The organism is Acinetobacter faecalis, from assembly GCF_034187745.1.
Taxonomy (GTDB): domain Bacteria; phylum Pseudomonadota; class Gammaproteobacteria; order Pseudomonadales; family Moraxellaceae; genus Acinetobacter; species Acinetobacter faecalis.
On the sequence record NZ_JAXHPF010000002.1, the window covers coordinates 56,333 to 171,675 of the forward strand.

108 protein-coding genes and 1 tRNA gene (2 of these 109 running past the window's edge) are annotated in these 115,343 nt (G+C 36.5%); 37 read left to right on the top strand and 72 right to left on the bottom strand.

What is annotated here, in order from left to right:
- Positions 1 to 939: the final stretch of a glycerol-3-phosphate 1-O-acyltransferase PlsB gene (gene plsB, locus SKM54_RS02175; RefSeq protein WP_321087616.1), read on the top strand. The gene continues 1,632 nt to the left of window position 1, outside the view; the window shows 939 of its 2,571 coding nt (coding positions 1,633-2,571); its start codon lies beyond the left edge, outside the window; the stop codon is at positions 937 to 939.
- A gap of 49 nt (positions 940 to 988) precedes the next feature.
- On the opposite strand, the gene SKM54_RS02180 is transcribed toward plsB, so the two are convergent.
- A complete protein-coding gene (locus SKM54_RS02180; RefSeq protein ID WP_321093782.1) occupies positions 989 to 1,756 on the bottom strand; it encodes an NAD(P)H-binding protein in 768 nt (255 codons plus the stop codon).
- A gap of 33 nt (positions 1,757 to 1,789) precedes the next feature.
- On the opposite strand from SKM54_RS02180, the gene recG reads away from it, so the two are divergent.
- Together recG and SKM54_RS02190 are read left to right on the top strand one after the other, a co-directional pair.
- Positions 1,790 to 3,835, top strand: a complete 2,046-nt coding sequence (gene recG / locus SKM54_RS02185; protein WP_321093784.1) for an ATP-dependent DNA helicase RecG — start codon at positions 1,790 to 1,792, stop codon at positions 3,833 to 3,835.
- The gene (locus SKM54_RS02190; RefSeq protein ID WP_321093787.1) at positions 3,828 to 4,457 is read left to right on the top strand and encodes a ComF family protein; all 630 of its coding nucleotides are present in this window, start codon (positions 3,828 to 3,830) and stop codon (positions 4,455 to 4,457) included. Before recG ends, SKM54_RS02190 begins: the two co-directional genes overlap by 8 nt.
- 50 nt (positions 4,458 to 4,507) lie before the next feature.
- Here SKM54_RS02190 and SKM54_RS02195 read toward each other — a convergent pair whose 3' ends face one another.
- Together SKM54_RS02195 and SKM54_RS02200 are read right to left on the bottom strand one after the other, a co-directional pair.
- Positions 4,508 to 4,912: an NUDIX hydrolase gene (locus tag SKM54_RS02195; protein ID WP_321093789.1), complete on the bottom strand. Its 405-nt coding sequence runs from the start codon at positions 4,910 to 4,912 to the stop codon at positions 4,508 to 4,510.
- Positions 4,909 to 5,508: an LOG family protein gene (locus SKM54_RS02200; protein WP_154771842.1), complete on the bottom strand. Its 600-nt coding sequence runs from the start codon at positions 5,506 to 5,508 to the stop codon at positions 4,909 to 4,911. Before SKM54_RS02200 ends, SKM54_RS02195 begins: the two co-directional genes overlap by 4 nt.
- A gap of 152 nt (positions 5,509 to 5,660) precedes the next feature.
- On the opposite strand from SKM54_RS02200, the gene SKM54_RS02205 reads away from it, so the two are divergent.
- Entirely contained in the window at positions 5,661 to 6,674 is a 1,014-nt protein-coding gene (locus SKM54_RS02205; RefSeq protein ID WP_321087611.1) for a CorA family divalent cation transporter, read from the top strand.
- A gap of 112 nt (positions 6,675 to 6,786) precedes the next feature.
- On the opposite strand, the gene SKM54_RS02210 is transcribed toward SKM54_RS02205, so the two are convergent.
- From SKM54_RS02210 to dxs, 9 genes are all read right to left on the bottom strand, one after another.
- Positions 6,787 to 7,077: an STAS domain-containing protein gene (locus SKM54_RS02210; RefSeq protein WP_321088899.1), complete on the bottom strand. Its 291-nt coding sequence runs from the start codon at positions 7,075 to 7,077 to the stop codon at positions 6,787 to 6,789.
- A 13-nt stretch (positions 7,078 to 7,090) separates the two neighbouring features.
- Complete coding sequence (locus tag SKM54_RS02215; RefSeq protein ID WP_321093792.1) at positions 7,091 to 7,720, bottom strand: MlaC/ttg2D family ABC transporter substrate-binding protein; 630 nt, start codon at positions 7,718 to 7,720, stop codon at positions 7,091 to 7,093.
- Between the two features lie 20 nt (positions 7,721 to 7,740).
- A complete protein-coding gene (gene mlaD, locus SKM54_RS02220; RefSeq protein ID WP_321093794.1) occupies positions 7,741 to 8,421 on the bottom strand; it encodes an outer membrane lipid asymmetry maintenance protein MlaD in 681 nt (226 codons plus the stop codon).
- Positions 8,421 to 9,200, bottom strand: coding sequence for a lipid asymmetry maintenance ABC transporter permease subunit MlaE (gene mlaE, locus SKM54_RS02225; protein ID WP_321093796.1), 780 nt, complete (start codon positions 9,198 to 9,200; stop codon positions 8,421 to 8,423). Before mlaE ends, mlaD begins: the two co-directional genes overlap by 1 nt.
- Positions 9,197 to 10,015 (bottom strand): ABC transporter ATP-binding protein, encoded by an 819-nt coding sequence (locus SKM54_RS02230; protein WP_321093798.1) that lies wholly within the window; start codon positions 10,013 to 10,015, stop codon positions 9,197 to 9,199. The genes mlaE and SKM54_RS02230 overlap by 4 nt, the downstream gene beginning before the upstream one ends.
- 363 nt (positions 10,016 to 10,378) lie before the next feature.
- A complete protein-coding gene (locus SKM54_RS02235; protein WP_321093800.1) occupies positions 10,379 to 12,280 on the bottom strand; it encodes a DEAD/DEAH box helicase in 1,902 nt (633 codons plus the stop codon).
- A 373-nt stretch (positions 12,281 to 12,653) separates the two neighbouring features.
- On the bottom strand, positions 12,654 to 13,259 hold the full coding sequence (locus tag SKM54_RS02240) for a MarC family protein (protein ID WP_321087606.1): 606 nt from the start codon (positions 13,257 to 13,259) through the stop codon (positions 12,654 to 12,656).
- Positions 13,260 to 13,460: 201 nt separating this feature from the next.
- Positions 13,461 to 14,291, bottom strand: coding sequence for an inositol monophosphatase family protein (locus tag SKM54_RS02245; protein ID WP_321087605.1), 831 nt, complete (start codon positions 14,289 to 14,291; stop codon positions 13,461 to 13,463).
- A 113-nt stretch (positions 14,292 to 14,404) separates the two neighbouring features.
- Positions 14,405 to 16,315, bottom strand: a complete 1,911-nt coding sequence (gene dxs / locus SKM54_RS02250) for a 1-deoxy-D-xylulose-5-phosphate synthase (protein WP_321093802.1) — start codon at positions 16,313 to 16,315, stop codon at positions 14,405 to 14,407.
- Positions 16,316 to 16,624: 309 nt separating this feature from the next.
- On the opposite strand from dxs, the gene ribA reads away from it, so the two are divergent.
- Entirely contained in the window at positions 16,625 to 17,233 is a 609-nt protein-coding gene (gene ribA, locus SKM54_RS02255; RefSeq protein ID WP_321087603.1) for a GTP cyclohydrolase II, read from the top strand.
- A gap of 64 nt (positions 17,234 to 17,297) precedes the next feature.
- Here ribA and hemN read toward each other — a convergent pair whose 3' ends face one another.
- Positions 17,298 to 18,662: an oxygen-independent coproporphyrinogen III oxidase gene (hemN, locus tag SKM54_RS02260; RefSeq protein WP_321093804.1), complete on the bottom strand. Its 1,365-nt coding sequence runs from the start codon at positions 18,660 to 18,662 to the stop codon at positions 17,298 to 17,300.
- A 227-nt stretch (positions 18,663 to 18,889) separates the two neighbouring features.
- On the opposite strand from hemN, the gene hemF reads away from it, so the two are divergent.
- The 4 genes from hemF (at position 18,890) to SKM54_RS02280 (ending at position 23,439) form a co-directional block, all read left to right on the top strand.
- On the top strand, positions 18,890 to 19,834 hold the full coding sequence (gene hemF, locus SKM54_RS02265; protein WP_321087601.1) for an oxygen-dependent coproporphyrinogen oxidase: 945 nt from the start codon (positions 18,890 to 18,892) through the stop codon (positions 19,832 to 19,834).
- Positions 19,835 to 20,049: 215 nt separating this feature from the next.
- The gene (locus SKM54_RS02270; protein ID WP_154771830.1) at positions 20,050 to 20,259 is read left to right on the top strand and encodes a hypothetical protein; all 210 of its coding nucleotides are present in this window, start codon (positions 20,050 to 20,052) and stop codon (positions 20,257 to 20,259) included.
- 125 nt (positions 20,260 to 20,384) lie between these two features.
- The gene (gene aroE / locus SKM54_RS02275) at positions 20,385 to 21,173 is read left to right on the top strand and encodes a shikimate dehydrogenase (RefSeq protein WP_321087600.1); all 789 of its coding nucleotides are present in this window, start codon (positions 20,385 to 20,387) and stop codon (positions 21,171 to 21,173) included.
- A gap of 442 nt (positions 21,174 to 21,615) precedes the next feature.
- The gene (locus tag SKM54_RS02280; RefSeq protein WP_248102917.1) at positions 21,616 to 23,439 is read left to right on the top strand and encodes an acyl-CoA dehydrogenase C-terminal domain-containing protein; all 1,824 of its coding nucleotides are present in this window, start codon (positions 21,616 to 21,618) and stop codon (positions 23,437 to 23,439) included.
- Between the two features lie 42 nt (positions 23,440 to 23,481).
- On the opposite strand, the gene SKM54_RS02285 is transcribed toward SKM54_RS02280, so the two are convergent.
- Both SKM54_RS02285 and hemW read right to left on the bottom strand, forming a co-directional pair.
- Positions 23,482 to 24,219, bottom strand: a complete 738-nt coding sequence (locus tag SKM54_RS02285) for a DUF4184 family protein (protein WP_321088908.1) — start codon at positions 24,217 to 24,219, stop codon at positions 23,482 to 23,484.
- A gap of 118 nt (positions 24,220 to 24,337) precedes the next feature.
- Positions 24,338 to 25,492 (bottom strand): radical SAM family heme chaperone HemW, encoded by a 1,155-nt coding sequence (gene hemW / locus SKM54_RS02290; RefSeq protein WP_321093807.1) that lies wholly within the window; start codon positions 25,490 to 25,492, stop codon positions 24,338 to 24,340.
- 118 nt (positions 25,493 to 25,610) lie between these two features.
- Between hemW and SKM54_RS02295 the strand changes: the two genes are divergently transcribed.
- From SKM54_RS02295 to SKM54_RS02310, 4 genes are all read left to right on the top strand, one after another.
- Entirely contained in the window at positions 25,611 to 26,072 is a 462-nt protein-coding gene (locus SKM54_RS02295) for a DMT family transporter (RefSeq protein ID WP_321093809.1), read from the top strand.
- Between the two features lie 87 nt (positions 26,073 to 26,159).
- Positions 26,160 to 27,461 (top strand): MATE family efflux transporter, encoded by a 1,302-nt coding sequence (locus SKM54_RS02300; RefSeq protein ID WP_321094116.1) that lies wholly within the window; start codon positions 26,160 to 26,162, stop codon positions 27,459 to 27,461.
- 166 nt (positions 27,462 to 27,627) lie between these two features.
- Positions 27,628 to 28,926 (top strand): ABC1 kinase family protein, encoded by a 1,299-nt coding sequence (locus tag SKM54_RS02305; protein ID WP_321093811.1) that lies wholly within the window; start codon positions 27,628 to 27,630, stop codon positions 28,924 to 28,926.
- 101 nt (positions 28,927 to 29,027) lie between these two features.
- Positions 29,028 to 29,276, top strand: a complete 249-nt coding sequence (locus SKM54_RS02310; protein WP_321093813.1) for a type B 50S ribosomal protein L31 — start codon at positions 29,028 to 29,030, stop codon at positions 29,274 to 29,276.
- Between the two features lie 114 nt (positions 29,277 to 29,390).
- Here the strand turns inward: SKM54_RS02310 and crcB are convergent, their stop codons facing one another.
- Complete coding sequence (gene crcB, locus SKM54_RS02315) at positions 29,391 to 29,771, bottom strand: fluoride efflux transporter CrcB (protein WP_248102902.1); 381 nt, start codon at positions 29,769 to 29,771, stop codon at positions 29,391 to 29,393.
- A gap of 158 nt (positions 29,772 to 29,929) precedes the next feature.
- Between crcB and SKM54_RS02320 the strand changes: the two genes are divergently transcribed.
- Positions 29,930 to 30,262, top strand: a complete 333-nt coding sequence (locus tag SKM54_RS02320) for a HopJ type III effector protein (protein ID WP_321093816.1) — start codon at positions 29,930 to 29,932, stop codon at positions 30,260 to 30,262.
- A gap of 77 nt (positions 30,263 to 30,339) precedes the next feature.
- Here the strand turns inward: SKM54_RS02320 and SKM54_RS02325 are convergent, their stop codons facing one another.
- Positions 30,340 to 30,870, bottom strand: coding sequence for a hypothetical protein (locus tag SKM54_RS02325; RefSeq protein ID WP_407060864.1), 531 nt, complete (start codon positions 30,868 to 30,870; stop codon positions 30,340 to 30,342).
- A 189-nt stretch (positions 30,871 to 31,059) separates the two neighbouring features.
- Positions 31,060 to 31,527, bottom strand: coding sequence for a Holliday junction resolvase-like protein (locus SKM54_RS02330; RefSeq protein WP_321093817.1), 468 nt, complete (start codon positions 31,525 to 31,527; stop codon positions 31,060 to 31,062).
- A 133-nt stretch (positions 31,528 to 31,660) separates the two neighbouring features.
- On the opposite strand from SKM54_RS02330, the gene SKM54_RS02335 reads away from it, so the two are divergent.
- The 6 genes from SKM54_RS02335 (at position 31,661) to SKM54_RS02360 (ending at position 37,533) form a co-directional block, all read left to right on the top strand.
- Positions 31,661 to 32,305, top strand: coding sequence for a ParA family protein (locus SKM54_RS02335; RefSeq protein WP_321093819.1), 645 nt, complete (start codon positions 31,661 to 31,663; stop codon positions 32,303 to 32,305).
- A 102-nt stretch (positions 32,306 to 32,407) separates the two neighbouring features.
- The gene (locus tag SKM54_RS02340) at positions 32,408 to 33,589 is read left to right on the top strand and encodes an AI-2E family transporter (RefSeq protein WP_407061291.1); all 1,182 of its coding nucleotides are present in this window, start codon (positions 32,408 to 32,410) and stop codon (positions 33,587 to 33,589) included.
- A 106-nt stretch (positions 33,590 to 33,695) separates the two neighbouring features.
- Complete coding sequence (gene sodC, locus SKM54_RS02345) at positions 33,696 to 34,241, top strand: superoxide dismutase [Cu-Zn] SodC (protein WP_248102887.1); 546 nt, start codon at positions 33,696 to 33,698, stop codon at positions 34,239 to 34,241.
- Between the two features lie 184 nt (positions 34,242 to 34,425).
- Entirely contained in the window at positions 34,426 to 36,576 is a 2,151-nt protein-coding gene (yccS, locus tag SKM54_RS02350) for a YccS family putative transporter (RefSeq protein ID WP_321093825.1), read from the top strand.
- A 47-nt stretch (positions 36,577 to 36,623) separates the two neighbouring features.
- Positions 36,624 to 37,109, top strand: a complete 486-nt coding sequence (locus SKM54_RS02355; protein ID WP_248102880.1) for a hypothetical protein — start codon at positions 36,624 to 36,626, stop codon at positions 37,107 to 37,109.
- A gap of 124 nt (positions 37,110 to 37,233) precedes the next feature.
- A complete protein-coding gene (locus tag SKM54_RS02360; RefSeq protein ID WP_154771815.1) occupies positions 37,234 to 37,533 on the top strand; it encodes a DUF3817 domain-containing protein in 300 nt (99 codons plus the stop codon).
- An 82-nt stretch (positions 37,534 to 37,615) separates the two neighbouring features.
- Here the strand turns inward: SKM54_RS02360 and craA are convergent, their stop codons facing one another.
- Complete coding sequence (gene craA / locus SKM54_RS02365; protein ID WP_321093828.1) at positions 37,616 to 38,845, bottom strand: chloramphenicol efflux MFS transporter CraA; 1,230 nt, start codon at positions 38,843 to 38,845, stop codon at positions 37,616 to 37,618.
- A gap of 386 nt (positions 38,846 to 39,231) precedes the next feature.
- Between craA and SKM54_RS02370 the strand changes: the two genes are divergently transcribed.
- Entirely contained in the window at positions 39,232 to 40,095 is an 864-nt protein-coding gene (locus SKM54_RS02370) for a hypothetical protein (protein ID WP_321091281.1), read from the top strand.
- Between the two features lie 42 nt (positions 40,096 to 40,137).
- On the opposite strand, the gene SKM54_RS02375 is transcribed toward SKM54_RS02370, so the two are convergent.
- Complete coding sequence (locus SKM54_RS02375; RefSeq protein WP_321093831.1) at positions 40,138 to 40,509, bottom strand: hypothetical protein; 372 nt, start codon at positions 40,507 to 40,509, stop codon at positions 40,138 to 40,140.
- Positions 40,510 to 40,615: 106 nt separating this feature from the next.
- The gene (locus SKM54_RS02380; RefSeq protein WP_248101298.1) at positions 40,616 to 42,025 is read right to left on the bottom strand and encodes an FAD-binding oxidoreductase; all 1,410 of its coding nucleotides are present in this window, start codon (positions 42,023 to 42,025) and stop codon (positions 40,616 to 40,618) included.
- A 359-nt stretch (positions 42,026 to 42,384) separates the two neighbouring features.
- Between SKM54_RS02380 and serA the strand changes: the two genes are divergently transcribed.
- The 3 genes from serA (at position 42,385) to SKM54_RS02395 (ending at position 45,587) form a co-directional block, all read left to right on the top strand.
- Positions 42,385 to 43,617, top strand: coding sequence for a phosphoglycerate dehydrogenase (gene serA / locus SKM54_RS02385; RefSeq protein ID WP_321087582.1), 1,233 nt, complete (start codon positions 42,385 to 42,387; stop codon positions 43,615 to 43,617).
- Positions 43,618 to 43,723: 106 nt separating this feature from the next.
- Entirely contained in the window at positions 43,724 to 44,602 is an 879-nt protein-coding gene (locus tag SKM54_RS02390; RefSeq protein ID WP_321093832.1) for an EamA family transporter, read from the top strand.
- 118 nt (positions 44,603 to 44,720) lie between these two features.
- On the top strand, positions 44,721 to 45,587 hold the full coding sequence (locus tag SKM54_RS02395; RefSeq protein ID WP_321093835.1) for an EamA family transporter: 867 nt from the start codon (positions 44,721 to 44,723) through the stop codon (positions 45,585 to 45,587).
- Between the two features lie 49 nt (positions 45,588 to 45,636).
- Here SKM54_RS02395 and SKM54_RS02400 read toward each other — a convergent pair whose 3' ends face one another.
- The 21 genes from SKM54_RS02400 to ispH all read right to left on the bottom strand — a co-directional run bounded on the left by SKM54_RS02400 (position 45,637) and on the right by ispH (position 66,541).
- Positions 45,637 to 46,095 carry a hemerythrin domain-containing protein gene (locus SKM54_RS02400; protein ID WP_321093838.1) on the bottom strand — a complete coding sequence of 153 codons (459 nt, stop codon included), beginning with the start codon at positions 46,093 to 46,095 and terminating at the stop codon, positions 45,637 to 45,639.
- A 131-nt stretch (positions 46,096 to 46,226) separates the two neighbouring features.
- Complete coding sequence (locus tag SKM54_RS02405; protein ID WP_407061292.1) at positions 46,227 to 46,997, bottom strand: sulfite exporter TauE/SafE family protein; 771 nt, start codon at positions 46,995 to 46,997, stop codon at positions 46,227 to 46,229.
- 31 nt (positions 46,998 to 47,028) lie between these two features.
- Positions 47,029 to 47,937 (bottom strand): tRNA pseudouridine(55) synthase TruB, encoded by a 909-nt coding sequence (gene truB, locus SKM54_RS02410; RefSeq protein WP_248101284.1) that lies wholly within the window; start codon positions 47,935 to 47,937, stop codon positions 47,029 to 47,031.
- A gap of 141 nt (positions 47,938 to 48,078) precedes the next feature.
- A complete protein-coding gene (gene rplS, locus SKM54_RS02415) occupies positions 48,079 to 48,453 on the bottom strand; it encodes a 50S ribosomal protein L19 (protein WP_086213123.1) in 375 nt (124 codons plus the stop codon).
- Positions 48,454 to 48,654: 201 nt separating this feature from the next.
- Positions 48,655 to 49,401: a tRNA (guanosine(37)-N1)-methyltransferase TrmD gene (trmD, locus tag SKM54_RS02420; RefSeq protein WP_321087577.1), complete on the bottom strand. Its 747-nt coding sequence runs from the start codon at positions 49,399 to 49,401 to the stop codon at positions 48,655 to 48,657.
- Positions 49,402 to 49,428: 27 nt separating this feature from the next.
- On the bottom strand, positions 49,429 to 49,977 hold the full coding sequence (gene rimM / locus SKM54_RS02425) for a ribosome maturation factor RimM (protein ID WP_321088923.1): 549 nt from the start codon (positions 49,975 to 49,977) through the stop codon (positions 49,429 to 49,431).
- A gap of 25 nt (positions 49,978 to 50,002) precedes the next feature.
- Complete coding sequence (rpsP, locus tag SKM54_RS02430; protein ID WP_054580916.1) at positions 50,003 to 50,260, bottom strand: 30S ribosomal protein S16; 258 nt, start codon at positions 50,258 to 50,260, stop codon at positions 50,003 to 50,005.
- 144 nt (positions 50,261 to 50,404) lie between these two features.
- Positions 50,405 to 50,845 (bottom strand): type IV pilin protein, encoded by a 441-nt coding sequence (locus tag SKM54_RS02435; RefSeq protein ID WP_311917895.1) that lies wholly within the window; start codon positions 50,843 to 50,845, stop codon positions 50,405 to 50,407.
- A complete protein-coding gene (locus SKM54_RS02440; protein ID WP_311917896.1) occupies positions 50,832 to 51,416 on the bottom strand; it encodes a type IV pilin protein in 585 nt (194 codons plus the stop codon). The genes SKM54_RS02435 and SKM54_RS02440 overlap by 14 nt, the downstream gene beginning before the upstream one ends.
- Before the next feature lie 3 nt (positions 51,417 to 51,419).
- Positions 51,420 to 55,139, bottom strand: a complete 3,720-nt coding sequence (locus SKM54_RS02445; protein ID WP_321093841.1) for a pilus assembly protein — start codon at positions 55,137 to 55,139, stop codon at positions 51,420 to 51,422.
- A 228-nt stretch (positions 55,140 to 55,367) separates the two neighbouring features.
- On the bottom strand, positions 55,368 to 56,117 hold the full coding sequence (locus SKM54_RS02450; protein ID WP_321091287.1) for a PilX N-terminal domain-containing pilus assembly protein: 750 nt from the start codon (positions 56,115 to 56,117) through the stop codon (positions 55,368 to 55,370).
- Between the two features lies 1 nt (position 56,118).
- A complete protein-coding gene (locus tag SKM54_RS02455) occupies positions 56,119 to 57,102 on the bottom strand; it encodes a PilW family protein (RefSeq protein ID WP_311917899.1) in 984 nt (327 codons plus the stop codon).
- On the bottom strand, positions 57,103 to 57,606 hold the full coding sequence (gene pilV / locus SKM54_RS02460) for a type IV pilus modification protein PilV (protein ID WP_311917900.1): 504 nt from the start codon (positions 57,604 to 57,606) through the stop codon (positions 57,103 to 57,105).
- Positions 57,607 to 57,608: 2 nt separating this feature from the next.
- Positions 57,609 to 58,088, bottom strand: coding sequence for a pilus assembly FimT family protein (locus SKM54_RS02465; RefSeq protein WP_311917901.1), 480 nt, complete (start codon positions 58,086 to 58,088; stop codon positions 57,609 to 57,611).
- Positions 58,089 to 58,419: 331 nt separating this feature from the next.
- The gene (locus SKM54_RS02470; RefSeq protein WP_321091288.1) at positions 58,420 to 58,911 is read right to left on the bottom strand and encodes a type IV pilin protein; all 492 of its coding nucleotides are present in this window, start codon (positions 58,909 to 58,911) and stop codon (positions 58,420 to 58,422) included.
- A 12-nt stretch (positions 58,912 to 58,923) separates the two neighbouring features.
- Entirely contained in the window at positions 58,924 to 62,718 is a 3,795-nt protein-coding gene (locus SKM54_RS02475) for a PilC/PilY family type IV pilus protein (protein ID WP_321093843.1), read from the bottom strand.
- Between the two features lie 24 nt (positions 62,719 to 62,742).
- Positions 62,743 to 63,486 carry a PilX N-terminal domain-containing pilus assembly protein gene (locus SKM54_RS02480; RefSeq protein ID WP_321093848.1) on the bottom strand — a complete coding sequence of 248 codons (744 nt, stop codon included), beginning with the start codon at positions 63,484 to 63,486 and terminating at the stop codon, positions 62,743 to 62,745.
- Positions 63,486 to 64,478, bottom strand: a complete 993-nt coding sequence (locus SKM54_RS02485; protein ID WP_321088932.1) for a PilW family protein — start codon at positions 64,476 to 64,478, stop codon at positions 63,486 to 63,488. Before SKM54_RS02485 ends, SKM54_RS02480 begins: the two co-directional genes overlap by 1 nt.
- Positions 64,478 to 65,005, bottom strand: a complete 528-nt coding sequence (pilV, locus tag SKM54_RS02490; protein ID WP_321088933.1) for a type IV pilus modification protein PilV — start codon at positions 65,003 to 65,005, stop codon at positions 64,478 to 64,480. The genes SKM54_RS02485 and pilV (SKM54_RS02490) overlap by 1 nt, the downstream gene beginning before the upstream one ends.
- The gene (locus SKM54_RS02495; RefSeq protein ID WP_321093853.1) at positions 64,999 to 65,433 is read right to left on the bottom strand and encodes a pilus assembly FimT family protein; all 435 of its coding nucleotides are present in this window, start codon (positions 65,431 to 65,433) and stop codon (positions 64,999 to 65,001) included. The genes pilV (SKM54_RS02490) and SKM54_RS02495 overlap by 7 nt, the downstream gene beginning before the upstream one ends.
- Before the next feature lie 157 nt (positions 65,434 to 65,590).
- Positions 65,591 to 66,541 (bottom strand): 4-hydroxy-3-methylbut-2-enyl diphosphate reductase, encoded by a 951-nt coding sequence (gene ispH, locus SKM54_RS02500; protein WP_321087569.1) that lies wholly within the window; start codon positions 66,539 to 66,541, stop codon positions 65,591 to 65,593.
- Between the two features lie 133 nt (positions 66,542 to 66,674).
- Here ispH and gmk point away from each other — a divergent pair, with 133 nt between their 5' ends.
- From gmk to bfr, 6 genes are all read left to right on the top strand, one after another.
- On the top strand, positions 66,675 to 67,298 hold the full coding sequence (gene gmk, locus SKM54_RS02505) for a guanylate kinase (protein WP_311917909.1): 624 nt from the start codon (positions 66,675 to 66,677) through the stop codon (positions 67,296 to 67,298).
- A gap of 77 nt (positions 67,299 to 67,375) precedes the next feature.
- Entirely contained in the window at positions 67,376 to 67,657 is a 282-nt protein-coding gene (gene rpoZ, locus SKM54_RS02510; RefSeq protein WP_004809957.1) for a DNA-directed RNA polymerase subunit omega, read from the top strand.
- A 219-nt stretch (positions 67,658 to 67,876) separates the two neighbouring features.
- Positions 67,877 to 69,982: a RelA/SpoT family protein gene (locus tag SKM54_RS02515; protein WP_321087568.1), complete on the top strand. Its 2,106-nt coding sequence runs from the start codon at positions 67,877 to 67,879 to the stop codon at positions 69,980 to 69,982.
- Positions 69,983 to 70,056: 74 nt separating this feature from the next.
- A complete protein-coding gene (locus SKM54_RS02520) occupies positions 70,057 to 70,440 on the top strand; it encodes a RidA family protein (protein ID WP_154772216.1) in 384 nt (127 codons plus the stop codon).
- Between the two features lie 186 nt (positions 70,441 to 70,626).
- Positions 70,627 to 70,821 (top strand): bacterioferritin-associated ferredoxin, encoded by a 195-nt coding sequence (locus tag SKM54_RS02525; protein ID WP_154772217.1) that lies wholly within the window; start codon positions 70,627 to 70,629, stop codon positions 70,819 to 70,821.
- Between the two features lie 244 nt (positions 70,822 to 71,065).
- The gene (gene bfr / locus SKM54_RS02530; protein ID WP_321087566.1) at positions 71,066 to 71,530 is read left to right on the top strand and encodes a heteropolymeric bacterioferritin subunit Bfr; all 465 of its coding nucleotides are present in this window, start codon (positions 71,066 to 71,068) and stop codon (positions 71,528 to 71,530) included.
- Positions 71,531 to 71,591: 61 nt separating this feature from the next.
- Here bfr and SKM54_RS02535 read toward each other — a convergent pair whose 3' ends face one another.
- Complete coding sequence (locus tag SKM54_RS02535; RefSeq protein ID WP_321093858.1) at positions 71,592 to 73,217, bottom strand: PglL family O-oligosaccharyltransferase; 1,626 nt, start codon at positions 73,215 to 73,217, stop codon at positions 71,592 to 71,594.
- 135 nt (positions 73,218 to 73,352) lie between these two features.
- Between SKM54_RS02535 and SKM54_RS02540 the strand changes: the two genes are divergently transcribed.
- Positions 73,353 to 74,498, top strand: coding sequence for a glycosyltransferase family 4 protein (locus tag SKM54_RS02540; protein ID WP_321093862.1), 1,146 nt, complete (start codon positions 73,353 to 73,355; stop codon positions 74,496 to 74,498).
- Positions 74,495 to 75,550 (top strand): glycosyltransferase, encoded by a 1,056-nt coding sequence (locus tag SKM54_RS02545; protein WP_321093866.1) that lies wholly within the window; start codon positions 74,495 to 74,497, stop codon positions 75,548 to 75,550. Before SKM54_RS02540 ends, SKM54_RS02545 begins: the two co-directional genes overlap by 4 nt.
- Here SKM54_RS02545 and SKM54_RS02550 read toward each other — a convergent pair.
- From SKM54_RS02550 to SKM54_RS02645, 20 genes are all read right to left on the bottom strand, one after another.
- Positions 75,530 to 76,513: a glycosyltransferase family 2 protein gene (locus tag SKM54_RS02550; protein WP_321093869.1), complete on the bottom strand. Its 984-nt coding sequence runs from the start codon at positions 76,511 to 76,513 to the stop codon at positions 75,530 to 75,532. The two genes, SKM54_RS02545 and SKM54_RS02550, sit on opposite strands and share 21 nt — an antisense overlap.
- The gene (locus SKM54_RS02555) at positions 76,514 to 77,494 is read right to left on the bottom strand and encodes a glycosyltransferase (RefSeq protein ID WP_321093873.1); all 981 of its coding nucleotides are present in this window, start codon (positions 77,492 to 77,494) and stop codon (positions 76,514 to 76,516) included.
- The gene (locus tag SKM54_RS02560; RefSeq protein WP_321093877.1) at positions 77,481 to 78,185 is read right to left on the bottom strand and encodes an FkbM family methyltransferase; all 705 of its coding nucleotides are present in this window, start codon (positions 78,183 to 78,185) and stop codon (positions 77,481 to 77,483) included. Before SKM54_RS02560 ends, SKM54_RS02555 begins: the two co-directional genes overlap by 14 nt.
- Position 78,186: 1 nt before the next feature.
- The gene (locus SKM54_RS02565; protein WP_321093881.1) at positions 78,187 to 79,908 is read right to left on the bottom strand and encodes an ABC transporter ATP-binding protein; all 1,722 of its coding nucleotides are present in this window, start codon (positions 79,906 to 79,908) and stop codon (positions 78,187 to 78,189) included.
- 4 nt (positions 79,909 to 79,912) lie between these two features.
- Complete coding sequence (locus SKM54_RS02570; RefSeq protein ID WP_321093884.1) at positions 79,913 to 80,761, bottom strand: glycosyltransferase family 2 protein; 849 nt, start codon at positions 80,759 to 80,761, stop codon at positions 79,913 to 79,915.
- Complete coding sequence (locus tag SKM54_RS02575) at positions 80,762 to 82,702, bottom strand: hypothetical protein (RefSeq protein ID WP_321087559.1); 1,941 nt, start codon at positions 82,700 to 82,702, stop codon at positions 80,762 to 80,764.
- A 71-nt stretch (positions 82,703 to 82,773) separates the two neighbouring features.
- Positions 82,774 to 83,193: a pilin gene (locus tag SKM54_RS02580; RefSeq protein WP_321087558.1), complete on the bottom strand. Its 420-nt coding sequence runs from the start codon at positions 83,191 to 83,193 to the stop codon at positions 82,774 to 82,776.
- Between the two features lie 195 nt (positions 83,194 to 83,388).
- Positions 83,389 to 83,949, bottom strand: coding sequence for a TPM domain-containing protein (locus SKM54_RS02585; protein WP_321093887.1), 561 nt, complete (start codon positions 83,947 to 83,949; stop codon positions 83,389 to 83,391).
- Positions 83,943 to 84,962, bottom strand: a complete 1,020-nt coding sequence (locus SKM54_RS02590) for a TPM domain-containing protein (RefSeq protein ID WP_407060907.1) — start codon at positions 84,960 to 84,962, stop codon at positions 83,943 to 83,945. The genes SKM54_RS02585 and SKM54_RS02590 overlap by 7 nt, the downstream gene beginning before the upstream one ends.
- A gap of 73 nt (positions 84,963 to 85,035) precedes the next feature.
- Entirely contained in the window at positions 85,036 to 85,626 is a 591-nt protein-coding gene (locus SKM54_RS02595; RefSeq protein ID WP_248101209.1) for a LemA family protein, read from the bottom strand.
- A 186-nt stretch (positions 85,627 to 85,812) separates the two neighbouring features.
- On the bottom strand, positions 85,813 to 87,234 hold the full coding sequence (locus SKM54_RS02600) for an FAD-dependent oxidoreductase (RefSeq protein ID WP_321087555.1): 1,422 nt from the start codon (positions 87,232 to 87,234) through the stop codon (positions 85,813 to 85,815).
- 69 nt (positions 87,235 to 87,303) lie between these two features.
- The gene (gene gltB / locus SKM54_RS02605) at positions 87,304 to 91,779 is read right to left on the bottom strand and encodes a glutamate synthase large subunit (RefSeq protein WP_321087554.1); all 4,476 of its coding nucleotides are present in this window, start codon (positions 91,777 to 91,779) and stop codon (positions 87,304 to 87,306) included.
- A 469-nt stretch (positions 91,780 to 92,248) separates the two neighbouring features.
- Positions 92,249 to 93,052: a hypothetical protein gene (locus SKM54_RS02610; protein ID WP_321088948.1), complete on the bottom strand. Its 804-nt coding sequence runs from the start codon at positions 93,050 to 93,052 to the stop codon at positions 92,249 to 92,251.
- Between the two features lie 10 nt (positions 93,053 to 93,062).
- Complete coding sequence (gene aroB / locus SKM54_RS02615) at positions 93,063 to 94,148, bottom strand: 3-dehydroquinate synthase (protein ID WP_321087552.1); 1,086 nt, start codon at positions 94,146 to 94,148, stop codon at positions 93,063 to 93,065.
- Positions 94,149 to 94,168: 20 nt separating this feature from the next.
- Positions 94,169 to 94,711, bottom strand: coding sequence for a shikimate kinase AroK (aroK, locus tag SKM54_RS02620; protein WP_321087551.1), 543 nt, complete (start codon positions 94,709 to 94,711; stop codon positions 94,169 to 94,171).
- Between the two features lie 37 nt (positions 94,712 to 94,748).
- Positions 94,749 to 96,836, bottom strand: a complete 2,088-nt coding sequence (locus SKM54_RS02625) for a type IV pilus secretin PilQ (protein ID WP_321087550.1) — start codon at positions 96,834 to 96,836, stop codon at positions 94,749 to 94,751.
- A 15-nt stretch (positions 96,837 to 96,851) separates the two neighbouring features.
- The gene (locus SKM54_RS02630) at positions 96,852 to 97,379 is read right to left on the bottom strand and encodes a pilus assembly protein PilP (RefSeq protein WP_321088949.1); all 528 of its coding nucleotides are present in this window, start codon (positions 97,377 to 97,379) and stop codon (positions 96,852 to 96,854) included.
- Positions 97,379 to 98,062 (bottom strand): type IV pilus inner membrane component PilO, encoded by a 684-nt coding sequence (gene pilO / locus SKM54_RS02635; RefSeq protein ID WP_321087548.1) that lies wholly within the window; start codon positions 98,060 to 98,062, stop codon positions 97,379 to 97,381. The genes SKM54_RS02630 and pilO overlap by 1 nt, the downstream gene beginning before the upstream one ends.
- Positions 98,059 to 98,718 carry a PilN domain-containing protein gene (locus SKM54_RS02640; RefSeq protein ID WP_311917933.1) on the bottom strand — a complete coding sequence of 220 codons (660 nt, stop codon included), beginning with the start codon at positions 98,716 to 98,718 and terminating at the stop codon, positions 98,059 to 98,061. The genes pilO and SKM54_RS02640 overlap by 4 nt, the downstream gene beginning before the upstream one ends.
- Positions 98,718 to 99,776 carry a pilus assembly protein PilM gene (locus SKM54_RS02645; protein ID WP_311917934.1) on the bottom strand — a complete coding sequence of 353 codons (1,059 nt, stop codon included), beginning with the start codon at positions 99,774 to 99,776 and terminating at the stop codon, positions 98,718 to 98,720. Before SKM54_RS02645 ends, SKM54_RS02640 begins: the two co-directional genes overlap by 1 nt.
- 167 nt (positions 99,777 to 99,943) lie before the next feature.
- On the opposite strand from SKM54_RS02645, the gene ponA reads away from it, so the two are divergent.
- On the top strand, positions 99,944 to 102,457 hold the full coding sequence (ponA, locus tag SKM54_RS02650; protein WP_321093891.1) for a penicillin-binding protein PBP1a: 2,514 nt from the start codon (positions 99,944 to 99,946) through the stop codon (positions 102,455 to 102,457).
- A 49-nt stretch (positions 102,458 to 102,506) separates the two neighbouring features.
- Here the strand turns inward: ponA and SKM54_RS02655 are convergent, their stop codons facing one another.
- From SKM54_RS02655 to SKM54_RS02690, 8 genes are all read right to left on the bottom strand, one after another.
- On the bottom strand, positions 102,507 to 103,310 hold the full coding sequence (locus SKM54_RS02655) for a putative RNA methyltransferase (RefSeq protein ID WP_321087545.1): 804 nt from the start codon (positions 103,308 to 103,310) through the stop codon (positions 102,507 to 102,509).
- A 64-nt stretch (positions 103,311 to 103,374) separates the two neighbouring features.
- Complete coding sequence (mraY, locus tag SKM54_RS02660; RefSeq protein ID WP_154772244.1) at positions 103,375 to 104,493, bottom strand: phospho-N-acetylmuramoyl-pentapeptide-transferase; 1,119 nt, start codon at positions 104,491 to 104,493, stop codon at positions 103,375 to 103,377.
- Positions 104,493 to 105,902 (bottom strand): UDP-N-acetylmuramoyl-tripeptide--D-alanyl-D-alanine ligase, encoded by a 1,410-nt coding sequence (locus SKM54_RS02665; RefSeq protein WP_321093894.1) that lies wholly within the window; start codon positions 105,900 to 105,902, stop codon positions 104,493 to 104,495. Before SKM54_RS02665 ends, mraY begins: the two co-directional genes overlap by 1 nt.
- A gap of 8 nt (positions 105,903 to 105,910) precedes the next feature.
- Positions 105,911 to 107,407, bottom strand: a complete 1,497-nt coding sequence (locus SKM54_RS02670) for a UDP-N-acetylmuramoyl-L-alanyl-D-glutamate--2,6-diaminopimelate ligase (RefSeq protein ID WP_321093897.1) — start codon at positions 107,405 to 107,407, stop codon at positions 105,911 to 105,913.
- 11 nt (positions 107,408 to 107,418) lie between these two features.
- Complete coding sequence (ftsI, locus tag SKM54_RS02675) at positions 107,419 to 109,242, bottom strand: penicillin-binding protein PBP3 (protein WP_321087539.1); 1,824 nt, start codon at positions 109,240 to 109,242, stop codon at positions 107,419 to 107,421.
- Positions 109,243 to 109,254: 12 nt separating this feature from the next.
- Positions 109,255 to 109,587, bottom strand: coding sequence for a cell division protein FtsL (gene ftsL, locus SKM54_RS02680; protein WP_154772248.1), 333 nt, complete (start codon positions 109,585 to 109,587; stop codon positions 109,255 to 109,257).
- Complete coding sequence (gene rsmH, locus SKM54_RS02685; RefSeq protein WP_321087537.1) at positions 109,587 to 110,510, bottom strand: 16S rRNA (cytosine(1402)-N(4))-methyltransferase RsmH; 924 nt, start codon at positions 110,508 to 110,510, stop codon at positions 109,587 to 109,589. Before rsmH ends, ftsL begins: the two co-directional genes overlap by 1 nt.
- 301 nt (positions 110,511 to 110,811) lie before the next feature.
- A complete protein-coding gene (locus SKM54_RS02690; protein ID WP_321088954.1) occupies positions 110,812 to 111,828 on the bottom strand; it encodes a sulfate ABC transporter substrate-binding protein in 1,017 nt (338 codons plus the stop codon).
- Between the two features lie 583 nt (positions 111,829 to 112,411).
- Here SKM54_RS02690 and SKM54_RS02695 point away from each other — a divergent pair.
- The 4 genes from SKM54_RS02695 (at position 112,412) to SKM54_RS02710 (ending at position 114,967) form a co-directional block, all read left to right on the top strand.
- Positions 112,412 to 112,669 (top strand): hypothetical protein, encoded by a 258-nt coding sequence (locus tag SKM54_RS02695; protein ID WP_321088955.1) that lies wholly within the window; start codon positions 112,412 to 112,414, stop codon positions 112,667 to 112,669.
- Between the two features lie 130 nt (positions 112,670 to 112,799).
- Positions 112,800 to 114,308: a glutamate--tRNA ligase gene (gene gltX, locus SKM54_RS02700; protein WP_321093900.1), complete on the top strand. Its 1,509-nt coding sequence runs from the start codon at positions 112,800 to 112,802 to the stop codon at positions 114,306 to 114,308.
- A gap of 93 nt (positions 114,309 to 114,401) precedes the next feature.
- A tRNA-Glu gene (locus tag SKM54_RS02705) sits at positions 114,402 to 114,477 on the top strand.
- Positions 114,478 to 114,625: 148 nt separating this feature from the next.
- Positions 114,626 to 114,967: a hypothetical protein gene (locus tag SKM54_RS02710; RefSeq protein ID WP_321088957.1), complete on the top strand. Its 342-nt coding sequence runs from the start codon at positions 114,626 to 114,628 to the stop codon at positions 114,965 to 114,967.
- A 70-nt stretch (positions 114,968 to 115,037) separates the two neighbouring features.
- Here SKM54_RS02710 and ettA read toward each other — a convergent pair whose 3' ends face one another.
- A protein-coding gene (ettA, locus tag SKM54_RS02715; RefSeq protein WP_321093903.1) for an energy-dependent translational throttle protein EttA crosses the window boundary here: on the bottom strand, positions 115,038 to 115,343 show its 3' end. It continues 1,356 nt past the right edge of the window; the window shows 306 of its 1,662 coding nt (coding positions 1,357-1,662); its start codon lies beyond the right edge, outside the window; its stop codon occupies positions 115,038 to 115,040.

The window sequence follows — 115,343 nt, forward strand, 5'->3', positions numbered from 1 at the left end:
TCACTTATTCTTCTTGCAACACCAAAACATACGTTAGATGAAGAAATTTGCGTGAAGCAAATTGATACTTACCGTAATTTGCTTGCATCTTTACCTTATGATGAACGCATTCAAGTAACGCCATTATCTGGCAAAGAAATTATTGCTTATGGTTTAAAGCTTAAACTGATTAAACGCGTGAACCATGTTTTAGGTGATATTATTGCGATTGAAGAAGGTCAAGCAGTTCTTCTTACTTACTTCCGCAATAACATCTTACATGCCTTTGTTTTACCATCTTTAATTGCTGCACTTGTAAACCACAATGGTTCAATTGCTCCAAAAGATTTATGCAATGTTATTAAAACTTTATATCCATTCTTAAAAGCAGAATTGTTCTTAAAGTGGAATGAAGATGATATTCAAGCACCAACTGAAGCGTATATTAATGCTTTATTGAATGCAAAACTCATCTCTAAAGATGCTGAAGGCAATTTAGTTGCACCGGCACCAAATACTGAAGATCATAATCAGCTTGTAGTGCTTGCAACACCTGTCATGCAAAGCCTTGAGCGTTACTACATTACGCTTTCACTCATTACTCAGCGCGGCTCAGGCAATATTTCAATGCGCCAAGTTGAAGAACTCAGTCATTTAGTGGGTCAGCGTTTATCTGTACTTTATGAGTTTAATTCTCCTGAATTTTTTGATAAAGCACTTTTCCAAAGCTTCATTAAAATGCTCACGCAAAAAGGTTACATCAGTACAAATGAAGATAATTCGATAGTATTTGATGCACCATTCCAAAATATTACTCAGTACGCCAACCTTGTTTTAGATGAAGATAAATTGCAAATGCTTCATCACATTACTTCATTTACCGATGAAGAATTGAAAGAAGCTTTAGATGCCTTAGCTGCCCAACAAGCTAAAAAACGCCAAAAGCGTAAAAAGAAATAAGCAAAGAAAAGCCTCTCAATTGAGAGGCTTTTTTATATCTATGCAAAGCTTAATGCTGAATAAGTTTAAATCCTGTTTCATTCATTCGCATTGCAAAAATTCGCTTTCCAGTTTCATTCTGACTTTCCAAAACCAACTCAGGAAAACCCTTTTCCTTTTGAATTTTTAAAATCTTTTCATGTAAAGGTTCAGGTAAATTATCGGTCACAATATAACTTTTCTTAGGATGTTCCACGTGAAGCAGATGCGCTAAGAAACAAGATAAATCATCTATATGAATACGGTTAGACCAATGAATATTAGGATACGTTTTTGTGTTTTCTGCAAGGCGAATCATGCGTTCAGATAAACCATCATAAATACCTGTAGGGCGAATAACAGTGCATCTTTCAGAATAAGCTTTTAAATAAACCTGCTCCATTTCTGCCAAAATTTGCCCTTGTTCATCTTTAGGAAAAATTGAAGTTTCATCATCCACTCGCTCCCCTGCATTTTCACCATACACCCGCGTAGAAGACACCACAATTACACGCTTTACAGGATGATCTATTAAAGCCTGAATAATTGAATATGCAGAATTCAAATAAGTTTCCCTGTATCCATCTACATTGCTTTGTGTCGGAGACAGTAAAATATAAACACAATCTACAGGTTTAATTTGGCTTAAATTAAGATGATGAATATCTTGAATAAGATGCGTTGCATATTCATCTGTTTTCGGACTTGAACTAATTGTGGTAATTTGATGATCGAGCGCAAATAGTTGTTTAGCAACGCGCTGAGATGTTTTACCATAACCTATAAATAAAATATGCATTTAGCACCAAATCACAGACTAAGTTGAGGGGACATGGCCGCAGTCCACCAATTGCAAGGCGTAGGAAATGCCTCTGCTGCTTTACTAGAAAAGCTAAATATCTTTAACACAGATGATTTGCTGTTTCATCTTCCACGTGACTATGAAGATCGTAGCACGATCATTCCTATGAACCAATTGGTCGTGGGTAGAAGTTATTTACTTGAAGGAATTGTCAAAGGTGTCGATTTCCCACCGGGCAAACGCAAGTCTATGGCGGTGTTGCTTGATGATGATTTTGGTAAAGTCACTTTGCGTTTTTATCATGTTTATAAAGGTATTACAGATCGGGCAAAAGTCGGCAATCGTTTAAGAATATTTGGGGAGGTTCGTGTTGGTGCTCGGGGTTTAGAGCTTTATCATCCTGAGATTCAGCTCATTTCAGAGCATACACCTTTACCTCAAACACAATTAACTGCTATTTATCCAAGCACTGAAGGACTAACACAAGCTAAACTTCGTGAATATGTAAAGCAAGCATTACGACAACACAGCGATGATTTACCTGAGCTACTTCCTAAAAAATTCACCAATGGATATGCCTTAAAAGAAGCTTTGGATTATATTCACCATCCACCTGTAGATGCCAATATGATTCAGCTGGCGCAAGGTGCTCACCCTGCACAACAGCGTTTAATTTTTGAAGAGCTGGTCGCACATCAAGTTAGCTTACTTACGCGACGTGCCTATATTCAGCAAATTGAAGCGCCATCATTTTCGCCCAGTCAAAAGTACGCAAAAGCATTATTAGCGACTTTACCCTTTGAAATGACAGGTGCACAAAAGCGTGTTTCTAAAGAAATTGCCGATGATTTAAAACTTAGTAAGCCTATGCTTCGCTTAGTTCAGGGTGATGTAGGTGCAGGCAAAACATTGGTTGCAGGTGTAGCTGCTTGTCATGCTTTAGAAGAAGGCTGGCAAGTTGCTTTAATGGCACCTACAGAAATTTTAGCAGAACAACATTACTTAAATTTCAAGAAATGGTTTGAGCCTTTAGGCTTATCTGTATCTTGGCTTTCAGGCAAACAAAAAGGCAAAGCTCGCGCAGCAGCAGAGCAAATTATTAAAGATGGTTCAGCTCATTTAATTGTTGGAACACATGCTCTATTTCAGGAAAATGTTGAATTTGCCAAGCTTGGCTTAGTCATTATTGATGAACAACATCGCTTTGGTGTAGATCAACGTCTAGCTTTACGTAATAAAGGCTTAGATGGTATGACACCACATCAATTGGTGATGACTGCTACCCCTATTCCTCGTACTCTAGCTATGTCTGCTTATGGTGACTTGGATACTTCAGTCATTGATGAACTGCCACCTGGTAGAACACCAATTCAAACCGTGACTATTCCGCTAGATAGACGTGAAGAAGTATTAAATAGAATTGCGACCAATTGTGCCGAAGACAAACAAGCTTATTGGGTCTGTACCCTTGTCGAGCAATCTGAAACTTTAGATGCACAAGCTGCCGAAGCAACTTATCAAGAAATTCGTGAGCGTTTCCCACATTTAAAAGTTGGCTTAGTTCACGGCAAAATGAAAGCAGACGAAAAGCAATCTGTAATGCAACAATTCAAAGATAATGAATTACAGCTTCTTATTGCCACCACTGTGATTGAAGTGGGTGTCGATGTTCCAAACGCTTCCATTATGGTCATTGAAAATGCGGAGCGTTTAGGACTTTCACAATTACACCAATTACGTGGTCGAGTTGGTCGTGGTGCAAAGGCAAGTTTCTGCGCCTTACTTTATAAAAACCCACTTTCTCAAAATGGGCAAGAACGCTTACGCATTATGCGTGAAACCAATGATGGCTTTTTAATTGCGGAAAAAGACTTAGAAATTCGTGGTCCTGGTGAACTCTTAGGAACAAAACAAACAGGTGATATGGGCTTTCGTGTGGCTAAATTAGAACGTGATGATCATCTTCTAAGTCAGGCACATTATGTCGCACAACAAATTTTAAAAGACTACCCTACTCATACCGATGCTTTATTAAAACGCTGGCTACCTGAAGCACCAAGGTACGCTTATGTTTAATTTAATTAAAAGTGCTACTTCACAATTAAGCACATTAAGCACTTGCCAACTTTGCGGTGTAGATGCTCAAGCAATGCATTCTATTTGCCAAGATTGCTGGAATAATTTGCCTTGGTATAAACAAAATATACAACGCCAAGAAATGGATATTTCTGTCGCTTGTCACTATGCCTATCCTATAGATCGAATTATTCAAAAGTTTAAATATGAACAACAGCTTCATTATCAAACGTTATTGGCTGGCGTTTTAAAAGAAGTTCGTATTCCTAAAGTACAAGCCATTGTGCCTATGCCAATTTCAAATGAACGCTTAGTAGAGCGTGGTTTCAACCAAGCCTTGGTATTGGCACAAATATTAGCGAAAGATTTAAATATTCCTGTTTGGCAACCTATATCACGCTCAAATCAACATTCACAAAAAGGCTTAAACCGCTTAGAACGCCTTGAAAATATTGATACCCAATTTAAAATCAATGAACTATCAAAAATCAAATATCGTCGTGTACTTATTTTGGATGATGTTGTGACAACAGGAAGTTCTATTCACGCTTTGAAACTTAAATTAGAAGAATTAGGTTGCCAAAAAATATATACAACCTGCCTTGCCTACGCAGACAATTAAAAACGCAATAAAAAAGGAAAGAACCAGTCTTTCCTTTTTTATTGTCAAAATCACACCACAGCTTCAGCTAAATACTTTTTTACCCAAGGAATAGCAACTTCTCTCGTTAAAGGTGCAAGTTGAGTTTCCGCATCATCTAAATCAATCCATTTCATTTCTGCAATTTCAGCATCAATGTGTGGTATTTGATTCAATTCAACATAATAAACATAGCTGACAAGTTGATAATCAGGCTCATTTGCTGCAAGCGTTTCAAAACGACCAACAAATTGCTCAATCTGCGCCTCACAACCTATTTCTTCCTGAATTTCACGAAGCATTGTTGCCTCAGGCAATTCATTTGGTTCTAACTTTCCACCCACTTGCATAAAAAAAGCGGTGTTCTTTTTACGTACCACGAGTAGTTGCTGTTGTTCATTTAAAATAATTGCCGCAGCAACTGTTATTAATTTCATGTATTTTCCACTACTGTTGAACGTTCAACCATTCCCCATTTCGGTTCAGGTGCAACAAATTTTTCAAACTGACTTAAAACATCTTGAATAGAAGATGACGAAATTAAAGTATTGGTAAATCGCTCATGCGTGAAACCCTTTTGGGTTGTTACCTCAATAAACTTAATTAACTCATCATAGAAACCATCTACATTTAAAAATGCACAAGGCTTTAAGTGAATACCCAATTGCGCCCAAGTCCATTGTTCAAAAATTTCTTCTAACGTTCCAACACCACCTGGCATTGCAATAAATGCATCAGATAATTCAGACATTTTTGTCTTGCGCTCATGCATATCTTTTACAACATGTAATTCGGTTAAATGAGGATGCGCCAACTCTTTATTTACAAGTACTTCTGGAATCACGCCAATAACGCGCCCACCTGCTTGTAAAGCACTATCTGCAACAACACCCATTAAGCCAGATTTACCGCCACCGTAAACCAGTGTTTTGCCTTGCTCTGCTATTGCTCGACCAACATCTTGTGCAGTTTGATTAAAGATTTCATCTGTACCAAATGCAGAGCCACAAAATACAGCAATAGAATTTGTCATTTTTTCACCATGTTATTGTGTTTAGATACACTACTATTACGTTCAAGTACTTTTTTTAACTAAAATAATGATATGGATCGTGCTTTTCATTAAAACCTTGTCTAAAATACACGCATTACAAATATGGATACTGCGCAAAGGAGAAAAGACGAATGCTTGAAGCCTTTCACCCTACCGAGCGCGGTAGTTTAGAAGATGCAACCATTAATGGTGGCTTCGATTTACATCAAGATTTGGTTTGGATTGACCTTATTGCACCTTCCCAAGAAGAACAACAATGGGTGTTAGATGCTTATGACCAAAACCTACCAACTTTAAAATCATTAGAAGACATTTCATCTTCAGCTCGATTCTACCGTGATGATGACGGTATTTTACATATTAGTACGTACTTTTTAACGAAAAATAAAAACTTCCAACTTGATGGCGAACCTGAAGAGAATTCAAGCATTCTTTCAACTGTTCAAACCGTTGCATTCATTTTACATAAAGATCGCTTATTTACCTTACGTGGCGAAAAGCTTGTGGCTTTTCGCGCCTTCCGTGCTCGTGCACGACGCAATGATTACGAAATAGATTATAAAGACCCAACTTGGGTACTTTTAGGTTTATTAGAAGCAAAGCTCGATGAACTTGCGGATATTTTGGAAGATATCCACAAAGACTTAGAAAAGTACTCAACAGAAGTTCTAAATAACCGTCATCGTGAACAAATGCTAGATTTAGATGACATGATTACACGCCTTGCACAGTTAGAAGATACGCTTGGAAAAGCGCAACTATGCTTAATCGATTTACGTCGTGTACTCACCTTTTTAGCTCGTCCTCGTGCTTTAGGTAGTCATATTTATGATGCTGACATTCGTGAGTTAAGTGAAGATGTTCGTTCACTTGTAGAACACGATGCTTTCTTATTCCAAAAAGTTCGATTCTTACTTGATACAACATCTGGATTCATCAATACTGAACAGAATGACACGATTCGTCGATTCTCTATTTTACCAAGTATGCTTGCTCCACCTATGCTTGTTGCAAGTGTTTATGGCATGAATACAGAAGTCTTACCCTTTGCCCATGGCACAACAAGTTTTATTGTTGTGAGTGCAATTTTGTTAGCCTTCTTTGTTGGCCCAATGATTTACTTCCGCTGGAAAAAATGGATTTGAGTATTTCAATTTCCCTCTCTTTCTAGGAGAGGGTTAGGGAGAGGTAAACAAGCAAAAATATACCCAACAATAAAAAAGCACCTTTCGGTGCTTTTTTAGATTTAAACTTTGCTTAATCTAGCAATTGCAAATCACTTTCTAAATGACAGGCTTGAATAATATTCATCATTTTAGCTGGCACAGACTTAAACTTCAGCCCATTTGAATTAGGTGTTTGACGTACCAAGCGCACCAATACAGCCAAAGCTAAAGTACTACCATGCTCAAGTTGAGATAAATCTACAACTGCTGGTAATTCAATTTTGGTCTGAAGAATTGCCAATCCTTCCTGATAATATTCTTCAGCATTGTCGTAATCAATTTTACCCGAAACGACCAACTGCTGATTTTTAAATTCAATCACTGATCACCTACTATTATTTATTTACAGCAGCTTCAGCATCTGGCTTAAAGTTCGCAATTGCTTTATCAATATTACCGCCATTACGCTTTACAGTCGCAGCAAATTGATTACGGAACTGTAAGCCCAAATCAATACCAGAAACATTGATATTACGTACCTTCCACTGATTCCCTTTATCTGCCAACTGGAAAGATACAGGAATTTTTTCACCCTTATTATTAAAGTCAATTGTCACAACAGGATTCTTGCTGTTAGTCGCTTTATAAGGACGCAATGTATACGTTTGATTTGAGAATTTAGCAAAAGCAGAACCATAATTTTCAATTAAAGTTTCACGAAAATTCTTTTCAAATTGAGCACGCTGCGCGGCAGAGCTATATTGATTAGTCGCATAAGTTCCCATCACAATACGCGTAAATGCTTGTGAGTCGATATACGGATCTAAGTTTTGACGAACAATCGTTTTTACTAAAGCAGGATTTGACTGCAACTTAGAACTATCCGATTTTAAGCGTGCAATTAAACCATCTGCTACTTTTTTAACAAATGCAGGAGGTGCTTCAGCCGGAGCAGCAAAAGCTGTGCTCGCAATCATTGTAGAAAGAATGCTAGCGGTTAATGTCTGTTTTAATAAAGTATTCATTTTCTATATTCCAAAATTATTTATTCAATAAAAGATGGTTCAGCACTGGCTGTATCTGATGATGTTTGAGTCTCGCCTGCATCACCACTGTCTTTAGCTTTACTTTCACCAGCTCCACCCGTTACAAATTTAGAAATTAAATCTTCAATTTCCATTGTGCTTTGAGTGTTAGAAATTTCATCACCACGTTTTAAATAGCTCAAGCCGCCGCCTGGTACAATTTTCAGGTATTTCTCACCTAAAAGACCGTTTGTTGCAACCATAATATAAGCATCTTCATCAATATTAGTGATGGATTTCATGTTAGCAATAAGTTGCTTTTCCATTTCTTTTTGTTCTGTTTTAGAAGCAGCTTCATAGTCTGAGCTATAACGTAACTCTTCTAATGCTTCACTTTGAACTTGTTCTAATTGCTTTGCATTAAATGACGTTAAAGTACCATCCAAAGTCATATGAACAGTTGCTAAACGTGTTACAGGATCTAGAGTAATTTCATCTACCTGCCCCACTTTAACACCGCTTAACGCTACTTTTGCACGTGGTTTAATACCGTTTACATTGTCAAATGTTGCAGACATTTCATAGCTGTCACTAATATTTGTTCCAACTAAACCACTCACGCGCATTGCTAAGAAAAATAATGCAATACCAAAAAGAATTACAAATATGCCGACTGCCAGCTCACTAGTACGTGATTTCATTAAACACCTCCGAACATGACCGCAGTCAACACGAAATCAAAACCTAAAACACAAAGAGATGAATACACCACTGTGCGCGTTGTTGAAGTTGCAATACCTTCAGATGTTGGCTCACAGGCATAACCTTGATAAACCGCAATCCAAGTACAAGTTAATGCAAAAACAAAACTTTTAATAATTGTGCCATTAAAGACATCTTTATAGAATTGCACACTACTTTCCATGCCACTCCAATAAGAACCTTCATCCGCACCTAAGAAATCTACCCCTACCATTTTACCGCCCATAATGCCTACGGCAGCAAAAATGACTGAGAGCATTGGTAAACTAAAAATACCTGCCCATAAACGCGGTGAAATCACACGTTTAAGTGGGTCGACACCTATCATTTCCATGCTTGAGAGTTGTTCTGTCGCTTTCATTAAGCCAATTTCAGCAGTTAGTGCAGAACCTGCACGACCTGCAAATAATAAAGCAGCAACAACAGGAGCCAGCTCTCTTAGTAATGTTAAAGCAACTGCTGTACCCAACATTGCTTCACTACCAAAAGTCACTAAAATGCTGTACATCTGCAAGCCTAAAACAGCACCAATAAACAAGCCAGATACAACAATAATAAGCAACGACATCACACCAACACGGTACATTTGGTAGATGAAAAGCTTGACACCTTGCCATGTAGGTAATGATGTTAAAATCTGCAACAGCATAAGCGTAGCAACGCCAATTCCGCGAATACGCTCAATAACGCGTCTACCTAATAAGGCAATAGCATTCATGAACCAACCTCATTGCTTAAATATGCTTGATGACTAAACTGATAATCGACAGGACCATCAATAGAACCTGTCAAAAATTGCTGAACAAAAGGAGATGAATGTGCTTTTAATTCCGCAGGTGTACCCTCACCCTGCACCTTCCCTTCAGCTACAACATAAATGTAATCTGCAATAGATAAAGTTTCGGCTACATCATGCGACACAATAATTGTTGTTAAATCTAAAGCTTCACGTAGTGAACGAATTAAACGAGTAAGCACGCCCATTACAATTGGATCTTGTCCTGCAAATGGCTCATCGTACATAATTAATTCAGGGTCAAGCGCAATTGCACGCGCCAAAGCAACACGTCTATTCATACCACCAGATAATTCAGATGGCATCAGTTGCTCTGCGCCTCTTAAGCCTACAGATTCAAGCTTTAAAGCAACAAGTTCAGCAATTAAATGCTCAGATAATTTTGTATGCGCACGTATTGGAAAAGCGACATTTTCATAAACTGTCATATCTGTAAAAAGCGCGCCACTTTGGAAAAGCATACCCATACGAGCACGTGCAGCAAATAACTCTGAACGAGACATATCTGCAATATTCTTGTTATCTAATAATATTTCACCAGAATCTGGCGTAAGCTGACCACCTATTAGGCGTAATAATGTTGTTTTACCTGTACCCGAAGGCCCCATAATTGCGGTAATTTGGCCACGACGAATATTCATATCAATATTATCGTAGATAACACGCTCCCCGCGTTTAAAGCTCAAATTCTTAACTTGAATAAGCGAATGAGCTTCTAGGGATTCTTGATTATTCATAGCCGAGCTTGTCCCGAATAAGTATTTTCAGCGCGTATAATATAAATGATTAGAGATAAAATTGTTACCTCTGAATGTTTTAAGATCGAGTTAATCTTTTTTTCTAAGTATTATTTTTAATAATTTAATTTACGACATGTATGTATATAGAAAAAAAATCACATTGCAGAGAACTAGAGCTAAACCGATATATGGCATAAGCACCTCTTGTACAGCTTTATAGTTTTCAGTTTTCAAATTATTACCCATCATTATTATCAAAAAGGAATTATTATGTGATTAATTATACATTATTATCTTTGTTATGCAAAATTTAAACAAAAAAGCCGATGGATGACCATCGGCTTTTTTCTTGAATTCGTATTAGTCGTTAAATTTACGACGTGGACGATCTTCACCAAATGTACGCTCACCACGTGGTTTATCATCAAAACTACGACGTGGACGGTCTTCACCACCAAATGTACGTTTTGGACGATCATCAAATGAACGTTGTGGACGGTCACCGAAACCACCTTCACGACGTGGAGCTGGACGATCACCAAAATCACGTTTTGGACGATCACCGAAACTGCCTTCACGACGTGGAGCTGGACGATCACCAAAATCACGTTTTGGACGATCACCGAAACCACCTTCACGAGGTTTGTAATCTACACGGTTACCACGGTTGTCATCATTTGAACGAGGACGGTCATTAAAACCACCTTCACGACGTGGGCGATCACCGAAACCGCCTTCGCGACGTGGTGGACGATCTTCAAATGAACGCTGTGGACGATCACCGAAACCGCCTTCACGACGTGGTGGACGATCTTCAAATGAACGTTGTGGACGATCACCAAAGCCGCCTTCACGACGTGGTGGACGATCGCTAAAATCACGACGTGGACGATCTTCACCGCCAAAAGCAGGACGTTCGCCACGAGGTTTGTCATCGTAGCTACGACGTGGACGATCATCACCGCCTTCACGACGTTTGAAGTTGCTTTCGCCTTCAAAACGACGACCACCACCGAAACCACGACCGCCATCACGACGACCACCGTCACGACCACGACCACGACCAGCACCATCACGGCTACCGCGTGCAGGAGGTGGAGATGGCTCAAGACCTTCAATTTCAGATACGTTTAAACGAGCATCTAAGAAATCTTCTAAAGCACGAATCTTGCCGCGTTCACGGTAAGTTGCAAGTGTAATTGCTTTACCTGTACGACCAGCACGACCTGTACGACCAATACGGTGTACATAATCTTCGTTCTTCATAGGAAGACCAAAGTTAATTACGTGTGAAATTGTTGGTACGTCAAGACCACGAGCAGCAACGTCTGTTGCAACTAAAATCTTAGCACGACCTTCACGAATGCTACGTAAACGACGGTTACGTACAGTTTGTGGCATAGCACCGTGAAGTGCTACAACTGATAAACCTGCTTCAGCAAGTTCTTCAGCTAACATATCTGTGTCTTCTTGAGTAGAAGCAAATACTACAGCTTGATCAACGTCTTCAGCGCTCAACCAATGCGTAAGTAATTTTTTCTTATGTTCAAAGCCATCAGTCCAATGCAATGTTTGAGTGATGTCAGTGTTTGTAGAGTGACCTGTTTCGATCGCAATACGTTGTGGATCATTCATCATGCGTTCTGCAAGGCTGATAATACGACCAGCAAAAGTTGCAGAGAACATTAATGTTTGTTTACGGTTAGCCGCTAAATCGCTGATTGCTTCTAGGTCTTCAGAAAAACCTAGGTCAAGCATACGGTCAGCTTCATCAACGATTAACGCATCAACTTTGTCTAATTTAATTTGACGACGGTTTACCAAGTCAAGTAAACGACCTGGAGTTGCAACAACAACTTGTGCGCCTTTTAATTGTTGGATTTGTTTACCAAAAGGCATACCACCCATAATTGCAGCAATACGAACACCTTTCATGTGACGTACAAATGCAATTGCATCTTGGCTAACTTGTTGAGCCAATTCACGTGTTGGGCAAAGAACCAAGATATTTGGTTGAGTTACAGCTTTCATGCGGTCCTTAAAAGGAACCAAAGCATCTTCAGAAGCAAGTGCGTTTAATGTAGGGAGAAGAAACGCAGCAGTTTTACCAGAACCAGTTTGGCTTGATACAAGAAGGTCTTTACCTTCTAAAGCAGCAGGAATCGCTTGTTCTTGAACAGGTGTAGGCGCAGTAAAGCCCAATGCTTGTAAACCCTGTTGTAACGATTCATGTAAAGGAAAATCAGCAAAAGTTTTGCTCATAGAGTATTTCACCCGAAAATGGGGTGCTCCATTAAAAATAAGTCAGATGGACATCGGCAAAAAGCGGCACAGCAATAATCGCTGACAATTTAGATTCAGCGGCGATCCGAGTAACGTCGATGTAATATAACGCACGTTTGATAACGGCTTATTAACCTGAAGGAATCGCTAAAGCGATTGGGGCGCGAGATATCGTCCTCTAGTTGGACCGCACGCGCATACACAATGATTTGAAGAGAAATGTTCAGGTAATGAACTAAAATATAAGTGCGTGGGCAGAGTATAGCAGAGTTTTTTTAAAAGTCACCTATTTTAGTCAGCTAAACTAATTTTAATGATAAATAAGACTGATGTATAACAAGAAACATACAGTTTAAAAATCTACAATTAATCCAACCACACCATTAATAATCATATCGATTGCAATAGTACCAACCAAAAGCGCGGCAATTCGACCAACAATATCAACATAACGGTCAACATAATCTGCATGACTAACTTTTAAATTATCATGTGCGAATTTCATGAGAATTAATAAGCTACATGTAATAACCAAAGTTGCACCAATGACTGCCGCCGAACCTAATACTGAAATTTTAGAACCCGTAATGACTGATGCACTGACCGTTCCTGGTCCAATCATAAATGGCATTGCGATCATACCGGCTGCATTACCACCGCGAATATTACCAATGGTATCGGCACCTTCAAAAACAAAGCGATAACCAATAACCAAAAATATGATACCGCCAAAAATTTGAAATGCTTCAAAACGTACTTGAAGATATTGAGAGAAAATAGCCTCTCCACCCCATGCAAATAAAACAAATACTACATAAGAAATAATTGAACCTTGAATGAGTGCTTTATTAAAAACTGGCGCACTTAAATTTTTGATGAGTCCAAGCATATAAATACTCATCATAAATGGATTCAGCAAAGTAAAAAAAAGTGCAAAGGAGTGAATATAGTCAGTCAATTTAAATTCCTTTTAAACGATCTCAACATCGTGTCGACGTTATTTTGGTTTTCAATATTTTTTTATTCTAATGCTGTTTTCTTTTAGCTTAAAGCAACAGCTACAAAACACATAAACTCTAAAATAAAAAGCCCTCTTAATAAAGAGGGCTTTTTAAAATCTTCAAAAACTCGATATTCAAGTTCTACCAGTAAGTTTTTATTACTTAGCTGCATCACCCCAAGCTGGAACAACAGCTTGCATAAGTGGTTTAAGCATTTTCATAGAACAAGCAAGTACTTGGCCATTTTCCATAGATTCGCTACCACCACGTGCATCGACTACAGTACCACCAGCCTCTTTAACAATTAACTCACCTGCTGCGATGTCCCATGGTTTCAAACCAAGTTCGAAATAACCATCGAAACGACCAGCAGCAACGTATGCAAGATCTAATGCTGCAGAACCTGAACGACGGAATTGTGCGCCAGACTCAGTTACATTTAATAATGCATCGAAATGATTTTTTGCGTATGAAACAACTTCACCGTTACGAATTTTACGGAACGCATGACCAACAGATAAGAATGTGTTGTTCAAGCTGTCTTTCACATTTACGCGAATACGGCGTTGGTTCAACATTGCACCACGACCACGGCTTGCAGAGAATAGCTCATCTTTCACAGGGTCATAAATAACACCGTGTTGAGTTACACCTTTATGTTGAACTGCAATTGAAATACAGAAATGAGGAACGCCATTAATGAAGTTTAATGTGCCATCAAGTGGATCGATTACCCAACACCATTCAGCGTCGTGACCTTTACCTTCTTGATAACCAAACTCTTCACCAAGGAAGCTGTGGTTTTTATAGCTTTTACGTAGAGTATCGATAGCCAATTGTTCCAAGTAACGGTCTACACGCGTTACAGGACCATCAATCCCTTTTTCTTCGACTTGTAGATCGAGTTTATGACGATTTTGATGCGCTTTTAAAAGCTCTTGACCAACTAATTGAGCCGCACGCGCAGCCATAACCACCATAGGTTCCATTGAACACCCACTACAAATTTGAAGATACTGATAAAGAATAATGCATAAAAGCGCGTATATCTTAGCAAATATAAGCGCTTTTATGTTGAAAAAATGTTGTTAAATTTTAAATATTACGATGAAACAGCATTTGTGATTCGAAGCAAAGCCAGTTGAATAGAGGCTTCTATGCCTTTTTCATCTAATCCAGCTAGTTGTAGCATCTGTTCATGTGTCGCCTGATTCATGAAGCTATCTTCTAAACCTAAGTTTAAAATTGGCTTAACAATGCCTGCTTTTGCAAGGTATTCATTCACAGCACTACCAGCACCGCCCATAATGGCATGTTCTTCAACCGTCACGAATAATGCTGTGTTATCTGCAACAGCTGAAATCATTTGCTCATCAAGTGGTTTTACAAAACGCATGTTCACAACACGAACTGCGATTTCATTTTTTTGTGCAAATGATTGAGCCGCTTCCACTGCTGCTTGAACACGACTACCAAAAGCAAGTACTGAAATATACTCGTCATATTGTTCGTTAAATTTCGCAACAATTTCAGCCTTACCAATTTCTAAGGCTGTCATTTTTTCTTGCATATCGACACCCAAGCCTACACCACGTGGGTAACGAACGGCTGCAGGTCCTTTATGTAGATACGCTGTATGTAGCATTTGGCGACATTCATTTTCATCTTTAGGTGCCATAATAACAATGTTTGGAATAGTACGCATAAATGCATAATCGTATGCACCTGCATGTGTTGGGCCATCCTCACCCACTAAACCCGCACGATCTATACCAAAAGTCACATCTAAATTCTGTAAAGCAACATCATGAATAAGTTGATCGTATCCACGTTGCAAGAATGTAGAATAAATTGCCACAACAGGTTTTAGCCCTTCACAAGCCATACCTGCTGCCAAAGTCACCGCATGTTGTTCTGCAATTGCAACATCAAAAAAACGTTCTGGAAATTCTTTGGCAAATTGAACCATACCCGAGCCTTCACACATCGCTGGGGTAATTGCGAGTAAGCGCTCATCTTGTTTTGCTTCATCACACAACCATTGACCAAACACATCTGAATATTTTGGCACTTTATTTGTAGATGCTTTAGCATTTAATTTAGAAATTGCGTGATATTTAATTTGATCTGATTCTGCTGGTGCAAAACCTTTACCTTTCACGGTATAAATATGAATTAAACGTGGACCTTTACGCTTCTTTAATGCATTAAAAACGTGAACCAATTGGTTTACATCATGCCCATCAAAAGGACCAAAGTAATCAAAACCAATGGCTTTAAATAAGTTGTCTGCTGCATCTGTTGCAGATTCATGTAAACGCGAGCTATACGTCCATTCAGGATGTGACTGAACAAATGCCTCACCATCTTCAGTAATATTTACTGATTCACCACGCTCCCAAATTGCAGCTAAATGTTTAGCAAAACCACCTGTACTGCATGAAATAGACATATCATTGTCATTCAAAACAACCATTAAGTCTGCATTATGTGCAACAGCATCGTTCATCGCTTCAAAAGCCATGCCTGCTGTCATTGCACCATCACCAATAATAGCAACCACTTCGCAAGGGTCTTTTTGGTAACGACGTGCTAAAGACATACCTAAACCTGCTGAAATAGCAGTAGATGAATGTCCTACACCAAATGTGTCAAATACGGACTCTTCACGCGCAGGAAATGCAGCTAAACCATCTTTAGAGCGAATAGTTGTAAGTTCTTCACGACGACCTGTAAGCGCTTTATGCGGATAAGCTTGATGACCTACATCCCAAACCAAGCGATCTTTAGGTGTGTTAAAGCAATAATGCAAAGCCACTGAAAGTTCGACCACACCTAAGTTTGCACCAAAGTGCCCGCCACTTTGACCTGCTGCGTATAAAATGTATTGACGTAACTCATCTGCCAACTTTTCTAATTGGCTTTGCTCGAGTAAACGTAGTTGCTGTGGATGGTCTATGCCATCGAGCAATGGTGTTACAGGGCGAAGAGTTGGTATTTCGGTATACAACATATATGGCAAAGCCTTCTAAAGCCTGGCAAATACTAAGCTAGGTCAATGGGAATTAATCGATCATATAATCGAATGGTATCACCTTCAATCAGCAACACTTCTAGCAATGTAGTTTTGAGCTATGATTTTCAGTTTGGCGCGTATTTGGTGCGTAGATTATCCTGAATAATCCTACTCATTATCAACCATTATTCTCTTGTTTATACAAAAAAGAAAATCTTATACATAAATTATCGCTGCCAATTCTACTAATGTCTGAGCATTACGCTATACTTTATTCAATTATTAAACGATTTAACGGGTTAAGCTGTGCCTATAAAATTTGTTGCAACCTCAAAACTCCCAACCGCTTTCGGTGAATTTAAAATTACGGTTTTTCAAGATCCCCAAACAGGCGAAGAGCATGTTGCACTGTCTAAGGGCTTAGATACTCCGCCAACAGGTCCAGTACTTGTGCGTATTCATTCAGAATGCTTAACAGGCGATGCTTTTGCTTCTTTAAAGTGTGATTGTGGACCACAATTACAAGCTACTCAAAAGCTTATTAATGAAGCTGGTCAAGGCGTGATTCTATACCTTCGTCAAGAAGGTCGTGGCATTGGTTTAACCAATAAAATTCGCGCTTATGCACTACAAGATCAAGGGCACGATACAGTAGATGCCAATCTCATGTTGAACTTGCCTGCCGATGCTCGACGTTATGATATGTGTAATATCATGCTCGATCATTTAAAAATTAAAGAAGTTCAATTGATCACAAACAACCCACTTAAAATGAAAGCCCTTACAGATTTAGGTATTCAAGTTGTAGACCGTGTTCCACTTACAGTTGGTTTAAACCCGCACAACGAAGAATATTTAAAAACAAAACATGAGCGCATGTCGCACATGTACAAAACCGATGATTTTCAAATTTAAATAAATATAATCTAAAGCTCCCTAAATTTGACTGAACAGTTCAATATTTTAGGGAGCTTTTCATTTAAATCGTCATTGAGAAAATTTGTGTATTGGGCACTCTTCTTTTCATACGTAAATCAAATGCCATACAAATATTACGCACAAAGGGTTTTCCCTTTTCTGTAATAGACAATCCATTTTCATATATTTCTAGTAAGCCATCTTTCTGCATTTCGTCAAGTTGTGAAATTACCTCATCCACTTCTGGGAAATACATAGAAGCATCTGCCCAAGATGTTTTGAAAGTGCACATCATATTTAGAATATGTTTTCTAATAATTAAATCTTCATGACTTAAAACATGCCCACGAAATACTGGAATTTCATTATTTTCTAAACGAGCATAATAATCTTCCAATACCTTTTCATTTTGCGCAAAGCTGTACCAACTGTCTGCAATGGAAGATACGCCCAAACCAATCATCAATTGTGTTTTAGATGCGGTATAACCCATAAAGTTACGATGCAATGTGCCTTCTTGGAAAGATTGATACATACCATCTTTTTCTAAAGCAAAATGATCCATCCCAATTTCGTGATAGCCATTTTCAAGCAGTTTCTTTTTGCCCTCTTCATAACATTGACGTTTTAAATCATCTTTTGGTACATCTGCATCTTTAAAACCACGTTGACCATTACCTTTAATCCAAGGCACATGCGCATAGCTATAAAATGCCAAACGATCTGGCGTTAATTTATTGGTCTGTTCAATGGTATTTAAAACATCTTCTAAATTTTGAAATGGCAAACCAAAAACTAAATCATGTGAAATAGATTCATAACCAATTTCACGTGCCCACTGCGTTACACGCTCAACATTTTCAAAGGGCTGAATACGATGAATAGCTTTTTGAACGTTCTCATTATAGTCCTGAACACCATAACTCACACGGCGAAAACCTAAGTTATATAAGGCTTGCAGGTGTTCTTTTGTAGTGTTGTTCGGATGCCCTTCAAAGCTAAATTCGTGTGCATCTGCAATTTCAGATTTATCTAAAATTCCTTGAATAAGTTGTTGAATATGGTCAACTGAGAAGAACGTTGGTGTTCCACCACCCAAATGAATTTCTTTAATAACAGGCTTTTCTACCAATAATTCACAGTATAAGTCCCATTCTTTTAATACAGCTTGAATATAAGGTTGTTCAACTTCATGGCGCTTGGTCACACGTTTATGACAACCACAAAATGTACATAGGCTTTCACAAAATGGTAAGTGAATATAAAGACTTATACCTTCTGATTGATTAGATTCATCAAAAGATTTTTTTAAACTTTGCTTCCAAAGCTCAAGAGAAAAAGTCGTGTTATCCCAATAAGGAACCGTTGGATAACTGGTATAGCGTGGTCCAGGAACATTATATTTTTGAACTAAAGAAGTACCCATATTTACCCACTTTTTCGGCTACGTTGTGACCACAACTTAAATAATTTATACCGCAATTTCATACATTGTGATGGGCTTAATCAAATATTTCAACAACACAACGTAAAAGCCTTAGTGTTTTTAGGGCTTTTTAAATAACCAATCATCAACATCGATAAAAACCCCTTAAATTTTCTAAGATTTTATGTTTTGATGTACGCAATTAATAACTCCCTATGATGGTCGTGATGCAGAATCCTACTTCAGCTGATATTCAACGTGTTCGTGATTATTTAACAGACTTGCAAGCGCGTATTTGTGCCCGTTTAGAACAACAAGAACAAATTGGCGGTGGTTCGGCAGAATTTAAAATTGATGATTGGGAACGCCCTGAAGGTGGCGGTGGTCGTTCGCGTGTTTTACAAGATGGTACGGTCATTGAAAAAGGTGGCGTGATGTTCTCTCACATCAATATTTCAAAATTACCTGCTTCTGCTACAGAACGTCATCCTAATATTGCGGGTGCAAAAGCCCAAGCGATGGGTGTTTCATTGGTAATTCATCCTAAAAACCCAAATGTTCCAACTTCACATGCCAATGTGCGTTTATTTGTAGCTGAAAAAGAAGGACAAGATCCAATTTGGTGGTTTGGTGGTGGCTTCGACTTAACCCCATTTTATCCAAATGATGGAGATGTTTTATCTTGGCACCAAACAGCACACGACCTATGTGCACCATTTGGCGAAGATATTTATGAAAAACATAAAAAATGGTGTGATGATTATTTTTACCTGAAGCATCGTGATGAACAGCGTGGTGTGGGTGGTTTATTCTTTGATGATTTAAATCAATGGGATTTCAAAACGTGCTTTGAATACATGCAAGCGGTAGGTAATGGTTATTTAGAAGCAATTGTACCTATTTTTGAGCGCAACCAAGACAAACCATATACCGAAGCACAGCGCGACTTCCAGCTATACCGCCGTGGTCGTTATGTTGAATATAACTTGGTTTATGACCGTGGCACATTATTTGGTTTGCAAACTGGCGGACGTATTGAATCTATTTTGGTGAGTATGCCACCACTTGTAGCTTGGTCATATAGACCTGAATGGGATGAAAACTCTGCTGAAAAACGACTAACTGATTTTTATTTAAAACCTCAAAATTGGTTAAATGAGCTAAAAAAATAATTGCTCAACAAGTTAAAAGCCACCTATTTGGTGGCTTTTTTATGAGAAAAGGGTAGTAAATTACACACCAAATATATTTACATACATCTTTTAACTATCGTATTGCACTTAAATCCTGTTTAATGAAGTTAATCTATTCAGATTCGTTACAGCTATTCATCTTATTGACACACTTGGATGGCAAGTTACATCTAAGTTATCAAAGGAAATACACTGTGAATATAACAATCAATAAAAATACAATTTCATTCCTTGGAATGTCTGCGCTATTAATCTGTTCATTCATCATTACTTTGTCATTTGACAGCAATTTATCAGATGGTCTTTCTATTACTGTTAGCGTACTTTCAGCTATTTCTTTATTTTGTATTGCTGCTGTTATGTTATTCGAAGCTGTTCTAGATATTTGTAATCCAAGTCAATAATTTAGCACTATTCTAACGATCTTAAACCTATAAAAATCTGTGATAAATTGCATTGTTTTTCCGACTTTTTACTTCTTCCATTTTCACGTATATTGATTGCCATTTCAGCACAAGGATAATGCACAGTGAGCAAACAATTTGCAGTGATTGGTAATCCAATTGAACAATCACGTTCTCCAGAACTTCACCATGCTTTTGCAGAAAAAACTGGCATTTCACTTAACTACACTAAACGCCTAGCACCATTAGATGGCTTTGAAGCCAATATCAATGAGTTTTTTGGTTCTGGCGGTATAGGCATGAATGTCACTGTTCCTTTTAAAGAACAGGCCTTTACACAATGTGCTGTCATCACAGAGCGTGCCAAAATTGCGAAAGCCGTAAATACACTTTGGATGCAAGACGGCAAACTTCATGGCGATAATACAGACGGACAAGGTTTAGTCGATGCGATTCATGCGCTAGATTGGAATTTAAAAAATACTGAAATTTTAATTATTGGTGCAGGTGGTGCAACGCGTGGCGTAATTTATCCACTTGTAAAAGCAGGTGTGAAAAAAATTGTGATTGCAAACCGAACTTTAGCGCGTGCAGAACAACTTGTAGCTGACTTAAAAAATGCCGTTCCTGAAGCAGAACTTCAAGCCATTGCATTGACAGATTTAGCAGGTGATTTTGATATTGCAATTAATGCGACATCTGCAAGTTTAAGCGGTAATGCCCTACTCCTACCTGAAACACTTCAATTTAAACATGCTTATGAAATGGCTTATGGCAAACCATCTTCATTTTTAGACCAAGCAAAAGACCGTGGTGTACCAACTTCAGAAGGTTTTGGCATGCTAGTTGGTCAAGCAATTGAAGCTTTTTCAATTTGGAATGGCGTAAAACCTGACTTAAAAGACTTTATCTAAAAATCATTTAAAAATTAAACATAAAAAAGAATCTCTATTGAGGTTCTTTTTTATATTCGCACCTAAAAATAAATTAGATTTTAAATATCGGTAAATTATTTAGCATATACAATTCAGGCTGACACCATTAAGTCAAATTACAAATTATGACTTTTGCGCCCGATATAATTCATGCGTAATAATCCTGCATAAAATTAGATATATAAAACTCTATTTTCCTAGAAAACCATCTATTCTTTGTTGTTTGCTCATTGTAATATTGAATTAAATGATGCATAAATAAGGTAGAAAAACAGGATAGTTTTTTCCTATACCATCAACCAAATTAGCTTTTCTGACATTTTTAATAGCTTCAATAATCAATGTAATTTTACTGTAGATGTGAATAATCAAAACATCGACTTAGATAATCCAAAACAATTTATATATTAGGATTAAACATATGCCAGCGTATAAAGCACCTTTACACGACATTCGCTTTTTAATGAATGAAGTTTTTGACTTTTCGTCACATTACAAAACACTTTCCAACGGTGAATATGCAGATTCCGAAACTGTAAATATGATTTTGGAAGGCGCAGCAGATTTCTGCGAAAACGTTCTATCTCCTTTAAATCAATCTGGCGATGAAGAAGGTTGCCACTTTGAAAATGGTGAAGTAAAAACACCCAAAGGCTTTAAAGAAGCATATGACCAATTTGTACAAGGTGGATGGCAAGGTTTATCTTACCCTGAAGAATTCGGTGGTCAAAACTTACCGCAATCTTTAAATTTAATTAAATCTGAAATGATGGGTACGGCAAACTGGTCGTTCCAAATGTATCCAGGTTTAAGTGTTGGCTGCATCAACACCATTATGCAGTTTGGTACAGATGAGCAAAAAAATACCTATTTACCACATTTAGTTGCAGGTACTTGGGCGGGCACAATGTGCTTAACAGAGCCTCATTGCGGTACAGATTTAGGACAAGTTAAAACTAAAGCTGAAGCTAATGCAGATGGTACTTATGCCATTTCAGGTACAAAAATTTTTATTTCTGCCGGCGAACACGACCTAACAGAAAACATTATTCATATTGTTCTTGCGCGTCTTCCTGATGCGCCTGCTGGCACGAAAGGTATTTCATTATTTATTGTACCTAAATTCTTACCAAGTACAGATGGTGGCATTGGCGAACGCAATCCTGTGACTTGTGGTTCTTTAGAACACAAAATGGGGATTCGTGCTTCTGCAACCGCTGTTCTTAACTTTGATGGCGCAACAGGTTACTTAATTGGCGAGCCTAATAAAGGTTTACATGCAATGTTCACATTCATGAACACAGCACGTATTGGTACAGCTATTCAAGGTGTTGCACATGCAGAACTTGCATTCCAAGGTGCTTTACCTTATGCAAAAGATCGTATGTCTATGCGCGCACTTTCAGGTAAAAAAGATCCTGAAAAAGTAGCAGATGCAATTATTCATCATGCAGATGTTCGTCGTATGTTGCTTACTCAAAAAGCCATTGCCGAAGGCGGTCGTTCAATGATTTATTATGCTGCACAGCTTGCAGATAAAATGAACGATGCTTTACTTCGTGGCGATGAAGCTGCATTTAAAGAACATGATGAGCATTTAGGTTTCTATACACCAATTTTAAAAGGTTTCTTAACTGAATTAGGTTTTGAAGCTGCGAACCACGGCATGCAAGTTTATGGCGGTCATGGTTATATTAAAGAATGGGGTATGGAACAAATTGTTCGTGATTCTCGAATTTCTACGCTTTATGAAGGGACAACAGGTATTCAAGCTTTAGACTTAATTGGTCGTAAAGTTTTACTCTCTTCTAAAGGTAAAGTAATTCGTGATTACACAGCAGAAATTTTAAAATTCTGTGGTCAACATGCAACAAACAAATACATGCGTCGTTTTGCATGGGATTTAACAAAACTTTGCGCTCAATGGAATGCTTTAACTGTTCGTTTGATGCTTGCTGCACGTAAAGATCGTGATGCTGTATCTTCGGCTTCTGTAGATTTCTTAATGTTCTCTGGCTATGTGATGATGGCTTATTTCTGGGCTCAACAGGCTGCAGCAGCTTCTGAAAAACTTGCAGATGGCAATGGTGCAGAAGTTCCTGAATTCTATAAAGCAAAAATTAAAGTTGCAGATTTCTACTTCGAACGTTTATTACCACGTACGCAAGGTCATGCAGAATCTATGATTAATCCATCAAAAACACTGACTTCTCTTGCACCTGAACACTTTAGTTTCGATTACTAATTTTGACGTAAATAAAAAGACCGCTTAGGCGGTCTTTTTTATTTATATTCTTTTATAAAACTTAAACATCGTTGAAGCAAAGGCGAGACTCCAAAAAGTACATGCAATTAAAGCGACAATAATATGAACAATATGATTTATTAAACTCGGATTGAAAAAAGCCCAGATACTCATAAATATTATCAAAAGTAGAAACACACATCCCCAATATTTTCGGATGGTTTTTCTTTTCACTTGTGCAGAAGAAGGCATCCTAAGAAGATAAAAAATCACAGCTAACAATCCCAACAATGCACTTGAATGCTGTAATATTTTATAAATTGGAATCCCTAACTCATAGAGTAATAACTCTCTTTGTAAGAAAGAGAAATGAACTACAAAATATCCAGTTTTATGTGTAAATGAGTCCCATAAAATATGTGTAGAAATACCTAACAAAATAGAAATAACCACAGTAAAAATATTGCTCTTAAAATAAGAAAACCATTTTATATTTTTGAATTTAACAAACTTTCTCTTAAAAAAAAGAGGAGAGTTATTGATTAATTCGTCACGAATAAGAAAATGAAAAATAAAAGCTACAATAAGTGCTACAGGTAAGTCTAATAAAAAAATACCAGCCAAGTTATGTCCTATATCTCCTTGCATTTTCATTCTCAGAAAATACTCAAAATCAGGTGCGATACAGCCTAAAAGAATACCTGTTAACGACAATTTCTTTTGCTTTAGCCAAGGACTAAATATAAAGGTCGCAGCCGTATGTGAAAAAGTGAATGGCATAAATTCTATTTCTTATTCGTAAACATTGTGCGAACTTTAAAAAGATCATTCTAAGTAATGATCTTCTACTTCACAATATGACATTTATTTCTTAAATATTAATCAGGCATCCTATTTTTCACAAAAACTCTTCCAACACCGAATTTAAAAACACATGACCTTGTTCAGTACACGAGATTCGGTTTTCGTCAGCTACCATTAATTTACGTTTACGTAATGATGCTAATAATTCAGACAAATCATCCAAACTGTAGCCTGTACGCTCAGCATAAAGCTTGGCATCCACCCCATGATTCAACCGAAGTGCATTCATCATAAATTCAAAAGGCATGTCTTCTTTTTCAATTCGCTTATATTGCAAATTTTCTGCAGGAACTTTAGCTAAATAATCTTTCGGCAAGCGTGTTTTTTGAAAACGATACACACCATCTTTTTGCGTGACTTTACCGTGTGCACCCGCACCAATTGCTAAATAATCGCCAAACTTCCAGTAATTTAAATTATGTGCAGAAGGCTTTTCTTTGCGCCAAGCCGAAACTTCATAATTAACAAAACCTTGTGCTTTTAAATACGTCTCACCCCGTTCTTGAATACCTTCCAAAACATCATCTACAGGTAAAATGGGCTGTGTTCTAAAAAAAACTGTATTCGGTTCAATCGTCAGTTGATACCAAGACACATGCGTAGCACCACTTTCAACCGCAAGCTGCAAATCTAACAATGCTTGTTCTAAGGTTTGTTCAGGTAAGCCATGCATTAAGTCTACATTTACCCGCTCAAAACCTGCTTCTTTGGCATTTTTAATTGCAGAAATTGCATCATCATTTGAGTGAATACGACCTAATTTTTGCAAATGATCGGTATTAAAACTTTGCACGCCAATCGAAAGTCGGTTAATTCCTGCTTTTAAATAACCTGCAAAAGGATCATGCTCAACTGTTCCAGGGTTTGCTTCTAAAGTAATTTCACAACCATATTCAAAAGGAAGTAATGCTTTTAACTCTGTAAATAACCATTCATAACCCTTTGCAGAAATGAGCGATGGCGTGCCTCCACCAATAAATACGCTATGAATTGTACGTCCTTGGGCAAAGTCTATTTGAGTTTTAAAATCTTCAACCAACGCTTGTAGATATTCTTGTTCTAAATCTAAAGACAATTTTCCATCGGGCACCGCATGCGAGTTAAAGTCGCAGTATGGGCATTTGCGCACACACCAAGGCATATGAATATATAGAGACAACGGCACATTTGCAGGATTTAACTCAGACAAGGAGATCACTCAAGAATAAAACTTTGCAAATTTTAACATGAGAGATTCTATTGCTCATGAAATATATTGGTATTTACTTTAAACTGATGAAAATTACACAAAAAATAGACAGATCAAAATGATAAAAATATCAAGTCAGCTTATGTGGTTACTGCCGCTTGCAATGGGTATTGGCATTGCTTTGACCTTTCAAACTGCAATTAACACTCAACTTCGCGATTATGTACAATCTCCTTTACAAGCTGCCCTTTTCTCATTTTTGATTGGTACAATACTGCTTTGCTTTTTAGTGTTTGTTCAAAATTCAGCGAAACCAAATTTTGGCGATATTATCGCTATGCCTTGGTATTTATGGATTGGTGGATGTTTAGGTGTTTATGCAATTAGCATGAGCCTTTTTGCCGCGCCTAAATTGGGTTTGCTTACACTTTCAGGCTTAATTATTTTTGGTCAAATCTTAACATCTATGATTTTTGATCAATTTGGTTTATTCGGTGTCGAAAAAACACCAATTAACTGGCAACGCTTTTTAGGTGGCGTAGTGATTTTCATTGGTGTGCTTCTCACTTTACAACGCTAATTTTTAAGTACTAAGCACCAATTTAAGAGTTTTTTAGTGTCTAAAGTTATAAGTACAGGTTACGAGTTAAAACAACTATTTAAATTAATGATCCCCATTTTGATCACTCAATTTGCCCAAGCAGGTTTTGGTCTAATTGATACCATTATGGCAGGACATCTTTCTGCAAATGATTTGGCTGCTATTGCTGTTGGTGTAGGTTTATGGATTCCAATCATGCTACTTTTTAGCGGCATTATGATTGCAACCACGCCTCTAGTTGCTGAAGCTCAAGGTGCACGTACGCCTGAAAAAATTGCTACGATTGCCCGTCAATCTTTATGGGTAGCGCTCGTATTAGGAATTATTGCAGGCTTAATTTTACAGACTATGCCTTTTTTACTTCCTTTATTTGGCGTGCCTGAAGCATTATTACCTAAAGCAAGTTTGTTCTTACATGCCATTGGTTTAGGAATGCCTGCGGTAACGATGTATGCAGCTTTACGGGGTTATTCAGAGGCTTTAGGTCATCCTCGCCCTGTAACCGTAATTAGCTTAGTTGCGCTTGTTGTACTTATTCCGTTAAACCTTATATTTATGTATGGCTTAGGACCTATTCCTGCTTTAGGTTCAGCAGGTTGTGGGTTTGCTACATCTATTTTGCAATGGTTAATGTTCTTTGCATTAGCACTTTATATTTTCAAAGCACAGGCTTACCAAAATTCTCAACCTTTTACCTTCTTCGAAAAAATAGATTGGTATTGGGTTAAACGCATTATGGCACTCGGCTTTCCTATTGGTTTAGCTATTTTCTTTGAAGTAAGTATTTTTAGTACTGCCGCAATTGTGCTCAGTCCATTGGGTGAAGTAACCGTTGCAGCACATCAAATTGCTATTTCTATTACTTCACAATTATTTATGATTCCAATGTCACTGGCGATTGCGCTGACCATTCGTATTGGCACCTATTATGGTGAAAAAAATCTACTCGCAATGCGTAGAGTTCAATTATTAGGGTTAGCAACAGGCACCGTACTTGCGCTTGTTTCTATGATCTTACTTTGGTTTTTCCGTTCTGAGATTGTGTCATTTTACACAAGTGATTATGACGTAACGCATATTGCTGTTTTTCTTGTGCTATTTGCGATTGCTTACCAACTAATGGATTCTTGGCAAGTGAGTGCCGCAGGCTGTTTGCGTGGCATGCAAGATACCAAAGGTCCTATGTGGATTACCATGCTTGCCTATTGGGTTATTGCATTCCCTGTAGGTATTTACTTAGCACGCTTCACTGAAATGGGTGCAGCAGGTGTATGGATTGGTCTTATTGTTGGATTAAGCGTTGCCTGTGTTTTATTGTTAAGTAGGTTGTATTTCAACAATAAACGACTTGCTCAAAAGTTTTCTTAAATTTAATAATGCTTCAATTAAAGCCGAACATTGTTTCGGCTTTATTTTATTCTTCTACTAAAAGATTCATAAATTCTCCATCATCTTAACAAAATACAGTAGGCAATTTGCTGTTCTACACTTATTATCAAAGTCATCATATAAAAATGATCTGAAGGAAAATCGAATGGCTAAATCGGCTAGCACGCCCGGTCGTCGCTTTATGAAGCTTGCAAGTATGACTGCAAGTATTGCGACTAAAACTGTATCCAACTCGATTAAAAATCTCACCGCAGATGAAGATCAAAAGAATGCATCTAGAAGCCAAATGTTCCAAGAAATTGGAATTCAAATTGCCGACACTTTAGGGGAAATGAAAGGTGCGGTCATGAAAGTTGGTCAAATTGCATCTCAATATAAAGATATTTTCCCACCCGAAGTTGCACGTGCTATTTCAAAATTACAAAGACAAGCACCAGCTATGCCTTTTGCCGAAATTAAAGCGCAAATAGAAAAAGAGCTTGGAAAGCCGCTAGATCAAATTTTTAAAAGCTTCGATGAAACACCTTTTGCCGCGGCATCAATTGGACAAGTTCATAAAGCCACTTTGCCAAATGGCGAGCAAGTTGTTGTAAAAGTACAATATCCAGGTGTAGATGAAGCCTGTGAAAGTGACTTAAAACAAGTTCGCTTGGCACTTCGCTTAATGGGTGTTTTAAAAATTGACCGTAAACTTCAAGATCAATTATTCAAAGAAATTCAAGAAAGTTTAGATAACGAACTGAACTATCAAATTGAAGCACAAAACTTAGAAGTTGCTCGAACTTTCCATGAGTCTTTAGACAGTAAAATTATTATTCCACGTGTATTCAAAGACTTTTCATCTCGTCATATTCTCACCTTAAGTTTAGAACAAGGTGAAAATATTGAAACTGCAAGTACTTGGTCACAAGAAACGCGCAATGAATTAGGACGCCGCTTATTCAAAGCCATTGGACAAGAAATTTTCTATTTAAAACGTTTCCACTGCGATCCTCACCCGGGCAACTTCGCATTTAGAGAAGATGGTTCGGTTATTGTTTATGACTACGGCGGTGTAAAAACACTTTCTACAGAGGTCATTGGTCACTTTAAAGAATTGGTTAATGCTGCACGTGAAAGTAATCTTAATGAAATAGAACAAAGGTTAGATGATCTTCATTCTTTAACCGAACTTGGGAAATTCCCAGAAGATTTATACCAAGAATGGCTTGAAGTATTAATGCGCCCACTGACAACACAATATGATTTTGCGGAAAATTCTGCGCATCATGATGGTGTGGAATTAGTAAAACGTTCTTTAAAATATTGGGATGTATTTAAACCGTCTCCAGATACTTTAATGGTGAACCGTACCATTTCAGGTCAGTATTGGAATCTTATTCACTTAAAAGTGAATGATAATTTAACTGACGTGTTTGATGAGCTAGTGCCTCCACGCCGTTAATTTAAAGATATAAATATCTTTACAATTTGCAACGCATATTTATTTGCCGCACAAAATGTTATATTATAACATTTCAATTATAAAGTAATGGCAGAGAATTTATGCGTCCCAATATCCATCCTGAATATAGAGAAGTTCTTTTTCACGATACAAATGCAAATGCATTTTTTGTAATTGGCAGTACTTTGCAAACATCTCAAACAAAAGAGCATGAAGGTAAAACCTATCCTTATGTCACTTTAGATATTTCAAGTGCATCTCACCCATTTTATACAGGTGAACAACGTCAAACTTCAAATGAAGGACGTGTTGCAAGCTTCAATAAACGTTTTGCTCGTTTCAAACGCTAACAAGCTGTTCAGATAATTTTAAGAAAACAAAGATAAAGTACTTCCATTCCCCAGCCTAAGTAATACTCCAGTACTTAGGCTTTTTTTATTTATTGATTGATCTTTATAGTCTTATTATTTACTTTCTAGAATAAATTGAAATATATAGAAACCTATCGCAAGTACAATCACACCCAAAATTAAGCTACTTAACGCATAGGCCAAAGCAAGTGGAAATTGCCCTTGTTTAATCAGCTGAAAGGTTTCTAAACCAAAACTTGAGAATGTGGTGAATCCACCTAAAATGCCCACCATTAAAAGTAAGCGTGCTTCATTTTGTAAAATTAAAAACTTCTGACTAAATGCAAAAAATACACCCGCAAGAAAACAACCAATCAAATTGACTGACCACGTTGTCCATGGAAATAGCCCCATAGGTTTTGCAAACCATACACCTGCGCCATAACGAAGAGTTGCACCAATAGCACCACCAAGCGCGACCAACAACCAATTCATGAAAAATCCAGTTTATGTTGCATGTTAAATGCTACGTACAATGACTTATTATTTGAATTTATTTATAACATTAAAACTAAATTTGAATGATTAAATTTAGTGAAAAAATTGCTATAGTCGGCACAGTTTCAAAATGTTTTTAAAGGATAAAGAGAAAAATGGCACAAGAATTATTGGCGCAACTTAATGCAAGTACCGCAAAATTTTCTGATGTAATTGCATTTATTGAAGCACGTTATACGCATACACCAACTGCGTTTAAAAATGGTGCTCAAGCCAATGCGGCTACAGAAAACCAAGGTAGCGCTAAAGTATTTTCTTTTGCTCAGATAAACAGTTTAAACCAAGAACAAACCTTAAGTTTGTTTGCAGAACATTATGCTTCTGTACTTGCAACACCTGAAGCAACAGATCATCAAAACATTCGTCAATTTATGATTCATGGTTGGGATGGTATTTCTTTTGATGGTACAGCTTTAATAGCAAAATAATTGAAAATTAAATAATAAAAACCGCTTAAAAATAAGCGGTTTTTTTTGTTTTAAAACAAACTTATTAATATTGATGATTAAGCTTTTTCAATCCACTGAATTGAACTTACACGGAAAACTTCACATGCACCATCACCTGTATCTGTAGGACTTAAAGATGATGTCCATACCAAATCTTTATCTTTAATTTCAACCAATTCACCTTTTAAACGCACTAAATCGCCACGTTTAACTTGCTTAATTTCTTTAGCAATTTCGGGGTTCGCAGGAATAATGTGCATATTCGACACCATTTGTACTGCTAACTCTTTAGGAACTGGAATTTTATCCATTTTCCAATTTAAAAAGCGGTCGTATTGCCTTACGTAAATTTGGCTCGCAATTTCAGGCTGAGCAAATAATCCCCAACTTACAGCATAATCAATAGGTGAAAACTTTGCTTGTTCATCGTCTGTATAAATTTTTGAACCTAAAATGCGAAAGTCACCTTTAAAATCTTTAAGTGGTGCAATCGATTGCGTACTTTCTACAGGTTCTAAACCTTTGGCGATGTTATATGCCGTAGATGCATGGGTTGTCATTTGTAGCATTGAGCCTACAAGCAACATACTCAACAATAAACGTTTCATTATAAACACCTCACCGTTTGCATTTTTACAACACAATATGAACTTCTTAAACGTGTTCATTTTATTGTCTTTAAATTTATAGCATTTTCATCTTAAACCTACATTAAGAAGAAATTTTATATTTTTCGTAACAATCAGAATCTTTTTAGTCTATTTTTAATGATGAATTTAATCTTGAAAATCTATGCGAATAGTTTCAAAGCGCACACGTCCATTTTTAATAGCTTGTTCAATTGCCTGCTGACCTTTGGTTAATCTTGCACCGCCACTTTTAATATCAATAAGCACAACTTCTATATCTTCGGCAGAGCCATCACCATCTCGAAAATCTGTATATCCATCAAAAACAACATAATCTACAGGATCGCCTAGAAATTTTGCATCGCTTGGTAAGTATTGAAACTCTGGCATAATAGGTGCAAGTTGCTCTGCCATCTTGCCTTTTAAAACTGCACGACTTGTATTTACACTGCGTTTTTGAGCATGAATTAATGCTTGCTGATGTTCCAATTCTAGCTCGGCAATATATTGTTCATATTCAGCCTTAATACGTCCATTGCGTGAACCACTTAAAATAAGTGTTGTTAGCACAATACCAATACACACACCAATCAACATTGCCATCCAGATGGACATCGTACCTTCCTAAATTTTTTAATAAACAAATAAGTAACACAGCATACGACTTTTGTGTTGTGTCATATTTCAGTCAAAAAACAATGATATGCTAGCTGCGAGCAGAATTATATCTTTCTTTATTAGTTGGGTTATGAAAACGATACTTGTTGCAAATCAAAAAGGCGGCTGTGGGAAAACACTTACAGCGATTAGTTTAGCATCTGCTTTAGCACAAAAGGGTTATCGTGTTGCACTTGCCGATGCGGACAATCAAAAATCCTCAATGCAATGGCTGAAGCAACGCCCTCAAACTGCTGCGCCTATTGCAAGCCTAGATTGGCGACATGAAAAATCAATTGGTGATGCACCTAAAAATATCGAATATTTAATTATTGATGCACCGGGTGCGCTTTCTGGCGAACACGCTGAACAACTTGTAAGTGAAGCACATGCTATTATTACGCCCTTACAACCCTCTTTCTTTGATATAGACAGTACACGTCGTTTCTTAAAGCATTTGCAAGATATTAAGCGCATTAGAAAAGGAAAAGTTCAAATTCTATTGCTTGCAAACCGTGTAAAACCGAATGGCATTAATTCTAAAGAGATGCAGGATTTTTTTGCCAAAGTAGAACAAGCACCTGTTGCTTGGATTTCAGAACGTAGCGCATACGGTCAACTTGCTATGCAGGGTTTAAGTATTTTTGATAAAACCCAAAAGAACTTTGTCGAAATTCAAAAGCAATGGCAACCTGTGCTACACGCCATTATTGAAGACCCAAGCGAGTGGTTTTAAACTGAAGTAGAAATCACTTGAGTTAAACCAAACATACATATAAAAAGTTATTCACCATTACTTACTAAGCATTCATTTGCGGATGATTTTTTTTGAGTTAATATGGCTTATGAATTAAGGAATAACTCAGTGAATTCAGTACAAAAATACGCACCAACAATACAAAAGTTTTTGTTATTTGGTCTTTTTTTCATTCTGCTTTATTTAGGCTTTGATGTTCTAAAATACTTCATTGTGCCTGTTCTTTGGGCGGCAATTATTGCTTATATGACATGGCCTCTCTATCAAAGAATTCTTAATTTTTGTGGTAAAAAAAGACCAACTTTAAGTGCAACCATCATGATTCTTTTGGTGGTTCTCGTTATTGGTGTTCCTGTTATTTGTGCAATATTCCTCTTACAACATGAAGGTCGAAACCTCTATTTCTCTCTTCAAAAGCAAGTATTTTCTGGGCATTTAAATGTGCCAGATTTTATTCGTGAACTTCCTGTCGTTGGCAAAGAAATTTCTCGTACGCTTAATGACATTAATCAAGACCCGAATAGCATTATTCAAAATATTTCAGCTTGGATTCAGGGTCATTTAAATTATGGTAAAGCTGTACTGAATGAAGTCAGTAAAAATGTTTTCAAACTTTGTTTTGCTGTAATGTCTTTATTTTTCTTCTATAGAGATGGTCAAACCATTTTAAACCAAGTGCGTAAAGCATTTGAAAAAGTCGTTGGCCCGCAAATTCATCACTATATTTCTACAATTTCAGATACAACTCGTGCTGTTGTTTATGGTGTTGGTTTAACTGCTGTTGCCCAAGCACTTTTAGCAGGTATAAGCTACTTTGTTGCAGGCGTGCCTAACCCAATGGTACTTACCATTGTGACTTTCTTATTTGCACTTATTCCTTTTGGCCCTCCTATTGCCTACACATCTGTTTCTTTATGGTTGTTCTCGCAAGGGCAAACTATTGAAGCAATTGGTGTAATGGCATGGGGTGTTTGTGTGGTTAGTACAGCAGATAATGTGATTCGTCCTTTAGTTATTTCAGGTGCAACTCAAATTCCATTCTTACTCATTATGTTTGGTGTATTAGGTGGTTTAGCAAGTTTTGGCATGGTTGGCTTATTTATTGGCCCTGTAATACTTGCGGTGTTGTTAGCAATTTGGCGTGAATGGTTACACGAAGCTCAGCCTGAACCTATTCTTATGCCTAAAGGCACTTTGGTTTATGACTTAGAAGATGAGTTGCAAAACTCTACTCAAGATCATATCGATACACCAAAAAAATAAGTGAAAAGTGTTATACATTAAAGCACTTAAATATCCACAAATTCTCCCTATTCCTTTGTTTGAATAAAAAAACGATATCATCAAAATCATCAAAGGAATAGAGTGCATGTCATCTATGTTTAAACTGAGCCTACTGGCTTTGACAGGCTCATTTTTATTTACAGGCTGTGTTTCTACGCCATCTCAAATTGAAAATAAAAAAACAGTTACCATAAATGCGGTCTCTGCAAATGGCATTGATGCCAAAATCGGTTCTATTGAATTACAAGATAGTGCTGCTGGCTTAGTCATTAAAACTAATTTAAACAACCTTCCATCTGGTCCACACGGTTTCCATATTCATGAAAATGGCTCATGTGAACCTGCTGAAAAAGATGGAAAGCTTGGTGCGGCACTTAGCGCAGGTGGTCATTACAATCCGCTTAAAGTAGGAAATCACGGCAATCCACTTACAGGGCATATGGGTGATTTACCATTATTAAATGTAGAAAATGACGGAACTGCAAAAGTATCACTTCTTGCGCCTCGTTTAAAACTTCAGGATATTCAAGGTTTAGCCGTAATGATTCATGCAGGTAGTGATAATTATTCTGACGATCCTAAACCATTAGGTGGTGGAGGTGATCGTATTGCTTGTGGCGTTATACAATAAAACTGTGGATAAAATTTAACTTATACACATTATAATATTGATGGGAAAAGTGGAATGTTTAAGCTACTTTTCCCTTTTTACATTTCAATCCCCCTCTACTTATTTAACCTATTTTAAATTGACAGCTCACTCAAAAAAGTTCAGTGTAAAATTCACTCTAAAAAACAGCTCAAATAACACAAACGTGAATAGCTTTAGTCTGTGGTTTCAATCATTTAAATCGAATGCAATTTTGGTGTATTGCCTACAAATTTGTATTGTTTTAAGTGGTACAACGCTTGGTCTTTTTTACTTGGGTTATCAGGAATTTATTGTTCCTATTACCCTTGGCGCGATTGCAACTGCACTTACAGACTTCGATGATCGTTTAAGTATTCGCTTACGTAATTTACTTTATGTCTGTGTTCTATTTTTTAGCGTAAGTAGTATTTTAGATTTTTTGCATCCTTATAAATTCTTTTTCATTTTATTTTTATCACTTTCTAGCGCTGTTCTTATTTTATTAAGTGCTTTAGGACAGCGTTATGCTGCCATCACTTTTGGTACTATTTTGCTGTCTATTTACACCATGTTTGGCTTGGGTGAATATTCAGAATGGTATTTTCAGCCGATCTGTTTTGTATTGGGTGTTTTATGGTATGGGCTTACCGCTATTGCGTTTTATCTCATAAAACCGACGCTTGCCGTACAAGATAATTTAAGCCAAAACTTCGAAAAAATAGCTGAATTACTTTTTGCAAAAGCTAAACTTTTTGATCCAGACAATACGAAAAATGTTGAGCAATTACTGTATGAACTTTCACTTAAAAATAGTGAAGTTGTACAAGCGCTGAATAAAACAAAAGCATCGTTACTTACTCGTTTAAAAGCTTCTCGCGCAAATCACAATACAATTTATTGGCTCAATTTATATTTCTTAGCGCAAGATATTCATGAACAAGCAAGCTCGAATTATTTGCATTATGAACATATTCACAAGAATTTTAGCCGTACAGATTTAATTTTCCGTATTCAAAAAAATATTCGTTTGCATGCCATTAGTTGCCAAGAACTTGCACAATGTATTTTGCACAATACAACCTATGAGCCAAGCTTCGAGCGTATACAAGCCCTGTACTATTTAAAAAGTTCTATGCAAGATTGGATTCAAAACAATCCACAAAATATAGATGTTAAAAATTTACAGCTCATACAAACCAATTTAGAAAACTTTTTAGAGCGTTTTACAGGGCTTAAAAATTTACAAGCGCAACAAGAAACTCGCTATCAACAACATGTAGATAATTTAAATTTACTAGATGATGATATACATGACCTACAAGATTTATGGCTCAAACTAAAACAACATTTAACGCCTCAATCTGCACTATTTCGTCACGCTGTACGCATTGCCTTTGTTTTTGCTGTGGGATATTCCATTTCACTTTTACCTTTTGCAAAAAATGGATATTGGATTTTATTAACCAGTTTATTTGTTTGCCAAATGCGTTACTTTGCCACCAAAAGTCGCTTAAAAATGCGAACTTTGGGCACGCTTTTAGGCGTTATTATTGGCATTCCAATTTTGTATTTTGTACCTAGTATTGAAGGACAATTACTTTTAACTATTATTTTTGGTGTGTGCTTTTTCTATTTAAGTGCCAAGAAATATGCCATGGCAACACTTATGGCAACCTTAATGGTTTTACTTATTTTCAACTTAAAAGGTGCAGGTTACGCCATTATTTTACCGCGTATTATAGACACGCTTATTGGCTGTTTTATTGCGTGGTTTGCAGTAAGTACAATTTGGCCAGATTGGGATTTTCGCAATATTTCCAACACCATTAAAAAAAGTAGCAAAGCCACTTTGGATTATTTAAATGCTGTGGTAGAACAATATCGCTTTGGAAAAAATAATAGTATTGAATATCGAAAAGCACGGCGTTCTGCACATAATGCACAAACTGAACTTTCCACCATGATTTCAAGTTTGAGTACAGAACCCAATCCTAACCCTGAACTTATTCATCATGCATTTCGCTATTTGGTTTATAGCCACAGCCAACTGAGTTATGTGTCTGCTTTAGGTAGTCATAGAGAATATGTTAAAGATGAACAGATTCTAAATTTAATGCAGTGGACACAAAATACGCTAGAAGCTGTTTTACTAAATCAGCAAGATATTCCTGAACAGAATATTCAGCTTAAATTAAATGAAATTTCACAACTCAATAGCCAAGCAGATTTATCTGATGATTTACTGTTGGTTTTAAAACAAATAAGCTTGTTGCTCGAAACTTTACCCGAATTACTAAAATTGAAAAATAAGTTACTCAAACTAGAGATTAAATAATGCGAATTTCACCTGTTTTAATATTTATATTCTGTCTTAAATCGCTCATGTTTAGCCAACAAACTTTTGCAGTTACAGAAAATGAACTTCAAAAAATTATTGAATGTAAATCAGATTATGATACTTATGAAGAAGTTTGGGATAATCATAAAACAATTTTAAAAAAATTAGGGTGGACAGATACATCTGATCCTGACAGCATTACTATTTACACTTATGAGCATATAAAACCAATAGAAATATTTAATAAATCAACTCAAAAAATAGGTATCCTTGGCGGTGGCATAGTCGCATATTTCCCTAAAGAAGAAACACAGCCATTATCTCAATTGTTGAATATTTCTAACGACCCAAAACTTGAAAGCACACAATTCTTTGTAGGTGAAAAACTTATAAATTCTCAAAAAGAAACTAAATACAAAATCACTGTACACAAAAAAATAATTATGATTGGTTTAGACGATATTGCTATTGGTTGTAATTTTCAATTTGATCATGATGAAGTAGAAAAAAGAGCTAGATTTGAACAATAGAATTTCAAATTAAAGGGAATGATATTTCCCTTTAAGTATTTCAAGATTTTCTTGTATTTATCGTTCAACATTTCATCTTTCTACTATACACTCCAAGTTCATTCTCATTGACTTAATAGTGACCATGAATATTAAAACTTTACGTTTTGTGGGTTTATTGGAAGGTATTTCCTTCTTGCTTCTTCTTTTCATTGCTATGCCAGTGAAATATATGTTGGGTAATCCAATTCTTGTAAAATACGTTGGTATGGGGCACGGCGTACTCTTTGTTGCTTTTCTTGCCGTGTTATTCATTGTGTGTGAAAAGCAAAAATGGTCTATTAAAATGTTCATTTTAGGCTTAGTTGCATCTATTTTGCCTTTTGGTCCTTTTGTTTTCGATAAAAAATTGAAAAAACTAGAGCAACCAGAAAGTCAGGCTTAATATAAAAGCTTAAAAAAAACCTCCAAATTTGGAGGTTTTTTTATTCTAAAATTTATAAGTTGAATCGCTTAAATTGAACAACTTAAAACTGTCCATTTTCAACACGATCTTGCATCACTTTTTTCAAATGAGTTCGTGGCAACGTAAACCAAAAAGCAATGAATGCTAAACAGATTAAGCTGTACGCCCAAATATGGAAGCTTTCGTACAATACACGTCCAAGCTCTAAGAATATAAAGAAACTCAGCATCATTAATACAGATACAGCAGCAGCCACCGTCCCTTTAGACACTTCAGATGACATTAATGCAAAACGGTAAAGTACTGAAAAACTAATACCTTCACCAAAGCTAATAAGCGTCATACCTAAAATTAAGCTATGGATAAAGTATTCTTGCCAAATTGCACCAAGCACTAAAATTATTGCGCCCGCAAGCATTAACGGTAAGCCCATAAGCACAGTTTTACCTAAGGCAAATTTATCTATAATTTTAAGTAGAACTAAGTTCCCTGCAATTAAACCGCCCAATACAGGAAATTGTGCAAGTCCGTATTGCATACTGCTTAAGCCCATGTATTCCACAAGCATTACAGGTGAAAGTGCAATCCATAACATCAGTGGCATACTCACAAGTGGTAAAGCCAATGTGAGTGCAAGAAAGCGTTTATTTTTAAAGACTTGTTTAAAGTCATCTACAATATAGCTGAATGGCTTTTTCGTTCTGCTGACTTTTACATCTGGCATTTTGGCTTTTAAGCCAAACCAACTTACAATTGTGATGGCTGCAATACCAATAAAGCCCCAATGCCAAGACACATGATCAATCATAAATGCGCCAAGTACAGGACCTAATAGTGGCGCAAGTAAAGATACGTTTGCCATAAGTGCCATGACTTTTATGGCATCTCGTTCATCGAAAGTTTCTTGTATAGCTGCATAGCCCACTGCAGTAATGACCGATAAGCCAAAGCCTTGTAAAAAGCGCAGTGCTAAAAAGCTTTCAATATTTGTTGTAAGTAAAATAAGTAAGCATGTAAGTGCAAAAAATAGTACACCACCAAGCAATACTTTTTTGCGTCCTAAACGGTCTGAAAGTGGCCCGAGTAGCCATGCAACAAATGCCCCACCCAATAGGTAAAATGACATTGAAGATGGTGCCCACGCACTGCTTACGCCAAAGTCTTTGGTAATGGCAAGCATGGCAGGTTGGACTAAGTCGTTGCCGATATAGACTGAAAATTCAAAAAGCACCAATGCCAAAGGAAACATAAACGTGGCACGGTTTAGTTTTACGGTTTGTATATTTTGCATTTATTTCTACGTGTGGTTATTGGCTTGTCTGGACCACATCTATTTTCAGGGAGATAAGCTTCCGCCCAATGACAAACACTGTATATTGGTTTTAAGTTTTGGGTTGTTGCCTATTTTTAGGCTTAGATTAACATCGTATTCACGAGATGTTTATTTCGTTGGTTTTTGCTGTGAGATTGTTTGCTCATGCCAATACACCTTGGGATGAGCAGGTGTATTGTAGCAGAGCGAAATTTTGTTGTCTTTATACCGTTTGTTGTAGTTTTGGAAGTTCAACAGAATAATTTAACAAATTTACTCAACAAAAATTAAAATAAATATAAATTTGAAATTCAGCCACTTATAAACAATAATACTTTTAAAAACATATTAATGATATCAAGCTCATGGATCAAAAAATTACTACAGAAAATGAAAAACTAACATGTGGAATTATTATGCCAATCGCCTCAATGGGATCAGAGTACCCTGAAAGTCATTGGATAGATATACGCTCTATTATAAATCGTGCAATCGAAAAAGCTGGCTTTATCCCTCGCATTGTAAGCGAATCTGATGATGCAACATTAATTCAAAAATCAATTATTGAAAATATTTACAATGATCCAATAATTGTATGCGATGTTAGTAACAAAAATGCTAATGTTATGTTTGAACTTGGAATGCGTTTAGCCTTCAATAAACCTGTCGTCATTATTAAAGATGATATAACTGGTTATTCTTTTGACACTTCTAATATAGAACATATTGGTTACAGAAAAGATCTTCGCTATCAAACAATTGAGTCTTTTATTAACAGCCTTACCAAAAAGATCAAAGCCACTTACGAAAAGTCTATATCCGAAAATCCTCAACCATTTTTAAGTCACTTTGGGAATTTTAAAGTTGCCACTATCGACAATCAAACTATCGGTGCCCCTGAAGCACTAGAACAACTCTTAAATAAAGTAAGTAAAATAAATGCTAATCTGGATGAGAATAATATTCTACAATTTAAAAAATTATCGAATTCAAATAATTATTCTGTCATTAAAATAAAATCAAATTTATCTTTTAATGAGTTAACAAATATTTCTCAAAGTACTTACCAAATGTATCATCATGTTATTGATCAAATATCTTTTTCAAGAGAGTCTTTTAATATCAAATGGGATCAAACTTTATCAGTAGAAGATAAGATTGCATCTTTAGCAGAAATTGAATTCTTCATAGAGAATCAAATAGAAAACTCGTCTGATCTTCCCTTTTAAATAAATAAAAAGCACATCTTAAGATGTGCTTTTTATTAAACATTAAGAACAAAGTGCAGTTTGGAAAGTCTTGGTATTTTTACCACGTGCACACTTAAACTCTTCTTTCTTATTTACAACTTTCCAGTCTTTATCCTGTAATTTAAAACTATAAGTCGTACGAATCGCACTCACAGAATCATCCATTAAACCTGCTTGCAACACCATCACTTGTGCCACATTTGGCGATTCCACACGGTTAAATACCTGACGAATTTCAACCGTATTTAGCTCAGTTTTTAAATCTGGGTGAGCTTTTAAAACTTGCTCAAGCGGTGTATGCGAAGTCCCCACTTTAGAAACCAAATCTTTCGTTGTTGCACAACCTGCCAAAAGCCCCAAACACGTAGTCGCCACTAATAATTTTTTCATCATCTTCACTATTAAAAATAAAAAAGGCATAACACTTATAATGCTATGCCTTTTAACATTACACGATAGTTACTCTGTAACTAAGTATAAATTCCGAAATTCAAACCTATTAAAGATCGAATAACTTACCTGGGTTCATAATACCGTTCGGGTCAAAAACTTGTTTCAACGCTTTCATGTATTCAATTTCTTCTGCTGTACGTGTGTATTCCAAGTATGGCTTTTTCGTCATACCAACACCGTGTTCCGCAGAAATCGAACCATCATATTTTTTCACAGTATCAAACACGTATTTATTTACCACCTGACATTTTGCAAAGAATTCGTCTTTGCTTAAATTTTCAGGTTTTAAAATATTTAAGTGCAAGTTACCGTCACCAATATGACCAAACCAGCAAATTTCAAAGTCTGGGTAGTTTTCAGACACAATTGCATCAATTTCTTTAATAAATGCAGGAACGTGCGTAATTAACACAGAAATATCATTTTTGTATGGTGTAAATGGTGAAATAGATTCGGAAATATCTTCACGTAAACGCCATAAGCTTTCTACTTGATCTAAGCTTTGGCTCATCACACCATCAAGTACCCAACCTTCTTCCATACAATGCTCAAAAATTTCCATTGAAGCATCCATAATTGGTTCGTACGGCGCTTCAAATTCTAGCAATACATAAAATGGACATTCTGTTTCAAATGGACGTTGAACATGACCATGATCAAGTACTTTTTGCATTGCAAGTTCACCAAAGAACTCAAATGCAGTTAAATCAATTTTCTTTTGGAATGCATGAAGTACAGGCATAATTGCGTCAAAATCTGGAACGCCCAATACCATCACTTGTAAATCGTGTGGTTGACGTTCAAGTTTAATTTCAGCTTCTGTTACTAAGCCTAAAGTTCCTTCACCACCAATAAATAAGTGTTGAAGCGCATAACCAGTTGCATTTTTAATCATGCCTTTGTTTAAACGAAGGATGTCGCCTTTACCCGTAACAACGGTTAAACCTAAAACCCAGTTACGTGTCATGCCGTATTTAATTACTTTAATACCGCCAGCATTTGTACCAATGTTACCGCCAATTTGCGATGAACCCGCAGATGCAAAATCTACTGGGTAGTACATGCCCTGTTCTTCTGCGTAGTTTTGAAGTTGTTCAGTCACCACACCTGCTTGAACACGAACCATACGGTCTGCTGGGAAAAATTCAAGAATTTGGTTCATTTTGTCCATGCTAACAACAATTTCACCGTTAGCAGCTACAGCACCCGCAGATAAACCAGTACGACCACCGCTTGGTGTAACCGCAACATTAAATTGGTTCGCAAGTTTTACAATTTCTTGAACTTGTTCAGTGGTGGATGGAAAAACGATAACCGATGGATTTGGATCGAAGTGCTTAGTATGGTCACGTCCCCAATTTTGGAGGCTATCCGCATCTGTTTTAATACGGTTTTCACCAACAATTGCAGTTAATTGGGTCAATAACTCTGGGGTTAAAGCGACTGGAGCGTTCATCGTTTTCAGACCTTGCAAGAAGTAAACAAGTAGTTAGGGCTTAAGAGTGCTGTTTTTAAACAATATTTTTCATGTTCAAATGCACGTTTCTTAGACCACTCATGAATATAAAACCAACACTGAATATGCGTGGTAATTTCACGAGGCAGTATTATAAGCCATTTTTATTAAATCCCACAGAAAATCGTATTTTTAGAATGTCACCTTTGAAATTACACAGTTAATTAGACCAATTTCGACAAACCTTGTCACATATTTTAGAAAAATACCTATCTTCAAAGCCATAAAGGAAATGTATATAGGCTTATTTCCTATGCTATTATATCGCCACTAAATTTGGCCTTTGTAGCGGAGCCGTAATGAGCCAACATCTTTCTTTGCCTAAAGATAAAATTCGTTTCTTGTTGTTAGAAGGCGTTCACCAAAACGCAGTCGACACTTTAAATGCTGCTGGATACACCAATATCGATTATCGTAAAACTGCGCTTGAAGGTGAAGCGCTGAAAGAAGCGATAAAAGATGCTCACTTCATTGGTATTCGTTCTCGTACTCAACTTACTGAAGAAGTATTCGAAGCTGCGAACAAGCTTATTGCTGTTGGTTGTTTCTGTATTGGTACGAACCAAGTGAACTTAGATGCAGCAATGCGTCGTGGTATTCCTGTATTTAACGCACCGTATTCAAACACTCGTTCAGTTGCTGAACTTGTTCTTGCTGAAGCGATTCTCCTTCTTCGTCGTGTACCTGAAAAATCTACAGATACACATGCAGGCGGTTGGAACAAATCTGCTGTAGGTTCGTTTGAAACACGTGGTAAGACATTAGGTATCGTTGGTTACGGCTCTATCGGTTCTCAACTTTCTGTACTTGCAGAAAGCTTGGGTATGAAAGTGATCTACTTCGACACAGTGACTAAATTACCTTTAGGTAATGCACGTCAAGTTGGTAGCCTAGATGAGCTATTAGCAAATGCTGATGTTGTATCACTTCATGTTCCTGATGTTCCGTCTACACGTAACTTCATGACAAAAGAAAAATTTGCACAAATGAAAGAAGGTGCAATTTTCATCAATGCTGCACGTGGTACATGTGTTGTAATTGAAGACTTGGCTGATGCGCTTAAATCGGGTCATATTGCAGGTGCTGCGGTTGACGTATTCCCGAAAGAGCCTAAAGCAAATGGTGAAGAATTCGTTTCTCCACTTCGTAACATTCCAAACGTAATTTTGACTCCGCATGTTGGTGGTTCTACTATCGAAGCGCAAGCAAACATTGGTTTAGAAGTTGGCGAGAAATTTGTTGCTTACTCAGATAAAGGTATGACTTTATCTGCTGTGAACTTCCCAGAAATCGCGCTTCCATTGACTGAAGGTAAACATCGTTTACTTCACATTCATAAAAACATTCCTGGCGTTCTTTCTAAAATAAACAACTTGTTTGCTGAACACGGCATCAACATCTCTGGTCAATCTTTAATGACTAAAGGTGACGTTGGTTACTTAGTGATGGATGTAGATGCAACTGCATCTCAAGAAGCACTAGATACGCTTCACGAAGTTGAAGGTACAATTCGCGTACGTGTATTGTTCTAATATTCGTTTATATTAAAAACCACAGCATTCGTGCTGTGGTTTTTTTATTGCCTTATTTTATGTTTTTCATTTTCCGCTACCTATGAAAATAAAACGAATTTAGTTCATGCCCAATTTAAAAAATGCACCACATATTCAATCTTTGTTCTTATTACTTATTGCTATGGTGAGTATGCAAAGTAGTGGTGCACTCGCAAAATCACTTTTTACACAATTTCCTGTTTTGACCATTTCGGCTATGCGTTTAATGCTTGGCGCACTTATTTTGGCAATTATTTTTCAGGCATGGAAAATCAATTTCAAACAAGTGAAATGGTCTGCCATTATTAGCTATGGCATTGCACTTGCAGGTATGAATGCCCTGTTCTACTTATCTATTCAAAGACTGCCTTTAGGCATTGCGGTTTCTTTTGAATTTATTGGGCCTTTAAGTGTTGCGCTTTATTATGCAAGACAAAAGTTCGATTTTATTTGGGTTGGACTTGCCATTATTGGCTTAATTTTACTTTTCCCTTTTCAGCAAGCTTCACAAAGTTTAGATTTAATTGGAATTGCATTTGCATTGGGTGCAGGTGCCTGTTGGGCACTTTATATTGTTGCAGGTCAAAAGCCTTCAGGCGTTTCAGGTAATCACACGGTTTGCTTAGGCATGTTTATTGGCATGCTGTGTTTAATGCCAATTGCACTTATTTCTGGTATGTCGAGCAACGTTTTTCAACCTTCAAATTTAATGTATTTTATTGCGCTAGCAGCACTTGCAAGTGCCTTGCCTTTTACTTTAGAAATGATTGCTCTGCGAAATTTAACAGCATTAAGCTTTGGTACTTTAATGAGTGTTGAGCCGGCTATTGCTGCATTTTCAGGATTTATTTTTTTAGGTGAGCAACTTGCTTGGAATCAATGGCTCGCTTTAGCCACCATTATTACCGCATCTATTGGTTGTACTTACACCACACAACAAGCTAAGAAAAAATCTGGAATTTGAATTTAAAATATTTTGAATTTACATTTTGGCTATATTTCCAACATCAAAATAAAAGCAGAATTGATATACTCAATCTTCGACTTTAATGCTCACACCTTTTGGGTGTAGTGATATAAAAATGCCAAAATCACAACTTCTCGCTGTTTTGTACATGGTTCTTGCCATGATTTCGTATCAAATAAGCGCTTCATTTGCCAAACAACTTTTTAGCCAAATAGACCCTCTTTCTGTGACTATTTTACGCCTATGTTTTGCAGCCATTATTGTCTGTTTGATGTTTCGTTCTTGGCAAATTTTAAAACGATTACCATTTTTAAAATGGCGAGATTTATTGTGTTATAGCGCAGCTTTATGCTTCATGAATGTCTTGTTTTATATGTCTTTAGGCAAACTTCCGCAAGGTATTGCAGTCGGTTTAGAATTTATTGGGCCTTTAGGTTTAGCCTTACTTTCTATTAAGCAACGTAGCGATTTTATTTGGGTACTTTTCGCCATTTTAGGTGTAGCACTTATGGTGCCTTGGGGACAAGCCAATACAGATAACTTCTCTATTTTTGGTGCGTTTTGTGCTTTAGGTGCGGGCTTGTGCTGGGCAGGATATATCTTTTTTGGACAAAGGGTTGCTCACCAAAATATAGGCATGCACGCCCTCACTATCGCAATCACTTTATCTGCTATTAGCTTGTTGCCAATTGGTTTATATAACAATGCTGATGCACTTCTAAATACACAATATTGGGGACAAGCGCTCGCTATCGCTATTTTAGCAACAGCCATTCCATACGCTTTAGATTTAAAAGCCTTAAGACATTTAAGCCGTTTAAGCTATGGAACTTTACTTAGCCTTTCACCAGCACTTGCAGCATTGGCGGGATTATTTTTATTGGGAGAAAAAATCGGATTCTTACAATGGATTGCACTGTCTTTCGTCATGCTTGCATCTATTGGTGTGACTTTTAAATCCAATAAAGTAAAAACAGCTTGAATAGAAAAGGGATGTATCAACATCCCTTTTACTTTTTAGGTTCATAAATTTAAGTAAGACTATCTTTGTCCGCTTTCAAATACTTTTTATATTCAGTCAAATACTTCTTTGCTAAATTTTCCTTTTGCTTATCATCCAAAATTTTTCCTGCTTGCTGAAAAAAGCTATGTTCCTCTTCTTCTAAATGATGAAGCACAGTTTCAGACAATTTTTTCGCTATCGCCAACCAACCCGTATTACTAAAATCTGTTTCAGTTAATTGCTCAAGCAATTCATCCATTTCATGATGTTCCGCAAGTGCGTGACGGGTTATATTCAATCCTGAATCGGTCATCATTAATGGAATATAAAAATAACGATCCTCTGCTACAGCATGTGCAAATAGTTCATTTTTAAATTGATCAAACAAAGATCTTCTTTTTTCTGTATCTCCTGATGTTTGTATTAATTTTTCTGCTATTTCTCTTTGTTTATTATGACTTTCACGTAATGCTTCAAATATATTCATTATTATGACCTCTGGCTTTTAGCTATATGATCCATTCAAATTCACACAAATAAGTAAGTAAGTAAAATCTACTCTCACCTATTTATGCAATAACTTCACAGAGATGTATGTTTATTTTTGTTGTTGGTTTTTTAAGCAGTAAAAAAGGTTTGATATCCCAAGCGAACAATTAATACTGAAACTAATATTAAGAATAAAATTCGAATAAACCCACTACCATATTTCAGTGCCATTTTAACACCAACCAATGAGCCACAAACATTGGCAACAGCCATCATAAGACCAACACCAAAAAGTACATGACCTGTTGGAATAAAGAAACTTAGTGCAGCAAAGTTCGTCATAAAATTAGCAATTTTAGACAATGCTGAAGCATGTAAAAAGTCTGTTTGTAAAAAACGAATGAAGAAGAAAATGAAAAAACTGCCCGTACCAGGACCAAAAATTCCGTCATAAAACCCGATCAATAAGCTACCTACAGCAGCCAATATTAGAACCTTAGTGCTGAGTTCCTGGCTTACATGAACCTGACCAAATTCTTTTTTAGCAAAGGTATATATCGCAATTACAATAAGCATGACCAATACAAATGGTCGTAATACTTCTTTTGGAATCATCGAAACGCATGCAGCACCTGCAAAAGAACTAATAAATGCACATATTCCAATAACAACCAAGAGTTTCCATTTCAGTTTAACTTTGCGAACAAAACTATAAGCGGCCGATGCAGTACCACAAATTGATGCAAGTTTATTGGTACCAAAAACAGTTGCAGGACTAAGTTGAGGCATTGCCCCCATAATGGCAGGAATTTGAATTAAGCCACCACCACCAACAGCTGCATCAATTGCTCCTGCAAAAAAAGCAAAAAAAATCAAACTGAGAATAATCTCAATATCCACAAATATCTCCCTTTGCTTTTTTATTTAAACTTTATAACAAGTTTAGTACGCGTTTCGGCACTAATCTTTTCTTATCTGTAATTTCAGCTAAACCTAAACATTTATCGCCATCAAAGACCACAACCTGCTCTGCTGCTTCATGATCAATATTACTTTCCATACCACGGCTAAAATATTCAGCACGACCTTCAGGTGCCTGAATTTTTGGAAAATGATCAATAGGCGCATATACAGGAAGTAATAATGCTTCGCGCTCCATTTCAGTCAAACTTTCTAAATATTCAATGGTATATGTTGGAATAAGTTCAAATTGCCCTGTTTGAATACGGTGCAGATAGGTCAAATGACCATATGTATTCAACGCTTGTGCAATATCTTCACCCAATACCCGAATATATGTACCTTTAGAACAAGTGATATCGAGCGTAATACTGTCGTTTGTATAAGACAGTAGTTCTATTGCAAAGATATGTATTGGACGTGCTTCGCGTTCAATTTCAATGCCTTGACGTGCCAACTCATATAAAGGACGACCATCTTTTTTTAGAGCAGAATACATAGGCGGTACTTGTTGAATATCACCAATAAATTTATCTAGCGCTTCTTTTATTTTTTCTTCAGTTAATTCAGGTACTTCTTTTTCAAGAAAAACTTCACCTTCTACATCGCCAGTTGTTGTGCTATTGCCTAACTTAATTGTTGTTTGATAGCGTTTAGTTGAGTCTAATAAATAATGTGAAAACTTTGTTGCTTCTCCTAAGCAAATAGGAAGTAAACCAGAAGCTAAAGGATCTAAAGCTCCTGTATGCCCTGCTTTTTGAGCACGGAACAACCAACGTACTTTTTGTAATGCACCATTAGAACTAATGCCCAAAGGCTTATTTAAAAGAAATACACCACTAATATGACGACGTTGAATTTTAGGAGAAGGCTTTTTCATATAAAAATTAGGCTATTTATAAACTGCCTCATGGTAACAATCTGTAGGTGTTATTATCAATGTTAGTTCGTCTTATTTAAATTTTAAGTATAAAAAAATGCGCCTAAAGGCGCATTTTTCGAACTCGTGTAAAACTTAAAATTAAGCTTTAACTTTACGAGCTGGTAATTTTTCACGGATACGTGCAGCTTTACCAGACAATTCGCGTAAGTAGTAAAGTTTCGCGCGACGAACATCACCACGACGTTTAACTTCAACTTTAGCAACGATTGGAGAATGTGTTTGGAAAACACGTTCAACACCAACACCGCTAGAAATTTTACGAACTGTGAATGCAGAGTTTAAACCACGGTTTTTAATCGCAATTACAACACCTTCAAAAGCCTGAAGACGCTCACGGTCGCCCTCTTTAACTTTTACAGAAACAATTACTGTATCACCTGGTGCAAATGCAGGAAGATCAGTTCTTAATTGTGCGTTTTCAACAGCTTGTACTAAAGGATGCTTACCGCTCATGGGGTATCTCCAATAAATGCGAGTCAGAAGAGGTCTGATTATCGCGGGGTATAGAGGCTAAGGCGCATACACCCGATTATCTTTCTCTTTATGCTTGACCACTTCAATGCATAATGAGCCTATTAAAGAATACTTAATTTTAAAATTAAGTACGGAATCCTAAGTAAAACTTCGGACTTTTACAAAATAAGAGATAAAAAATTACGACTTATTTTGCGAATCTTTTAGCCATTTTTTCTGCTGCTTTGTCAGTTCTACTTGTTCAACCAACTCTGGACGGCGTTCAAGTGTACGCTGATATCGCTGCAAAAACCGCCATTTTTCAATATTTGCATGATGCCCAGATTTTAACACCTCAGGCACATCCAAACCTTCAAAATGATCTGGCTTAGTATATTGTGGGCAGTCTAGAAGACCATCCACAAATGAGTCTTGAACGTGTGATTGTTCATCAGACATCGCATTCGGAAGTCTCCGAATAATACTATCTAATAAAACCATCGCAGGTAATTCACCGCCAGATAATACGTAATCTCCAATTGACCATTCCTGATCAACATATTGCTGGATCAAACGCTCATCGACACCTTCATAACGTCCACACAGTACAATTAATCCGTCATATTCAACAAATTGTTGTACCGCAGGTTCGTTTAAAGTTTTCCCTTGTGGTGACATATACACCACTGGAACCTGAACTGCTCCTGCTTGCGCTGCAAGCTCTTTGGCATGTTTGATTGCTTGAGACAAAGGCTCAGCCATCATTACCATACCTGGACCACCACCAAATGGACGTTCATCCACTCTTTTGTAGTTACCCTCAGCATAATCACGAGGATTAATACAAGTGACTTGTACTATTTCGCGTTTTGCTGCACGCCCGCTAATTCCGTAGGCTGTAATCGCTTCAAACATTTCAGGAAAAAGCGTAATGACTGCAAAAAACATCGCAGACTCCCTTATTTCCAAAAAATATTAGTAATCTACGCCCCAATTCACGTAAATACGACCAGCTTCAAGATCAACTTGCTGTACCACATCTTTATGCCATGGAATCATGCGCTCTTCAGCATCAACGCTATCTGGTGTTGCGTGAACCACCATCACATCGTTGGCACCTGTCTCAAACATTTCATGGATTTTACCAAGATTTACTTCTTGTTCGTCATCGCCAAGCCCTAACACTGTTAGACCTTTTAAATCAGACCAGTAAAACTCGTCCATTCCTGCTTTTGGAAGTTGCGCTTTTGAAATCCAAACATTGGTACCTACTAAGCCATCAGCAGCGGTGCGATCAATCACACCCTTTAAACTAACAACTAAGCCTTTACCATGTGGCTTCCAGCGTTTTACATCTACTGTATGCCAACCTTCCTTAGTCTCAATGTACCAAGGAAGATAGTCAAAGATGTTGCTCATAGGTTCGGTATTGGAATAAACCCAGAGCCACCCATTTAATCCATATGCTGAACGTAGCTGTCCAATCTGAATACGATCTTCTGGAACATTCTGTGTTGGTGTCATGGGCTATCTACTACTTAATTCAGAATTATGCAGCAGCTGCAGCTTTTTTAGCTTGAGCAGCTAAAGAAGCAACACGGTCAGACGGTTGAGCGCCTTGAGAAACCCAATGAGCAAAACGGTCAGCATCTAAACGAAGTTTTTCTGCTTTACCTTGAGCTGTAGGGTTGAAGAAACCAATACGTTCGATGAAACGACCGTCACGTGCATTACGGCTATCAGTCACAATGATTTGATAGAACGGACGTTTTTTAGCACCACCGCGTGCAAGACGAATAACAACCATGATAGAACCTTATAGTTTTTACGGATTATCCGTGCATCGACCATCGATACATTTCAAACCCCTTTCATAGAGCGCAGTATTTTACTTTAAATTCTAGAAAAGTGAAAGGTTAAATAATGATTTATCCACAGTTTTGAATTTAACTTATTTACCATCCCAGTCCGACACGTTCGATAAATTACAGTTAGTAGCTCCTTTAGCCCAAAACTTTTGATTTAGCTCATTTATACAAAGAACTCCGTCACCTTGTTGTGGTGTTCCATTTATAGGTCGAGCAATCAGAGTCCATCGGCTTAATGTGGGAGCCCCATCAAATACAACATTATAAAAGGCTGTCCCATTTTTTGGAATTGTACCCGCTCCATAGAGCTGATTAATAGTTGCACCTAAATATGTACCATTAGTAGATTTATATGCCTGCATCCTTTGAACAATATAAAGCATTTCTGCTTTAGCATCGTTTCTTTGAACTTTTACTTTGTTATTTTGATAAGCTGGGTATGCAATTGCGGAAATAATGCTAATAATTACAAGAACAATAAGCAACTCAATTAAGGTTAAACCCTTTACATTACCAATTTTCACCTTTTGCTCCACATGGTTGAGTTGAATCTAAAGTTGTCGTCTTTAATGTATCAGCTGCTTTCAATGCTAATTTTGTTTTACATTGAATTCCTGTACTTGACATTAAAAAACTATCATTTTGTTGTTGCAAGGAATTACATGTAGTACACGTACCGCCATTATTTAGTTTTGAATTAGCTACCGCCAATATCACCCAACGTTTTCCTGTTGCAGCTGCATCCGTCAACCTTAAAGCCGGATTATTTCCATCACGAATATGCAAGGTATATGTAATTGCACTACCTGTAGCATTTAGCGGCACTGTTAATGTCTGATTCGCATTAGAAAATGAAGTAGATGTAACTCTTTCATTATTTTGATATAAAAAATTTGCATTAAAATTTTTATAACTAAAGTTCTTTGACTTATGTCTCTCTAATTGATCTGCTATTTTTTGCATTTCCTGTAAAGCATTTGCAGCTGTAGCATGACGTATGTACTCATTATACATAGGTAGTGCTATGGCGGATAAAACCGCCACAACAACTAGAACAATCATTAGCTCAATTAATGTAAAACCTTTCGATCGCATGCTTTATCCACCATTACCTGTGCGTGAATATTTTTCATACCATTGATTAGGAATAAACTTAATTGGCCCCCCTGCTGGAATAAATCCACCACCACAACTAGAGCCCGTACAGATTTGACCACCATTACCACCTGCATTCGTTGGGTCTGGTACAACCAACTCACGGGTGCCTGATGAACGACCAGGACCAACATTTAGCTTCACATCACCAGGACCTAAATTATAAGTATATTCGGCTCCATCTGTACAAATACCTTGAGGTAAACATAACCGTGTTGCAAATGTATGCCCTTTCACACCAGCACCACAGCTAGTGGTTGTACCATTATCAGCAGGATCAAACTGACTTACATACAGATTGTTTTCCATTGCTATTAATGGTTTTAATGCTTTAATGATACCTGCACCCGCACCATTAATACCTACAACACTCCCATCCATGTTCTTTTTAAATAAATAATACCAACCACCCCATTCAGCAGTAGAAGCCCCAGTTGTTGCATTATTCATGTATTTTAGCGTTCCTACTGTAGGAGTAGCATTACTAACCGCTAATGTTTTACCAGACTTTAATGGATTTATTGCTGTGTAATAAGGGAATTTTCCATTATTATTACTATATATATCATGCTCATAGATAGCATAAACACCATTATACTCAAGATTATCGGTATTCTTCTTTGTCGGCGAATCAACAGTACCTAATAAAGGAGAGCTCTTATCACCCGATGCAAATACTGCCATGACGATATTTGCACCATTTGGCTTTCCAGCACTGCTATGAGCAGTAAAAGTTGGCGGTAAATAAAACCGAGGGCTCAAACCCTCTGTTCCTATTGTTTTATTTACATTCAAAATACGTGTAACTTGTGAAGAAAAATCAGAGTTTGTTGGTTTTGCATCATTTGCAAAATCCACTCGAAAGGCTTGACCCGCTAAATCCCCAAAATATAAGTGATCTACAATACCATCATTATTACGGTCTACTGTTTGAATTGAACTTACAACACTATATTTTAAATCTGGTTGTGTTAAATACTTAACTTTAGTGTCTCCTGCATTTGTGGCACTTGCTTTCCATAACAAATCACCATTTTCTGCATCAAACATATATACGCCAGAACCTATACCATTAGTTTGCTTATAATTATATTGTTCATATCCCGCATAACCACTTCTCAAACCTTTATCATATAAGCCATCCCCATTCGTGCCACCGGCATCATACCCACCACCAACAAACATGACTAGCTTACGCACACCTTTCCAGTTTACATAACCTAATACAGGCTTAGACCAACTTTGCCCCATTTGTGAAATATCACTGTATGTTTTGGTATCCATAATTTCAGATACAGGATCATACGAATAAATTTTTCCTGTATTTGGTTCGATATGAAATTTTACATTTGGCTTTTCAATATCAGATAAATCCAATGCATAATAACTTCTTCCGCCCATACGCATACCACCATATGCCCATTGGTGCCCAGAAACAGTTTGACTTGTCGTTGAACTTCCATAAATCGGACGCTCTACTTTCCCAACAGTTAATGCCCCATCTTTATCTGTGACATAAACACTATGACTTGTCCACTCTCCATCTATTCCATAGTACAGAGCATTTTTACCACCAGCCAATAGTCCACCTCTATTCATAAAGGTTTCTGATTGGTTTTTAATAATCTCACTAGGTACAAATGCAAACTTTTCTTTACCTGTATTTGCATCTACAACTTGAACTAATCCTTGTGTTGTTCCAAAAAGTACATAATCTTGACGCCCCGTAGTTACAGTTTCCATTTGACCTGTAACTGCATTTTTTTTGACTTCAATTTTTCCACCTTGTGTTAATAACACTGGCTCAGAATGAAGCGGTGCACCTATTTGACGAAGTGTTGAATCTTTTCCAACCAAATCATATCCAACAAGTGCAGCATCATCTACATCAACTCGTTTGATGTCATAACCCAATAATCCCATCAGCTGACGTGAATATTTTGTGTCATTTTTAGTAGGCGATTCTTTTGTATAGTCTGACTTAATCTGATTCAGCTTTAAAACTTTACTACTTACATGATTATCAGCAGTTTGACTTTCAAATTTATAATCCGTTAATAAATATCTATTTGTGACACCATTAGTTTGTCCAAGCCCTAACTGACCAAGTACACCATGTTGTGAAAAAATTGGATCCTTATCTGTATACTGAAGTGCCGTATTACGCCAAATATCTGGTTGATTTTGAAGAACACCATTGTTGATGACCAAATTAGCTACACTAGCCACTCCATTTGCATAAATCCCATTATTAACAACATAGTATTTTTTTAAATTACCCAACCAAATTTGCTGCAAATCGGTTTTATTAACTTTCGGTTCAAATTGAGGGAAATATGCATAACCCTGAATTATAGACGGATTCAAAGCATCTTCTGGGATAACAGATGTTCCCGTACTCATACTCGGGATGTCCATATTCAGATTCTTAACAAAGGTATTAACACTATCTACAATATCCTTAGAGCTATTGCCCGCGGTCCAACCACCACCTCCAAGAATCCCCCACTTTTTAGCATTTTCAACGTCAACACTACCTGTCGTATCATTAAAACTACTACCAAAACCAACAACAGCCGTTTTTATTTGAAGTCCGGTAGGATTTTTATTTGGATCTAAAAGTGCTTCTGCATACTTACCAATACACGCCCAAACTCGACCATTATTTGTAGTCGTCGCAATATTACCAATTGAACCACCAGCACAAGTAAAGTCAGCACCTTTATCAGCTAAGCTAGTTTTCATTAACTGATGAGCAACACCCGTCACACCTGTATTATCGGTATAATCTCCATTAACAACAGGAACACCGTCCGTTAAGAAATAAATACCCTGACCACTACATTCTTTTTTTGCTGGATTTGTAGCCTGATCTTGAATAGAGCTTATCCCCTTAAAACTATCCCCATTTTTTGAATCAGCGACGGAAGGAATAAACCCTGAATATAATCCAGTTCCAACGTAATAATTTCCACTATAATCATCAACAGTATCAGCCGCTCCCTGCTCTATCCCCTGCCCATTGGTTTTAAATCCACTATACCAACCAGTCCATTCTGAACAGATAGATCCATTCCATTTTTTACAAATCAAATAATTACTATTACTACTTCTCTTAAAAAACCACTGTTTGTTTGACTCTGAAATTTTCTGTCCCATTAAATATGCAGCAGCAGTTGCATAAGCATAAGGCGTCGGCGTATTACCCAAATCATCTAAAGTGTTTATATCCTCAAATAAATCATCTCTATGGGTTTTATTTCTTTCTTTCCCAGTTGTGTAATACACACGGCAACTCGAACCAAAATAACAATCATAATAATTCAATCCTGAAAGACCTGGATTTGAAGTCGTTTCCGTCGACCAAGCTTTACAACTTTCAGTTAATGCATGCCTAGCTGAGCATGTACTATAAAAATACGAACCATTTCGGATAATCCTATAATACATCTCTTTTTTATTTGTAATTTTACTGCCTAAATCATCCCCTAATGCTTTAGCCTGAGTATTTATGCGACCATTATTACCCTCAAATACGCCTAAGCCAATAATCACTTTATCATCTAATGGTTCACTCGTTCCTGAACCTAATAATACATCCCGCATTCCTTGCTTCAATCGATTCAAACGTGAACCAAACTGACCAGTATCACCTCCCCCCATACTCCCTGAAATATCCAACATAAAAATTAATGTTGTTGATCCCACACTTTCTTCAGGCACTTTATATATTTCGATATCGCTTGCATACGTTGGGTAACTTGCCAAACAAATGCTTGTTGTAATTATTGCCGACAAAGCTGTGACATTTACTTTTTTCACAGTAGATTCATCCGGGAAATACTTTTTAATTTGAGCTAAATCATTTACTTTTTTCATTTCATGTTCCCCTTAACTACTTTTCACAGCGCGCAATGTATACACCATTTCTTGCGAACTATAAGGAATTCTAAAGTCTGAAAGGCAATCCATTACCGTACTATTGTTTAAACTTCCATCAACAAATGTCGTAAAATTTGAAATACAGGCATTCACTTGTGCATCTGTGGCAGTACTTAGGTTAGGCAATAGCGATGTTGCGTTCACAATAACTGTTGAAATATCTTTACCTTTACCCTCTTTGTCATCACCATCTACCATATGACCAAAATCATTACTCGATGGTGCAACACGAATAGCTACACGCGTCAAAATGGCTTGACGGCCACTTGTAAAATCTGCAGATCGAGTCGCTTGACAAAAACCATTAGCACCTAGCTCTCTATTATTAATTGTAGAACCTTGCCAATACACAATACTGCCTTGTCGAGCACCTTCCCAGTTATTTGCAACATTTCCTCTTATACAAAAAACAAGCTCCTTCCCTTTATTTTCAGCCCGCATTAAATAAGCCAAAATTCCATCACCTATTTGCATATTCGCTAAAATTAAATCGTTCGATGTATCATTTTCTAATTTAAAAAAGACAGCATCAGAACTTTGTTTTAATAAAGCCTGTGCTTGAGTATTCGTTGCAATATTCAAACTTGTGATACTTCCGCGAATTGCCCAAGTACCAATTATAGTAATAAGTAGGAGCATAATTAGAACAATGATTAATGTTGCACCTTTTTGACTAGAGAGACTTTTTGAATAATTCATATTACTTCTCCAAGCCAAAGCCATTTCTTAAGGCAACTGTTTGCGATAAAACATTACGTAAATATAAATTGTTATTTGCATGAGCTATAAGCGGCCCACTTACATTAAATAACTGATAATTCCGTGCAGGATTAAATAAATCTGAACTTCCAACACTATTTGGAGATCTCACTAAAACAGCTATTTTGATAGCCACAATTTGAGGCTTTCTAGCTGGAGCCACAGGATTTAACTGCTGATATCCAGCAATTGTCATATATGCAAACCGATCTAACACACCATCTTGTCCAGCCGCAACAGGTGTAACACTAGTATTTTGAGTATCATCAGCAACGCCTAAAAGCACATGAAAATGATCTACACGAGGAATAACGATGCGACCATTTCCACTTAAATTAAGCGAATTCAAATTATCAGCATTATAATTTGCAGCCACACATGCTAAGGCAAGCGCTTGATTTGGCTCGTTAGGATCGCTATTTTCCTCTGGTGAAACTACAGGTCTTACAAAGTAACGCTGTACAATATAGCTATTTACGGGAATAGCATTACCCTCACAATCAAATCTATTTGCAATTGTATTTCTATACTGAACAACTAACTGATCACTTCCAACATTCGCGATATTTAAGTTTGTAGGACCAATATTTGCTACTGTTAAATAATTATTACCAGCATTCGCACTAGTCATTTGAAATGTTGGGGATGTAGAAATATTGCGTCTATCCAAAACCAACCCACCATGTAGAACTTGGTTATCAACTAAAGCTTCATTAGCATCTAAATTTGCAAGCCTTAAATCATTTAACATATAATCAAGCCCAAAGTAACCGCTATTCAAAAGGTTAGAGCTACCTTGTTGAATCATTGCACTTTTCTGACCTGTATAAAATAACTGAATAGCAGCAGCAGAAATAATCAACCCCAATACTAAAGACACCATTAGTTCAACTATTGTAAAACCTTTTTGATTAAATAATTTCACTTAAAAGGCCTCTAATACGATACATTTAGCATTCGCAACATAACTACCAGCAACCATACAACTAGCAATATTATCATTTGCAATATTTGTATGCCCCCATGCAACATATATGCATGTTCTAGTACTTTCATGGCAATCAGCCATTACAATTTGTTGCCCCTGGTTTTGAGCAATTTGTACTATTTCTCCGGCATCATATCGAGCCAACGTAGCCCCATTACAGGCTGGTCTTGAATTTGAAGTTGGAGTAGCTATTAAACATGTCGTATCAAAGCTCCGAGTATTAATAGCATTGACATAATCCTCTAATGACAATCTATTTATTCTAATTCTTTCAGCTAAGTCTCGAGCTACATTCATTGCTAAAGTCTTATCATTTGCTTCTATCGTTGCATCTACAGCACGTAATTGAAGCGCAGAAAATCCAAGCACGCCTATTGCTAAAACGAATAATGCAACTAGAACTTCAAACATTCCTACGCCTGTCTGATTTTTTTTATACATAACTAACAAGCCCCCGAGTCTCTAATTGCTTCAACAACACCAGTTCTAGATAAAACAACTGTTTTAGATTGCTTTAAACTCGTACTACAAAGTTGAAAATTTAAAGGGATTTCTGTTTCAACACCTGCAACAATATTAATTCTTCGAGCTAGCCCATTTTCATTAAACAATACTGATTGAGTTCCATTAATAAGCTCAATATCTTCATATTTAGGAGACCAATGAAAAACCACCTCAGTATTTGTTCCTATTGTAGGAGTAACCGTAACGACTCTTCTTAACGTCGCTGCTTGCGCTCTAGCATCACCAAATACTTGTGCTATTGCTCGTGCAGAAGCATCTAACCTTTGTTTAGCAACAAGATTAGAGAATGATGGAATTGCCATAGTTGCTATAATCGCAAGAACTCCGATCGTAATCATCAGCTCTATCAAGGTAAACCCCTTCATATCTTGCAAACCCAGATACACTTTATTTTTCATTCCCACTGGAACAACCCCTGCACAAGCACAACTTTTTAAATAACTTTTTTAATTAAATTTGTATTCTCAGAACGCATTAACGTGAATTTTTTGAGCATAGAGTCCACTGTTACGTAAAATAACATTTACTCAACATTTCACACAATAACAAACAGGATGAAAGGCCATTTATCACGATAAAAAGACATTAATCTATAATGCAAAATAAATTGATATCCATCGAATTTCAAAACACATGATATAAGTCACATACATTTATTTTAGACATAATAAAAAAGAGCAAGTGATTTTAACCACTTGCTCTTTTATAATTTTTCAATTTTAAATGAATCTACCAAGCTTCCATACCTTTATTTACAGCGCCACAACCTGTAAAACCGATGTTCGCTTTGGTCTTATTTTTACAACGAATTCCTGTACTTGTGAGTAAAAAACTATAGTTTTTTTCACTTTCACTTAAAGCAATAATTGCCCATTTTTGACCTAAACCACCATCTGAGCTTAATAATTTTTTTCCTATTGATTCACTACTATCATACAAACTAATCGTATATTTTTTTGTACCTTTAAGTGGAAAATTAACAAAGCTCATCGGATTTACTTCATCGTATAAATACTTTGGATCAAAACCATGGTATGAAAAATTTCGACTCTTATATCGCTCTAATTGATCTGCCAATTTAAGCATTTCTTGTTGCACAGCAGACGCATCTAGCTTTCTAATTTCAGATTGATAAGACGGTACTGCAATAGCCGCTATTATCGCAATAACAGCTAAAATCACCATTAATTCTATTAAGGTAAAACCATTTTTTATATTCATAAGCTTCTACCATTATTGAACTTCACGCCAATTGCGGCTCTTAAATACTTTTGTCATTTGATAACTCTGCCCAACATTAGGAATAATCGTTACCAAATTTCTTGAGCCATCGTTATATCCACCGGCATTTACGCGGGAGAATCCATCTGTTGGCTTAGATACAAATGCCACTTTTTTGTTATTTGTAACAGAGGAGCCTAAAGAAGAGTCACCACATACGCCATAAGGTAAGCAGAATTTGGTAATAACACTCGAACCTGTAATCCCCCCAACACAAGCACTTGGTTGCTGCGTTGATGCATGATTTGGATTAAACAATGATACATATAAATCTGAATAAACATCATTATATGCAACAACTGTATATCCATTCAGTGCTTTTACAGTACCTGTATTTAATGGCTCATCTATACCTGTTCTGGTCGATGTTAAAATGTAATACCAACCTCTTTTAGTTTTTGTTCTTAAATCTCCAATATTTGATGCTGAAATTGCACCCCAATCGTAAATATCAGCTTCGGTAAGCGTTACTGATGGTGCGAAACCTGCTGCGTATAAAGATTCAGATGCTATATCTTTATCAAATAAGACATAAACTCGATTATCAAAGCCATTACTTACACTGGTTGGAAAACTTCTATTTCCTGAAGCTATGCTAATTACACCAAATTTAGCACCACTATCTTCATGAATAGATAAAGCAGGCATTTCATAAAAACGTTGTTTCTTTGCAGAAAAATCTGCCACGCGCACTACACGACCAAAGCTGGTTTTAGCTGTTCCCAAATTATTATTCAAATCTACACGGAAAACTTGCCCACCCAAATCACCAAAATACAAATTATCAACCAACCCATCAGCATTACGATCAAACGCCTTAATTTGGCTAACTACGCTGTATTTTAAAGTTGAGTTTTTAACATCTGTAGTAGATGTATTATCCGTGCCATATCGAGCATTCCATAAAAGCTCACCCGTTTTAGCATCAAACATATACACGCCAGCACCTTTGTCACTTGTTGACCGTGCTTGAAGATTTTCATAGACATTATAGTCATAACCCCCACCTACAATCATGACATCACGTAGCGTGCCATTGAAACGTACTTTAGCTAAGGTTGGTTTTGACCAACTTTGTCCCATAGCTTGTAAAGCGGGATTTGCAGATGTGCTCGTAATGCCTGTTGTTGCACTTTTAATTTTTCCATTTGCAGCATCTACATGAAATAAGAATTTAGGCGTTGTCGGATCTTTAACATCAAGTGCATAATAACTATTTCCACCCATGCGCATACCACCATAGATATTAGCTGTTTTGGCTTTAAATTTACGCATATATGTTTTCTTATTTATGTTATTTTGCAACACCTCAAAAGTATTATCTGGTTCTTCAATATACTCATAATCGACTGAAGATACCCATGGACCATCTATACCGTAAAAAGGATGCTTTGTTGCTTTTTGCAAATTACTTATATCGAGTAATGCATCTTTACGCTCAGGATCATTAATAATCTCGTGAGGTAAAAATGAAAATACTTCTCGACCTGTATTTTGATCCACCATGTGTAGCAACCCCTGCATAGTGCCAAACACGATATAATCTTGGCGAGATGCTTTAAGATTATTAAATCTATCCCGAAGTTCTTGTACGACATTTCCATTTTCATCAACTGGAGCTTCTGAAGTCACCAAAATCGGATCTGAATGTAATACCCCGCCCATTTGACGTGTTGTATTCAAGCTTTTTACCTTATCTAGATCCCAGCTCCAACGTGTAGTATTCCACTCAGTATCTAAATAAGATTTATCCATGTGATAACCAAGAGCGGATAACAAGTAAGGCTGATAAATTGATCTTCTAAAACCAACCTTAAATAAATCTACCTCATTAAGATCAAGTACTAATGCAGTATCTATCTTAGTTAAAGCATTATGACTCGTAAGCTTCTTTAATCTCAGGCTCTCAACAATCCTATCTAAAGTTTCAATTTTTGCATCTGTAAACAGCGGACGCGTATTAATTTCACTTACATTACTAACAACTTTATGTGAGCCTGTTTTACCATTTGGAATATTAATTAAACTTGCAACACCACCTAAAATAGCACTCGCACCATCATTATCATTTGAGATATTCCATAAATCCTTACTATTCGTATTTACCAAACCATTTAAAGAGAGCAATTCAATATTTCTTGCATCAACCATTACACCTAAATTGTTTAGACGATATTTTTTCAAATTCCCTAACCATAATTGTTGTGTAGATTGAACACTTCCCCCAGCCCCGCTAATTTTTGGTTGAAATTGCGGTGCAAATACATTTGAAGATGCAAGTGATGATAATGGGTCAACAGGTACGACATAAGTACCAATACTTGCGGTATCAAAATTCACACTCATACTGTTTACGAAATTTGAAAGCGCATCAATAATTGGCTGTGACTCTCCATTACTAGCATCAAAGTAACCACCACGCTCTGGGATAATATTTGCTGGATGTGTATCTGATGCATCAGGATAATGTAATTTACTTGTTGTACCTTTACCTAACTCGCCCCAACTAAAAGCATTTTGAACGTTTAAACCATTTGAATAACCGCGCGAACTTGCAGTAATTTCTTCACTTCCACAATACTTATAGCGCGTATCGCCTGCATAAGTTGTACCAGCAGACTCAATACAAGTTTGTGATAAGTCTTCATTAAAATCAGGACCAAAACCTACTATCGCAGTATAAATACGCTTCCTTGGATCTGTTTCAAAAGCAATATGCTTCGCCATTGCACCTATACATTGCCAAGCACTGCGATCCTCATAAACATCATGCTTACCATTTACATAGGAATTCTTCCCACTTACCCCTGCAACTACGATTTTATTTTGTAAACGAGTCGCATCAGCATATCCCATTTCCTTAACTTCAGATTTATCAACACCAGCCCCTCGATGATAGCCATCAACATTTTTTAAATGGTAATAAATCGCAGGAGTTTCTGTAGACTCACAAGAAAATGACATATCATTTAATGCATTTTTATAAATTGGCTCTGCTATAAGCGGTGTAATCGTGGTTGGAGCACCATCGGTGAAAAAGAAAATACCTTGTGCTGAACATTGTTGTTCCTCAGCAGATAATTTTGACATAGGTGCAATATATCTTCCCCCAAACATTCCTGAGACTAAAGGAGACTTAAGACTTGAATCCGTAATACTATCAAACTTCGTGTGTGGCCCTTTATCAACATCAACACCATCATTAATAGATTTGATTTCTAAAGGTCCAGATGTCGCTGTTCCCCTTAGGTAAGAAACCGCCTCACCATATAGTAAGCTTGTAGGTGTACTCGCATTTGCTGAGACTTTATTAATTTCTTCGATTAATAATTCTCTTTGGGTTTTCGATGATGTAATTGAGACCCTTTCATTCAAGGCTCGTGCAGCAACTAATATTCTCCCGTGTCTAGGCCCATTACCAAATACAGATAAACCAACAATGGTATTATCTGGTAATGGTGTAGTTGTATAGTTTCCATTAGCATCTTTAACTCCCTGCAATACATCTCTCAAAGAGTCTTTTAAAATGGCCAATCTAGACTTATTTTTACCTAAATCTGTCAACCCCATACTATAAGAGTTATCCAGTGCAAGCATTACAATCGTATGGCCTTTCACTGTTGGGTTTTTATAAATTTCAATATCGCTAGCATATGAAATTGATGTTGAAAAAATACCTGTCAAACTCGCTGAAATCAAACAAGCAAGTAGCTTTTTGGTGTTTTGTTTTATGTTATTTTTATACATTTTTATTCTCCCCAAATCTAGATTTTAGCTCGCAACACCCATATAAGTATCTAAAATGAAATCTTGCATCTGCGTATTAAACGGAACATTTTCTTTGGTTAAACATGCATCTATTGTTTCTGCACTACCTGACAATGGTTTTTCACTTGGTCGCTTTAAACATGCTGTTATTTTGACTGCTGTAGCTGTACTTAAATTGGGCAAAATTGATGTCACATAAACACGCACACGTTTAGTTTGCTCTGCATCCAATTTACCTAAACTAGATAAATCACTTCCTAAGTTCACACTTTGCAATGGTTTTGATTCAATATTAGAGGGTGGATTAACCACAATCGTAACTTGTGTAATTTGTGCTTTACGACTACTTGCATAATCTGCCTGTTTCGCTAAGTCACAAAACCCAGATACACCACTTACAGTAATATCAGTACTGTTCTCATTCCAGTTCAATAAACTTGTTGTACCAACAGAAAATGCCGTATCTTGCTTTAATTGACTTCTAAAACAGAAAACGACTTCATTTCCTGAGTTTTTAAGTGCATATCCCAATAAAGATGTCGGATTCCCACTTGTACTAGCAAAGTTTGTATTTCCAATTCTGTATAACACGGCATCAGATGATTGCATTAACAGTTGTTGTGCTTGGCTATTTGTCGCTACATTTAAACTCAACATACTTTGTCGTATCGCAAATGTACCAACAATCGTAATTACCATAAGTAGCAATAGAACAATCACTAAGGTAGATCCTGTTTGCTTTCTCATTACATCACCGCCTTCGCTTCTGTGTACATTCCATTTCTTAAAGCAATGGTTTGAGACACAACTCTGCGTAGATATTTTGTTGTATTTGCATGTGGTTTTAAGTAAATATTTTGGTCTAAAACACCATAAACCTTATCATCTGAAATCAAACTAGAAACATTCGCCGTATCATTTGAACGTACAAGCATTCCAACTTGTATTGAAGATATTCTTGGTCTTGGATAAGTCTGCAACGCAAGATAGTCTGATACACTGATATATCTAAAACTATTATTAAGGTCGTTGTTCGAAACGCCCAATAAAAAACGCAAGTAATCTACGCGACGAATTAAAATTTCACCGTCAGTTTTTCCAAATTCCAATGTAGAGGTCGATGGATTTTTTAGAATTTTTATACTTGCATCGGTATACCAACCAGCTTCACACGCTAAGGCTAATGCTTGATTTGCTTCGGCATTCGAAACATTCGTGTCTAATCTTAAGAAATAACGTTGTACGATATATCGCCCAGATGTATAGCTATTTCCTTCGCAATCCGTTCCATTTTGATCTGCATAATATTGGATAACCAATTGATCCGACTTTAATTCCGCTTTGGCTTCATCAAGCACATTACTTAATTGTGTTTTACTCGAACTCAAAGGAACCGCAGTCGCAAGACTATTTGGATAATTTATTGGGATATTGGAGGGATTAAATATAGTAGTTGGAACAACGGCAGGTGCATTTCTAGATGTTAAAAGAATGCCACTATTCAACAACCGATCATTAATTAAACCTACATTTTCATAATTTGCACGACGAATATCGCTCGTAATATAACGTAAACCAAAATTTCCACTTTCTTGTATTTCTGCCATACCCTTTTGAGTATTTATAGAAATTTGCCCCGTGATAAATAATTGAATAGCCGCTGCTGTAATAAGCAAACCAAGCACAATCGCAATCATTAACTCTATAAGAGTAAAGCCAAGTTGATTATTATTTTTCATTAATATAGCTCCATGACAATGCATTTAGCTTCAGGTAAATAAGTACCTCCCGAAGTACAAGCTTGTTTATCTGTCGCATGATTTATAGGCTTTGTTTCACCCCAAGCAATGTAAATACAAATACGGTCTACAGCACCTACAACTTGACAATTCGGTAAAGAAATTTGCATTGCTGTGCTTTGAGCACGACTTACGATTTGAGCTGTATCGTATTTCGCCATGTCGGTACCCGTACAAACGGTATTACCCAAACACTTTTTTAATCCAGATGTTGTTATATTGATTTGTGTTGTTTTATTTAGCTCATCTACATATGTCGCCAAACTATTTCTATTTACACGAATACGTTCAGCAACATCTCGCGCGATATTCATCGCCTCAATTTTTGACATTGCTTCATCGGTCGCATCTACCGCTTTAAGTTGTAAAGCCGTAAATCCCATAACACCAATAGCAAGTAGAAGTAATGCAATCAAAACTTCAATCATGCCTACACCTTTTTGATTTCTTATTTTTATCATTAGCATGTCCCATCCGCTTTATAAAAAATGGAACCACTTTTCGTCAAAATTAAATTTTTAGTTATTCCTATTTTTGAATTGCATAATTTAAATTCGATATCGGCTGTTACAGCACTTAAAGCACCATCTTTTTTAAATGTTAAACTTGATAAAGTTGCCGGTGAAATTAGTTTATTTTGTGGATTGATACTCCAATAGTACTGAGTATCTGTATTAGCACCGGTCGCAAAATTAATTTGAATTTCTTTTCTTAAAAAAACAGCCTGACTGCGCCCCTGAGTCAGAACATTCGCTAAACTACGAATATCAGAATTGAGATTTTGTTTCGCCAACATTTTGCTAAAAGACGGTATTGCGAGCACAGCTACTATTGCAAATACTAAACTTGCAATAATAAGTTCTATAAAAGTAAAACCCTTTCTTATTGTTCTCATGACCACCACCATGGCAGTTAACTTTATTATTGTTTTAAACTAAACCCCTTGTGAACAAAAAACATACTAATATTTGATAAATGGTATAAAAAAACAGATGACCAACACACAGTGACCACCTGTTTTTGAGACTTAATTCATGTAAAAATCAAGAAATTTATGCTTGTACCACCTGAATACGAAGTTCTTTTGGCAAGCTAAAAGTAATATTTTCTTCACGACCTGCAAGCTCTTCAGGCGCCTGTGCACCCCAATCTTGCAAACGTTGAATCACTTGTTTAATTAAAATCTCTGGAGCGGATGCACCCGCCGTTACACCAATTTTAGAATTTTCTGTAAACCACGATTTATCTAACTGTTCTGCATTATCGACCAAATATGCTTTTTTTCCCATTCTTTCAGCAAGCTCACGTAAACGATTTGAGTTTGATGAGTTTGGTGAACCAACAACAAGTACAACATCACACTGTGTTGCTAAATCACGTACAGCATCTTGACGGTTTTGCGTTGCATAGCAAATATCGTCTTTGCGTGGACCTTGAATTTCTGGAAATTTCTGACGTAAAGCATCAATTACTTTCGCAGTATCATCAATTGAAAGCGTAGTTTGCGTTACAAATGCAACTTTATTTGGATGATTAACTATTAATTTCTCAACATCTTCTTCATCTTCTACTAAATAAATTTCACCACCATTTTTTTTGTCATATTGCCCCATCGTACCTTCTACTTCTGGATGACCTTCATGACCAATTAAAATAGCTTCGACACCTTCGCGTGCATACTTAGTCACTTCAATATGAACTTTGGTCACCAATGGGCAAGTTGCATCAAATACTTTTAAGCCACGACGTGCTGCTTCTTGTTGAACCGCTTTGGATACGCCGTGTGCACTAAAAATAACAATATTGTCATCTGGAACTTCATCTAGCTCATCAACAAATATTGCGCCACGCTGACGTAAGTCATCTACAACAAATTTATTGTGTACGACTTCATGACGCACATAAATAGGAGGATTAAAACACTCAAGAGCGCGATTTACGATCGCAATTGCACGGTCTACACCTGCACAAAAACCACGTGGATTAGCCAATACAATTTCCATAGAACCCTCGATGTTCAAGTCAATTTGCAGAAGAATTGAAAAATAATACAAACAAAACGACGCTTAGCTATTTTGTTTAAGCATGCTCTACTCTAAAATAGAGAAGATATTTTATCATATCAGGAAAAATATCATGTCGGGTCTCTTGTTTGTCGTTTCTGCTGCTTCAGGAACAGGCAAAACATCTTTAGTTAAAGCCCTACTTGAGCGTGTTAACAACCTACACGTTTCTGTTTCTCATACGACACGTGGACAACGCCCTGGCGAGTTAGACGGCGTTCATTATCATTTTACGCAAAAAGAAACATTCCTTGAGCTTGTTAAGCAAGATGGCTTTGTAGAATATGCAGAAGTTTTTGGCAATTACTACGGAACAGCACAAGCAACCGTAAAAGAACAACTTTCAAAAGGTCATGACGTTTTACTTGAAATTGATTGGCAAGGTGCTGAACAAGTTCGTAAACTTTTTCCTGAATCTAAACAAATTTTCATTTTGCCACCTAGCCAGTTTGATTTACGTCAACGTTTATCTAACCGTGGCACAGACTCTGTTGAAGTAATTGAACATCGTTTAGGTTGTGCCGTTGAAGACATGCAACAATATTCAAACTTCGATTATGTCATTATTAATGATGACTTCAATAAGGCTTTACATGATTTAGAAGCAGTTATTATTGCAAATCGTTTAACACTTTCTCAACAAGCAAACAGACATCAAGAACTTATTATGAAATTAATTACTCCAGCAATGAAGTGATTAAAACTTGAGTCTAAGAGCAAAGAGCCTTATACTGTTCAGTCTGTTAAAATTTATTAATTCAAACGAGAATTCTTATGGCACGCGTAACCGTTGAAGATTGTTTAGACCATGTAGACAACCGCTTTGAGCTTGTACTAGTGGCAAGCAAACGCGCGCGTCAATTGGCACGTCAAGGCATTGAACCTACTGTTGAGTGGGACAATGATAAACCGACTGTTGTCGCTTTACGTGAAATTGCTGAAGGTCATGTGTCTAAAGACATCTTGAAACAACGCGACCAAGACTATCAAACATCTAGTCTTGACCTTGCACTTTCTGCAAACAATTTAAATTTAGATGGTTTTTCTTTTCAATAAGAATTAACCCTCAAAAAAGCCTAGTTTAAAACTAGGCTTTTTTTATTTTAGAACTTTAATATTTTTTAAATAACAGTTATAAATAAGAGATAAAGATTTTTCTTTGAATTGATACTACTAACTCCCAAAATGAAAAAATAATTGACATACTTCTCAATATGCTTTTCATTAGTAGTTTCTATCTCCTATTACATTGCAACTTTAGAGAAAAGGTGGTTTATGCCGGGTGCAGAAGTCAGCCAAGCCAGACAACAACTTAAAGTAATTATCGATGCTTATTTAAGTGAAAGCGATGTCGATAGAGTGCTTGCGGCTTGTGATTACGCAGACATTGCACATGATGGTGTAACACGTAAAAGTGGTGAACCTTATATCCTGCATCCTATTGCAGTCAGTTGTATTCTGGCTCATATGCGATTAGATGCTGAAACACTTATGTCTGCACTATTGCATGACGTTATTGAAGATACAGAATTTAGTAAAGAAGATATTACCGAAAAATTTGGAAAAACCGTTGCAGAGCTTGTAGATGGCGTGACCAAACTTAGCCACTCAAGCGATAAAGAATATAATAAAGCAGCATCCTTCCGAAAAATTCTACAAGCCACCCTACAAGACCCTCGCGTTATTATTATTAAGCTTGCAGACCGTTATCATAACATGACGACCCTTGAAGCATTACGCCCAGATAAACGCGCACGTATTGCCCAAGAAACCATCGATATTTTTGTACCAATGGCACGTATAGTTGGTATGAATGAAATGGCAGATAACCTAGAGCATCTATGTTATCAAAATCTAGATTTAGATATGTTCGATAACATTCAAGAAGCACTACTGCAAACAAAGCCAAAACGCTGTGAATACCAATCTATTTGGGAAAAAAATCTAAACGACCTATTAAAGAACCATAATATTGAAGGTCGAATTAAAAAGAAAAATAACAATATTGAGCTACTCAGACACTTCGTTAAAAATGATATCAACCTACAAGAACTCACGCACAGCCATGCCTTTGAAATTATTTTACAAAGCATTGCAGACTGTGACCGTCTTGCAGACATTTTAAGAGAAAACTTTAAAGTCCTTCATTACGTAGATCATATTCGTCGCCCACTTCCTGGCGGTAACCAATCGTTAATGATGCGATTAAAAGGCGAAAATACGACCTTATCTCTTACAATCCAAACTGAACTGATGCGTAAAGCAGCACGTTTTGGCGTAGTACTTGGTGAAAATGCACCTCAAGCTTGTCGTTCTGCAATTCAAGCATCTATGCAAAACTTAAACTTCCTTGTAGATGGAAGTTGTGCCAAAACAACATTTAATGATTTCTTAGATTATTTACACCAAGAAAAAATTTGGGTGTACACCCCTCATGGTCATTTACATGAACTGCCACAAGGTGCAACTGCTGTAGACTTTGCTTACTCAGCAAGCTTATTTTTGGGTAACCATGCAGTTGGATCAAAAATTAATGGTGAAACAAAGCCTTTATCTACACCGCTACTCAATGGTCAAGTCATTGAAATTATTACCGATGTGTTGGCAACACCTAATCCAGATTGGTTGAGTTTTATTAATACACAAAAAGCACGCCGTGCTTTACAAAATATTTTGCGTGAACAAGATCTTGATGAACAACGTCTTGTTGGCGAACAAGCTTTAAATCGTGCTTTAAAACTGTTTAATCGCTCTATTAAAGACCTAACAGATAACGACTGGAATGATTTATTAACTTGGCGTCATGCAGAGTCTAAAGAGCATTTATACGAACAAATTGCAGTGGGTGATTTATTACCTCAATTGGTCGCAAACCATTTATTTGTTCAAGACCAAATAATTGAAGAACACACATCAAATCGCTTAATTCAAGGTACAGAAGGTGTAGATGTTAAATATGCACATTGCTGCAACCCTGTTTTAGATGACCCGATTATGGGACATTTGTCTCGTCGTGGATTAATTGTTCACCGTATTCGTTGCCATAATTTATTACATGAACAGCAATTGCATCCTGAAAATATCATGCCACTTCATTGGACATCTGAAGATGTAGATGATGTGAGTTTCAATGCTTATTTATCTATTGATATGGACATGAATGATGAGCAAATCTCTGAACTCATTTATCAATGTCGTAAAGCTAAAGTAGGTGTAGAAATGGTTCGTGCTTACGAAGCAAAAACCTATGTCAATGTTGTGGTAAACGACCGAAATCAAATTGCTAAAATTATCCGTGATTTACGTATGCACTTTGGTTTCCCACGTATTACTCGTTTATCTTTACCTATCAATATGCCTGAATCATCAATTGCGAGCTAGAATTTAGCAAGAAAGGCTTCTATGAAGCCTTTCTATAGCTTATGATGAATTGAAAATGACCAAAGGAGAAATAGATGTCCCGCCAAGTGATTCATACTGAAAATGCACCTGCTGCTATCGGTACTTATTCTCAAGCTATTTTAGTAGGTAATACCCTATATCTTTCTGGTCAAATTGGTTTAGACCCATATAGCATGGAACTTGTTGAAGGTATTGAAGCACAAATTCGACGTGTATTTGATAACGTGAAAGCAGTATGTGAAGCTGCAGGTGGCTCTTTGGCAGATATCGCTAAATTAAATATCTTCTTAACAGATTTATCTCATTTCCAACTTGTAAACCAAATTATGGGCGAATATTTTGCTCAACCTTATCCTGCTCGTGCAGCATTAGGGGTTGCAAGCCTACCCAAAGGTGCTCTAGTTGAAATGGATGGTATTGTAGTTATTAATCAATAACTTAAAATCTAATTATAAATGCCACTTGCGCTAAAATTTGAGCAACACTCAAATTTTCGCTCAGGTGGCATTTTTTTATTCAAAAACTCAATAACAATAAAAGGCAAATTAAATGATTTTTATTGACAAACGATAATAATTATCAATAATATCACTTATCTTATTTATTCTTTTATGGTTGTATCAATGTACGTATGTTTGTGCCGTGGTATTACAGATCAAGACATTAAAGATGCTATTGCAAATGGCGCAGATAGCTACAGAGACGTACGTGACTTATTAGACCTTGGCACATGCTGCGGTCGTTGTGCACCAGAAGCTCGTTCGATTATTAGCGATGAAATTTCAATGATTGCTTCTCGCTTAGCAGTTGCAGCCTAACTCAATTTTCAAATAAGCATAATTATAAAACCAATGATCTAAAGATCATTATTCCTCCCCCGCTTCTGACTCTAGCGGGTTTTTATTGCCTTGCGTTTTTAAAATTCTAAATCTGTACTTTTGATTTTGATTGCGATTTTCATTTGCTGTTCTATAAATCTCTCGCCAATAGTGCTTCTGTTGGTTAATATAATTAAAAATGCCGCTTGATGACCAAGCATTGAATAATGGATGGAGTAGTTTAATGAAAGGCAATCGTGATGTGATTAACCAGCTAAATCAGGTGCTTTATCATCATTTAACGGCAATTAACCAATATTTCTTACATTCACGTATGTTTAATGATTGGGGAATTGAAAAATTAGGTTCTGCAGAATACAAAGAATCTATTCGCCAAATGAAACATGCAGATAAAATTATTGAACGTGTTTTATTCTTGGAAGGTTTACCAAATTTACAGCACCTAGGTAAGCTGTATATTGGTCAACATACCGTTGAAGTTCTAAACTGTGATGTTCGTAAAGTTAAAGAAAACATAGAAGCTCTTCAGAAAGCTGTCATTTTAGCTGAACAAGAACTTGATTATGTTACGCGTGACATTGTTCAAGAGATTCTTGAAAAAGAAGAAGAATACCTTGATTGGACAACGACTCAATTAGATTTAGTAGAAACCGTTGGCACTGAAAATTATATTCAAAGTCAGCTTTAAAATATTTATGTCATAAAAAAGCCAGCTAAATGCTGGCTTTTTTATTTTCTTAGATTCGTATTTAAAATTCAGGCTTTAAAATATTTTCATAAGGAATATCTGCCTTACGAATAATTTTAATCATTTTTAACTGATGTTTAGCTTCTGCTTCATAGCCATTAAATGCAAGTAATCTTGCAAATTTCACCATGTTATAGCTTGTTGGATAAAGTAAAACGATGTGTGAAATATCTTCAATTTGCTGAGGCGACACATGGCTATAAGGATCCATCTTCACCCATTCAATTCTATGTTTAAACTCTGTAAGCAAAAGCACAGGTTGATAATTGGTTATTTTTTCAGGTGTTTTCTCATATTTCATTGCCTGACTTAATCGAGTTGAAGCAACATCATAATCTCGATAGATAACAGCCAATAAAATAATACCTACAGCAAAACTTAATTTCATAAAAACTGGCGATACAACGATATCTGTTTTTAAAATACGTTGTGCTTGGACTACACCAATAATAAAACCAACAGGAAGTAAGAAATATGCATAATTTTGCGGGAATTCTAGCATCGCATGAACAATGAAGACTCCAACCATTAAAATACCAATAATTGATTCTGTAGATTTCACATGCTTTTGAAGTTGGTATCCCCAATAGCTGAAATAGACTAAAAATGGTACGCCAATAATTGCGCCATTCCAAAGAATAAAGTCGAGTATGAAATTATGCGCGCTACGCACCCATACAGGCCCTTGGAAGTATTCGCTAATGGTTGTGTATGCAGTACTTGATTGGAACCAACCATAGCCAAACCAAGGCTGATATTCGACAGCATGTAGCATCTGCTTCCAAATTGCTAAACGCGACATATCGCCTGTTGCACGACGTGCAATATCTACAGACTTAATTTGTGCATCTGAAAATTGACTCAGATATGCACCCAGAACAGGAAATAAGAAGATAAGCCCTACAAATACAGCTAACCAAGCAGTTAAGGCATACCATTTAATCGTAATTTGACCTTTAAATTGCTGATATCCCAAATAAACAAGAATACATGCACAAGCAACCCAAGACGTTCTAGACTGGCTAAGTGCAAGACTAATAAACATGACAAATGCACAGCTTACCAATACCGATGTTTTTATTTTTTGTTTTTCGAATAAATATAAGCATGCAAGCAAAGCCATGAGCAAAAATGTTGCCATATTATTTGGTTGTGCAAAGTTTGCGTATGGACGTGCATTGACTAAACGTGTAATCCCGGGAATGACTTCATCTAAATTAAGCCATTGGCAAATTGCAATGAGTGCTGTAATAACACCTGAAAGCAAAAATACATAGCTTAACGTGGTAAAAGTTTGCTCTCTATTAAATTTTCCAATACTCAGGTTATAGCCAAAAATAATTGCAAACCAAAGACCTAAAATATAAATAGAGCTCATTAAGGCATTACTAAAGAAAAATACTTTTCCAAAGAAAAATTGCCCAAATGGAATGACAGCCAATACCACCAAGCCTAAACTCAGTTTAGGAATATGAACTTTTTCTTTTATTAATAATGCAGCAAGTGTAACGAGTGCAAAAAATGCATAAAGCTCGCCTGTATAAGTTACCCATGGGTGATAATGGATAGGAATGAGCCAAGCAAGTGAAATAAATACACTTGCCAACAAAACTAAAAGGAAGTTCATATTAAAGGAAATACTAAAATTTTAGATATGATAAAGAAAAAAATGCATTAAAAAAATAAATGCTTCTTATATTTAACATAGCAATAATAAGCAAACTCCCTATAATACAAAAATAGCTTTAACTTTCATGTGACTATGAATAAAAAAAGAATTTTACTCGTAACTCGAAATCTCCCTCCTCTCATTGGCGGTATGGAGCGTTTAAATTGGCATATTGCTGATGAACTTAGTCACGATCATGAAACTATTCTTTTAAGTCATTATGATGCTAAAAAACTCGCACCTAAAAATTGTGAGTTTATTGGAATCCCTCTCAATCCATTACCTATCTTTTTAATTTTTGCTTTTTTTAAAACTTTATTTATTTGTTTAATACAAAAACCTGATATTTTATTTGCAGGTAGTGGGCTTACAGCACCTATTGTCGTGTTTTGGGCAAAAATTTTTAGAAAAAAAAGTCTTGTTTACATTCACGGTTTAGATATTGCAACAAATCACCCTATATATAACGCTATATGGATACCATTTATTCGACATTCAGATCAAATTATTGCAAATAGCACACCAACTCTAGAAATTTGTAAAAGCAAGAAAATTCCTAATCATAAAATAACGATTATTCATCCAGGTGTTACTTATCCACCATTAGATAAAAATTTATCACTCATCGATCAATTGAAATATGACTATAATTTGGAAAGCTCAAAAGTTCTTATTTCTGTTGGACGCTTAACCAAAAGAAAAGCCCTTAAAGAATTTGTAGACTTATCTTTAGCACAAATTATTGCGAAAGTTCCTAATACAAAATTAGTTATTATTGGTGATACACCCTCACAGTCTTTAAATAAAAATCTTCAAAGCAAAGAAGAGATTTTACATGTTGCCAAGCAACATAATATTGAAGATCACATCGTATTTATTGGTAATATTTCAGATGACAAGCTTCTTTCATCATGGTTTTATCTCGCAGATTTACATATATTTCCTGTGAAGCATATTCCAAATGATCCTGAAGGATTTGGCATGGTTGCAATAGAAGCTGCCTCACATGGAACACCAACTATTGCATTTAAAACAGGCGGTATTGTTGATGCTGTTGAGAATAAAAAAACAGGGTTCTTAATTCATAATGATGATTATGAAAGCTTCTCCAAATTAACAATAGAAATTCTGCAAAAACAATCGAACCTAACTCCTGAAAATTGCGGTAACTTTGCTAATCATTTTTCATGGATAAATTTAAAATCTAAATTCAATAACTTAATTGAGAGTCTTAAATGAGCATATTATTTATTGGGAAACGTTTTTACACCAATCGAGATGCTTATAGTGAGAAATTTGGACGCATTTATCAATTACCCTACTATTGGGCTAAAGAAACCAAAACAGATTTATGGTTGGTCGATTATCACAGTAAAGAAAAAGTTAAAGATCAACATGACACATTAAAAATCACATCTACCCCCATATTTAGCTTTATTTTTATAACTAACATACTAAAAACATTATTCGTAGATAGACCTAAAACCATCGTTGCAAGTGGAGATTGTTATATTGGTTTATTTGCATTCATTCTAGCTAAACTATGTCGAGCTAAATTTATATTTGATATTTATGATAAATATGATGCTTTTACAGGGTATAAGAATTTAGGTTTCAAAAATTTATTTCATTTCTTAATGAAGCATGCTGATAGTTGCTTGTTTGCTAGTAAAAAACTTAAAAATGATTGTGAGTTATTATGCAAAAAAACAATATTAATTCCTAATGGCGTTGATACCAATCATTTTTACCCTAGAAATCAAAGTGAATCCAGATCGTTTTTTAATTTAGATCAAAATGCGATTTATGTCGGCTATTTTGGAAGTATGGAGATAGAGCGCGGAATTGATGATTTAATTTCTGCTGTGAAATTACTACATGAAGAAAATAATACTATCTATATTCTCCTAGGTGGAAAAAAACGTGATGATTTAAATTTAAATTATGAATTCATACATTATTTAGGAAACATTCCTTTTAAATATGTACCAATTGCGATGGCTTGCTGCAACGTTTTAACTTTACCTTATCGAAATTCTGATTTTTTAGATAATGCTGCATCTTGTAAAATTGGGGAATATATAGCAATGGAAATACCATTATTAGCAACCAACGCCAATAGTTTAAAGTTTAGCTCTTTTCAAATAAGTTTTAATGATACCTTATTAGCTCAACATACAAACCCCTTCAATTTAAAAGAAAAAATTAAATTAATGATTGAAAATCCACATCTGAATAATAAAACCAAGATTAAAACATGGAAAGAGATTTCATCTAATACTATTTTTTAGAAAAGTTATAATTTTAGATGAAGCCTTCATAATAAAATATGAAAAAAAAGAAAAATATCTAATAAAGATAAACAATCTTCCAGCTTTGTTTTTTATTAAATGTTTATGATTTTTAGATATTTTAAAGTAATGATCACCATACTTTTTCCATCCATCTTTCAAACCATTTACACCACCATTCATAAAACAATAGTCTAGATAAATTCTAAAAAAATGTATGAAACATACCTTAAATAATATATTGTCTTGCGAACAATAAATACTTAATAAATAATCCAAACTTATTAAATTTTTATGAATTTTATGCTTTTCAGTACTTCTTGTAATACTTGATAAGTTTTCTCTATAATTATATAAACAATCACTCAAAATAAGAGTATTTTTTGCCTTTATAAACAAGAAAGGAACAACTGCAGGATCTTCAAATGTATAGCCTACTGGGAATAAATTATTAGAGAAGAGCTCTTTATTATAAACTCTAGCCCATGGATACCATGAATTAAAATTAAAAATTTTCAAAAGAAAATCAAATGAGTTCTCTTGAATACTGTCCTTCAAAATTAATCCGGATTTTATTTTCTTACAACTCAAATAATTGAAGTTAAATTGAATGATATCTGGATGATAAAATTTAATTTGTGGAATAATTTTCTTAAAAAAATTTGATTCTAAAGTATCATCAGCATCAAGAAAGGCGATATAATCACCCGATGCTAATTCAATAGCTAAATTTCTTGCCGCACTTACACCTTTATTCTCTTGCTCAACATAAATAACATTAGCTCTGAGATCATCTGATAATTTTTTTAAAAATTTATCAATAATAAAGCATGATGAATCAACTGACCCATCATTTACTATGATAATTTCAATTTCATCAGTAATCTGTTCATAAATACTATCTAAACATTCTGACAAATAAAGTTCAGCATTGAAAACTGGTATAATTAATGAAATATACAACTACAAATTCCTTACTTTATTCTTAAAAAAATATTTTTTAAAAAAATAAAATAAAATTCTTTTAGGAAGTAGAACCAGTTCTATAATATTAGGTGATATATAATGAGGAACTAATTGAAAAAATTTTGTGTTTGGCTTACTTTCTGGATCTACCGACCGTAACTCGCTACCAACTGCAATCCAAATCCAAGGATTTAAATGGAATCCACAATGATAATAATGCCATGCATTTTTTAAATACAATTTTTTAATTACATCATTTTTCTCAGAATTTGGTAAATTTAAATAAAGCTCTTTCAATGTTGTAAATTTATTTTCATAAAACCAACTATTCGGATGCGCTAAAGATAAGCGCTCTCCTTCGTGCTGAAACCAGACCCCAACAATATCCCTAGAGCAAACACTTTTCAAATTCCCATTTTCAGCTAAACGCCTTACAAAACCTTGGTCTTCTGGAAATCTACAAAATATATCCCATTCAACATTATTAATTACACTACTTCTAAAAACCATTGCAAGAGGAACTGCTAAGATTTTCTCCTCTATAGCCTGTATTATAAAACTCTCCCTCTCAAAAGAATAAACTTTATTATAAAGTTTATTACTATCCCTTATTTCTAAACTATATGTACTAAATCCAATTTCATAATCATTAAGCATTTCTAAATACTGCTTTATAGCAATATCTTCATATAAATAATCATCATCATCAAGAAATCGAATTAACTCTCCCCTAGACTTATATTTACCATAATTTCTTGCATTAGAAACATTGCCATCTTTAAGATAAAATAACCTAACACATTCATCCTGCAAAGAATAATCAATTTTATCTTTATTACATCCATTGTATATTACTAAAATTTCATAAGAAAGATTAGCATTTCTTATTCGCGCACTCTCGATTGCTTTTTTTAATTCAATTGGTCGTTTTCCCACTGTTGGTATTACAACAGTGACGTTTAATTCATATGTATTCATGAGAGATATCTTTTCTTTTAAATATCACACTAAATGTTGATTTGGCAAAAAATTCATAATTTTTACCTAATAAAAAATTATAAATCTCACTTTCTAGCACATCATTAAAATTCGTATTAAGAATTTCTACAATTATATATTTTGGCTTGTACTTATTCCAATTATTAGACTTCAAAACCTGAAGATCTAACCCTTCTACATCTACAGATAGAAAATCAATTTCTTGATCCTTTGGTAAATATAAATCTAATACTTCTTCTAGTCTTATGACTGGTATTTTAACTGATCTAAATTCTTTAAACTTCTTAATTCTATCTTTTGCTAAACTCTCATCAAAAGTATTGAAAAGCCTCTCCTTAAACATATAATATGTTAATTCACTTTTATATTCTCCTATCGCTACTTCAAGATTAATATCTCTCTTCCTCAGCCATTTAAATAGTGTCATTGACCCTGGCATTGCATCTATATTAATACCTCTCCATTGCTTCTTATAAAAATAATATGTATTAGAACATCTTGATGGTGAATGTGCTCCAACATCAACATAGAACCCCTTTTTACTTAAATCTATGACTCTTGAAAGTATACGATCTTCGCCCTCTTGAGCATAACTAATATCACCATATCTATTTGTATAATGAAAAAATGAACGAATTACATTCAAAATAGTTTCTTTTAAATTAACCAATTTATGTCCCCAACTTTATAATCACATTACAATTACTCAAACTTACAATTTTATGAGAGATAATAATTAACGTTAATTCCTTTTGTAAGTCATTTAAATTATTATCAATTGCCACTGAAGTTTCTGTATCCAAAGCACTATTTGATTCATCCATAAATAAAATTTGTGGATTTTTATATAAAGCACGTGCAATACCTATTCGTTGCCTTTGGCCACCAGAGAGCATTACCCCTCGCTCCCCAACAATTTCTGCATAACCATTTTTTAAATTTTGCGTAATAAAACTGTCTATTTGAGCCAGCTTTGCTACTTTTTTTACTTGTTCCAAATCAATTTGGTCTCTCGGAATGCCAAATGCTATATTTTCTGCAACAGACTTATCTGCTAAATAAATAAACTGAGGCACATAGCCAACCAAACCACACCAAGCTTCTACATTTTTTTCAGTCAGTTCAACATCATCTATATATATTTTTCCACTTTGTGGTGCTAGTAAACCTAGCATTAAATCCATAAGTGTACTTTTACCACTACCACTTTTCCCCATAATGCCTAAACTTGTATTTTTTTTAATTTCAAGGCTAAAGTTTCTTAAAACAGGTTTATCTAAACGATTTGGATATGCAAAACTAATATTTTCCAAACGAATCGCTTTTTCAAACTTTAACTCGGTATTTTTAGTAACACATTCAGATGCTGTGCTTAGTTTTTCTAAATGAAACTCAGGCATTAAAACTTTTAATACTTGTTCTGAAAATTTAAGCTGGGAAATTGATCTATAAATATTTTGAGCTGCAGGTAACATTCTGTATGCGGCAAAACCATATAGACCTAAAACTGGCAATATATGTGAAACATCTTTGCCTGAAATAACGAGCAAAATCGCCAAACCAATAATTGAACCATAGCCTATAGTTTCAATAATATTTAATGGAATTTGCCCTAAAGTCTCCCGTGTCGCAATATGTCTAGCAAATACTCGAGATGATTTTTCAAATTGATCTATATAACCTTGTTTAGCATTATTAATAATAACATCTTTAATACCACCTAAAGCTTCCTGACAACTTTGATATCTTTCTTTATTGGCTTGGGTAAACTCAGCACCAATACGACTGAGCTTTCTTCTAACAAGCATAAAAATTGAAATATAAAAAAAACCTAAAATTCCAGCTGTCCCAAGCGCTATAACAGGATCATAAATCAATAAAATTCCTGTCATTGCAAACAAAACAACCCCATAAGACATCATTGTTAAAGTAGGTAAAATCATTGTACCTATGAGTTGGTCTACCTCAGATAGCACATTTTTTATTAATAAGGCGCTATTATTTTGAATATAAAATTCATACTTTTGATTTAAATAAATCGTGAGTAATCTAGATGAAAAATAATGTCTTTGTAAATTTGAAAATCTATTCACTGTATATTGTGTAATTATTTTGAATATTGTAGAGAAAACAACAACTGCAAAAGAAATAACACCCAAATAGACAATCATTTGTTTTGTATTATCTGCACCCAATACTTCGTATATTTTTTTTAATATTGGCGTAGTTTCAATAACAGATGGATTCGATAAAACAGCCAAAAAAGGCATAATAGAAATTACACCAGCAGACTCAATCAGTGCCATTCCAATAACAAGCATAAGTACATAAATGATTTTACGCTTGTCTAATGGCGTTAAAATTCCCCAAAGCTGTTTTAAACTTCCAAACATTAAATTAATTCTCTTTATACATTAAAGCAGTAATTTGTTCTGAAATTAGTCCCATCAGAAAAATCATAATACTGCCTGTATAAAATAAAGCACTCATATTTGTAAAACGGTGATATTCATAAAGTGTATATCCATACCAACCACTTCCCATTAGAAACAACACTATTGCTATTGGGAAAAACATTTTTAAGGGTGAATATAACGTCGCAATTTTAAAAATGATCAAGAAAAAGCGAATACTGTCTCTTAATGGTTTTATATGGCTTTTTCCAATACGTTGGCTTGCATGAATAGGTACATAGCAAATCGAATAGCCAGCTCTAAAAAATGCCATAGTACTAGTGGTTGGATAAGAAAATCCATTTGGCAACAAGTAAATAAATTCTCGAAATTTTTCAGCTCTCACTGCCCTAAAACCTGAAGTTAAATCTTCAACTTTATGCTCTGTCATATATGTGGCTAAATTATTATAGAACTTATTCGCAATACCACGTCCAACGCTTGCTTGTGATCCCTTTTGACGAGCCCCAACAACCAGGTCATAACCTTTATCAATTTCTGCTAATAACTTTGGTATATCAGCAGGATCATGTTGTCCATCAGCATCCATAAATACAATAACTTCACCAGATGCATTGCGTGCGCCAGTTTTAATAGCAGCACCGTTACCTTTAGAATAAGGATGAGAAATAACACGAGCACCTGATTTCTCTGCTAGTTCAGCTGTATTATCTGTTGAACCATCATTAACTACTAATATTTCAGCCACCAATTTCAAATTCATTATTTTAGTAATTGTTTGCTCAATAGCTCCAGATTCATTCTTTGCTGGAAGAACTACACTGACTCTCATTTATTTCCCCAAAGTTAAAGCTTGCTTAATATTTCGTTTTTCAATGCTAATTTCTTTAAACCAAACCCCATTCTGGTCTAAAGATTCTGCAATATGGATTTGATTCTTTGCAAGCTCAAGTTTACCTTGTAATCGATAAGCTTGTGATAATAATAAATGACCATTTACACTCGTATTCAATTTATTTGCTGTCTGTAAAAACTCTTCACCTTTTATAAAATCATTAAAACTTGCAATATAATATTGAGCAAGCAATTTATAAATCTCGGAATTAAGACTCGAATTAGATGTCGGATTTTCCAAAGCTGCAGTTAAAACTTGAATAACCTCTACAGGACTAAGCTTGCACAATGACTCTATTTGACAATTCGTAAAAGCGCTTAAAAAGCTCACATTACTATTTTGTAATGGTCTATTTTTTAAGCGATCTATAAGTTCATTAATAGTTGCATTACTTACTTGTTTATCTAAGTAAGAATCTAAATGAATTTCTGCAAACCATGCACCATTTGCAGGTAAATAACTTTGTTTAGAAAGATTCAAATAATAATAGGCCTGCTCAATATATTCATTTTTCTTTTGTTCATTCCTCTCATTTTGCATGAGCTTCATATAAACTCTAGCAGCTTGATAATTTGCACGATCAGATTGTGGACTCATTGTTGCTTCATACACAGCATGATCTACTAAATTTGACCAAATAGTAGCTCGCTGCCATGTTGTGAATGCTAAATTTAAAATAAAAATGAATACAAATAGATAAATAAATGGCTTTAATTTTTCATTCTTTATTTGTGCCAAATAATAGCCAATAACTAAGATAAAACCAAAAAATGCAAAATAATTCCGGTGTTCGTGCACAAGCTCTAATGAAAATATAGTAGATTCCATTAAATGACTAATTACAAACCATCCCCAAGCAAATAATACCAGAGGATATTTTTTTACTAAAAGCAGACTACTAATTGTAATTATACCAATCGCAACTATGGAATATAACGTTGAGATTGGATTCAAAAATGATTTAGAAATAATAAAATCATCATGATACAAGCTCAGTTCATTTAATTGTGGATAAATAAACATCTTAATATAGAAAAAAATTACACGTGCTTCAGTCAGCAATCGTTCTTCTAAATTAAAATCGCGTCTCACAAATGCACTAGAATGTAAGTGAGGCTGTACTAAATAAAACAATATAACTAAACCTATAAAACCTGTAACCCACAAAATTTTAATAAGACTGAGTTGATAAATTCGATAAGGGTGACCTAATTGACTCTTCGCTTGAAAAATTGTTAACTCAATAAGATATAATAAAGGAATAAACAATAAGCCTGATTCTTTACTCAGTGCTGCACAAAAAAATGCAATAACTACACCGCATAACAATAAAACACTGCCAATTTTTGAGTGCACTCTACTCCGCCATTGGCAATATAAAACTAAGGCAAGTAAACCAAATAATGTAGACAAACTTGTCATGCGTTGCACAACATACAACACACTAGTTAAATTCAAAGGGTGAAGTAACCAAACTACTGTCACCGCTAGAGCAGTTATTGCGATCGCTTGATCGCTCAGCTTTTTATCTTTATTTATCCAATTTAAAATAGATAAAGATAAAAAACAGATTAATACTCCATTCAACAAGTGAATAAAAAGATTCGTTAATTTAAAACAAAAAGGATCAAACCCTGTAAAATAGTGATTTAACGCAAAGGAAAGCATGCTGATTGGTCGACCCAATGGACCTGCATCTCCCGAGCCATATGCAGCTTTTAATGCTTCATATGTAAGTTCAGTCATTGCTAATTTACTATTTTCTAAAATATTAGCACTATCATCAAAAACATAATCTCCATACAAACCATTCCAATAAAGTGCTGAAGTAATTCCAAGAATTAAAAATAAGACACTATTAAATTTAAAATTTTTCATTCTTCACTCTATTGTTTATAAAAGTAAAAAAAAAGGAAGCATCAATTGATGCTTCCTTTCTCTTTTAACTATTAACGACAGTTAGCAGGTAAAAATTCTGTTTTCATACCTGTACCAGCTGAACATTTCCAAGTAATACCACCACTTGTTGAAGCACCTTGAAGAATTAATTGCGCATTTGGTTCAACTTTAGTTGTATAAGTTACAGTAATTTTAGATTGCTCAACCTTAACTGATTTAACAGCATTACCTTTGATTTCTGTTTCAGCAGGCAAAGCAGCCGAAGTATTGTTCGCTGGCCATTGACCATTTGCTGAAAAGTATTCAGATACAGCAGCTTTAGCACCACCAGCAAGGCTCAAACCTTCTGAAACATGAGCACGTTTAGTATAGTTTTGGTATGCAGGAATCGCAATTGCTGCAAGAATACCGATAATCGCTACAACGATCATCAATTCAATAAGAGTAAAACCCTTTTGTACTGATTTCATAACATTCTCCACAAATGTTTTGTTAAGTTTTTATAAGCTTTATGAGCTATTTTGTACGTAGCATTTTATATGCCAGCTTCCATTATAATTATATTTTAAGCAAAAACAGAGCCTTATAATAAGTATTTTTAGAAGACTAGATGCAAATTGTTTTTATATGTAAAAAAGTGACAAAAAATGTCACCAAAAACTCACTCACCCAATAATAATTGGAGAATTTGTTAACTCGTTCTCAATATTTATTGTTCTACCTCCATAATATTCATCTAAAACTTTTCCTATTTCTCCAACACCATTTACAACTGCTTTTCTATATTCTTGCTGTTTTATACTTTGAATTATTGTTTCACAAATATTATTCCATACATCTTGAGTTGTGGCTTTTTTAATGCCTCTATCTATCAATATTTCTACTTTTTTGTCACATAAATTTATATATAACAGCACACCGCTATTAAACTCTGTATCCCACACACCCACTTCTGCAAATAACTGTTTTGCTCTTGCATGTGTATCTTGATAAAACGCATTGGCTGCTGGAATGTAAGCCTCAATAACAACTTGAATTTCCCCGACATGCCCTTGCTCTGCTACTTTTACAGCTTCTGCAATAGCATGCTGATCCTGCTGATTAAAATACCGTTTTGTTGCAGGCATGAAAAAGAAATGCTTTAACCATCGTTTAAGACTCGGTGTCGCTATTTCATTTAATTTAGGTTGCGTGACAATTTTTGTCGTTTCCGTATTTTTTACCATGAGCCTGATGCTCCTCCCCCGCCAAAACCACCGCCACCACCGCGATATCCTCCACCACCAAAACCACCGCCCGAGCCGCCCCCTCTACCACCACTGCCCGATAAAACAGCTTGAAATAATACTTGTGCAATTGTTGTAATAAGTAGAAAGAAAATACCTCCGCCAATTAATAAACTTGTGAGTAATCCTGCACCGTTTACTAGCCCTGCAACAGTTCCTGCAACAGCTGCGGTAGATGCACTTAAACGCTTACCAACCACAAATGACCCAATAATTCCTGCAATTAAAATAAATAATGCTGTATTAAACGTTTTCTCTTTTGCTTGTTGTTCATGTAAAGCTTGTGCTTGGCGTTCTTTAAGCTCCAAAGCTGCTTGAGTAGCAATTTCAGGATCCATATTTAAAATATTTTCTATTTCAGCTAGGCCCGCATCAATACCTTGTGCAAACTGATTTTGCTTAAAATATGGCGTAATATTATTTCGAATAATTCGACTTGCAACAATATCGGGTAAAACCCCTTCTAAGCCATAGCCTGTCGCAATTTGAATACGTCGATCATTAATTGCTATTGCCATTAATAATCCATTATCTTGCTTTTCAGAGCCAAGTTTCCATTGCTCTGCAACACGCATTGTGAAATCAAAAATATCTTCCTGACCTGTTGTTGGAACAATCACAACACCTATTTGTGCTTTGGCTTGTTCATTTAACTTTAAAATGCGTACGCTTATTTGTTGTTTTTCACTTGCAGATAAAATATTGGCTTGATCAATAACAGGTTCATTTAACGTTGGTAGTGTTCGAATAGTTTCGCCATCTGCTAAATCATTTTCAACTTGCAGTGGCTGAACATTTTCTTGCTCAACGTTCTGTGAATTTGATGTTTTTTGCTGATTCTGAATAATTTTTCCTGCAACAATAACATCTGTACTTTCATCCGTTGCAGTTGCTGTTTCACTCCAAGCAGAAAAACTAAAAAGCATCATGCAACTTAAAACCATAAGCTGCATGAACTTTGCTATTGGAAAACTTTTTTCAGAATCAATCATTCGCACCATTCCTACCGTGTTTTGAGCAATTTAATTATTCAAATGACACTTTTGGTGCTGTTTGTGCACTTTGATCTGCTTTGAAGTTTTCTTTGGTTTTCATACCAATGACTTTCGCTGTCATTACTTGCGGGAATTGGCGTGAATACGAGTTAAAGTCTTGCACGCTTGTAATATAACGATTACGCGCCACAGCAATACGGTTTTCCGTTCCCTCTAACTGAACTTGAAGCTCTCTAAACTGTTCATTTGCTTTTAAGTCTGGGTAGTTTTCTGAAACCGCAATTAAGCGTGACAAGGCACTGGTCATTTGTGCTTGTGCTTGTTGATATTTTTCAAATAATGCAGGATCTTCTAAAACCTCTTTATCTACTTTTAAGCCAGCAACATTGGCACGTGCTTGAGTCACTTCAGTTAATACTTGCTCTTCGTGTTTTGCATAACCTTTCACAACATTCACAAGATTAGGCACTAAATCTGCACGGCGTTGATATTGGTTTTGCACTTCTGACCATGTTGCAGCAACAGACTCATCTTTTACTTGTAGTGTGTTATAGCCACAACCCGTTAGCATTAATGTACTTGCCAATGCAGCTGCTAAAACACTTTTCTTCATATAATTCATTTCTATAAACCTCAATGACTTCGTTATATTTATGATATTCATTCGATTCTAACTCGATTCTTTATCTTTATTGTGTATTTTCTTTACTTAAAATTAAATATAAATTTCAAACAAACTTTATAAATAAAAAACCCGCCGAAGCGAGTTTTTATCATACAAAGATAAGATATTTAAGTACTTAACAGATTACACATCTAAATAATCAAGAATACCTTCTGCTGCTTGGCGACCTTCATGAATTGCTGTTACAACCAAATCCGAACCACGTACCATATCTCCGCCCGCAAAAATTTTCGGGTTAGATGTTTGGAATTTATATGCTTGCTTTTCAGCAGCTATTACACGACCTGAACCATCTAGATTGATATTTACACCACCAAACCACTCTGCAGGGCTTGTACGGAAACCAAATGCAAGAAGCACAGCATCGGCAGGTAGAATTTCTTCAGAACCCGGAATTGGCTCAGGACTACGACGACCACGACTATCAGGCTCACCCAATTGTGTAGTCACGACTTTAACGCCTGTTACTTTGCCATTTTCTCCTACAATTTCAATAGGCTGACGGTTAAAGGCAAAGTTCACGCCTTCTTCTCGTGCATTTTTAACTTCACGGCGTGAACCCGGCATGTTTTCCTCATCACGACGGTATGCACAAGTTACAGATTCCGCACCTTGACGAATTGAAGTACGGTTACAGTCCATCGCAGTATCACCACCGCCAAGAACAATAACCTTTTTGCCTTCAACTGAAATGTATTCTGATGGATCTTTTTCCCAACCTTGCGTACGGTTTACATTCGCAATTAAGAAATCTAAGGCATCAACAACACCATCTAAGTCTTCACCTGCAAAACCACCTTTCATGTAGGTATATGTACCCATACCCATGAACACAGCATCGTAATCTGCAAGTAATTGATCAATCGTGATATCTGTACCAATTTCAACATTTAAACGGAATTCAACACCCATGCCTGTGAAAATTTCACGACGGCGTTTCATTACATCTTTTTCCATTTTAAATTCAGGAATACCGAATGTTAAAAGACCACCAATTTCAGGGCGCTTGTCAAACACAACAGGTCGAACACCATTACGTACTAAAATATCTGCACAACCTAAACCTGCTGGTCCTGCACCAATAATCGCAACTTTTTTATCTGTCCATTTCACATGAGACATGTCTGGACGCCAGCCCAGTGCAAAGGCTGTATCATTAATATATTTTTCAGCATTACCAATAGTGACCGCACCAAAACCATCGTTTAGCGTACAAGCACCTTCGCATAAGCGGTCTTGCGGACATACACGACCACATACTTCAGGCAATGTATTAGTTTGATGGCAAAGTTCTGCCGCTTGGAAGATGCGACCTTCTGCTATCAGTTTTAACCAGTTTGGAATGTAGTTATGAACTGGGCATTTCCACTCACAATATGGGTTACCACAACCTAAACAACGATGCGTTTGGTTTGCAGCAACTTCTGCTGTAAATGGTTTATAAATTTCCACAAATTCTGCTTTGCGGATATTTAGATCTTTTTTCTCTGGATCTTGGCGTGCTACATCCAGGAATTGAAAGTCATTATTTAGGCGCTCTGCCATGTCTCTCTCCGTGGGTAGGTGTAGTCAGTTTTTCTGCTACACCTGCCTATCTTTCAGCAAGTAGTGGAATTATTGTGGATCTGCTTGAGTTGTTTTTAACAAAGTCTGCAAGTTTGCAGCTTTTGGTTTCACTAGCCAGAATTTACGGCTATAGAAATCAAACTCATGGCGGATCTTGTACGCCCAAGCACTACCTGTTTCTTTAATATGTTCATCTAAAATGCGCAGTAAGAATGATTGATGTTCTTCCATTGCTTCAGTAGAAATACGATTTAACTCGATCAACTCGTGGTTGTAATGGTCAACAAAGTCATTGTCTAAATCGAGTACATAAGCAAAACCACCTGTCATGCCTGCACCAAAGTTATGACCAACTTTACCTAATACAGTCACAATACCGCCTGTCATGTATTCACAGCAGTGATCGCCTGCACCTTCAATAACAGCAAATGCGCCTGAGTTACGAACTGCGAAACGCTCACCTGCCGTACCCGCTGCAAATAACTTACCACTTGTTGCACCGTATAAACATGTATTACCAATAATGGCTGTTTCTTGGCTTTGGAATGGTGAACCTTTTGGTGGGAAAATCGAAATACGACCACCCGCCATACCTTTACCTACGTAATCATTTGCATCACCTTCTAAGCTAATGTGCAAACCACCCGCGTTCCAAACACCTAAAGATTGACCTGCTGTTCCTGTCAAATTCACTTTAACAGGATGTGCTTCCATACTTAAATTGCCGTAGCGTTTTGCAATTTCACCTGATAGACGCGCACCAATAGAACGGTCACAATTACCAATTGTGAAGTGATATTCACCACCTTTTTCCGCTTCAATTGCAGGCAAGATTTCTGCAACCATTTTCTCAGCAAGCAAACCTTTATCAAATGGTGCATTACCTTCAACTTGGCAATATTGCGCTTTACCTTCAGCAGCAGGATGCGATTGAAGTAAAGGACTTAAATCAAGATGACCATGTTTATCTGTTTCACCTGGTAAAACATCAAGTAAGTCTGTACGACCAATCAAATCTTTTAAGCTTGAAACGCCTAAAGCAGCCAACCATTCACGTGTTTCTTCTGCAATAAATGTAAAGAAGTTAATGAGCATTTCAGGTTCACCAATATAGTGTTCCTGACGTAAATGATCTTGTTGAGTCGCAACACCTGTTGCGCAGTTATTTAGGTGGCAAATACGTAGATATTTACAACCTAAAGCGATCATTGGTGTAGAACCAAAACCAAAGCTTTCCGCACCTAAAATTGCAGCTTTTACAACATCTAAACCTGTTTTCAAACCACCATCAGTTTGTACACGCACTTTGCCACGTAGATCGTTCACACGAAGTGCTTGGTGCGCTTCGGCTAAACCTAATTCCCACGGTGAACCTGCATGATGAATTGAAGAAAGTGGAGAAGCCGCTGTACCACCGTCATAACCTGAAATGGTAATGAAATCGGCATAGGCTTTTGCAACGCCCGCAGCAATCGTACCTACACCCGGCTCAGAAACAAGCTTAACTGACACCATCGCCTGTGGGTTAACTTGCTTCAAGTCGAAAATTAATTGAGATAAATCTTCAATTGAGTAGATGTCATGATGCGGAGGAGGAGAAATAAGCGTTACACCTGGCACAGAGTAGCGTAAACGGGCAATTAATCCGTTCACTTTACCACCCGGCAACTGACCACCTTCACCTGGTTTTGCACCTTGAGCCACTTTAATTTGAAGTACTTCTGCAGATGTTAAATAAGCAGGAGTTACACCAAAACGACCCGATGCAATTTGTTTGATTTTCGAGTTACGAATTGTGCCGTAACGCGCAGGATCTTCACCGCCCTCACCCGAATTTGAACGTCCGCCAATAGTGTTCATAGCAATCGCAATTGCTTCATGTGCTTCAGGAGATAATGCACCTAAAGACATACCAGCAGAGTCAAAACGAGGAAGAATATCTTGTACAGATTCAACTTCATCTAATGCAATTGAGTTGTCTGTTTTAAGTTTGAATAAATCACGAATAGTTGCAATTGGACGCGTATTTACAAGCTCTGCATATTCTTTAAAGTCTGCATAGTTGCCCGAACGAACCGCTTTATGTAAAGCATTAATTACATCTGGGTTAAATGCATGATATTCCTTATCGAATACGAACTTCAGCAAACCACCTTGATCGATTGGTTTACGTGATTTCCATGCCAAATCTGCAAGCTTTTTCAAATCATTTTCAAGGTCTTTGAATGTTGCACCTTTAATACGACTTGGCACACCTGTAAAGCATTTCGCAACCACTTCATCAGATAGACCAACTGCCTCAAACAATTGACCACCACGGTAAGAAGCAACCGTTGAAATACCCATTTTTGAAAGAACTTTGAGTAGGCCTTTTTCAATGCCTTTACGGAAGTTTGCTTGCGCGTGAATTGGATCGCCCAATAGCTCGCCTTTTGCAATTAAGTCGTTAATCACATCATAAGCAAGGTATGGATAAATAGCTGTTGCACCAAAACCTAAAATAACCGCAAATTGATGTGCATCACGTGCCAATGCTGTTTCAACAATAATATTGGCATCTGTACGTAAACCAGAGTTCATTAAGAAGTGATGAATTGCGCCTGTAGCCATCACAGCATTTGCAGGTAAGTAGCCTTCACGAATTTTCTTATCTGAAATAACAAGTAAAGTTTTACCATCACGAATCGCTTGTGCTGCCTCTTCACAAATACGTGAAATTGCTGCTTCTAAACCTTCTGCTTCTGCATAGTTCAAATCGATATCCGCAATTTCATAGCCTTTACGACCACAAGTACGAATTTGATGCATTTTCGAATTTGAAAGCACAGGACTTGAAATAATTAAGCGATCTGCATGTTCTGGGCTTTGCTCAAATACATTTTGCTCACGACCAAAACAAGTTTCCAATGACATGACAATCGATTCACGTAATGGATCGATTGGTGGATTTGTCACTTGCGCAAACTGCTGACGGAAGTAATCGGATACATGACGAACTTGGCGAGACAATACAGCCATTGGCGTATCATCACCCATTGAACCTACTGCTTCTTGACCGCTTTCAGCAATTGGACGTAACAATTGGTCACGCTCTTCAAATGTTACCATGAACATTTTTTGAGATGCTTTTAGGTCATCGCCTTTCAAGCCTTGATCACATAAATATTCTTCTAGTTCTGGGCTTCCCTGAATACGTACTGAATTTTCACGTAACCATTCACGGTAAGGACGCATGCGTTTCAAATGATTACTTACATCATTTGTATCTAGCATTTTTCCTGTGAAAGTATCAATAACCAGAATTTGCCCTGGCCCTACACGACCTTTAGAAATCACATCTTCAGGTTGGTAACCCCAAACACCAATTTCTGATGCAAGCGTGATATAACCATTCTTTGTAATAACCCAACGTGCAGGACGTAAACCATTACGGTCAAGCATACAAATCGCATGACGACCATCTTGAATTACAAGACCTGCTGGACCATCCCATGCTTCCATATGCTTAGAGTTGAATTCATAAAATGCACGTAAATCCGCATCTAAAGTTTCAACGTTTTGCCATGCAGGTGGAACAAGCATACGAAGCGCACGGAATAAATCCATACCACCACCGACTAAAATTTCCAGCATGTTATCCATACTTGAAGAGTCTGAACCGGTACGATTCACAATTGGGTTAAGCTCTGTTAAGCCTGGTAAGAATTCATTTTCAAATTTAGGTGTACGCGCCACAGCCCAGTTACGGTTTGCAGTAATTGTATTGATTTCACCATTGTGCGCTAAATAGCGGAATGGCTGTGCCAATGGCCAACGTGGTAATGTATTTGTAGAGAAACGCTGATGGAATACTACAATATGTGATGCTAAACGCTCATCGGCTAAGTCTGTATAGAAGTCTGCAATATATGCAGGCATCATCAAACCTTTATATGTGATAACTGTTGAACATAAAGTTGTTACATAAAAGTACGGATCGTTTGTTAATTGTTGTTCTGCACGACGACGCGCCATAAACAATTTACGGTTAAATTCAACTTCTGTTACGCCCATTGGGCAATTCACAATAATTTGTTCAAATGCAGGCAATGACTGCATTGCAATAGAACCTAAAGCATCATTATTGGTTGGAACAACACGCCAACCTAGAACTTTGCAGCCTTCTGCTTCAATTTCTTTAGTTAAGATTTTTTTAGAATGTGCAGCTAAAGCAGGATCTAAATTTAGGAATACAGTTCCCGCAGCAAAAATTTCACTTAATGTGACATCACTAATTTTTTTTGCTTCTTCGCGGAAAAATGCTTTAGGCATAGCCAAAAGAAGACCACAACCATCCCCAGTTTTGCCATCTGCGGCAATACCACCACGGTGGGTCATACAACTTAAACTATGAATTGCAGTCTTGACTAAATCATGGCTTGCATCACCCTTCATATGGGCAATTAAACCGAAACCACAGTTATCTTTAAACTCATCCGGTTGGTATAAACCTTGAGCGGGAGCTACAGTATTAGGCGATGGCATGTGCATAGCGTACCCTTCTTTTCAGCATACTCTTTCGAGTATTAAATAAATCTAATTTCTTTACGATTAGTCTGACTTACCCACATTATGAATATTCACAAAATTTGTTCTAATTACATTTGCGCTATGTATTGAGTTATAACGCATCGTAAGGCGATGAAGAACAAATCTATGCTTTTATACACTTAAATTAAGTAAGCAAATTTGACAAGACCGCACAATAATTGAATATTTTTGCGCCAAAACAGTGACGTTTGTTTTATTCATGCACCAATAAAAGCAAAAAGAATGCCAACTTTTTATTGAGTATTTAGAACTTTTATTTTTAAAGGGTATTTATAAAGTGCAGAAGCTAAATTGGTTTCTTTATATAATTTATGCACTATTGATGTGCATTATTTAAACTTAAATAAAAATGGTTGCGCTATTTTAGAACAACCTTTTGACCCATTTTCACTCATTTTTCTAATTATTCTGAAGTCGCTGTTGGTGCAACAGGCACTTCGCTATGTGTTTTTTTAATATCGACTACATTTCCACTTTCATCACGACGAGTAACCGTTGTAGATGTTGCAACATTTTCAGGAACTTGAGCTTCACTTACAGCATTCTTTTTCACAGGTGGAGCAATAACTTTTGGAATAGCTGCTGGTAATAATCTAACTTCGTGTAATTTACCTGTAATACCTAAATCATCTGAACCTAAGTCATTAACCAAACCTTCATAATCGGAAAATGGATGAATATTTGGCTTTAATGTTGTAGGTAATTTAATAGGTAACTTTGCTAAAGCAGATTTAGCAGTATTTGAATTGCTATAATTACCATATAAAACGACATATTGTTCTTGTTGGTTTTCGCCGCTTAAACGAATATAAACAAGTTGTGAGCGATCTTTTTGTTTTTGAATAAAACCTTTAACCACACTTTCTTCTTTTGCTCGAAATAATTCTATAGTTAAATTTTTAGCTTGATCTGTAATAAATTTTGTTCCACGAAACTCTGCATCATGATTACCCGATGCCGTTAATCTCGTTGTATTTTCTAAAGGTTTTACTTCATCAAGAAGCGCACCCAAATGCGTAGTTGCTGCAACTTTTTCAGGCTGTATTTGAATTTCAACTTCTGTTTCAGGCTCTTTTACAAGCTCAATAACATCTTCTTGTTTATCTGAAACTGCCCAAAATACTAAAGCAAAAAATAGGCACAACACACCGCACATAAGCCAAACCGAACTTTGAATACGTTCCCAATATGCACGGAGTGTTGCCATAAAAAATACCTTATACGATGTCTTGATTCGCTAAAATTGCTTGTTTCATCAACTCTACATCAAACTCTTTTGTAATAACTGCTTGACCTAATTGTTTCATCAAGACAAGACGCAATTGTCCGTTAAGGACTTTTTTGTCGTGCGACATAAAACCAAGAAAATCATCTAATGGAATTTTAGGGCAAATAATCGGTAATTGCGCACGAGAAATGATATTTTTTGTACGCTCTAAATCAGCTTCGCTTATCCATCCCATTCTATGAGATAAATCAGCAGCCATCACCATACCTGTTGCTACAGCTTCACCATGCAACCATTCGCCATAACCCAAATACGATTCAATTGCATGACCAAAAGTATGTCCAAGATTTAATAAGGCACGTTCACCTTGCTCTTTTTCATCATTGGCAACAATACATGCTTTGTGAGCACAAGATTTATATACCGCTTCTGCAAGTAAGTTTTCATCGCCTGCAACAAGACCATCCATATGCTCTTCGAGCCAAGCTAAGAATTCAATATCTCCCAAAAGAGCATATTTAATGACCTCAGCCAAACCTGCTGACAATTCACGCGGAGGCAATGTTTTTAATTGAGACATATCTGCAAGCACAACTTGAGGTTGCTGAAATGCACCAATCATGTTCTTACCTAAGGGATGATTAATCCCTGTTTTTCCACCAACACTAGAATCGACTTGTGAAAGCAATGTAGTTGGAACTTGGACAAAATAAACGCCTCGCTGAAAACTTGCAGATGCAAATCCAGCCATATCGCCAATTACACCACCACCTAAAGCAAGTACAGTACAGTCTCGGTTGAAACCTACTTTCAATAAAGCATCAAAAATAAGTGTTAAATGCTCTATATTTTTGTATTTTTCACCATCAGGCAAAATACATGTTTCAACTATTTTTCCTAATGCTTCAACTGCACGTACATAACGGTCTAAATACAAAGGTGCAACTGTTGTATTGGTCACAATCATCACCTGACGCCCTTTAATATAAGGCTCAAGTAATTCTTGTGGATTTAAATCACTACCAATAAAAATAGGATAACGGCGATCGCCGAGTTCAACATGTAAAGTTTGCATGAAATAGACCGCTTAACAGCTTAAGGTAATTCGTTAGATACAACTAAATCTAAGATACTATGCGCTAAATCTCGCGCCGCACCCTGATTTGTTTCAATAATGTAATGAGCAACATCTCTATACAAAGGATCACGAATTGCAAGTAAATCTCGTAACTTGCGTTCAGGATTTTCTACTTGCAATAAAGGACGATTTTTATCGCGATATGTACGTTGAAGTTGAATTTCGACAGGCGTATATAGATAAACAACGATTCCTCGTTGCTTTAAAAATTCACGATTAGGGGCTTGAGTAACAGCTCCACCACCTGTTGCAAGCACAAGGTTAGTTCGGTTTGTTAACTCATCGATTACACTTGTTTCTCGACTTCTAAATCCCATTTCACCTTCTTTTTCAAAGATCCAAGGAATTGTTGCTCCTGTTTTACGTTCAATTTCATGATCACTATCTAGAAATTCACGCCCTAACAATTCTGCAAGATGTCGCCCAACAGTTGTTTTTCCAGCCCCCATAGGCCCTACCAAATAAATATTTGGTAGGGACTCAAACTCTTTGCTTAGCAAGGAGTCACCTTTTAATTTTGTTTAAATTGAAAATATATTAATGATTTCTTGAAACACTGTCATTAACAATTCGTGGTGTAACAAAAATCAATAGCTCAGATTGAAGATTTGTTTTCACATTATTCTTAAATAAGTTCCCTACAACAGGCAAATCACCTAAGAATGGTACTTTTTTGTATGTGTTACTTTTTGCATCATCAAAAATACCACCAAGTACAACTGTTTCACCATCACCCACTAAAACATTGGTTTCTAGCTCATTGGTCTTAATAGCATAACCAGCAAGTGTTAGCTCACCTAAAGTATCTTTTTCAATTTTCAAAGCCATTTGAACTTTGCCATCTGGTGTAATACTTGGAGTTACTTCTAGCTTTAAGTTAGCATCAACAAAGGTTGTAGTTACACCAGATTCAGCACTCCATGTTTGATATGGGATCTGATCACCACGAAGGATATATGCTTTTTGCTTATCCCCTGTTAAAACTTTTGGCGCAGAAAGTACTTCACCATGTCCATCCGATTGCATTGCCAATAACTCAATATCAAGCATGTAATCTGATATTTTCAACAATCCAAAATTAAATGTACCTGCGGTAGCTATCCCCTCAGATAAATTTACACCCAAGTCATATGATGGGGTAAAGTCACCACCCCAAGTTGGAGAGGACTCTTGAGTAAGTCCCCATTTAATACCCAACTCACGAGAAAAACTTGTATCAGCCGTGACAATTCTTGCTTCAACCATCACTTGTTTAACAGCAACATCAAGTAAGCCAATCATTTTACGCACTTTATCAATATTAACTGCTGTATCATTCACAATTAATGTATTGGTTCTCGTATCTGCAACAACACTACCACGGTTACTTAGAAGACTCTCTAATGCTAAAGAATTATCTCCTGATGTTCCATTTGACTCAGCACCTTTACCATCTCTAGTGTCTTTCAACAATTTTAAAAGATCTTCTGCTTTAGCGTAATGGAGTGCAATATATTCTGTTTGAATTGGAGCAAGTTTAATACTCTGTGCAATTGCTTTTGCTTGGGTATCTTCAAACTTAATGATTTCTTCAGCAGGAGCAATCCATATTACATTCCCTGTACGGCGTTTATCTAAATTTTTCGCTTTTAAAATAATATCTAATGCTTGATCCCATGGAACATCTTTTAAACGCAATGAAATATTTCCACCTACGTTATCAGCTGCAACCATATTAATATTTGTAAAATCTGCCAATAGTTGCAGTACACGACGTACTTCAATATCTTGGAAATCTAATGAAAGTTTTTGACCTGTATAACTTGTTGGAGAAGGTGGCTTTAAGGCATTTTTTTCAGCTGGACGTTTCAAGCTAATCGTTAACTTGTTTTCAGCTTGATAAGCCATATATTCATAGCCACCTGTTGCCTGAATGGTAATTACACCATTTGCGCCATCGTTATGTGAATCAATCGTTGATACAGGTGTCGCAAAGTCATTTACATTTAAACGACGTGCTAGATGCGCTGGAATTTTATTCCCAATGGTGCGTACAATAATTTTGCTACCACTTTGTTGCACATCGACAGGTGTATCTTTTCCTAGCAAATCAATAACAATTTGACCTTCGCCATCCACACCACGTTGAAAACCAATATTTGAAACGCCCTTAGCAAACTGTTGTTGCACAGGCGTATTCTTAGCTTTAACAGTCGTTTCTGCTGAATTAATTTTGAGGATAAAGGTATTACCCTCAACACGTGTGGTAAATGCACCTGAGTTTGCTAAATTAACTGTTAAGCGTGAGCGCTGATCATCAGAGCTTACATCAACAGAATTTGCTTCTTTAGTCGCAACAGGAACAACTTTTTGTTGTAATTTTTGCTGTGCTTTTTCAAAATCCAAAATTAAACGAGATGGCTGCTCAAGTTGATAAGCCGCTGGTTGTGGTGGAATGCCATTAAACATCACACGAATTTCAGTTCCTTGACCAGGAACTTCCATAGGGACAATATTTGTAATACTCAATTGAGCATTTGCCGTTTGTACTACTGCAAATGCAATTGCACCCATAGAAAATTGACGGAACAAACTGTTCATTGTATTACCATCCCCAAATATAAAATCTCTTGTACTATTATTCATTTTTATTCCTTCAACTTATGGCGCAAGCCCAATTAAAATTAGACTTCTTGGACGTTCAACATATCCATCTCTGCCGTCTGGAATAATTTCAATTAAATCAATTTGTGTTGGTGTGATTTTCACAATACGCCCATAGCTTGTTCCCATGTAGCTACCAACTTGAACACGTTCAACATCGCCATCAGGTGTTTGAATTAAAGCAAGAATTTGCCCTGCACTATTTTTAAAACTACCTTTCATACTCAAAGATTCAAGTGTGTAGCTTTCTAATGGTTGTAATGGGCGTGATAAATTCGGATATACACGCTTACCTGCCATAAGTTTTAGTTCAGCAGCAAGTGAGCTTTGTATAAATGGACTACGCTGCTGAAGCGCTGAATAATTAAAAACAGGCGCAGGATCAAAACTAGGTGTTGGTTCAATAGGTAATGGAGCTTGACTACGAATTTCAGCCATTTGCAAATTAACTGCATCTATACGAGAGTCGCAGCCTACAATTGTTGCTGTTGCAAAACAAAGCAGTGTTAATGTTTTAATATTCATTATTCTGCTCCTTCTACATTACCCACATAACGATAAGTTTTAGCTTTTACGTTATATGTAATTTGCGGAATATCCGTCTTCTTTTCGGTATTTTGCCCAGCAGTCAAAGTGAAGTCATGCAAGGTAACAATACGTGGCAATGCAGCAATACCACTCATAAATGCACCAAAAGAATGATAATCACCTACAGCCTCCATCGAAATGGGTTGCTCAATGAAAAACTCTTGTTTCACTTCAGCTTCAAGACGAATATTTTTAAATTTAAGTCCTGAATTTACCCCAGTCACGTTAATATCTTCAACTAAACCTGGAATTTCTGTTTCTTTTGGAAGTTGCTCTAATTGCTGATTAAAATTGGCTTCCATTTCTTGCAATTGGCGCTGATATGCTTGTAAGTTTCTAAGCGTTGAATCTTTTGCTCGAAACTCATTCAACAAGTTTTGTTCTTGCGCATTTGCATTAGAAATATCATCCATCTTAGGTTTTAACAACAGCATATAACCCAAGAACATAATACCGACTAAAATAAATATCCAAACAGTTAACTTAACAGAGAATGGCCAACCACCGTAATTGTTGGCATCTAGCGTATTCCATTGCTGAAAAAACTTCTCTACATTAAACTTTTTCTTTTTCGCAACAGGTGCTTCCTCAACGATATCATCAAAGTCATTTGTACTCATTGCACGACCTCCGATGCTGAAACTTCAACCACTTGTTCTTCTGTAATCACAGCTGACTGCGATGCTGCAACAGCTTCAATTGATGGTTCATCTAAATCTGCCGTTACCACAAAAGTGCCATAGCCAGCCTCTGGACGTGGAACTAGAGATGTTTGACCTTGAGGCTGTTCAGCACCTGCAAGGAATGAGTTCATAAATGCATTTCGATACCATGAAGACGATTCTAAATTGCGCAAAAACTCTGCAACTGCATTCGGGCTTTCAGCTCGTCCCTCAAAAGTAAATTTATTACCTGTACGTGTAAAACGAGTAATGTAAATATTTTCAGGCGTAACTCGCGCTAACTCATCAATTAAACGAACAGCAATTGGTCTTTGGCTTTGTAAGCCTTGAATCAACTTCATACGCTCGATGATCTGATTACGCTTTTCTTGTAAACCATCTAAAGATTTTAATTGTTGGTCTAAATTCTGATTGGTACTCAAAATAAGCTGATTTGCTTGTTCTTGATCATTTAGTTTTTGATCATAAAAAAACCATATCAATCCAACAAGTAAAACACCCAATAAAGCAACACCTGCACTTGCAGCAATAAACTGTTTCTTTCTCTTTTCTCTTAGCTCTTCGCGCCAAGGGAGTAAATTAATCTTTGCCATTAATCAAAACTCCTCAATGCTAATCCGCATGCGACTAATAAAGACGGCGCATCACTTTCAATTTTTTTAATATCAATTTGAGGAGAGAAACCCATTTGTAAAAATGGATTTGCTGTTGTCACACGGTAACCAAGTTTTTGTTGTAAAACCTTAGCAAGACCTGGAATATTTGCATTTCCACCCGCCAACAAAATATGATCAATCTCATTGAATTGAGAAGATGAAAAGAAAAATTGTAATGAGCGAGCAGCCTGTTGAATAACAGCATCTAAAAATGGCTCTAAAACTTCTGCATCATAATCATCAGGTAAAGTGCGCATCTTTTTCGCTCGCCCTGCCTCTTCATAAGACAAGCCATAACGATTTTGAATTTCTTGTGTTAATTGCTTACCACCGAATACCTGCTCGCGGTTATAAATAATTTTATTGTCTTGAAGCACAGATAGGGTCGTCATAGTATGACCAATATCTAAAATACCAATTGTATTTGCACCCATTGGTAAAGTATCAGCAAAAACTTTAAAGGCATTTTCTATAGCAAAGTTTTCAACATCTGCAATTTTAGGTGTTAAACCACCGAGTTCGATTGCTTCACAGCGCATTTCAACATTTTCAACGCGTGTTGCTACAAGCAATACATTGACACGATTCGATCCAGATAAGCGATCTGGCAAAACTTCGAAGTCTAAACTTACTTCATCTAATGGGAATGGAATATATTGCTCTGCATCCATACGAATTTGAACTTCACGCTCATCACTCGTCATATCAGCATCCATTTCAATCACTTTGGTGATTACCATAGACGTAGGAATTGCTAGAGCAGCATTATCTGTACGAATATTAGAAAGGCTTAGTGCTTTTTCAATCGCATCGCCAACCGCTTCAGGGTTGAGAATGTTTTTTTCAACAACACTTCCCTCTGGCAATGGTACTAAGGCGTAATTTTCCACCCAATACCGACCATTTTTCACAGAAAGCTCCAACAACTTAACAGAAGTAGAACTAATATCTACACCTATTAACCCCTTACTCTGTTTACTATATAGACTGCGCACTATAGTGAATTCCTATTATTTTTCTTTCCCCAAAAAAAATAACTTACTAATTGATGATGGTCTATTATTATTAACGTATACAATAACTCATCTAACAATCGACATCCGTAGAGGATATACTGACTACCAATTAGTTTGCCATTAGCCCATATTAAAACTCACTTATTATGAAAAAGCTATCTTGTTCGGGTCGTGTTCATCCATTTTTTTTGTTAATTACAATTATTTTAGCCGTAATTCCTATGGGATTTTATGGTATGTATCTCTTTATTGCACCCTCACTTCCAGAAATGTCTAGCTTACAAAAAGCACCTTTGCTTAAGCCATTACAGATTTATAGCGCAGATAATGAATTAATTGCAGAATATGGTGGCAAACTTTCTATTCCTATGGAATATGATCAAATTCCTAAAAAATTTACATATGCTTTTCTTGCAGCAGAAGACTCATCTTTCTTCGAACATAGTGGTATTAGCTTCAAAGGCTTAGGCCGAGCTGTTAGTGAAGCAGTAACAGGATCAAATGTACAAACTGGTGGCTCTACAATCACCATGCAAGTAGCAAAAAACTATTATTTAAGCCCTGAAAGAACAATAAAAAGAAAACTAACTGAGGTTTTTTTAGCACGAAAAATTGAACAAAACCTGACTAAAGAAGAAATTTTAACACTATATGTAAATAAAATTTTTCTAGGTAAAAATGCTTATGGTATTGCTGCTGCAGCTAAAATTTATTACAACAAAAATCTAAATGAGCTCACAATTGCCCAAATGGCAATGATTGCAGGCTTACCAAAAGCGCCATCAAAGTATAATCCTGTCGCAAATCCAGAAAGAGCCTTAGAACGTCGCAACTGGATTTTGGGTCGAATGCTACAACTGGGTTATATCAATCAACAAGAATACCAAGCATCTATAGCAGAACCAATTAATTTAAATATGCCAGATCGCGGGGTAAGCAATCGATTTCCCTATGTCGGTGAAATGATTCGCTCAGAGTTAGTTGAAAAGTTTGGTGAACAAGCAATTGATTCTGGTTACAAAATTTACTCAACAATTGACAGCAAACGCCAAGCTTACGCTGAAAAATCCGTACAAGATGGTTTAGAAGCTTACGACCGTCGCCATGGTTGGCGTGGCGCTGAGGCACATGACAAGCCATTAAAGAATTTCTCAATATTTGCCAATACCTACCCATCTAAAGTTATTGCAGTTCACAACTCAAGCTTTGATGCACTTATGCAAGATGGCAGTACCGTGACTGTGAATTGGTCAGGTATGTCTTGGGCACATCATTATCGTAGTGCAAATAGTGTTGGTGCAGCCCCAAGCAAGGCTTCTCAAATTGTTAAAATAAATGATATTGTTCGACTTCGACCAAACGAAAATAAAACAGCTTGGTCTCTTGTACAAATTCCTCGCGTACAAGGACAACTTATTGCACTTAATCCAAACAATGGTGCAATTGAAGCCGTTGTGGGTGGTTATAATTTTTATCATTCATCATTCAACCGTGCTATTCAAGGTTGGCGCCAACCAGGTTCAACTATTAAGCCATTTATTTATGCCTTAGCATTAGAAAAAGGCATGACACCTTACACCATGGTTGATGACTCCCCTATCACCATTGGTAAATGGTCACCAAGAAACTCGGATGGTCGTTACTTAGGGGCAATTCCTTTACGTCGCGCATTATATTTATCTCGTAATACCGTTTCGGTAAGACTACTTCAGCAAGTTGGAATTAGCCGTGCGCGCCAATTACTTATGGATTTTGGTCTGCAAGAAGATCACATTCCTAGCAACTACACAATTGCTTTAGGTACACCACAAGTATTGCCTGTTCAAATGGCAACAGGTTATGCCACATTTGCAAATGGTGGCTATCGTATCCAACCGCATTTCATCAACAGAATTGAAGATGCTTACGGTAAAGTGATTTATCAAGCCAATCCAGAATATGCATGCATTCCGTGTATCAATGAAGATGAAACACAAGTTCAAGATTCAGCCGATGCAGTAACACCGGACGATGAAATTATTGCTGATATTAAAAACTCACCTACAAAAGTAGAGAAAAAAAGTGCTGATCAATATAGACAAGCTCAGCGTATTTTAAAATCTAGCTCTGCATATGACATGGCAAATATTCTGCAAGATGTAATTGTTCACGGTACAGGTCGTGCCGCTTTAAGTATTGGTCGTAATGACTTGGGTGGTAAAACAGGTACAACCAATGATGCTAAAGATGCATGGTTTGCGGGTTTTAATGGTAAATTAGTAACAATTACATGGGTTGGTTTCGACCAACCAACAACATTAGGTCGTCGTGAATACGGTGGGGTTGCAGCTCTGCCTATTTGGACAAACTTCATGGCCAAAGCCTTAGAAGGCACACCTGAGTCTTGGGTTCGTTTAGATAATAAAAATGCAACTACCGTACATGAAAAACTAGACAAACCAACCAAGCCTATAGATCGTTCAACGCCTCCATTAGCACAATCTGCTCATAACCCTACTGCTACGTCACCATCAACGACAGACAGTGACTTCTCAGACTTGCCAGATACCGTGCTTACACCTGCTCAAAAAGCACCACCGCCTATGCAAAATAAGCCTGAAGCTAAACCATCAAATCAGAAAAAAGATGCTTTGGAAGATTTAATTGACCAAGTTCAATAAGCTTCAATTAAAAAAAGCCCTCGATTGAGGGCTTTTTTATAATTTAAAGTTACTTCTTTTTAAATACATATATTTGGAATTGAGCTTTAAGTTCTAATTGCTCTAATTGTTCCAATGCCTGACGACGTTCAGGTTTCGCTTTATACGCATACGGTGTCATCGCAATAAGATTTTTTAAATCTTGTTGAGCAAGAAAAAAAGGCGCATCAACTACTGTTTCTTCAACAAGCTCAAAACTATCCGCCAATTGTTCTACAAACTTATGCGATTCATGTGGTTTAACTTCTTCAAAAAGCGCCTCACGCATTGCATATAAATGCTCTGTTGCAGGTGTTACCACCATTAAATATGCATTCGGTTTAAGAACACGCAAAATTTCTTCTTTTGGAATAGGACTAAATAAACTTGTACATAAATCGATAGATTCATCGAGTACAGGTAAAGTTGCGCCTGTTCCTACAATCCATGCGACATCTTTATTAAGCTTTGCTGCAACTTGCACTGCATTTTTCGCAATATCTACGCCTACACATTGCATCACTTCAGCTTGCATTGCGTTGGTGTAATAACCTTCACCACAACCAATATCAAGAAGATTCTCTGTACGTAATTCTTGAATTTTTTTAACTACAGCCTGCTGCAATGGTGAGTAAAAACCTGCACTTAAAAATGCACGACGCGCTTGTACAGACTCAGGTGTGTCACCCGGATTTTTACTATGTTTATGTTGTACAACATGTAAATTCACATAGCCTTGTTTGGCTATATCATAACTATGATTACTCTCACAGCGCCAAGTTCTGTCAGTAAGCTTCAGCGCCTTTCGACATACAGGACACATTAGTAGATTCATCATTTTCTCCAAAAATTTCACAATAAAAAAGCCGGCAATTGCCGACTTTTTCTATGCAATTTGCTTAACGCAATTTTAAGGTCATTAAGCCCAAAACTACTAGCATAATTGTAATAATCCAGAAGCGAATAACAACTTGTGTTTCACGCCATCCTTTTTTCTCATAATGGTGATGCAATGGTGCCATAAGAAATACGCGTTTATTCCGCATTCTTAATGAGCCAATTTGCAAGAATACTGAAATTGCTTCTACCAAGAACACACCCGCCATAATAGCAAATACAATTTCTTGACGAACCATCACAGCAATTGTACCCAGCATTGCACCTAAAGATAACGCGCCTACATCACCCATAAAGACTTGTGCAGGATGCGCGTTAAACCACAAGAATGCTAAGCCTGCACCGATCATTGCGGCACAAATAACAACAAGTTCAGATGTGTATTTCACATATGGAATATGAAGATAATTGGCAAAACGAACATCACCAGATAGATATGCAAACACACCTAAACCAGCCGCAACCAAAACAATTGGCATGATCGCAAGACCATCTAAACCATCTGTTAAGTTCACCGCATTTGATGCACCGTTAATGACAAAATACGTGAAAACAATAAAACCAATACCCAATGGAATCATTGAAAGCGGAATACTAATTTCTTTAAAGAAAGGAATTAAAATATCCAACATATCTGCCGAAACATTCGGATCAGGCTGTTGTTTTGCAATCACATACAATGCAATACCCGCACCAATTGAACCCACAGAAGTCCAAAAGAATTTCTTTTTTGCAGGTAGACCAGCATTGTCTTTATAACGGATTTTGATCCAGTCATCTGCCCAGCCTACAGCACCAAAAATCACCATTACAGCCAGTACAATCCACACATATGGGTTAGATAAATCTGCCCAAAGCAATGTAGAAATACCAATTGAAAGCAAAATAAGGACGCCACCCATAGTTGGTGTACCCATTTTTTTTGCATGGTTTTCAGGAGCAAATGAACTTACTGCTTGACCATATTTCAAAGCTTGAAGCTTACGAATCATGATTGGACCAAGTACTAATCCAATAGTAAGTGCCGTTAATACACTAAGTAACGATCGCAGAGTTAAGTAACGTACAACTTGGAAAGAGCTATGGTAGCCCGCAAGCTGTTCAAATAGCCATAACAGCATTAGAGTTTCTCCATCAAGTCAGCCATCAACGTTTCCATGTGGGTATAACGAGAGCCCTTAAACAGGAAACTCATGGACTGAGGCTGATGTGTTTCGACTAAACCAATTAAAAATGACAATGCTTGCGCTTGAGTCAAGAATGCCTGAAATTTTTTACCATATTGTGTACTACGCGCGCCTTCTTGTGAAGCAGGAGCAAATTCACCCACTGCCACAACAAAGTGAATACCTGCTGTAGAGACTAAATCTCGTCCTAGCATGTAGTGTTGCTGAGCGGCTGTTGCCCCTAACTCACCAATATCCCCAATGACCATCACTTTAATACCATCTTGTTTTGCGAGAACTTCAGCAGCTGCACGCATAGAAGATGGATTTGCATTGTAAGTATCATCAATGAATAAATGCTGTTTATGTTGAATGAAATTTAAACGACCTTTTGCCCCAGTCGCTTGCTCCAATCCAATCACTATATCTTCTAAAGTAACCCCAATAGACAATGCAAAGGCTGTAGCAGCCGTTGCATTTTGCACATTATGCTCGCCTGCAAATGGCAAATGAATTGTTCTATTGCCTTGAGGTGTATTTAAAGTAAAAGTGGATGATTGCGCTTTTAGTTGGATATCTGTTGCAAAAACATCACCGCCCAAACCAAAACTTAATGTATTTTTTGTTTGTACTGCTTTACGAATTTCGTCTGCAAAATCATCTGCCGCAGGAACAATAGATGTTCCGTCTTGAGCGATGTGCGCATAAATTTCAGACTTGGCACGACAAATACCATCACGCCCGCCAAATTCACCTAAATGCGCAGTACCAATATTAATAATACCTGCAACATGCGGTTGAACTAAATTCGATGTGTAATCAATTTCACCTTGATGGCTTGCACCCAATTCCATCACTGCATATTGATGTTCCGCACGAAGCTCCAACAACATCATTGGAACGCCTAAATCATTATTTAAGTTTCCGCGCGTAATTAAGGTAGGTGCTATACGAGATAAAATACTACCCAACATTTCTTTTGTTGTGGTTTTACCACTACTACCAGTTAAAGCAATCACTTTTAATTGCGAATTTTGAGCACGACGAAAAGCCCCTAAGTGACCAAGTGCTAAACGCGTATCTGTAACTACCAATTGACAAATATCTGCATCTACAGGATGGCTCACAATCGCAACTTCACAGCCCTGTTCTGCAACTTTGGCAACAAAATCGTGCGCATCAAAACGCTCACCTTTTAATGCTAAAAAGGCATCACCTTTTCCAGCATCACGTGAATCTGTGAGTACACGTTTAATATCACCTTGCGGTGCTTTTCCATTATGCCAATGACCTTGAGTCGCTTCTTCTAACTGTTGTGTTGTCCACGGCTCTAAAGGCACAGTACTCGTTGTCGATGTATGCATAATCTTTCCTATTGCGCTGGATATGCTGAATCTGTGTGATGATGTTGTGCATCAATTGCAGATTGAACTTCAACAACATCATCAAACCAATGACGAACACCATCAATTTCTTGATAGTTTTCATGCCCCTTACCTGCAATCACCACAATGTCGCCATCTTTTGCATTTTTTACAGCAAATTTAATGGCTTCACGGCGGTCATGAATTTCATGAACAATATGTTGATCGAACTGAATTCCTGCTTTCATATCTGCAAAAATTTGTTCGGGATTTTCAGTACGAGGGTTGTCTGAGGTAATTAAAGCAACATCTGCATGATCAAGTGCCGCCTGAGTCATGAGTGGACGCTTACCACGATCTCGGTCACCACCACAACCAAACACAGCCCACAATTGAGCTGAAACATGACGTTTAAGCGTTTGTAATACTTGAATTAAAGCATCTGGCGTGTGTGCATAATCCACAACGAATAAACGCTCATTATCACGAATAACTTGCATACGCCCTGGAGCACCTTTTAACTGCGGTGCAACTGCAATTAAATCTGCCAATGCAAAACCGGCTTGTTCAGCCGCAATTAAACTTGCAACTATGTTTTCAACATTAAAATGCCCCAGCAACGGACTGTTTACGTCAAATGTGCCTTGAGCTGTCACAAGTTTAAAGTTTGCACCGCTTAAACTGTATTGGATATCTTGAACTTGATAATCAGCAGATTGCTTTGTGGAATAAGTTAAAATTTTAGGTTGTGCTTTGTTAGATTTGGCAGCATCTAACATTATTGGTGCAAATTCATCATCAATATTAATAGTCGCAACTTTAAGTGATTCAAACTTAAATAAGCGTGACTTTGCCTCTGCATAAGCTTCAAGCGTACCGTGATAATCCAAATGATCACGACTTAAATTACTGTACGCAGCAATTTCAATATCACAGCCGTTTAAACGACCTTGCTCTAAACCATGTGAACTTGCTTCAATTGCAGCAAATTCTGCACCTTGTTGTGCATATTCATGCAATGCTGTTTGCAAATGCAAAGCATCTAATGTGGTATGAGATGAAGCTTCAAGATTTGGCAAAATACCATTTCCCGTTGTGCCCATGACTGCACATTTTTTTCCTTGCAACATCAATAATTCAGCAATTAACCGTGAAATGGTTGTTTTACCATTTGTACCTGTCACCGCAAGAATTTTAGCCAATGAAACGGGCTGAGTTGCGAGTAAATATTGCTTCTGCCATTGCCCCATTAAATGACGAACATTAGGTACAACAACAGCATTTTCTAGGCCTAAATCTGTTTCAGAAATAACAGCAAGCGCACCATTATTTAATGCTTTTTGTGCAAAATCTACGGTTTTTTCAGGCTGTGAAAATGAAGTCAGGGCAATGAATATTTGCCCTGTTGTCACTTTGCGACTATCGAGATTAAAACCCTGAAATTGTTGCGTCATCCATTCAGTGGGTTGGTCTACGCTATATAGTTCTTGAAATGTAATTGACATTCATCACCTGTTTACTGAACTTTGGGAGCATCTAAGGGTTTATCTAATGGTACGTTCATTAAACGTAAAGATTCTTGCATAACACGTGCAAAAACCGGAGCAGCAACCAAGCCACCATAATATTGTCCTTTCGGATTTTCTACGACCACAATCATCGCTAAACGAGGATCGCTCACAGGTGCAACACCCGCAAATAGCGCACGATAATCTGATTGAGAGTAGCCTTTACGATCTGCACGTAACTTATGTGCTGTACCTGTTTTACCTGCCACACGATAGCCTGGAATATCTGCCTGACGTGCTGTACCACCCGGCAAGGTTACAGCTTCCATCATCAATAAAACTTGATCTGCAATTTTAGGATCAATCATTTGCTCACCTTTCGGTAGCTCTTCAAGTTTATATAAGCTTAAAGGCATTTTTTTCCCTTTATTGGCGATCATCGCATAAGCATCAGCCAATTGTAGAACTGTCGCATTCAAACTATAACCATAAGCCATAGTCGCAACTTCAGATACGTTCCATTTATTTTTAGGTAAGATTAAACCCGCACTTTCGCCCGGAAACTTAACAGCAGAGCGTTCACCAAAACCTACACGCTTATAGAAAGTTGGCAACGTTGAATAGGGTAAAGATAGCGCAATTTTTGCAACACCTACGTTCGATGACTTTTGGATAATGCCACCTAAAGTCAACGAGCCATAATCATGCGTATCTCGAATGGTATGATTACCTACACGCATTGTTCCTGGTGCAGTATTAATGACAGAATTCGTTGTAAATTTACCACTTTCTAAAGCCATTGCTACGGTCAAAGGCTTCATGGTAGAACCTGGTTCAAACGAATCGACAGCGCCACGGTTTCGCATCGCATCTTTATTATTTAAGCCATTTTTATCATTCGGGTTATAAGATGGCCAACTTGCCATTGCCAAAATTTCACCCGTTTTTACATCTACCGTAATAGCTGTTGCAGAACGTGCATTATTGGCTACACCCGACGCGGTTAACTCACGATACATAATATATTGCAAACGCGAATCGATACTCAGAGTAATATTTTCGCCCGCTTCAACTTCTTTAATAATTTCAGGGTCTTTTACACGATTACCACGCTTATCACGTATAACTTGTTGCTCACCATCTACACCTGCTAACCGTGTATTTAGTTGCATTTCTAAGCCTTCAATTCCCATACCCTCACTATTGGTTAAACCAATAATTTGTGCATTTGGCTGAGGTTGTGGATAGTAGCGCTTGTAGTTTTTCTCAGTATACACGCCCTGAAATTCACGTTTTAAAATCACGTCTGCTTGTTGCGGTGGTACTTCTTTTTTGAGTACCAAATAACGTGAACGTGAACGCTCATTCATTTTTTTACGTAATTCAGCACGATCCATTCCAACTGCATCAGCTAGCTCATCTAAATTTAAATTGCTATCTGGCAATTGACGCTTAAGCTTTCTGTTTGTTGGATCTTTAATAAGTTCTGCTGAAATATCTTCGTATAATTTTTTCGCTTCAAAATAATCACGCGGATCTATAACCACTTTCATTACAGGCGTACTAATTGCAAGAGGCACACCATGACGGTCGTAAATCACGCCACGCATAGCTTTTATAGATTCTGTTCTTAAAATTTTAGCATTTGCTTTATTTTGCAAAAAATCATGATTTACAATTTGTACGTAAAATGCACGACCAATAAGCGCAATAAAGCAAAGTAGAACCACACCCCACATTAAATAAAAGCGCCACATTTCGACACTTACTGAATTTCGACTGGTAATAGATTGTTGTTTTTTACCTGTTTGTCTTTTTCGTGGATCTACCATTTAAAGCCAGTCCTATTTTTTATTTTCAGTCGAAGTCGGTATAGAAATCACAACAGTTTGTGCTGCAGGCGGAGAATACATACGAAGTTGTGTTACCGCACGTGTTCCAATTTGTGCAGTCGCGCCAAAGGTTTGTTGCTCAATCAACAAACGCCCCCACTCTGCATTCAAATCATCACGTTCACGGTAAAAAGAGCTTAATTCACGGTAATCATGACGATATTGAAATACCTGTAGCACCACCATTATGGCACTACCCATCACTAATAACAGTAAAACTGCATAGGCAATTGTACGTTTTAAGCCTAAGTTTTCACTCTTTTCTTCAACAACTTCAGTTTTCATTATTCGCCTTTTAAAGCTAATTTTTCTGCAACACGTAGCCAAGCACTGCGCGAACGAGGGTTTGCTTTTACCTCTTCTTCACTTGCACGAATACGTGAAATTTTCTTTAATTTACGGGTATCTTCTCGTTCTTGTGGATAACCCCATCCCGTATCTTCCGCTAAAGTCGATTCTTTTTGAATAAACTGCTTAATAATTCGGTCTTCTAATGAATGGAAGCTAATTACAGCCAAACGCCCATTCTCTTTTAAGACATCAATTGCTTGGGGCAAGAAAACCTCAATATCTTCTAATTCTTTATTAATAGCAATACGTATGGCTTGGAAAGTACGTGTTGCAGCATGCTTATTTTTTTCCCATTTAGGATGTGCAACCTTTACAATTTCAGCAAGTTGTGCCGTTGTTTCAATATAGCCTGCATTTTTAATTGCTTTAGCAATACGACGGCTATAACGCTCTTCACCATATTGAAAAATTACATTTGCCAATGCTTCTTCTTCAATACTCACCAACCACTCTGCTGCAGTGGGTCCTTGGGAGTTATCCATGCGCATATCGAGTGGACCATCTTTCATAAAACTAAAGCCACGTTCTGCTTGATCCAGCTGTGGAGATGACACACCTAAATCGGCCATTACGCCATCTACTAAACCAATTTCACGCTGTTCTAACTCTTGTTTTAAGTCTGCAAAACTTGCATGAATAATTTTAAATCGAGGATCTTCTTTTTCTAATTCAGCAGCAACAGCAAGTGCTTGAGGATCTTTATCAAATGCATAAACTCGTGCATTTTCATCTAATTTTGAAAGTAATAAACGAGTATGTCCACCTCGTCCAAAGGTGCCATCAATATAAATACCTGTATTGCGTTCAGCGAGCAAAGCATCAATAGTTTCGTGAAGTAATACAGAAATATGCGACATAATTATTCAAATAAAATTGCTAAAAATATAACTTCACATTATTACCTTGTTTTAGTAAAGCTCCAAACGACTTTTTGTACTTAAATATTACTTTCCATAGAGAAAACCGTTTCAAATTTAATAATGAGCTAAGAATTATGAAAAATTGCACCTATTAAAATAGTATGAACCTCATATCAATATCATCTAGATATTTATTTTTATATTTAAAATTAAACAATGAAAAGTGAATTTTACGAAGACCACATAAAAGAAAACCCACAATAATGTGGGTTTTCTTTTGCTTCAATTTAAATTCAAATTAACGTTTTGAATTATAAATTTGATCGAATACACCACCATTTACAAAATGTGTTTGTTGCGCTTTAGACCAACCACCAAAAACTTCATCAATTGTGAATGTTTTTAAAGTTGGGAATTGAGCTTTGTATTTCGCTAACACTTCTGCATTACGTGGACGATAGAAATGTTTTGCTGCCATTTCTTGACCAATTGGTGAATACAAGTAGTTGATATAACCCTTTGCTAGCCACTTATTGCCATTTTTATCTGCATTTTTGCTTACAATTGCAACTGAAGGCTCAGTCAAAATTGAAATAGATGGATAAATGATATCGAACTTATTATTACCCAAAGTTTTTTGCGTAATTAAAGCTTCATTTTCCCAAGTTAAAAGCACATCACCAATACCACGTTCGGCAAATGTCGTCATAGATGCACGAGCAGCGGAATCCATTACTTTCACGTTGTGGTACATTTTACCCACGAAATCTTTCGCTTGAGCTTCATTACCACCTGGTTGTTTAAGTGCATAACCCCAAGCAGACAAATACACCCAACGAGGTAAGCCACCCGTTTTAGGGTTTGGTGTAATAATTTCAACACCTGACTTAGTTAAGTCTTTCCAGTCTTTAATGCCTTTAGGGTTACCTTTTCGAACCATAAATACAATTGTAGATGTATATGGTGCAGAGTTATGCGGGAATTCTTTTTGCCAATTGGCTTTAATTTGACCTGACTTCACAATTTCTTCGATGTCATTAGCAAGCGCCAAAGTCACAACATCTGCTTGCAAACCATCTACAACAGAACGTGCTTGTTTACCCGAACCACCATGAGACTGTTTGAAGTTTACAGTTTGACCAGTTCTAGATTTCCAATATGCACCATATGACTGATTGAATTCTGTATAAAATTCACGAGTCGCATCATATGAAACATTCAGAAATTCTTTATCTGCTGCTTGAACTATCGATGTTGAAGCTACACCCACTGCAATAAGTGCAGCACTAAATAATGCTTTAAATTGAGTTTTCATAATACAAAAACATAACTATCTATATTGCTGTTAACTATATGAAGTAATTCCATAAATCGCAATTCAGATAATTCCTTTCATTTGCTTATTAATTTTTCAAGCTTTACTTAATTCATTGTTTTTTAATTTAAAAAGAACTTGAACAACACCTATATTCTAGTTTTATATAATTTTACGCACCTCTTATATGAAAAATAGAATAAGAATAATATCCGTTTTTTCTTCAACATATAATTAAAGTATCTTAAAAATTAAAATTATTTTCTTTTTTAGATTTAAAAACAACCAAATGGAATACTATAACTAAAATCTTCATGTTCTCTACATGGTCATTTGATAAAACGTTAAGTGTTTTTTACTACATAGAATTACTTAAACTAGTAAATTTCAAATGAAATATATCTTTTTTGTAACAATTGTGACACAGGTCTACATTTATCATACAAGATATGATTAAATAAACACCTGAAATACAAAAACACGATGTTTATAACGATTCATTTAGATTGTTCAAAACCAAAATAGGGGATATTTGGAAATGATCAAAAATTTATTTAAAGCTTTTTACTTAAGTATAGGGTTAATGGCTTTTTCTCAAGCAAGTTTTGCAGCAACAATTAAAACAACGACAGATACAAAAACAGCACCGACCGTTGTTAATAAAATGTCACCTATTGAAAAAGCATTGAAACAACAAAAAAATGACCAAAAATTTAATTCTGAAATTGACTTAAAAGTACTTGCGCAAATTAATTCAGCGCCTTCTCAGAGTTTTCTTGCTTCTCAAAATGAACGCTTTTCACGCTTCATTCAATCTATATTTACTCAAGACAATTCATAAGTTTTATAACTTAGCATCCCCTGTTAAGTTACAAATAAGAGCCTAATTACTTTATGCCAAATTAAACATAAAAGTAGTTAGGCTTTTTCGTTATAATAGTTCCAATTTGCATTCTGAATAATATCTAGTTATGACAGTTCGTACTCGTATTGCTCCATCTCCGACAGGCTTTCCTCACGTAGGTACTGCTTATATTGCGTTGTTTAACCTATGTTTTGCAAAACAGCATGGCGGTGAATTTATTCTTCGTATTGAAGATACAGACCAACTTCGCTCTACACCTGAATCTGAAAAAATGATTTTAGATTCGTTACGCTGGTTAGGTCTAAATTGGTCTGAAGGCCCCGATGTTGGTGGTCCGCATGCACCATATCGCCAATCTGAGCGTATGGGTATTTATAAACAATATGCATTAGAACTTGTTGAAAAAGGTCATGCTTTCTATTGCTTCGCAACAAGCGAAGAATTAGATCAAATGCGTATTGAACAACAAGCGCGTGGCGAATCTCCTCGTTATGACGGTCGTGGCTTAAAGCACACAGCTGAAGAAGTTGAGCGTCGTTTAGCTGTTGGCGAACCTCATGTTATTCGTATGAAAGTACCAGAAGAAGGTATTTGTAAATTTAATGACTTACTCCGTGGCGAAGTTGAAATTCCATGGGCACAAGTTGATATGCAAATTCTTCTTAAAACTGACGGCCTGCCAACTTATCACTTAGCAAACGTTGTAGATGACCATTTAATGGAAATTACACACGTTATTCGTGGTGAAGAATGGATTCCATCTGCACCTAAGCATCAATTGCTTTATCAATATTTTGGCTGGGATATGCCTGTGCTTTGCCACATGCCACTTTTACGGAACCCAGATAAATCTAAATTATCTAAACGTAAAAACCCAACATCAATTAATTACTACAAAGACATTGGTGTTTTACCAGAAGCACTATTGAACTATTTAGGTCGTATGGGTTGGTCTATGCCAGATGAAAGTGAAAAATTCACTTTGGCAGAAATGATTAAACACTTTGACATTAAACGCGTATCTTTAGGTGGTCCAATTTTTGATATTGAAAAACTGAATTGGTTAAACGGTCAATGGATTAAAGGCTTAACTCCTTCTGAGTTGCTTGACACTTTGCTTGCTTGGAAAGCAGATCGTAAAACTTTAGAAGAAATTGCAGCAGCGATTCAGCCACGCATTAATTTACTTTCTGAAGCTGTAAATTGGGCTGGTTTTTACTTCAACCAATTCCCTACGCTGACTAAAGAACAATTTGAAAGCAAGAAATTGACAGAAGAACAAGTTCGTCAAAGCTTACAATTTGCAATTTGGCGTTTAGAAAGCTTATTCACTTGGAACAATGACACTGTAAGCCAAACGCTTATGGATTTAGCGAACCAAATGGAAATTAAGCTTCGTGATTTCATGCCAACCTTCTTTAATGCAATTGCAGGTTCAACATCTTCTACGCCAGTTATGCAGTCTATGGTAACAATTGGCCCAGATTTAACCTTCGCTCGTTTACGCCATGCACTTGAAATTGTAGGCGGACCAAGCAAAAAAGAAGCAAAAGTATGGGAAAAACTCAATGAAAGCTTAAAATTGCCGAAAAATGACGCAGTTGATGAAGCTTAATTGATTTTTTAGTTGACGTAGACGCGCTATATCCATAATATAGCGCCCATACAGAGACACAGTGTTAAAACACTGAATCTGGATGCCTCACTTGTCCCTATCGTCTAGAGGCCTAGGACATCGCCCTTTCACGGCGGTAACCGGGGTTCGAATCCCCGTAGGGACGCCATATTCAAGATCATTCTTGTAGTGGTCTTAGTAAAAAACCCAAGCATTATGACTTGGGTTTTTTATTGCCTAAAATTTAATGTAATTGCTTTTTTGCTTTCTACGCTATTCTGATTAAAATAACCTATAAATTAAAATTTGGAGTTGTAATGCAATACCGTTGCCCAAAATGCCAAAGTGCAAAACTTTTACCCGTTACACAACCTGGTCAAACAACTGCACGCCCTGTTGTGCCTAAAAGCTTAGTTTTTCTTATTCCTGCAATTTTAATTTTATTGCTTTTAGTTTCAATTAGCGTTGCGATGTGGGCATTTGGTAATGGCGCAGGTGAAACATTGCAACTTGCAACAATTGTAATGTTCTTTGCATGCGTTATTGCAGGCTTCTTGTTCTACCGTGATTTACCAGACTTTAAACTTTCAATGCAAGCATTCATGCAAAGTCAAAAAAAATGGAAATGCCGTGACTGCAATCACGAGTGGGAAAGCTAAGTTAGTAAACTCATAAAAATGTAATAAAAAAACCAGCCCTAAGGCTGGTTTTTTTAATTAGAACTAAAACTTAGTTACCAATTTTGCGATATTTTTGACGCTTAGCAACTAAATCATCACCATCACGTTTTTGACGGTATGCTTCGAATTCAGCATAGTTACCTGTAAAGAATTCAGGTGTTTGACCTTCAAATGACAAGATGTGCGTTGCAATACGGTCTAGGAACCAACGGTCATGCGAGATCACCATTACTGTACCAGGGAATACAAGAATTGCATCCTCAAGTGCACGTAAAGTTTCAATGTCCAAGTCGTTTGATGGTTCATCGAGTAAGATTACGTTTGCACCCATTTGTAAGATTTTCGCAAGTTGTAA

What these genes read in the sequence shown, in the direction of transcription:
- SKM54_RS02180 (WP_321093782.1), bottom strand. Translation starts at nt 1,756, where the DNA reads ATGCATATTTTATTTATAGGTTATGGTAAAACATCTCAGCGCGTTGCT.
- recG (WP_321093784.1), top strand. Translation starts at nt 1,790, where the DNA reads ATGGCCGCAGTCCACCAATTGCAAGGCGTAGGAAATGCCTCTGCTGCT.
- SKM54_RS02190 (WP_321093787.1), top strand. Translation starts at nt 3,828, where the DNA reads ATGTTTAATTTAATTAAAAGTGCTACTTCACAATTAAGCACATTAAGC.
- SKM54_RS02195 (WP_321093789.1), bottom strand. Translation starts at nt 4,912, where the DNA reads ATGAAATTAATAACAGTTGCTGCGGCAATTATTTTAAATGAACAACAG.
- SKM54_RS02200 (WP_154771842.1), bottom strand. Translation starts at nt 5,508, where the DNA reads ATGACAAATTCTATTGCTGTATTTTGTGGCTCTGCATTTGGTACAGAT.
- SKM54_RS02205 (WP_321087611.1), top strand. Translation starts at nt 5,661, where the DNA reads ATGCTTGAAGCCTTTCACCCTACCGAGCGCGGTAGTTTAGAAGATGCA.
- SKM54_RS02215 (WP_321093792.1), bottom strand. Translation starts at nt 7,720, where the DNA reads ATGAATACTTTATTAAAACAGACATTAACCGCTAGCATTCTTTCTACA.
- mlaD (WP_321093794.1), bottom strand. Translation starts at nt 8,421, where the DNA reads ATGAAATCACGTACTAGTGAGCTGGCAGTCGGCATATTTGTAATTCTT.
- mlaE (WP_321093796.1), bottom strand. Translation starts at nt 9,200, where the DNA reads ATGAATGCTATTGCCTTATTAGGTAGACGCGTTATTGAGCGTATTCGC.
- SKM54_RS02230 (WP_321093798.1), bottom strand. Translation starts at nt 10,015, where the DNA reads ATGAATAATCAAGAATCCCTAGAAGCTCATTCGCTTATTCAAGTTAAG.
- SKM54_RS02235 (WP_321093800.1), bottom strand. Translation starts at nt 12,280, where the DNA reads ATGAGCAAAACTTTTGCTGATTTTCCTTTACATGAATCGTTACAACAG.
- SKM54_RS02245 (WP_321087605.1), bottom strand. Translation starts at nt 14,291, where the DNA reads ATGGAACCTATGGTGGTTATGGCTGCGCGTGCGGCTCAATTAGTTGGT.
- dxs (WP_321093802.1), bottom strand. Translation starts at nt 16,315, where the DNA reads ATGTTGTATACCGAAATACCAACTCTTCGCCCTGTAACACCATTGCTC.
- hemN (WP_321093804.1), bottom strand. Translation starts at nt 18,662, where the DNA reads ATGGGTACTTCTTTAGTTCAAAAATATAATGTTCCTGGACCACGCTAT.
- hemF (WP_321087601.1), top strand. Translation starts at nt 18,890, where the DNA reads ATGCAGAATCCTACTTCAGCTGATATTCAACGTGTTCGTGATTATTTA.
- SKM54_RS02280 (WP_248102917.1), top strand. Translation starts at nt 21,616, where the DNA reads ATGCCAGCGTATAAAGCACCTTTACACGACATTCGCTTTTTAATGAAT.
- SKM54_RS02285 (WP_321088908.1), bottom strand. Translation starts at nt 24,219, where the DNA reads ATGCCATTCACTTTTTCACATACGGCTGCGACCTTTATATTTAGTCCT.
- SKM54_RS02295 (WP_321093809.1), top strand. Translation starts at nt 25,611, where the DNA reads ATGATAAAAATATCAAGTCAGCTTATGTGGTTACTGCCGCTTGCAATG.
- SKM54_RS02300 (WP_321094116.1), top strand. Translation starts at nt 26,160, where the DNA reads ATGATCCCCATTTTGATCACTCAATTTGCCCAAGCAGGTTTTGGTCTA.
- SKM54_RS02305 (WP_321093811.1), top strand. Translation starts at nt 27,628, where the DNA reads ATGGCTAAATCGGCTAGCACGCCCGGTCGTCGCTTTATGAAGCTTGCA.
- SKM54_RS02310 (WP_321093813.1), top strand. Translation starts at nt 29,028, where the DNA reads ATGCGTCCCAATATCCATCCTGAATATAGAGAAGTTCTTTTTCACGAT.
- crcB (WP_248102902.1), bottom strand. Translation starts at nt 29,771, where the DNA reads ATGAATTGGTTGTTGGTCGCGCTTGGTGGTGCTATTGGTGCAACTCTT.
- SKM54_RS02320 (WP_321093816.1), top strand. Translation starts at nt 29,930, where the DNA reads ATGGCACAAGAATTATTGGCGCAACTTAATGCAAGTACCGCAAAATTT.
- SKM54_RS02325 (WP_407060864.1), bottom strand. Translation starts at nt 30,870, where the DNA reads ATGTTGCTTGTAGGCTCAATGCTACAAATGACAACCCATGCATCTACG.
- SKM54_RS02330 (WP_321093817.1), bottom strand. Translation starts at nt 31,527, where the DNA reads ATGTCCATCTGGATGGCAATGTTGATTGGTGTGTGTATTGGTATTGTG.
- SKM54_RS02335 (WP_321093819.1), top strand. Translation starts at nt 31,661, where the DNA reads ATGAAAACGATACTTGTTGCAAATCAAAAAGGCGGCTGTGGGAAAACA.
- SKM54_RS02340 (WP_407061291.1), top strand. Translation starts at nt 32,408, where the DNA reads ATGGCTTATGAATTAAGGAATAACTCAGTGAATTCAGTACAAAAATAC.
- sodC (WP_248102887.1), top strand. Translation starts at nt 33,696, where the DNA reads ATGTCATCTATGTTTAAACTGAGCCTACTGGCTTTGACAGGCTCATTT.
- SKM54_RS02355 (WP_248102880.1), top strand. Translation starts at nt 36,624, where the DNA reads ATGTTTAGCCAACAAACTTTTGCAGTTACAGAAAATGAACTTCAAAAA.
- SKM54_RS02360 (WP_154771815.1), top strand. Translation starts at nt 37,234, where the DNA reads ATGAATATTAAAACTTTACGTTTTGTGGGTTTATTGGAAGGTATTTCC.
- craA (WP_321093828.1), bottom strand. Translation starts at nt 38,845, where the DNA reads ATGCAAAATATACAAACCGTAAAACTAAACCGTGCCACGTTTATGTTT.
- SKM54_RS02370 (WP_321091281.1), top strand. Translation starts at nt 39,232, where the DNA reads ATGGATCAAAAAATTACTACAGAAAATGAAAAACTAACATGTGGAATT.
- SKM54_RS02375 (WP_321093831.1), bottom strand. Translation starts at nt 40,509, where the DNA reads ATGATGAAAAAATTATTAGTGGCGACTACGTGTTTGGGGCTTTTGGCA.
- SKM54_RS02380 (WP_248101298.1), bottom strand. Translation starts at nt 42,025, where the DNA reads ATGAACGCTCCAGTCGCTTTAACCCCAGAGTTATTGACCCAATTAACT.
- serA (WP_321087582.1), top strand. Translation starts at nt 42,385, where the DNA reads ATGAGCCAACATCTTTCTTTGCCTAAAGATAAAATTCGTTTCTTGTTG.
- SKM54_RS02390 (WP_321093832.1), top strand. Translation starts at nt 43,724, where the DNA reads ATGCCCAATTTAAAAAATGCACCACATATTCAATCTTTGTTCTTATTA.
- SKM54_RS02395 (WP_321093835.1), top strand. Translation starts at nt 44,721, where the DNA reads ATGCCAAAATCACAACTTCTCGCTGTTTTGTACATGGTTCTTGCCATG.
- SKM54_RS02400 (WP_321093838.1), bottom strand. Translation starts at nt 46,095, where the DNA reads ATGAATATATTTGAAGCATTACGTGAAAGTCATAATAAACAAAGAGAA.
- truB (WP_248101284.1), bottom strand. Translation starts at nt 47,937, where the DNA reads ATGAAAAAGCCTTCTCCTAAAATTCAACGTCGTCATATTAGTGGTGTA.
- rplS (WP_086213123.1), bottom strand. Translation starts at nt 48,453, where the DNA reads ATGAGCGGTAAGCATCCTTTAGTACAAGCTGTTGAAAACGCACAATTA.
- trmD (WP_321087577.1), bottom strand. Translation starts at nt 49,401, where the DNA reads ATGTTTTTTGCAGTCATTACGCTTTTTCCTGAAATGTTTGAAGCGATT.
- rimM (WP_321088923.1), bottom strand. Translation starts at nt 49,977, where the DNA reads ATGACACCAACACAGAATGTTCCAGAAGATCGTATTCAGATTGGACAG.
- rpsP (WP_054580916.1), bottom strand. Translation starts at nt 50,260, where the DNA reads ATGGTTGTTATTCGTCTTGCACGCGGTGGTGCTAAAAAACGTCCGTTC.
- SKM54_RS02440 (WP_311917896.1), bottom strand. Translation starts at nt 51,416, where the DNA reads ATGCGATCGAAAGGTTTTACATTAATTGAGCTAATGATTGTTCTAGTT.
- SKM54_RS02445 (WP_321093841.1), bottom strand. Translation starts at nt 55,139, where the DNA reads ATGGGGGGAGGTGATACTGGTCAGTTTGGTTCACGTTTGAATCGATTG.
- SKM54_RS02450 (WP_321091287.1), bottom strand. Translation starts at nt 56,117, where the DNA reads ATGAATTATTCAAAAAGTCTCTCTAGTCAAAAAGGTGCAACATTAATC.
- pilV (WP_311917900.1), bottom strand. Translation starts at nt 57,606, where the DNA reads ATGTATAAAAAAAATCAGACAGGCGTAGGAATGTTTGAAGTTCTAGTT.
- SKM54_RS02465 (WP_311917901.1), bottom strand. Translation starts at nt 58,088, where the DNA reads ATGAAAAATAAAGTGTATCTGGGTTTGCAAGATATGAAGGGGTTTACC.
- SKM54_RS02470 (WP_321091288.1), bottom strand. Translation starts at nt 58,911, where the DNA reads ATGAATATAAAAAATGGTTTTACCTTAATAGAATTAATGGTGATTTTA.
- SKM54_RS02475 (WP_321093843.1), bottom strand. Translation starts at nt 62,718, where the DNA reads ATGTATAAAAATAACATAAAACAAAACACCAAAAAGCTACTTGCTTGT.
- SKM54_RS02480 (WP_321093848.1), bottom strand. Translation starts at nt 63,486, where the DNA reads ATGAGAAAGCAAACAGGATCTACCTTAGTGATTGTTCTATTGCTACTT.
- SKM54_RS02485 (WP_321088932.1), bottom strand. Translation starts at nt 64,478, where the DNA reads ATGAAAAATAATAATCAACTTGGCTTTACTCTTATAGAGTTAATGATT.
- pilV (WP_321088933.1), bottom strand. Translation starts at nt 65,005, where the DNA reads ATGCTAATGATAAAAATAAGAAATCAAAAAGGTGTAGGCATGATTGAA.
- SKM54_RS02495 (WP_321093853.1), bottom strand. Translation starts at nt 65,433, where the DNA reads ATGAGAACAATAAGAAAGGGTTTTACTTTTATAGAACTTATTATTGCA.
- ispH (WP_321087569.1), bottom strand. Translation starts at nt 66,541, where the DNA reads ATGGAAATTGTATTGGCTAATCCACGTGGTTTTTGTGCAGGTGTAGAC.
- gmk (WP_311917909.1), top strand. Translation starts at nt 66,675, where the DNA reads ATGTCGGGTCTCTTGTTTGTCGTTTCTGCTGCTTCAGGAACAGGCAAA.
- rpoZ (WP_004809957.1), top strand. Translation starts at nt 67,376, where the DNA reads ATGGCACGCGTAACCGTTGAAGATTGTTTAGACCATGTAGACAACCGC.
- SKM54_RS02515 (WP_321087568.1), top strand. Translation starts at nt 67,877, where the DNA reads ATGCCGGGTGCAGAAGTCAGCCAAGCCAGACAACAACTTAAAGTAATT.
- SKM54_RS02520 (WP_154772216.1), top strand. Translation starts at nt 70,057, where the DNA reads ATGTCCCGCCAAGTGATTCATACTGAAAATGCACCTGCTGCTATCGGT.
- SKM54_RS02525 (WP_154772217.1), top strand. Translation starts at nt 70,627, where the DNA reads ATGTACGTATGTTTGTGCCGTGGTATTACAGATCAAGACATTAAAGAT.
- bfr (WP_321087566.1), top strand. Translation starts at nt 71,066, where the DNA reads ATGAAAGGCAATCGTGATGTGATTAACCAGCTAAATCAGGTGCTTTAT.
- SKM54_RS02535 (WP_321093858.1), bottom strand. Translation starts at nt 73,217, where the DNA reads ATGAACTTCCTTTTAGTTTTGTTGGCAAGTGTATTTATTTCACTTGCT.
- SKM54_RS02540 (WP_321093862.1), top strand. Translation starts at nt 73,353, where the DNA reads ATGAATAAAAAAAGAATTTTACTCGTAACTCGAAATCTCCCTCCTCTC.
- SKM54_RS02545 (WP_321093866.1), top strand. Translation starts at nt 74,495, where the DNA reads ATGAGCATATTATTTATTGGGAAACGTTTTTACACCAATCGAGATGCT.
- SKM54_RS02555 (WP_321093873.1), bottom strand. Translation starts at nt 77,494, where the DNA reads ATGAATACATATGAATTAAACGTCACTGTTGTAATACCAACAGTGGGA.
- SKM54_RS02565 (WP_321093881.1), bottom strand. Translation starts at nt 79,908, where the DNA reads ATGTTTGGAAGTTTAAAACAGCTTTGGGGAATTTTAACGCCATTAGAC.
- SKM54_RS02570 (WP_321093884.1), bottom strand. Translation starts at nt 80,761, where the DNA reads ATGAGAGTCAGTGTAGTTCTTCCAGCAAAGAATGAATCTGGAGCTATT.
- SKM54_RS02575 (WP_321087559.1), bottom strand. Translation starts at nt 82,702, where the DNA reads ATGAAAAATTTTAAATTTAATAGTGTCTTATTTTTAATTCTTGGAATT.
- SKM54_RS02580 (WP_321087558.1), bottom strand. Translation starts at nt 83,193, where the DNA reads ATGAAATCAGTACAAAAGGGTTTTACTCTTATTGAATTGATGATCGTT.
- SKM54_RS02585 (WP_321093887.1), bottom strand. Translation starts at nt 83,949, where the DNA reads ATGGTAAAAAATACGGAAACGACAAAAATTGTCACGCAACCTAAATTA.
- SKM54_RS02590 (WP_407060907.1), bottom strand. Translation starts at nt 84,962, where the DNA reads ATGCAGCTTATGGTTTTAAGTTGCATGATGCTTTTTAGTTTTTCTGCT.
- SKM54_RS02595 (WP_248101209.1), bottom strand. Translation starts at nt 85,626, where the DNA reads ATGAATTATATGAAGAAAAGTGTTTTAGCAGCTGCATTGGCAAGTACA.
- SKM54_RS02600 (WP_321087555.1), bottom strand. Translation starts at nt 87,234, where the DNA reads ATGGCAGAGCGCCTAAATAATGACTTTCAATTCCTGGATGTAGCACGC.
- gltB (WP_321087554.1), bottom strand. Translation starts at nt 91,779, where the DNA reads ATGCCATCGCCTAATACTGTAGCTCCCGCTCAAGGTTTATACCAACCG.
- SKM54_RS02610 (WP_321088948.1), bottom strand. Translation starts at nt 93,052, where the DNA reads ATGGCAACACTCCGTGCATATTGGGAACGTATTCAAAGTTCGGTTTGG.
- aroB (WP_321087552.1), bottom strand. Translation starts at nt 94,148, where the DNA reads ATGCAAACTTTACATGTTGAACTCGGCGATCGCCGTTATCCTATTTTT.
- SKM54_RS02625 (WP_321087550.1), bottom strand. Translation starts at nt 96,836, where the DNA reads ATGAATAATAGTACAAGAGATTTTATATTTGGGGATGGTAATACAATG.
- SKM54_RS02630 (WP_321088949.1), bottom strand. Translation starts at nt 97,379, where the DNA reads ATGAATATTAAAACATTAACACTGCTTTGTTTTGCAACAGCAACAATT.
- pilO (WP_321087548.1), bottom strand. Translation starts at nt 98,062, where the DNA reads ATGAGTACAAATGACTTTGATGATATCGTTGAGGAAGCACCTGTTGCG.
- SKM54_RS02640 (WP_311917933.1), bottom strand. Translation starts at nt 98,718, where the DNA reads ATGGCAAAGATTAATTTACTCCCTTGGCGCGAAGAGCTAAGAGAAAAG.
- ponA (WP_321093891.1), top strand. Translation starts at nt 99,944, where the DNA reads ATGAAAAAGCTATCTTGTTCGGGTCGTGTTCATCCATTTTTTTTGTTA.
- SKM54_RS02655 (WP_321087545.1), bottom strand. Translation starts at nt 103,310, where the DNA reads ATGAATCTACTAATGTGTCCTGTATGTCGAAAGGCGCTGAAGCTTACT.
- mraY (WP_154772244.1), bottom strand. Translation starts at nt 104,493, where the DNA reads ATGCTGTTATGGCTATTTGAACAGCTTGCGGGCTACCATAGCTCTTTC.
- SKM54_RS02665 (WP_321093894.1), bottom strand. Translation starts at nt 105,902, where the DNA reads ATGCATACATCGACAACGAGTACTGTGCCTTTAGAGCCGTGGACAACA.
- SKM54_RS02670 (WP_321093897.1), bottom strand. Translation starts at nt 107,407, where the DNA reads ATGTCAATTACATTTCAAGAACTATATAGCGTAGACCAACCCACTGAA.
- ftsI (WP_321087539.1), bottom strand. Translation starts at nt 109,242, where the DNA reads ATGGTAGATCCACGAAAAAGACAAACAGGTAAAAAACAACAATCTATT.
- ftsL (WP_154772248.1), bottom strand. Translation starts at nt 109,587, where the DNA reads ATGAAAACTGAAGTTGTTGAAGAAAAGAGTGAAAACTTAGGCTTAAAA.
- rsmH (WP_321087537.1), bottom strand. Translation starts at nt 110,510, where the DNA reads ATGTCGCATATTTCTGTATTACTTCACGAAACTATTGATGCTTTGCTC.
- SKM54_RS02690 (WP_321088954.1), bottom strand. Translation starts at nt 111,828, where the DNA reads ATGAAAACTCAATTTAAAGCATTATTTAGTGCTGCACTTATTGCAGTG.
- SKM54_RS02695 (WP_321088955.1), top strand. Translation starts at nt 112,412, where the DNA reads ATGGCTTTTTCTCAAGCAAGTTTTGCAGCAACAATTAAAACAACGACA.
- gltX (WP_321093900.1), top strand. Translation starts at nt 112,800, where the DNA reads ATGACAGTTCGTACTCGTATTGCTCCATCTCCGACAGGCTTTCCTCAC.
- SKM54_RS02710 (WP_321088957.1), top strand. Translation starts at nt 114,626, where the DNA reads ATGCAATACCGTTGCCCAAAATGCCAAAGTGCAAAACTTTTACCCGTT.